88 protein-coding genes, 1 tRNA gene, 1 rRNA gene and 2 pseudogenes are annotated in these 96,697 nt (G+C 67.3%); 30 read left to right on the top strand and 62 right to left on the bottom strand.

The annotated features are described in order from the left end of the window. Together ACJH6J_RS17585 and murA are read right to left on the bottom strand one after the other, a co-directional pair. Positions 1-525: ribosomal RNA gene (locus ACJH6J_RS17585) — 16S ribosomal RNA — on the bottom strand; the annotation flags it as partial. 386 nt (positions 526-911) lie between these two features. Then, entirely contained in the window at positions 912-2,165 is a 1,254-nt protein-coding gene (gene murA / locus ACJH6J_RS17590) for a UDP-N-acetylglucosamine 1-carboxyvinyltransferase (protein WP_060998843.1), read from the bottom strand. 72 nt (positions 2,166-2,237) lie between these two features. Here murA and ACJH6J_RS17595 point away from each other — a divergent pair, with 72 nt between their 5' ends. Continuing rightward, positions 2,238-2,837, top strand: coding sequence for a cob(I)yrinic acid a,c-diamide adenosyltransferase (locus tag ACJH6J_RS17595; protein WP_406804288.1), 600 nt, complete (start codon positions 2,238-2,240; stop codon positions 2,835-2,837). 6 nt (positions 2,838-2,843) lie between these two features. Here the strand turns inward: ACJH6J_RS17595 and ACJH6J_RS17600 are convergent, their stop codons facing one another. The 18 genes from ACJH6J_RS17600 to fadD1 form a co-directional block, all read right to left on the bottom strand. Continuing rightward, positions 2,844-3,290, bottom strand: a complete 447-nt coding sequence (locus tag ACJH6J_RS17600) for a DUF2550 domain-containing protein (RefSeq protein ID WP_212812495.1) — start codon at positions 3,288-3,290, stop codon at positions 2,844-2,846. Positions 3,291-3,297: 7 nt separating this feature from the next. Further along, positions 3,298-3,663: a F0F1 ATP synthase subunit epsilon gene (locus ACJH6J_RS17605; protein WP_020104136.1), complete on the bottom strand. Its 366-nt coding sequence runs from the start codon at positions 3,661-3,663 to the stop codon at positions 3,298-3,300. Between the two features lie 36 nt (positions 3,664-3,699). After that, positions 3,700-5,130: a F0F1 ATP synthase subunit beta gene (gene atpD, locus ACJH6J_RS17610; protein ID WP_029105840.1), complete on the bottom strand. Its 1,431-nt coding sequence runs from the start codon at positions 5,128-5,130 to the stop codon at positions 3,700-3,702. Between the two features lie 24 nt (positions 5,131-5,154). After that, complete coding sequence (locus ACJH6J_RS17615) at positions 5,155-6,075, bottom strand: F0F1 ATP synthase subunit gamma (RefSeq protein ID WP_318986524.1); 921 nt, start codon at positions 6,073-6,075, stop codon at positions 5,155-5,157. 7 nt (positions 6,076-6,082) lie between these two features. Beyond that, positions 6,083-7,732, bottom strand: a complete 1,650-nt coding sequence (gene atpA, locus ACJH6J_RS17620; RefSeq protein WP_212812497.1) for a F0F1 ATP synthase subunit alpha — start codon at positions 7,730-7,732, stop codon at positions 6,083-6,085. A 35-nt stretch (positions 7,733-7,767) separates the two neighbouring features. Then, positions 7,768-9,108: a F0F1 ATP synthase subunit B/delta gene (locus tag ACJH6J_RS17625; RefSeq protein WP_212812498.1), complete on the bottom strand. Its 1,341-nt coding sequence runs from the start codon at positions 9,106-9,108 to the stop codon at positions 7,768-7,770. Next, entirely contained in the window at positions 9,109-9,633 is a 525-nt protein-coding gene (locus ACJH6J_RS17630; protein ID WP_212812499.1) for a F0F1 ATP synthase subunit B, read from the bottom strand. It abuts the gene before it with no gap. Between the two features lie 9 nt (positions 9,634-9,642). Continuing rightward, complete coding sequence (locus tag ACJH6J_RS17635; protein ID WP_020104130.1) at positions 9,643-9,906, bottom strand: F0F1 ATP synthase subunit C; 264 nt, start codon at positions 9,904-9,906, stop codon at positions 9,643-9,645. Positions 9,907-9,982: 76 nt separating this feature from the next. Continuing rightward, positions 9,983-10,735 carry a F0F1 ATP synthase subunit A gene (atpB, locus tag ACJH6J_RS17640; RefSeq protein ID WP_174814043.1) on the bottom strand — a complete coding sequence of 251 codons (753 nt, stop codon included), beginning with the start codon at positions 10,733-10,735 and terminating at the stop codon, positions 9,983-9,985. An 8-nt stretch (positions 10,736-10,743) separates the two neighbouring features. Beyond that, the gene (locus tag ACJH6J_RS17645) at positions 10,744-11,217 is read right to left on the bottom strand and encodes a hypothetical protein (protein ID WP_029105839.1); all 474 of its coding nucleotides are present in this window, start codon (positions 11,215-11,217) and stop codon (positions 10,744-10,746) included. Positions 11,218-11,476: 259 nt separating this feature from the next. Beyond that, positions 11,477-12,673 carry a glycosyltransferase family 4 protein gene (locus tag ACJH6J_RS17650; protein WP_043397025.1) on the bottom strand — a complete coding sequence of 399 codons (1,197 nt, stop codon included), beginning with the start codon at positions 12,671-12,673 and terminating at the stop codon, positions 11,477-11,479. Further along, the gene (locus ACJH6J_RS17655; protein ID WP_406804289.1) at positions 12,670-13,329 is read right to left on the bottom strand and encodes an L-threonylcarbamoyladenylate synthase; all 660 of its coding nucleotides are present in this window, start codon (positions 13,327-13,329) and stop codon (positions 12,670-12,672) included. Before ACJH6J_RS17655 ends, ACJH6J_RS17650 begins: the two co-directional genes overlap by 4 nt. A 45-nt stretch (positions 13,330-13,374) precedes the next feature. After that, complete coding sequence (gene prmC, locus ACJH6J_RS17660) at positions 13,375-14,208, bottom strand: peptide chain release factor N(5)-glutamine methyltransferase (RefSeq protein WP_406804290.1); 834 nt, start codon at positions 14,206-14,208, stop codon at positions 13,375-13,377. After that, entirely contained in the window at positions 14,201-15,283 is a 1,083-nt protein-coding gene (prfA, locus tag ACJH6J_RS17665) for a peptide chain release factor 1 (RefSeq protein ID WP_346416889.1), read from the bottom strand. The genes prmC and prfA overlap by 8 nt, the downstream gene beginning before the upstream one ends. A gap of 99 nt (positions 15,284-15,382) precedes the next feature. Then, on the bottom strand, positions 15,383-15,619 hold the full coding sequence (gene rpmE, locus ACJH6J_RS17670) for a 50S ribosomal protein L31 (RefSeq protein WP_212812502.1): 237 nt from the start codon (positions 15,617-15,619) through the stop codon (positions 15,383-15,385). Positions 15,620-15,747: 128 nt separating this feature from the next. Continuing rightward, positions 15,748-16,941 carry an RNA polymerase sigma factor gene (locus ACJH6J_RS17675; protein ID WP_406804309.1) on the bottom strand — a complete coding sequence of 398 codons (1,194 nt, stop codon included), beginning with the start codon at positions 16,939-16,941 and terminating at the stop codon, positions 15,748-15,750. After that, complete coding sequence (locus tag ACJH6J_RS17680) at positions 16,938-17,285, bottom strand: YciI family protein (protein ID WP_346416890.1); 348 nt, start codon at positions 17,283-17,285, stop codon at positions 16,938-16,940. Before ACJH6J_RS17680 ends, ACJH6J_RS17675 begins: the two co-directional genes overlap by 4 nt. A gap of 77 nt (positions 17,286-17,362) precedes the next feature. Beyond that, on the bottom strand, positions 17,363-18,925 hold the full coding sequence (gene fadD1, locus ACJH6J_RS17685) for a fatty-acid--CoA ligase FadD1 (protein WP_212812504.1): 1,563 nt from the start codon (positions 18,923-18,925) through the stop codon (positions 17,363-17,365). Between the two features lie 147 nt (positions 18,926-19,072). Between fadD1 and ACJH6J_RS17690 the strand changes: the two genes are divergently transcribed. Further along, on the top strand, positions 19,073-19,672 hold the full coding sequence (locus ACJH6J_RS17690; RefSeq protein WP_212812505.1) for a TetR/AcrR family transcriptional regulator: 600 nt from the start codon (positions 19,073-19,075) through the stop codon (positions 19,670-19,672). A gap of 169 nt (positions 19,673-19,841) precedes the next feature. Here ACJH6J_RS17690 and rho read toward each other — a convergent pair whose 3' ends face one another. The 6 genes from rho to argS all read right to left on the bottom strand — a co-directional run bounded on the left by rho (position 19,842) and on the right by argS (position 28,494). Continuing rightward, positions 19,842-21,839, bottom strand: a complete 1,998-nt coding sequence (gene rho / locus ACJH6J_RS17695; RefSeq protein ID WP_212812506.1) for a transcription termination factor Rho — start codon at positions 21,837-21,839, stop codon at positions 19,842-19,844. Positions 21,840-22,130: 291 nt separating this feature from the next. Beyond that, on the bottom strand, positions 22,131-23,060 hold the full coding sequence (gene thrB, locus ACJH6J_RS17700; protein WP_212812507.1) for a homoserine kinase: 930 nt from the start codon (positions 23,058-23,060) through the stop codon (positions 22,131-22,133). A gap of 4 nt (positions 23,061-23,064) precedes the next feature. Further along, positions 23,065-24,132 (bottom strand): threonine synthase, encoded by a 1,068-nt coding sequence (gene thrC / locus ACJH6J_RS17705; protein ID WP_212812508.1) that lies wholly within the window; start codon positions 24,130-24,132, stop codon positions 23,065-23,067. After that, a complete protein-coding gene (locus ACJH6J_RS17710) occupies positions 24,132-25,451 on the bottom strand; it encodes a homoserine dehydrogenase (RefSeq protein WP_212812509.1) in 1,320 nt (439 codons plus the stop codon). The genes thrC and ACJH6J_RS17710 overlap by 1 nt, the downstream gene beginning before the upstream one ends. Further along, the gene (gene lysA, locus ACJH6J_RS17715) at positions 25,448-26,818 is read right to left on the bottom strand and encodes a diaminopimelate decarboxylase (protein WP_406804310.1); all 1,371 of its coding nucleotides are present in this window, start codon (positions 26,816-26,818) and stop codon (positions 25,448-25,450) included. The genes ACJH6J_RS17710 and lysA overlap by 4 nt, the downstream gene beginning before the upstream one ends. Positions 26,819-26,841: 23 nt before the next feature. Beyond that, positions 26,842-28,494, bottom strand: a complete 1,653-nt coding sequence (gene argS, locus ACJH6J_RS17720; RefSeq protein ID WP_212812511.1) for an arginine--tRNA ligase — start codon at positions 28,492-28,494, stop codon at positions 26,842-26,844. A gap of 146 nt (positions 28,495-28,640) precedes the next feature. Between argS and ACJH6J_RS17725 the strand changes: the two genes are divergently transcribed. Then, positions 28,641-28,713: transfer RNA gene (locus ACJH6J_RS17725), tRNA-Arg, on the top strand. 71 nt (positions 28,714-28,784) lie between these two features. Here ACJH6J_RS17725 and ACJH6J_RS17730 read toward each other — a convergent pair. Continuing rightward, positions 28,785-29,426 carry a DUF1942 domain-containing protein gene (locus tag ACJH6J_RS17730; RefSeq protein ID WP_346416894.1) on the bottom strand — a complete coding sequence of 214 codons (642 nt, stop codon included), beginning with the start codon at positions 29,424-29,426 and terminating at the stop codon, positions 28,785-28,787. Between the two features lie 180 nt (positions 29,427-29,606). Here ACJH6J_RS17730 and ACJH6J_RS17735 point away from each other — a divergent pair, with 180 nt between their 5' ends. After that, positions 29,607-30,098, top strand: coding sequence for a hypothetical protein (locus ACJH6J_RS17735; protein ID WP_346416895.1), 492 nt, complete (start codon positions 29,607-29,609; stop codon positions 30,096-30,098). Here ACJH6J_RS17735 and ACJH6J_RS17740 read toward each other — a convergent pair. Then, positions 30,038-31,285 (bottom strand): amidohydrolase, encoded by a 1,248-nt coding sequence (locus tag ACJH6J_RS17740; protein ID WP_406804291.1) that lies wholly within the window; start codon positions 31,283-31,285, stop codon positions 30,038-30,040. The genes ACJH6J_RS17735 and ACJH6J_RS17740 overlap by 61 nt on opposite strands. Further along, complete coding sequence (locus ACJH6J_RS17745) at positions 31,282-32,178, bottom strand: LLM class flavin-dependent oxidoreductase (protein WP_212812532.1); 897 nt, start codon at positions 32,176-32,178, stop codon at positions 31,282-31,284. The genes ACJH6J_RS17740 and ACJH6J_RS17745 overlap by 4 nt, the downstream gene beginning before the upstream one ends. Before the next feature lie 185 nt (positions 32,179-32,363). Between ACJH6J_RS17745 and ACJH6J_RS17750 the strand changes: the two genes are divergently transcribed. The 3 genes from ACJH6J_RS17750 to ACJH6J_RS17760 are packed head-to-tail and all read left to right on the top strand — an operon-like array spanning position 32,364 to position 35,211. Beyond that, positions 32,364-33,677, top strand: a complete 1,314-nt coding sequence (locus ACJH6J_RS17750; RefSeq protein WP_406804292.1) for a sensor histidine kinase — start codon at positions 32,364-32,366, stop codon at positions 33,675-33,677. Beyond that, positions 33,665-34,309, top strand: a complete 645-nt coding sequence (locus ACJH6J_RS17755; RefSeq protein ID WP_212812534.1) for a response regulator transcription factor — start codon at positions 33,665-33,667, stop codon at positions 34,307-34,309. Before ACJH6J_RS17750 ends, ACJH6J_RS17755 begins: the two co-directional genes overlap by 13 nt. A 20-nt stretch (positions 34,310-34,329) precedes the next feature. Continuing rightward, a complete protein-coding gene (locus ACJH6J_RS17760; protein ID WP_346416897.1) occupies positions 34,330-35,211 on the top strand; it encodes a DUF4097 family beta strand repeat-containing protein in 882 nt (293 codons plus the stop codon). Here ACJH6J_RS17760 and ACJH6J_RS17765 read toward each other — a convergent pair. Further along, positions 35,198-35,695, bottom strand: a complete 498-nt coding sequence (locus tag ACJH6J_RS17765; protein WP_212812536.1) for a DUF4232 domain-containing protein — start codon at positions 35,693-35,695, stop codon at positions 35,198-35,200. The genes ACJH6J_RS17760 and ACJH6J_RS17765 overlap by 14 nt on opposite strands. Positions 35,696-35,715: 20 nt before the next feature. Then, positions 35,716-36,729, bottom strand: coding sequence for a nitronate monooxygenase (locus ACJH6J_RS17770; RefSeq protein WP_346416898.1), 1,014 nt, complete (start codon positions 36,727-36,729; stop codon positions 35,716-35,718). A gap of 75 nt (positions 36,730-36,804) precedes the next feature. Here ACJH6J_RS17770 and ACJH6J_RS17775 point away from each other — a divergent pair, with 75 nt between their 5' ends. Beyond that, positions 36,805-37,194, top strand: a complete 390-nt coding sequence (locus ACJH6J_RS17775; RefSeq protein WP_318986544.1) for a VOC family protein — start codon at positions 36,805-36,807, stop codon at positions 37,192-37,194. Here ACJH6J_RS17775 and ACJH6J_RS17780 read toward each other — a convergent pair. Beyond that, positions 37,166-37,822 (bottom strand): maleylpyruvate isomerase family mycothiol-dependent enzyme, encoded by a 657-nt coding sequence (locus ACJH6J_RS17780; protein ID WP_406801819.1) that lies wholly within the window; start codon positions 37,820-37,822, stop codon positions 37,166-37,168. The genes ACJH6J_RS17775 and ACJH6J_RS17780 overlap by 29 nt on opposite strands. Further along, positions 37,822-38,712: an alpha/beta fold hydrolase gene (locus ACJH6J_RS17785; protein ID WP_346416901.1), complete on the bottom strand. Its 891-nt coding sequence runs from the start codon at positions 38,710-38,712 to the stop codon at positions 37,822-37,824. The genes ACJH6J_RS17780 and ACJH6J_RS17785 overlap by 1 nt, the downstream gene beginning before the upstream one ends. Before the next feature lie 77 nt (positions 38,713-38,789). Here ACJH6J_RS17785 and ACJH6J_RS17790 point away from each other — a divergent pair, with 77 nt between their 5' ends. Beyond that, positions 38,790-39,410 carry a TetR/AcrR family transcriptional regulator gene (locus ACJH6J_RS17790; RefSeq protein ID WP_406775630.1) on the top strand — a complete coding sequence of 207 codons (621 nt, stop codon included), beginning with the start codon at positions 38,790-38,792 and terminating at the stop codon, positions 39,408-39,410. 127 nt (positions 39,411-39,537) lie between these two features. Here the strand turns inward: ACJH6J_RS17790 and ACJH6J_RS17795 are convergent, their stop codons facing one another. Together ACJH6J_RS17795 and ACJH6J_RS17800 are read right to left on the bottom strand one after the other, a co-directional pair. Continuing rightward, positions 39,538-40,008 carry an RrF2 family transcriptional regulator gene (locus tag ACJH6J_RS17795; protein ID WP_212812542.1) on the bottom strand — a complete coding sequence of 157 codons (471 nt, stop codon included), beginning with the start codon at positions 40,006-40,008 and terminating at the stop codon, positions 39,538-39,540. 27 nt (positions 40,009-40,035) lie between these two features. After that, on the bottom strand, positions 40,036-40,632 hold the full coding sequence (locus ACJH6J_RS17800; RefSeq protein ID WP_406775631.1) for a cysteine hydrolase family protein: 597 nt from the start codon (positions 40,630-40,632) through the stop codon (positions 40,036-40,038). Positions 40,633-40,674: 42 nt separating this feature from the next. Here ACJH6J_RS17800 and ACJH6J_RS17805 point away from each other — a divergent pair, with 42 nt between their 5' ends. Beyond that, on the top strand, positions 40,675-41,175 hold the full coding sequence (locus tag ACJH6J_RS17805; protein WP_346416904.1) for a hypothetical protein: 501 nt from the start codon (positions 40,675-40,677) through the stop codon (positions 41,173-41,175). 38 nt (positions 41,176-41,213) lie between these two features. Here the strand turns inward: ACJH6J_RS17805 and ACJH6J_RS17810 are convergent, their stop codons facing one another. After that, complete coding sequence (locus ACJH6J_RS17810) at positions 41,214-41,492, bottom strand: hypothetical protein (RefSeq protein WP_212812546.1); 279 nt, start codon at positions 41,490-41,492, stop codon at positions 41,214-41,216. 45 nt (positions 41,493-41,537) lie between these two features. Beyond that, positions 41,538-42,152: a TetR/AcrR family transcriptional regulator gene (locus tag ACJH6J_RS17815; RefSeq protein ID WP_318986551.1), complete on the bottom strand. Its 615-nt coding sequence runs from the start codon at positions 42,150-42,152 to the stop codon at positions 41,538-41,540. A 109-nt stretch (positions 42,153-42,261) separates the two neighbouring features. Between ACJH6J_RS17815 and ACJH6J_RS17820 the strand changes: the two genes are divergently transcribed. Both ACJH6J_RS17820 and ACJH6J_RS17825 read left to right on the top strand, forming a co-directional pair. Continuing rightward, positions 42,262-43,188: a metal-dependent hydrolase gene (locus ACJH6J_RS17820; RefSeq protein ID WP_212812548.1), complete on the top strand. Its 927-nt coding sequence runs from the start codon at positions 42,262-42,264 to the stop codon at positions 43,186-43,188. Then, positions 43,181-44,335 carry a hypothetical protein gene (locus ACJH6J_RS17825; RefSeq protein WP_346416908.1) on the top strand — a complete coding sequence of 385 codons (1,155 nt, stop codon included), beginning with the start codon at positions 43,181-43,183 and terminating at the stop codon, positions 44,333-44,335. Before ACJH6J_RS17820 ends, ACJH6J_RS17825 begins: the two co-directional genes overlap by 8 nt. A 251-nt stretch (positions 44,336-44,586) precedes the next feature. Here the strand turns inward: ACJH6J_RS17825 and ACJH6J_RS17830 are convergent, their stop codons facing one another. The 4 genes from ACJH6J_RS17830 to ACJH6J_RS17845 all read right to left on the bottom strand — a co-directional run bounded on the left by ACJH6J_RS17830 (position 44,587) and on the right by ACJH6J_RS17845 (position 49,669). Then, a complete protein-coding gene (locus ACJH6J_RS17830) occupies positions 44,587-45,333 on the bottom strand; it encodes a 3'(2'),5'-bisphosphate nucleotidase CysQ (protein ID WP_346416909.1) in 747 nt (248 codons plus the stop codon). Beyond that, positions 45,330-47,177 (bottom strand): sulfate adenylyltransferase subunit CysN, encoded by a 1,848-nt coding sequence (gene cysN / locus ACJH6J_RS17835; protein ID WP_346416910.1) that lies wholly within the window; start codon positions 47,175-47,177, stop codon positions 45,330-45,332. Before cysN ends, ACJH6J_RS17830 begins: the two co-directional genes overlap by 4 nt. 1 nt (position 47,178) lies before the next feature. Next, entirely contained in the window at positions 47,179-48,129 is a 951-nt protein-coding gene (gene cysD, locus ACJH6J_RS17840) for a sulfate adenylyltransferase subunit CysD (protein WP_212812552.1), read from the bottom strand. Positions 48,130-48,412: 283 nt separating this feature from the next. Next, positions 48,413-49,669, bottom strand: coding sequence for a cytochrome P450 (locus ACJH6J_RS17845; RefSeq protein WP_073696185.1), 1,257 nt, complete (start codon positions 49,667-49,669; stop codon positions 48,413-48,415). A 162-nt stretch (positions 49,670-49,831) separates the two neighbouring features. On the opposite strand from ACJH6J_RS17845, the gene ACJH6J_RS17850 reads away from it, so the two are divergent. After that, positions 49,832-53,113: a LuxR C-terminal-related transcriptional regulator gene (locus ACJH6J_RS17850; protein ID WP_406804311.1), complete on the top strand. Its 3,282-nt coding sequence runs from the start codon at positions 49,832-49,834 to the stop codon at positions 53,111-53,113. Between the two features lie 88 nt (positions 53,114-53,201). Next, a complete protein-coding gene (locus ACJH6J_RS17855; RefSeq protein WP_406804293.1) occupies positions 53,202-53,615 on the top strand; it encodes a PaaI family thioesterase in 414 nt (137 codons plus the stop codon). A gap of 91 nt (positions 53,616-53,706) precedes the next feature. Here ACJH6J_RS17855 and ACJH6J_RS17860 read toward each other — a convergent pair whose 3' ends face one another. The 7 genes from ACJH6J_RS17860 to ACJH6J_RS17890 all read right to left on the bottom strand — a co-directional run bounded on the left by ACJH6J_RS17860 (position 53,707) and on the right by ACJH6J_RS17890 (position 62,206). Further along, positions 53,707-55,620, bottom strand: a complete 1,914-nt coding sequence (locus tag ACJH6J_RS17860) for an ArnT family glycosyltransferase (RefSeq protein ID WP_406804294.1) — start codon at positions 55,618-55,620, stop codon at positions 53,707-53,709. Between the two features lie 34 nt (positions 55,621-55,654). After that, positions 55,655-56,911: a glycosyltransferase gene (locus ACJH6J_RS17865; RefSeq protein WP_406804295.1), complete on the bottom strand. Its 1,257-nt coding sequence runs from the start codon at positions 56,909-56,911 to the stop codon at positions 55,655-55,657. A gap of 131 nt (positions 56,912-57,042) precedes the next feature. Then, entirely contained in the window at positions 57,043-58,941 is a 1,899-nt protein-coding gene (locus ACJH6J_RS17870) for an ArnT family glycosyltransferase (RefSeq protein ID WP_406804312.1), read from the bottom strand. Positions 58,942-58,955: 14 nt separating this feature from the next. Beyond that, a complete protein-coding gene (locus tag ACJH6J_RS17875; RefSeq protein ID WP_406804296.1) occupies positions 58,956-60,560 on the bottom strand; it encodes a sensor histidine kinase in 1,605 nt (534 codons plus the stop codon). After that, positions 60,538-61,242, bottom strand: a complete 705-nt coding sequence (locus ACJH6J_RS17880; RefSeq protein ID WP_073696180.1) for a response regulator transcription factor — start codon at positions 61,240-61,242, stop codon at positions 60,538-60,540. Before ACJH6J_RS17880 ends, ACJH6J_RS17875 begins: the two co-directional genes overlap by 23 nt. Before the next feature lie 121 nt (positions 61,243-61,363). Further along, the gene (locus tag ACJH6J_RS17885; protein ID WP_073696179.1) at positions 61,364-61,609 is read right to left on the bottom strand and encodes a hypothetical protein; all 246 of its coding nucleotides are present in this window, start codon (positions 61,607-61,609) and stop codon (positions 61,364-61,366) included. A 351-nt stretch (positions 61,610-61,960) separates the two neighbouring features. Further along, entirely contained in the window at positions 61,961-62,206 is a 246-nt protein-coding gene (locus ACJH6J_RS17890) for a hypothetical protein (RefSeq protein WP_406804297.1), read from the bottom strand. Positions 62,207-62,432: 226 nt separating this feature from the next. On the opposite strand from ACJH6J_RS17890, the gene ACJH6J_RS17895 reads away from it, so the two are divergent. The 4 genes from ACJH6J_RS17895 to ACJH6J_RS17910 are packed head-to-tail and all read left to right on the top strand — an operon-like array spanning position 62,433 to position 67,835. Then, the gene (locus ACJH6J_RS17895) at positions 62,433-63,407 is read left to right on the top strand and encodes an ABC transporter permease (RefSeq protein WP_073696177.1); all 975 of its coding nucleotides are present in this window, start codon (positions 62,433-62,435) and stop codon (positions 63,405-63,407) included. Next, positions 63,404-64,309 (top strand): ABC transporter permease, encoded by a 906-nt coding sequence (locus tag ACJH6J_RS17900; protein ID WP_406804298.1) that lies wholly within the window; start codon positions 63,404-63,406, stop codon positions 64,307-64,309. Before ACJH6J_RS17895 ends, ACJH6J_RS17900 begins: the two co-directional genes overlap by 4 nt. Further along, positions 64,306-66,141 (top strand): dipeptide ABC transporter ATP-binding protein, encoded by a 1,836-nt coding sequence (locus ACJH6J_RS17905; RefSeq protein WP_406804299.1) that lies wholly within the window; start codon positions 64,306-64,308, stop codon positions 66,139-66,141. Before ACJH6J_RS17900 ends, ACJH6J_RS17905 begins: the two co-directional genes overlap by 4 nt. Continuing rightward, on the top strand, positions 66,138-67,835 hold the full coding sequence (locus ACJH6J_RS17910; RefSeq protein WP_406804300.1) for an ABC transporter family substrate-binding protein: 1,698 nt from the start codon (positions 66,138-66,140) through the stop codon (positions 67,833-67,835). The genes ACJH6J_RS17905 and ACJH6J_RS17910 overlap by 4 nt, the downstream gene beginning before the upstream one ends. Here ACJH6J_RS17910 and ACJH6J_RS17915 read toward each other — a convergent pair. After that, a complete protein-coding gene (locus ACJH6J_RS17915) occupies positions 67,822-69,078 on the bottom strand; it encodes an alpha/beta fold hydrolase (protein WP_073696173.1) in 1,257 nt (418 codons plus the stop codon). The genes ACJH6J_RS17910 and ACJH6J_RS17915 overlap by 14 nt on opposite strands. 78 nt (positions 69,079-69,156) lie before the next feature. On the opposite strand from ACJH6J_RS17915, the gene ACJH6J_RS17920 reads away from it, so the two are divergent. Further along, on the top strand, positions 69,157-70,359 hold the full coding sequence (locus ACJH6J_RS17920; protein ID WP_073696172.1) for an acyl-CoA dehydrogenase family protein: 1,203 nt from the start codon (positions 69,157-69,159) through the stop codon (positions 70,357-70,359). Here the strand turns inward: ACJH6J_RS17920 and ACJH6J_RS17925 are convergent. Genes ACJH6J_RS17925 through ACJH6J_RS17935 form a run of 3 tightly spaced genes read right to left on the bottom strand, consistent with a single transcriptional unit; the run spans position 70,350 to position 75,688 of the window. Further along, positions 70,350-71,867, bottom strand: a complete 1,518-nt coding sequence (locus ACJH6J_RS17925) for a GMC family oxidoreductase (protein WP_073696171.1) — start codon at positions 71,865-71,867, stop codon at positions 70,350-70,352. The two genes, ACJH6J_RS17920 and ACJH6J_RS17925, sit on opposite strands and share 10 nt — an antisense overlap. 60 nt (positions 71,868-71,927) lie before the next feature. After that, entirely contained in the window at positions 71,928-74,552 is a 2,625-nt protein-coding gene (locus ACJH6J_RS17930; RefSeq protein WP_073696170.1) for an AAA family ATPase, read from the bottom strand. Beyond that, complete coding sequence (locus tag ACJH6J_RS17935; RefSeq protein ID WP_406804313.1) at positions 74,549-75,688, bottom strand: exonuclease SbcCD subunit D; 1,140 nt, start codon at positions 75,686-75,688, stop codon at positions 74,549-74,551. Before ACJH6J_RS17935 ends, ACJH6J_RS17930 begins: the two co-directional genes overlap by 4 nt. A gap of 89 nt (positions 75,689-75,777) precedes the next feature. Here ACJH6J_RS17935 and ACJH6J_RS17940 point away from each other — a divergent pair, with 89 nt between their 5' ends. Further along, the gene (locus ACJH6J_RS17940; RefSeq protein WP_406804301.1) at positions 75,778-76,278 is read left to right on the top strand and encodes a SixA phosphatase family protein; all 501 of its coding nucleotides are present in this window, start codon (positions 75,778-75,780) and stop codon (positions 76,276-76,278) included. Here ACJH6J_RS17940 and ACJH6J_RS17945 read toward each other — a convergent pair. Then, positions 76,275-76,814: a DUF3558 domain-containing protein gene (locus ACJH6J_RS17945; RefSeq protein ID WP_073696167.1), complete on the bottom strand. Its 540-nt coding sequence runs from the start codon at positions 76,812-76,814 to the stop codon at positions 76,275-76,277. The genes ACJH6J_RS17940 and ACJH6J_RS17945 overlap by 4 nt on opposite strands. Next, entirely contained in the window at positions 76,811-77,323 is a 513-nt protein-coding gene (locus tag ACJH6J_RS17950) for a DUF3558 domain-containing protein (RefSeq protein ID WP_073696211.1), read from the bottom strand. The genes ACJH6J_RS17945 and ACJH6J_RS17950 overlap by 4 nt, the downstream gene beginning before the upstream one ends. A gap of 147 nt (positions 77,324-77,470) precedes the next feature. Between ACJH6J_RS17950 and ACJH6J_RS17955 the strand changes: the two genes are divergently transcribed. The 3 genes from ACJH6J_RS17955 to ACJH6J_RS17965 all read left to right on the top strand — a co-directional run bounded on the left by ACJH6J_RS17955 (position 77,471) and on the right by ACJH6J_RS17965 (position 83,046). Then, complete coding sequence (locus ACJH6J_RS17955; protein ID WP_406804302.1) at positions 77,471-79,204, top strand: ABC transporter ATP-binding protein; 1,734 nt, start codon at positions 77,471-77,473, stop codon at positions 79,202-79,204. Continuing rightward, complete coding sequence (locus ACJH6J_RS17960; protein WP_406804303.1) at positions 79,201-81,096, top strand: ABC transporter ATP-binding protein; 1,896 nt, start codon at positions 79,201-79,203, stop codon at positions 81,094-81,096. Before ACJH6J_RS17955 ends, ACJH6J_RS17960 begins: the two co-directional genes overlap by 4 nt. A gap of 96 nt (positions 81,097-81,192) precedes the next feature. Further along, positions 81,193-83,046 carry a putative bifunctional diguanylate cyclase/phosphodiesterase gene (locus tag ACJH6J_RS17965; RefSeq protein ID WP_406804304.1) on the top strand — a complete coding sequence of 618 codons (1,854 nt, stop codon included), beginning with the start codon at positions 81,193-81,195 and terminating at the stop codon, positions 83,044-83,046. 26 nt (positions 83,047-83,072) lie between these two features. Here ACJH6J_RS17965 and ACJH6J_RS17970 read toward each other — a convergent pair whose 3' ends face one another. Beyond that, positions 83,073-85,196 (bottom strand): Rv1355c family protein, encoded by a 2,124-nt coding sequence (locus ACJH6J_RS17970; RefSeq protein WP_406804305.1) that lies wholly within the window; start codon positions 85,194-85,196, stop codon positions 83,073-83,075. Positions 85,197-85,427: 231 nt separating this feature from the next. Here ACJH6J_RS17970 and ACJH6J_RS17975 point away from each other — a divergent pair, with 231 nt between their 5' ends. Further along, entirely contained in the window at positions 85,428-86,795 is a 1,368-nt protein-coding gene (locus ACJH6J_RS17975) for a cytochrome P450 (protein ID WP_406804306.1), read from the top strand. Positions 86,796-87,326: 531 nt separating this feature from the next. Next, positions 87,327-87,998 carry a class I SAM-dependent methyltransferase gene (locus ACJH6J_RS17980; protein WP_073696164.1) on the top strand — a complete coding sequence of 224 codons (672 nt, stop codon included), beginning with the start codon at positions 87,327-87,329 and terminating at the stop codon, positions 87,996-87,998. 63 nt (positions 87,999-88,061) lie between these two features. On the opposite strand, the gene ACJH6J_RS17985 is transcribed toward ACJH6J_RS17980, so the two are convergent. Further along, positions 88,062-88,724: a TetR/AcrR family transcriptional regulator gene (locus tag ACJH6J_RS17985; RefSeq protein WP_142239613.1), complete on the bottom strand. Its 663-nt coding sequence runs from the start codon at positions 88,722-88,724 to the stop codon at positions 88,062-88,064. A 173-nt stretch (positions 88,725-88,897) separates the two neighbouring features. On the opposite strand from ACJH6J_RS17985, the gene ACJH6J_RS17990 reads away from it, so the two are divergent. The 3 genes from ACJH6J_RS17990 (at position 88,898) to ACJH6J_RS18000 (ending at position 91,510) form a co-directional block, all read left to right on the top strand. Next, positions 88,898-89,605 carry a dienelactone hydrolase family protein gene (locus tag ACJH6J_RS17990; RefSeq protein ID WP_073696162.1) on the top strand — a complete coding sequence of 236 codons (708 nt, stop codon included), beginning with the start codon at positions 88,898-88,900 and terminating at the stop codon, positions 89,603-89,605. A gap of 33 nt (positions 89,606-89,638) precedes the next feature. After that, the gene (locus ACJH6J_RS17995) at positions 89,639-91,012 is read left to right on the top strand and encodes a cytochrome P450 (RefSeq protein WP_073696161.1); all 1,374 of its coding nucleotides are present in this window, start codon (positions 89,639-89,641) and stop codon (positions 91,010-91,012) included. Between the two features lie 204 nt (positions 91,013-91,216). Further along, positions 91,217-91,510: a WhiB family transcriptional regulator gene (locus ACJH6J_RS18000; protein WP_406804307.1), complete on the top strand. Its 294-nt coding sequence runs from the start codon at positions 91,217-91,219 to the stop codon at positions 91,508-91,510. 42 nt (positions 91,511-91,552) lie between these two features. Here ACJH6J_RS18000 and ACJH6J_RS18005 read toward each other — a convergent pair whose 3' ends face one another. The 3 genes from ACJH6J_RS18005 to ACJH6J_RS18015 form a co-directional block, all read right to left on the bottom strand. Continuing rightward, entirely contained in the window at positions 91,553-92,026 is a 474-nt protein-coding gene (locus ACJH6J_RS18005) for a hypothetical protein (RefSeq protein ID WP_073696159.1), read from the bottom strand. Between the two features lie 65 nt (positions 92,027-92,091). After that, positions 92,092-92,643 (bottom strand): hypothetical protein, encoded by a 552-nt coding sequence (locus ACJH6J_RS18010; protein ID WP_073696158.1) that lies wholly within the window; start codon positions 92,641-92,643, stop codon positions 92,092-92,094. 79 nt (positions 92,644-92,722) lie between these two features. Continuing rightward, positions 92,723-92,935: a hypothetical protein gene (locus tag ACJH6J_RS18015; protein ID WP_073696157.1), complete on the bottom strand. Its 213-nt coding sequence runs from the start codon at positions 92,933-92,935 to the stop codon at positions 92,723-92,725. Between the two features lie 97 nt (positions 92,936-93,032). On the opposite strand from ACJH6J_RS18015, the gene ACJH6J_RS18020 reads away from it, so the two are divergent. Then, on the top strand, positions 93,033-93,236 hold the full coding sequence (locus tag ACJH6J_RS18020) for a cation transporter (RefSeq protein WP_061002753.1): 204 nt from the start codon (positions 93,033-93,035) through the stop codon (positions 93,234-93,236). After that, a complete protein-coding gene (locus tag ACJH6J_RS18025) occupies positions 93,233-95,344 on the top strand; it encodes a heavy metal translocating P-type ATPase (RefSeq protein WP_406804308.1) in 2,112 nt (703 codons plus the stop codon). The genes ACJH6J_RS18020 and ACJH6J_RS18025 overlap by 4 nt, the downstream gene beginning before the upstream one ends. Here the strand turns inward: ACJH6J_RS18025 and ACJH6J_RS18030 are convergent, their stop codons facing one another. The 3 genes and pseudogenes from ACJH6J_RS18030 to ACJH6J_RS18040 all read right to left on the bottom strand — a co-directional run. Next, positions 95,345-96,145, bottom strand: coding sequence for a family 16 glycosylhydrolase (locus ACJH6J_RS18030; RefSeq protein ID WP_212812578.1), 801 nt, complete (start codon positions 96,143-96,145; stop codon positions 95,345-95,347). It abuts the gene before it with no gap. A gap of 67 nt (positions 96,146-96,212) precedes the next feature. Further along, a pseudogene (locus tag ACJH6J_RS18035) lies at positions 96,213-96,590 on the bottom strand (adenylate/guanylate cyclase domain-containing protein); the annotation flags it as partial. Further along, positions 96,587-96,697, bottom strand: a pseudogene (locus ACJH6J_RS18040) (IS481 family transposase); the annotation flags it as partial. The pseudogenes ACJH6J_RS18035 and ACJH6J_RS18040, both read right to left, overlap by 4 nt.

Below are 96,697 nucleotides of genomic sequence, written 5' to 3' on the forward strand. Positions count from 1 at the left end.
CAACGCTCGCACCCTACGTATTACCGCGGCTGCTGGCACGTAGTTGGCCGGTGCTTCTTCTCCAGGTACCGTCACTTACGCTTCGTCCCTGGTGAAAGAGGTTTACAACCCGAAGGCCGTCATCCCTCACGCGGCGTCGCTGCATCAGGCTTGCGCCCATTGTGCAATATTCCCCACTGCTGCCTCCCGTAGGAGTCTGGGCCGTATCTCAGTCCCAGTGTGGCCGGTCACCCTCTCAGGCCGGCTACCCGTCGTCGCCTTGGTAGGCCATTACCCCACCAACAAGCTGATAGGCCGCGGGCCCATCCCACACCGCAAAAGCTTTCCACCACACACCATGAAGCGCGTGGTCCTATTCGGTATTAGACCCAGTTTCCCAGGCTTATCCCAAAGTGCAGGGCAGATCACCCACGTGTTACTCACCCGTTCGCCACTCGAGTACCCCGAAGGGCCTTTCCGTTCGACTTGCATGTGTTAAGCACGCCGCCAGCGTTCGTCCTGAGCCAGGATCAAACTCTCCAAACAAAAACCCCTCGCAAAACGAGGCAGAATCCAGTTCAGAACAATCTGACCTAAACAAAAGACACCAAAAACTGGCATCAAAAAAACAACCACACCCCACAAACGGGAAAACACGAGGTGCAGTCAAAAAACAACAAACAAAAACCACCAAACACACTATTGAGTTCTCAAACAACACGCCTTTTTCGGGCAACCCCACCAACCTACTATCTCTTGGTCGGGCTGTCAAGCTCTTGCTCTGGGCTTTTTCGGCCCCGCTCGTTCTTGACGTTGAATAGATTAGCGGGCCGATCTTGATTTTACAAAACGCCTGCATATGGCCGGTTTTTGGGCGAAAACGCGTCGCACAGGGGTCCGTCGGAACCGTCAGCGCGACACGCCAATCCCCGTCAACTGACCCGTTCGACCTCCGCGCCCAGACTCACGAGGTTCTCCACGAACAACGGGTACCCGCGATCGATGTGGAAAACGTCGTGAACCTCGGTGTCGCCATCGGCGACCAATCCCGCCAACACCAAGCCGGCGCCGGCGCGAATATCCGATGCCCACACCGGGGCACTCGACAACTGCGGAATTCCGCGGACCACCGCGTGATGTCCGTCGGTCCGGGCGTCGGCGCCCAGGCGGATCATCTCCTCGACGAAGCGGAACCGTGCTTCGAACACGTTCTCGGTGATCATCGAGGTGCCCTCGGCGATGCATGCCAGGCCGATGGCCATCGGTTGCAGGTCGGTCGGGAATCCCGGATACGGCAGCGTCGCGACGTTGACGGCCTTCGGCCGTTCGTACTGCACGACGCGGAAACCGTTGTCGTGCTGGGTGACGGTCGCGCCGGCATCGTGAAGTTTGTGCAGCACCAGCTGCAGGTGTTGCGGGTCCACCCCGGTGACGGCGACATCACCGCGCGTCATCGCCGCGGCAATTCCCCAGGTCGCGGCCACAATCCGGTCACCGATCACCCGGTGCTCGGTCGGATGCAGCTTGTCCACGCCGGTGATGGTCAGCGTCGAGGTCCCGCCCCCACTGACCTTGGCACCCATCTGGTTCAACATGTCGCAGATATCGACGATGTCCGGTTCCCGCGCGGCGTTGTGGATGACCGTCACACCCTCGGCGAGCACGGCCGCCATCAGGATGTTCTCGGTCGCACCCACCGACGGGAACTCGAGCTGGATCTCCGCACCACGCAGGTGGTCTGCCTCGGCGACCACACAGCCGTGCTCGATGTTGCATCGCGCGCCGAGCTGTCGCAGACCGGATTGGTGCATGTCCAGGGGCCGCGAACCGATCGCGTCACCGCCGGGCAGCGCGACCTTCGCCTTCTTGCAGCGCCCCACCAATGGGCCGAGCACACACACCGACGCGCGGAACTGCCGGACCGCGGCGAAGTCCGCGTCGTACTTCGGCTCGTCGGGCGACGTGATTCGGGCAACATCGCCTTCGAGCTCGACGGTCGCCCCGAGACCGCGGAGCACCTCCGCCATCAATGGCACATCCAGGATGTCCGGACAGTTGGTGATCGTGGTCGTGCCCTCGGCCAACAACGCCGCGGCCATCAGCTTGAGCACGCTGTTCTTCGCGCCCCCCACGGCAACTTCGCCGGACAACCGGCTACCCCCGGTCACCACGAAACGCTCGCTCACGCGGCTAAGTGTAAACAGCGGCGAGGGCCGGTGTCAGACAACGAACAGGTCACCGCGGGTACGGTTTCACCCATGGCCGTGCACCTGACCCGCATCTATACCCGGACCGGTGACGATGGGTCGACCGGGCTCAGCGATTTCAGCCGGGTGTCGAAGAATGACGCGCGCCTGGCCGCGTACGCGGACTGTGACGAAGCCAACGCCGCGATCGGGGTCGCGGTCGCCGCGGGCGCCCCGGACGAACGAATCCGCTTGGTACTCCTGCAGATTCAGAACGATCTGTTCGACGCCGGCGCAGATCTGTCGACCCCGGTGGTCGAGAATCCCGAATACCCGCCGCTGCGGATCACCCAGCCGTACATCGACCGGTTGGAAGCCTGGTGTGACGAATTCAACGAGCCGCTGTCGAAGCTCACATCGTTCATCCTGCCCGGTGGCACTCCCCTGTCGGCCTACCTGCACGTGGCCCGAACCGTGGTCCGGCGCGCGGAGCGGGCCGCCTGGCAGGCGATCGAGGAACACGGTGATTCGGTCAGCGTCCTGCCGGCGAAATATCTGAATCGGCTCTCGGATCTGCTGTTCATCCTGTCGCGGGTCGCGAACCCGGATGGCGATGTGCTGTGGCAGCCCGGCGGTGGGACGCCGCAATCCGACAACACCGCAACTCAGTAGGGGAATTCAGACCGCGCGGCGGCGGGACCGCGGCGACGGCCGGGCCTCCAGCCACGACGTGAAAGCCGTCAAAGCCCCACGGTCCAAAGCGATTTCGTAACCGTTGCGCCGTTCGGGACTGTTATCGCGCAGCTCGAGAATGACCGTTTCGATGGTCATGATGTCGAATTCGTCGCCCCGTGGGGCGCGGCGCCCAACAACTTCCAGGCCACGACGGGACAGCGTCCGGTCGGGCCACCAGCGCAGGCTCGACAAACGATAAAAGCCGGCCTCACCACCGCGGTAGCGCATGACTCCATGCCGCCACCCGTGGCCGCCGGCAGCTGGGTAGTCGCGCAGGATGGCGGCAGTACCGCCAACCTGACGCAACTTCCACAGCCGATAACTCAGTGCGGCAACAGCCAGCACCAACACGCCGACGAGCGCGACCATCATCAACATGGACGCGCTCATCGGAGTATCAGTCGAGCTGGCCTACGGCGCGCAGACGCGCCCGGCCCCACGCAGCGGTCGCCTCGTCGTCGGACGCGGCATCGGCCTTGGCCGCATGCGCATCGATCTCCGACTCCAGCGCCGCATCTTCAACCAGAATCCGCACGGTGTCCTCGGTTACCGAGAGGAACCCACCGGACACGGCGATCCGCAGATCATCCTCGCCCTCGCGCTCGACCCGGACCATCGCATCCTCGACCAGCTGGCCGACCAACGGGATGTGCCGGGGCAGGATGCCGATCTCGCCGGCGGTGGTGCGAGTGAAGACGAATGTGGCCTTGCCTGTCCACAGCGCGCGCTCGACGGCGACGATCTCGACGTCCATTTCGGCCATGTCACACCACCTTTCGTGCTCGGGTAACTACGGAGATCACAGCTTGGCGCCGAGGCTTTCGGCCTTCTTCGCCAGGTCGTCGAGACCACCGATGAGGAAGAACGCCTGCTCGGGCAGGTGGTCGAAGTCGCCCTTGGCGAGACGGTCGAACGCCTCGATGGTCTCCTTCAGCGGCACCGTCGAACCCGGCTGGCCGGTGAACTGCTCGGCGGCCATCATGTTCTGGCTCAGGAAGCGCTCGATCTTACGGGCGCGGTACACCAGCACCTTGTCCTCTTCCGACAGTTCGTCGATACCGAGGATGGCGATGATGTCCTGAAGGTCCTTGTAACGCTGCAGGATTCGGATGACTTCCTGAGCAACCCGGTAGTGCTCGTCGCCGACGATGCTGGGGTGCAGGATCGTCGAGGACGACGCCAGCGGGTCCACGGCCGGGAAGATGCCCTTGGAGAACACCGCACGAGAAAGCTCGGTGGTGGCATCCAGGTGGGCGAACGTGGTGGCCGGGGCCGGGTCGGTGTAGTCGTCGGCGGGCACGTACACGGCCTGCATCGAGGTGATCGAACGACCACGGGTCGAGGTGATGCGCTCCTGGAGCTCACCCATCTCGTCGGCCAGCGTCGGCTGGTAACCCACGGCCGAAGGCATACGACCCAGCAGGGTCGAGACCTCGGAACCGGCCTGGGTGAACCGGAAGATGTTGTCGATGAAGAGCAGCACGTCCTGGTTCTGCTCGTCGCGGAAGTACTCGGCCATGGTCAGGGCCGACAGGGCGACGCGCATACGGGTGCCTGGCGGCTCGTCCATCTGGCCGAACACCAGCGCGGTGTCCTTGAGCACGTTGGCGTCCGCGAGCTCGACCCACAGGTCGTTGCCCTCACGGGTGCGCTCACCGACACCGGCGAACACCGAGGTACCACCGAAGTTGCGGGCAATACGGTTGATCATCTCCTGGATCAGAACCGTCTTACCGACACCGGCACCACCGAACAGGGCGATCTTGCCACCGCGCACGTACGGGGTCAGGAGGTCGACGACCTTCAGACCGGTCTCCAGCATCTCGGTGCGGGGCTCCAGGTCGGCGAAGGCCGGCGGCTTGCGGTGGATGGACCAGTGCTCGAACTCCTTGCCGTAACCCGGCTCGTCGAGGCAGTCACCCAGGGCGTTGAACACGTGGCCCTTGACGCCGTCGCCGACGGGCACCGAGATGGAGGCGCCGGTGTCGCGGACGTCGGTGCCACGCACCAGGCCGTCGGTCGGCTGCATCGAGATGCAGCGCACCAGGTTGTCACCGAGGTGCTGGGCGACCTCGAGGGTCAGGGTCTTGGCCAGCGCACCGAAGGTGATGTCGGCGTGCAGAGCGTTGAACAGCTCGGGCACAGAGCCACGCGGGAATTCGATGTCCACCACCGGGCCGGTGATGCGAACCACGCGACCAGTGGTCTTGGTCTCTACGGCAGAAGTCATATCTCTCTTCGCTTCCTACGGGGCCTATTTCGCGTCGGCCAGCGCGTTGGCGCCACCGACGATTTCGCTGATTTCCTGGGTGATCTGGGCCTGGCGCTCGCGGTTCGCGGCGAGGGTCAGGGCCTTGATCAGGTCGTCGGCGTTGTCCGTTGCCGACTTCATGGCGCGTCGACGCGAAGCCGACTCCGAGGCCGCGGCCTCAAGCAGTGCCGCGTAGACACGGGTCGCGATGTAGCGCGGGAGCAACGCGTCGAACAGCACGTCCGCACTCGGCTCGAACGAGTACAGGGTGTGGACCTCGGTCGGCTCTCCCGTGTACTCGACGGCCAGCGGGGCGATCCGCACGGCCTCGGCCGTCTGCGACAGCATCGACCTGAACTCGGTCGACACGATGTGCAGTTCGTCGACGCCCAGGACGCCGTCGGCACCCGGTTCGTCACCCTCGTCGTCCGCACCCGCCATGAACGCCGTCACCAGGGTGTCGGCGATCTCCTTGGCATTGGCGTACTCCGGACGCTCCGAGAAGCCGGTCCAGGACTCGGCGACGGCGCGCTGACGGAAGCTGTAGTACCCCAAGGCCTTTCGGCCGACGACGTACAGCACCGGCTCCTTGCCCTCGTTGCGCAGCAACGTGAACAGTTCCTCGGCCCGACGCAGCACGTTGGCGTTGTAACCGCCGCACAGGCCGCGGTCGGACGACACCACCAGAACCCCGGCACGCCGCGGGTTCTCCCGCTCCACGAGCAGCGGGTGGTCCAGCGCGCTGGCCCCCGCAAGCTCGGTGAGCATGTTGGTGATCTCGGTGGCGTAGGGCCGGGCTGCATCAACCCGGGCCTGCGCCTTGGCGATCCGCGACGTGGCGATCAGCTCCTGCGCCTTCGTGATCTTCTTGATCGACGAGGCGGATTTGATACGTCCGCGTAGCTCGCGCAGTGTGGCTGCCATTGGTTACCTAGGCCTTCTTCGGTGCCGGCTTGTTGACCTTGACCGACTCCTGGCCGAGCTCAGCAGGATCCAGGGCCTCGGCCTCGGCTTCCTTGACAACGACCGAGCTGCCGTCGGAGGCGGCGAAGCCCTTCTTGAACTCGTTGATGACCGAGACCAGCTTCTCCTCGTTCTCCTCGGAGAGCTTCTTGGTCTCCTTGATCCCGGTGAGGATGTCGGCGTGGCTGGCCTTCACGTGCTCCAGCAGTTCGGACGAGAAGCGCGAAACGTCTTCGGCCGGAACCGAATCCAGGTGGCCCTGGGTACCGAGGAAGATCTCGATGACCTGGTCTTCGACGGCCAGCGGGCTGTACTGCGGCTGCTTCAGCAGCTCGACCAGGCGCACACCGCGGTCCAGCTGAGCCTTCGAAGCGGCGTCCAGGTCCGAGGCGAAGGCCGCGAAGGCCTCCAGCTCGCGGTACTGCGACAGGTCCAGACGCAGCGAACCCGCAACTTCCTTCATCGCCTTGATCTGGGCGGCACCACCGACGCGGGACACCGACACACCCACGTTCACGGCCGGGCGGACACCCTGGTTGAACAGGTCGGACTCCAGGAAGCACTGACCGTCGGTGATCGAGATGACGTTGGTCGGGATGAACGCCGAGATGTCGTTGGCCTTGGTCTCGATGACCGGCAGACCCGTCATCGAACCGCCACCGAGCTCGTCGGACAGCTTCGCGCAACGCTCCAGCAGACGCGAGTGCAGGTAGAAGACGTCACCCGGGAACGCCTCGCGGCCCGGCGGGCGACGCAGCAGCAGCGAGATGGCGCGGTAGGCGTCGGCCTGCTTGGACAGGTCGTCGAACACGATCAGGACGTGCTTGCCGTTGTACATCCAGTGCTGACCGATGGCCGAGCCGGTGTACGGGGCCAGCCATTTGAAGCCGGCGGGGTCAGAGGCGGGAGCCGCGACGATGGTCGTGTACTCCATGGCGCCACCCTCTTCCAGCGCGCGCTTCACGCTGGCGATGGTGGTGCCCTTCTGGCCGATCGCGACGTAGACGCAGCGAACCTGCTGCTTCGGGTCGCCGGTCTCCCAGGCCTCGCGCTGGTTCAGGATGGTGTCGACGCAGACGGCGGTCTTGCCGGTCTTGCGGTCACCGATGATCAGCTGACGCTGGCCGCGGCCGATCGGGGTCATGGCGTCGATGGCCTTGATACCGGTCTGCAGCGGCTCGCTGACGCTCTGGCGCTGAACGACGGTCGGGGCCTGCAGCTCGAGGGCACGACGGGTCTCGGCCTTGATCTCGCCCTGGCCGTCGATCGGCTCACCCAGCGGGTTGATGACGCGGCCCAGGAACTCGTCGCCGACCGGCACCGAGAGCACCTCGCCGGTGCGCTTGACCTGCTGGCCCTCTTCGATCTTCTCGAACTCACCCAAGATGACCGCACCGACGCTGTGCTCGTCGAGGTTCAGGGCCACGCCCAGAACACCGCCGGGGAACTCGAGGAGCTCCTGGGTCATGACCGAGGGCAGACCCTCGACGTGTGCGATGCCGTCACCGGCGTCGACGACAGTGCCGATCTCTTCACGATCGGTCGAGGCCGAGAACGTCGTTACGTAGTTCTCGATGGCACCTTCGATATCAGCAGCCGAGATTGTCAACTCTGCCATGGTTTTTGGTCTTCCTAGTCTTGGGTGTTTCGGAGTTAGTCGGGCAGCCGGTTGGAGGCGGCGGCCAGTCGTGACGAGATGGAGCCGTCGATCACCTCGTCGCCGACGGTGATGGTCAGACCACCGAGGAGGCTCGGGTCGACATGCAGCTGGACGGACACCGGGTGACCGTAGATGCGGGTCAGGACCGACGTCAGTCGGGTGCGCTGGGCATCCGACAGGGCCGCGGCCGCTTCGACGTGGGCAACCACCTCGCCGCGGCGGGCGACTGCCAGCTCGGCCAGATCAAGGACGGCCTGGTCGGCACGCTCACCGCGCAGCAGGCTCACGGTCTGCGTCAGCAGCGCCTTGACGGTGCTGTTGACCGAGCCGTTGGCACCGGTGAGGACCTTGTCCAGCAAGGCAACTCGGCCGTCGACCGGGGTGCCGTAGTCACCGAGCAGCGTCGAGAGGCGCGGCTGCGCGTCCAGCACACGGCTGAACCGGAACAGCTGATCCTCGACCTCGGCGACGTCACCGCTGACCTCGGCCCGCTTGATCAGTGCCAGGCGAGCGACGTGCTCGACGGCGTCGACCAGGTCGGACTGCTCCGACCACCGCGAAGACACCGCGGAACGCAGCAGCTCCAGTGCGTTGGCGCCGATCTTGCCGGACAGCACCGCGTCCAGCAGAGCGACCTTGGGGGCCGGGTTGTCGGCGGGCTCGGCCAGGTGCCGGCCGAGGTTGACCTCGGTCAGCAGCAGGCGGGCGACGGCGGCCAGATCATCGGCGAGCGCGGTCAGCGCGGCCGCATCCAGGCCGTTGGCGGTCGCGTCGAACTTCTCGACCAGCGCGGTCAGTGATTCCCGGCTCGCGGCCCGCAGCTTCACCTCGGCGTGGGTACCGACCTCGGCCGAGGACGGGGCCATCTGCTCGAGATCGTCGAGGAAGCGGTCGACGGTGCCGGCCTGCGCGCCGGGCTCGGCGACGTAGCGCCGCACCAGCTCGTCGGCCTTGGCGACGGATTCCGCGCCCAGCTCCTGACGGAGCTCGCGGATGACGCCCTGGCGCATCAGCTCGACGTGCTGGCCGCCCTGCGCCTTGATCCGCTCGGCGTCGATGGCGGCCTGCTCGGTGAGCTGCTCCACGATGCGCTGCGAATCGTGCCGGGCCTCGTCGGTCACCTTGGCCGACTCGGCCTTCGCGTCGGCAAGAGCCTTGGCGTGCATCTTGTCGGCGTCGGCGAGTTTCTGTGCGGCTTCGGCACTTTCGGCCAGCGCGACGCGAACGGCCTCCTGCTGCTTGGCCATCATGCCCTTCACCGGAGGTACCACGTACTTCCAGATGATGGCCACGATGACGGCAAAGCCGATCAGCTGCCCGATGAAGATTTCCATCTACTGGCTCCCGCCTGATTTCACGTCAGCCGCCAACTCGACGCCGAGAATGCGGCTCGCCAGCGTCTGGGACAGGTTGTCGACCGACGACTGCAGTTCGGTCTGTGTGGACTGCCGCTGTGCGGACAGTGCCTGGTCGGCACCCTTGAGGGTTTCGGCCACCTCACCACTCGCCGCTGCACGCGCCTGGTCGACGACCTTGCGGCCCTCGTTGCGGGCCTCGTCACGGATGGCCGAAGCCTCCGTGCGAGCGCTCGCCATCGCCGCGTTGTAGTCCGCCTCTGCGGCGGCCACCTGCTCAGCCGACTTCCGGTTGTCAGCAGCGGTCTTGGCCAGCATTTCCTCGCGTTCGACCAAGACCTTGCTGATCGGTGGCACAACCCACTTGCCGATCACGCCGAGCACGATCAGGAAGATGATCAGCACGACGAAGAAGGTCGCGTTGGGGATCAGGAAGTTCTGACCCCCGCCGCCTTCCGCTGCTGCCTGGCCCGAGGCCAGGATGGTTGCGCTCAATTCACCCATGTCGACGGATTACGACAGGCCCGGGGTGGCGAACACGAAGAGCGCCATGAAGGCCAGGTTGATGAAGTACGCGGCTTCCACCAGACCGACGGTGATGAAGAACGGGGTGAACAGGCGGCCCTGGGCCTCCGGCTGACGGGCGATGCCCGAGATCAGCGCGTTACCGGCGATACCGTCACCGATACCGGCACCGATGGCGCCACCGGCCATGATCAAGCCACCGCCGATGAGGGCGCCCTGGATGATAGTGGCGTTCGTTGCTGCGTCGGCCATTCTCTTTTTCCTCCTTGGTAACTGGTAGCTGCGCTACCAGGGTCTTATTTGTGGTTCCTACAGGTCTTGCGGGTACTCAGTGGTGCTCGTCGAGTTCCATCGACTGGCTGAAGTACAGGATCGTCAGCAGCGCGAAGATGAACGCCTGGATGAGGCCGACGAACAGGTCGAAGGTCTTCCAGATGGCGTTCGGCGCCCACTGCACGTACCACGGGAACATCGCGATCAGCGCGACCAGGATGCCGCCGGCGAACATGTTGCCGAAGAGTCGGAGAGACAGCGAGACCGGCTTGGCGATCTCCTCGACGATGTTGATCGGCGCCAGGACCGCGACGTGGCCCTTCAGCAGCTTCTTGAAGTGGCCGAAGACGCCCCGGCGCCAGATGCCCGCAGCGTGGTAGCAGAGGAACACGAACAGCGCGAGCGCCAACACGTAGTTGATGTCCGAGGCCGGCGGGGCCAGCAGTTCCTTCGCGCCACCGTCTTCCCCACCGAACTGCACCGGCAGGACCGACAGCCAGTTGGAGATCAGGATGAAGGTGAAGATCGTGACGGCCAGCGGGAGCACGAACGGCGCGATCTTCATGCCGATCGCGGTCTCGATCTGCTGGCGCATCTGGATGGTGATGGCCTCGAAGAACAGCTGCACACCGCCCGGCACACCGGTGGAGGTCACCTTGGCCTTCACGAAGAACGCCAGCGCGATGACGATGACCGCGGCCACGCTGGTGGCGATGATCGTGTCGACGTTGAAGGTGTAGCCCCACAGCTCGTGCTGCTCGTGGTGGCCGACCTCGATGGCGGCCTCGGCGGTGAATTGTTGAATCACTTGGGTCGTCAGTCCTTTGCTTCTGATCCGTCGTGTGCTTCTGGTTGGTCGCCGCCGCCACCGTTACGTTGGCCGGCGCGGACCTTCTTCATCACCGGCAATGCGGTGCTCATGACAAGAATCGCCTGGAACAAAGCCACCCCGAACAGCACGCCGATACCGGTTGGCTTGAAGAACCACGTGATCAGCAGGGCGATCACCGAGATGGCGACCAACCGCATGGCGGAGTTGGCGGCCATCTGCATCTTCAGGGGGTGGTCCTTGGCGGTGACCTTGGCAACCGCGCGACGGACCATCATGGCGTTGGCCAGACCGAGCGCCATCCCCAGACCGAAGAAGGCGCCGAACTTCAGATTGCCGCTCACTGCGTAGCCGCCACCGAGTGCGATGGCTGTCACGAGGAGCGAGATAGCAAACAAGCGCACGGGCTGAAAAGCCACTGCCGGCAACACCAAAGGCGCGTCCTGCGCTGGTGTCGTCATGGTGTTCACCTCAATCCCGCGGTCACGAGTGCCGTCCCCATATACCTGGCAATCCTGTGTGCGTGCCCACAGAGCGTATCGAAGGTCACATCGAGCGCGTCGGGCACACTGGAATCACCCAAGGGGAAGCTCCCTTTGTCGGTCGTCATTCGGCGCCGATCGGCTTGTGTGAACCGATGGGCCGGGCCGGCAACCCGCGAGGTTTTTCGGGTTCTGCCAGAACCGTACCACATGGTGAGCACCCGAAAACGGGCACCTACTACTTTTTGTCGTACTCGCCTTCTGGCAGGTCATCGCGCCGCCGCAGGAGCGGAATCAGGGTGAAGATGGCGGCCAGCAGGATGGCCCCGAGCATCACCGCACCGGTGTACCGGGGGTCGAAGAAAATGGTGCTGGCCGCCCCCAGCGCCACGATGCCCACCCATAGGTAGATCAACAACACGACGCGTCGGTGCGAGTGACCGATCTGCAGCAGCCGGTGGTGCAGATGCATCTTGTCGGGACTGAACGGGCTGAGTCCGGCACGGGTGCGGCGCACGATGGCCAGCAGCATGTCGAGGGCCGGTACGAACATCACCGCAACGACCAACAGGAATGGCGACAGCAAAGCAAAAACGTCGCGCGCGCCGTAGGCGTTCTGGGAGATCGGGCCCGCCGCGGTGGTCGACGCCGCCGCCAGCATGAGGCCGATGAGCATGGACCCGGAGTCCCCCATGAAGATGCGGGCCGGGTGGAAGTTGTGTGGCAGGAAGCCCAGGCACGCGCCGGCGAGCACCACGGAGATGACGGCGGGCGGGTAGAACAGCACGTCACCGCCGTGGTCGCGCAGCAGCCCGACCGAGAAGATGCAGATGGCCGACGCGGTGATGAGCCCCAGCCCGGCGGCCAGACCGTCGAGGCCGTCGACGAAGTTCATCGCGTTGACGATCGACACCGTCAGCGCCAGGGTCAGCAGGATCGACGACGCCTGGTCCAGCACGATGGTGCCGACACCGCCGATCGGGATGTACAGCACACTCCACGCGACGCCCATGGTGACCAGGACGCTGGCCGCGGTGATCTGGCCGGCGAACTTCGTCAGGGCGTCCAGGCCCCAGCGATCGTCGATCAGGCCGATCAGCATGATCAGGCCGCCCGCCACCACCACCGCGGGCATACCGGACGAATAGACGAAACCTCGGGTCAGTGCGGGCAATTGGGACGCCAGCAGGACGGCGGCCGCCACCCCGATGTACATGGCCAGCCCGCCCATCCGCGGGACCGGCTGGACGTGGACGTCGCGTTCGCGCGGGTAGGCCACGGCGCCGAACCGGAACGCCAGCGCCCGCACCCAGCCCGTGGCGAAGTAGGTGATGATCGCCGCGGTCAGACCGACCAGCACGAGCTCCCGGAGGGGAACCCCGGTGCCCCGGTCGATCTGCGCGAGCAGCCGGCCTGCGTCGGCAACTACGGTCACGACACCTCGCCGGTCAGGGACTCCGCTTCGACTCCGAGCACTTCGGCGATCTGTGCGAGCGAGATCGGCCCTTCGCGCAGCACCCGCGGCGTCGCGCCGGTCAGGTCGACGATCGTGGACGCGGCCTGCTTGGTCGCCGGTCCCGCGTCCAGGTACACCTCGACCTTGTCGCCCAGCTGTGCCCGCGCCTCGTCGGCGTTGACCGCGGGCGGTTGGCCCGAGATGTTGGCGCTGGACACCGCCATCGGGCCGACCTCACGCAGCAGCTCGATCGCCACCGGGTGCAAGGGCATGCGCAGCATCACGCTGCCGTTGGTGTCACCGAGATCCCACGACAGCGACGGGGCCTGCCGCACGACCAGGCTCAACGCGCCGGGCCAGAACGCCTCGATCAGGTCCCGGGCAGCCGGGGGCACGGCGTAGACGAGCCCGTCGATGGTGCGCCAGGAACCGACGAGCACCGGGACCGGCATGTTGCGGCCCCTCCCCTTCGCGGCCAGCAGCGCCGCGACGGCCTCGCTGTTGAAGGCGTCGGCACCCAGGCCGTAGACGGTGTCGGTGGGCAGCACGACCAGGCGGCCGCCCTTGAGCGCACTGATAGCCGAGGCGATCCCGGTGGCGCGCTTGCCCGCATCACCGCAGTCGAACGTCTCCATCCATCACTCCTCACGCAAGCGTTTCGTCGGTTGCCATGACCCGTTTTACCGTCGGGTCGCGGTGACGAACCGGGGCCGCCCGGTCAGGTCGCGCCGCGCGGTGATGTCACCGAACGTACCGTCGCGGTCCAAGGCGGCCACCACCTGATCGGCTGTGGTGTCGTCGTGTTCGATGCCCAACTTGCCGCCGGGACGCAGCAACCGGGCCGCCAGCGCGATGATCGGCACGATGACGGACATGCCGTCGGGCCCGCCGAACAAGGCGCCGGCCGGGTCGTGGTCGATGACCTCGGGGTCGAGGTCGGCGCCGTCCGGGATGTACGGCGGGTTGGACACCAGCAGGTCCACTGTGCCGGTCCTGTCTGACAGCAGGCTGGGAACGGTGACGTCGGCTTCCAGCACCTCGACGGCGCTGCCGGCGCAGTTGCGCCGGGCATAGACCAACGCCTCCGGTGACTTCTCGACGGCCACGACCTGCGCCTGCGGCCAGGTGTGCGCCAGCGCCAGGGCCAGCGCTCCCGAGCCCGTGCACAGGTCCACGATCACCGGGCTCGGCGGCAACGGCTGGTTCATGGCCCACTCCAGCAGGGCCTCGGTCTCCGGCCGGGGAATGAACACGCCCGGACCGACGTGCACTTCCACCGGACCGAATGCCGCGGTTCCGATCAAGTGCTGCAAGGGAATTCGTTGTGCGCGACGCGCGATGAGGTCGCCATAGCCGGCGAAGAACGTCGGGTCCGGCTCGACGAACAGCAGCCGGGCCCGATCGACTCCGGCGATGTGCGCCGCCAGGGACTCGGCGTCGACGCGGGCGGAATCGATGCCCGCCGCAGCCAACGTCGCGGTGGCCTCGTCGAGCGCCTGCCGGATGCTATTCACCCTCGGCGAGCCGGGCCTGCTTGTCGGCGGCCGCGAGGGCGTCGAGCAGCGCGTCCATGTCGCCGTCGAGCACCTGGTCGAGGTTGTGGGCCTTGAAGTTGATGCGGTGGTCGGCGATCCGGTTCTCCGGGAAGTTGTAGGTCCGGATGCGCTCGCTGCGGTCGACGGTGCGGATCTGGCTGGCGCGGTCCGCGGAGGCGTCGGACGCGGCCTGCTCTTCGGCCAGCGCCTGCAGACGCGCGGCGAGCACCACCATGGCGCGGGCCTTGTTCTGCAGCTGCGAGCGTTCGTTCTGGCAGGTGACGACGATGCCGGTGGGCAGGTGCGTGATGCGCACCGCCGAGTCGGTGGTGTTGACGCCCTGACCGCCCTTGCCGGACGAACGGTAGACATCGATCCGCAGGTCCGATTCGTCGATCTGCACCTGCTCGACGTCTTCGGGCTCTGGGTAGACGAGGACGCCGGCGGCCGAGGTGTGCACGCGGCCCTGCGATTCGGTGACGGGCACGCGCTGCACGCGGTGCACGCCGCCCTCGAACTTCATGCGCGACCACACGCCGTCGGCCGAATCGCCCTTGCTGGCGATGGTGATGGTGGCGTCCTTGTAGCCGCCGAGGTCCGACCAGGTCTCGTCGAGCACGGTGACGGTCCAACCGTGGCGCTCGGCGTACCGGATGTACATGCGCGCGAGGTCGGCGGCGAACAGCGCCGATTCCTCGCCGCCTTCCCCGGACTTCACCTCGAGGACGACGTCGTCGGCGTCGTGCGGGTCGCGCGGGGCCAGCAGGTCGGTCAGCTTGGCGTCGAGCTCGGCGACGCGGGCCTCCAACTCGGGAACCTCCGCGGCGAACGCGGCATCCTCGGCGGCCAGCTCGCGGGCCGCCTCGAGGTCACCCCGGGCGGCCTCGAGCTTGCGGTAGGTGACGACGATCGGCGACACCTGCGCGAACCGGCGACCGACCTTGCGGGCGGCGCCGGCGTCGGCGTGCAGGTTCGGGTCCCCCAGCTGCCGCTCGAGATCGGCGTGCTCGGCCAGCAGTGCCTCGATGCGGGGCGCGGTATCGGTCTGTGCCACTTTCGGACTCCTGCGGTTGTTCTGGGGTGCCGGATGCTGGATACGAAAACGGCGCCCGGACCTGACGCGAATGCGACAGATCGGGCGCCGTTGACGAAGCTAGCTCTCGGACGCGGCCTTCGAGCCGGCGTTGCGCTTGCCGTACCGCTTCTCGAAGCGAGCCACGCGGCCGCCGGTGTCGAGAAGCTTCTGCTTGCCCGTGTAGAACGGGTGGCACTGCGAGCACACCTCGACCACGATGTGGCCGCTTTCCTTGGTGCTACGAGTCTGGAAGCTGTTGCCGCAACCGCAGACCACGGTGGTCTCGACGTATGCGGGGTGAATACCCGATTTCATTTCATGGTCCTCTGTGATCGATGGCGCCGGGTCGCCCGAGAATTCGGACGTGAACCGGAGCCGAGGGGGTTCGGCGGTCGATTATGCCAGGTCAGCCGCCAAGGTCCTAAACGCGTTCGGGCCGGCGACTATTCCGCGGCACCGCACTGCCCCAGCTCGGCGAGGCGACGCTCCAGAAATCGTCGCTCCGGTTCGGTCGTCGCCAATGCCAGCGCGCGCTCGAAGGCGGTCCGCGCCTCTCCGGTGCGGCCCAAGCGACGCAGCAATTCCGCCCGGGTTGACGGCAGATAGCGATAATCGCCCAGGTCAAGGGCATCGATGAGCTCCAGCGCCCGGGCGGGATCGCCGGCCTCGGCGACAGCCACCGCCTGATTGAGCGCCACCACCGGCGATCCGGTGAGCGCTTCGAGCCGCTCGTACAGGACCACGACCTCGGGCCAGTCGATCTCCTCGTCGGCCTGCAGCGAGGCGATGGCGGCCTGCAGGACGTACGGCCCGGCGGCCAGCCGCAGGGCCAGTGCGCGGTCCAGCGCGGCCCGCCCGGCGTCAACCTTGGCCTGGTCGTAGCGCGTGCGGTCCTGCTCGGCGAGCGGCACCACCCGGCCGTCGACCACGCGGGCCGCGCGGCGCGAATCGTGCAGCAGCATCAAGGCCAGCAACCCGTAGGCCTCGGGCTCGTCGGCCAAGAGGTCGGCGAGGAGACGGCCGAGGCGGATCGCTTCGGCGGCGAGATCATCGCGCTCGGTGAAGCCCTGGTTGAAGATCAGGTAGATCACCGCCAGCACCGTCGCCACGCGGTCGGGCAGCAACCGGTCGGCCGGCAGGGCAAACGGGATGTTCGTCGCCTTGATCTTGGCCTTGGCGCGGGACAGGCGACGCTTCATGGTGTCCTCGGAGACCAGGAAAGCCCGCCCGATCTCGGCAGTGGTCAGCCCGCCGAGGGCCCGCAGCGTCAGCGCCACCTGGGCGTCGCGCGCCAGGGCCGGATGGCAGCACATGAAGATCAGCTGCAGTCGGTCGTCGCCGATGGTGCTGTCATCGAGGTCGAAGTCGTCCATGGTGATTGCCTGTTGATCGGCGTGGAGCAGCCGGGTTTTGGCGCGCAGCGTCTGCTCGCGGCGCAACCGGTCGATCGCCACGTTGCGGCCGGTCCGCACCAGCCAGGCCACCGGCGCATCGGACACACCGTCGCGGGCCCACCGCTCGGCAGCGCGGACGAATGCCTCCTGCGCGGCATCCTCGGCGAGTTCGAAATCGCCGAGGATGCCGATGAGCGCGGCCAGGACCCGGCCCCACTCCCGCTGGAAGATCGCCTCGATCAGTGGGCACCCTCAAATGGGGTCTCGAAGAGCGGCCGCACCTCGACGCCGCCACCGAGTCGCACGGCCGGGATCCGCTGGGCGAATTTGATGGCCTCGTCGAGATTCTCGGCGTCGATGACGAAATAGCCGGCGAACACCTCTTTGGTGTCGGCGAAGGGACCGTCGGTGATCAGGTCGGCCCGAACCGATGTCGCGGTTTCGACGGGCTGCAGGTGGCCGCCACCGACGCACTGCGGGTCCTGACGAAGCGCCGCGTACTCGGCCGTCAGGGCCGCGTGCTCTTCCTCGGTGATGTCGGTGTCGTGGCTGCCCGGCTTGATGTAGATCAGCGTTGCGTATTTCATCGGTGTCTCCTTTTGGGTTGATCGTCCAACAGCAGTGAGACGAACGGGGACCCAATGTGGGGACACGATCGCCGAAATCAGTTTTCGGCGAGTGGCGCGTACTCCGTGCCGTCGCGTTTCCACAGCACCCGGCAGGCCGGATCGGTGCCCAACGCAACCAGTTCCCGCTTGAGAATCTTGTTGGTCGCGGTGCTGGGCAGGTCGTCGGCGATCCAGACGTACCGCGGCCAGGACTTCGGGGACAGGTCCGGCTGCGCGGCCAGGAATTCCGCGAACGCCGTCGGGTCGAGGGCCTGGCCGTCGCGCAGCACCATGGCGGCCATCACCTGGTCGCCGACGAACTCGTCGGGCACCGGGTAGACCGCGACGCGGCTGATCACCGGGTGCCGCAACAGGATTCGTTCGATGGGCGCCGCCGTGATGTTCTCTCCGTCCACGCGCATCCAGTCGGCGGTGCGGCCCGCGAGGTAGATCCAGCCGTCGGCGTCGCGGTAGGCCAGGTCCCCCGACCAGTACATGCCGTGCCGCAGCCGTTCGTCCGTCGCACCCTGGTCGTTGTGGTAGCCGCGGAACATGCCGCTGCCGTTGGTGTTCACCAGCTCGCCGGTGGCCGCCTCGGCATTGATCAGCGCGCCGGTCTCGTCGAAGCGGGCCACCTCGCACTCCTGGACGGTCTCCGGGTCGTAGACGGCGACGCCCGGGAAACCCTTGCCGACGCTGCCGGCCGGGGTCCCCTCGGAACGGGTGATGATGATCGCGAGCTCGGTCGAACCGAAGCCGTCCCACACGCTGCAGCCGAAGCGGCGGCTGAACTCGTCGATGTCGCGGTCGGCGGCCTCGTTGCCGAACGCCACCCGCAGCGGGTTGTCGCGGTCGTCGGGCTGCTCGGCGGTGGCCAGGATGTAGGCCAGCGGCTTACCGACGTAGTTCATGTAGGTCGCGCCGTAGCGGCGGATATCCGGGAGGAAACCCGACGCGGAGAACTGCGCGGGCGCCATCGCCGCGCCGGCACCGAGCGCGACGCCCCAGCCGGCGTAGACGCCGTTGGAGTGGAACAGCGGCATCGCCAGATAACAGGTGTCCTTCTCGGTCAGCTCGTAGCGCTGCACGAGTGCCGCCGCGGAGAACAGCACGATGGAGTGCGCCACCTCGACGGCCTTGGGCTCACCGCTGGTGCCGGAGGTGAAGATCATCATGAAGGTGTCGTCGGGCCCGACTTCACGATGCGGGGTCAGATCCTGCTGCGGCCACTCGGTCGCGGTGACGTCGACGATGGTGACGCCGGGCAGGCTGAGGCCGTCGAGCAGGTCGCGGTGCTGGGCGTCGACGAGCACGATCTGGCATTCGACGCGGGCGATGTCGCGGGCGAGCGCCGCACCGCGACGGGTGTTGTTGATGCCGCACAGCACGTAGCCGCCCAGGGCCGCGGCAGCCAGCGCCGTGAGCATGTCCGGGGTGTTGCCCAGCAGCGTGCCCACGTGCAGCGGCCGCATCGGGTCGGCCTGGCCGATCAGGGCGGCGGCCTGCGCCCGGGCTCCGGCGACGTACTCTCGCCAGGTCAAGGTCGCCTCGCCGTACTTGACGGCGACGGTGTCCTGGTCGGCGCGTTCGCGAAGCAACTGCTGAAGGGTGTCCGCCATGTGGGCTCCCGGGGCATGGGCGATCACGAGAACCACCCGAGTGAACAGATTCCTGGAAGTGTCTACCATGCTTGACGGGTAGCGCACTAGCGTCAGCGCCCTGGCAGAATCGTCGTTCGCCCGGTTGACATGTGAGGAGACATCCCGGTGGCAAGCCCAGAATCCCCGAAGAGCGTGCGTGATCGACTGATCGACGCCGCCGAAGAGTGCATGCGCGCCAAGGGAATTCGCGCCACGACGGTATCCGAGGTCGCCGAGGCCGCCGGCGTCTCCCGCGGCTGGCTGTACCGGCACTTCCCGGACAAGGTGACGCTGCTGGGCGCCGCGATCGTCCGGCTCAACAACGCCTACTGGAGCGACGCGCACGCCATGCTGGCGTCGATCGAAGGCCTGGACAACCAGATCGTCACCGGAATCCAGCACGGCCGCACCGCCTATGACGATCCCGGGGCCCTGCTGATGAAGCTGCGCGTCGAGGAGCCCGACGAGTTCGCCGCCTGCGCCGGCGCCGGCGTGCAGGGCCTGGTGCCCGACCTCGCCGATTTCTGGTCGCGCTACCTCGTCGCCGCCCGCGACAACGGCGAGATCCACCCCGACACCGACATCGACGATGCCGCCGAGTGGATCGCCCGCGTCATCCTGTCGCTGGCCACGATGCCCGGGCAGCGGCTGGACGCCAACAACGCCGACGAACTGCTCGCGCACGTGCGCCGCTACGTGATGCCGGGACTGAAGGCCCAGCCGTAAACCAGCCGGCGAACTGGTTGTCGGCGCGGACTTCGGCTTTCCCAAGCGCGAAACCAACCGCATGGCGGCTTTCGGCCAAGTTTCCCGCCACCCGGTTGGTTTCGTGTTCCACTCAAAATGTCGAAGCCCCCAAATCGGCTGATTTGGGGGCTTCGGCGCGGGCTGAGGCCTAGTCGGCGTCCATGTTGCCCGGGGCCGTCTTCGAGACCTGAACCAGGAACTCGTAGTTGGTCTTGGTCTTGCGCAGCTGGCTCATCAGCAGGTCGATGGCCTGGTGCGGGTCCAGACCCGACAGCACCCGACGCAGCTTGTGCACGATCGCGAACTCGTCCGGGCCGAGCAGCAGCTCGTCCTTGCGGGTACCGGACGGGTTGACGTCGACGGCCGGGAACACGCGGCGCTCGGCGATCTTGCGGTCCAGCTTGAGCTCGGCGTTACCCGTGCCCTTGAACTCCTCGAAGATGACGGTGTCACCGGTGGAGCCGGTCTCGACCATCGCGGTCGCGATGATGGTCAGCGAGCCGCCGTTCTCGATGTTGCGCGCAGCACCGAGGAAGCGCTTCGGCGGGTACAGCGCGGTGGAGTCGACACCACCGGACAGGATGCGGCCCGACGCCGGCGACGCGTTGTTGTACGCGCGGCCCAGGCGGGTGATCGAGTCCAGCAGCACGACGACGTCCTTGCCCTGCTCGACCAGGCGCTTGGCCCGCTCGATGGCCAGCTCGGCGGCCTGGGTGTGGTCTGACGGCGGCCGGTCGAAGGTCGAGGCGATGACCTCACCCTTCACCGAGCGCTGCATGTCGGTGACCTCTTCCGGACGCTCGTCGACGAGCACCACCATGAGGTGGCATTCCGGGTTGTTCTTGGTGATCGCGTTGGCGATGTCCTGCATGATCGTCGTCTTACCGGCCTTGGGCGGGGACACGATCAGCGCACGCTGGCCCTTACCGATCGGCATGATCAGGTCGATCACACGCGTGGTCAGTCGCTCCGGAGTGGTCTCCAGGCGCAGTCGCTGGTTCGGGTACAGCGGGGTCAGCTTGGTGAAGTCGGGCCGGTTGCGCGCGGCTTCGACCGGACCACCGTTGACGCTGTCCAGACGCACCAGCGGGTTGAACTTCTGGCGCGGGTTGTTGCCGCCACCGGTGTTCTCGCCCTCGCGCGGGACCCGCACGGCACCGGTCACCGCGTCGCCGCGGCGCAGTCCGTTCTTGCGGACCATGTTCATCGAGACGTAGACGTCGTTCGGTCCGGCCAGGTAGCCCGAGGTGCGGACGAACGCGTAGTTGTCCAGCACGTCGAGGATGCCGGCGACCGGCTGCAGGACGTCGTCCTCGCGCAGTTCGGTCTCGGCGTTGCCGCCCTGGTTGTCGCCGCGCTCGCCACGCCGGCGACGGTCGCGGTCCCGGAACCGACGGCCACGACGGCCCTGGCGGCTGTCGTCGTCGTCATTGTTGTTGGCGTTGTCACCCTGGTCGCGGTTACCGCCCTGATCGCGGTTGCCGCCCTGGTCGCGGTTGCCACCCTGGTTGCGGTTGCCGCCGCCCTGGTTGTCGCCACCGCGGTCGCGGTTGCCACCCTGGTCGCGGTTGCCGCCCTGGTTACCTTCGGCCTTGTTGCCGCCCTGGTTGCTGTTGTCGGCGTTCCGCTCGCGGTTGCGCTCCTCGCGCGGGGCCTCGGCGTTGTCCGTGCTCTCGCCCTTGTCGGCCTTTTCGGCGGGCTTGTCACCGGCGTCGGCGGCGTCACCGTCGGCGGGCGCACCGGCCCGGCGTGACGCGCCGCGGCGCTCGCGGCGCGGGGCCTGCTCGGCGGCGGGGGCGGCAGCGTCGCTGTCGGTGTTCGCGGCCGGGGCCTGGGCTTCCTTGGCCTCGGTAGGGGCGTCGGTGCCGTTCACGGCCTCGGCGGCCTTGGTCTCGTTCTTGGCTTCGGCCTTGGCGGCCTTGGCTTCGCTCTTGGCGCCGTTGGCCTCGCCACGGTGTTCCCGGATGGCGGCGATCAGTTCGCTCTTGCGCATGCCGGAGGTGCCCTTGACGCCGGCCTCGGCGGCGAGCGCGCGCAGGTCGGGGAGCAGAAGACTGGTCAGCGATCCGGAGCGTCCGGCCGCCGGCGCTTCAGTTGCCGGGGCATCAGTGTTGCCGTCGGCGGTGAAGAGGTCCGTATCAGTCACGGATTTCCTTTCTGTGCCCTCGCGCAGCTGATCAGGCGAGGGTTTGGTTCGCAGTCGGACGGCTTCCCCGAACCGCATTCGTCAAATGCCGGGTCGGCTGAGGCACTGCAACAGCCAGGCACCAGGATTTGTCGCCGTGCGGCGAACCATCAGTCCACGAGTTGAACATCAAAGAGAAGAGTGGTCGTCCTACCGTAGGCGCAGGTACTAGAGCCTGCGATTGCTGGACGCTGCGAGAATATCGCTCATCCGACAATGAAGCAAGAATTGCCACTCGGCGTGTGCTCTCCGCTAAACGCCGGCACCGACGGTCCAGCGAACCCCTTGGCCCACCGCCATCTTCTCGACGGCGAAACCGTTGGCCGCACCGAATTCGAGGACTTCGGCCGGTAGTTCGGGCTCGGTACTGAATGCGATAACCGCAGGTCCAGCACCAGAAAGCACTGCTGCCACCCCAGAACGCCGGAGCATCGCCAGATATTCCGCCGAGGCCGGCATCGCCGCCGCGCGCTGCGGCTGGTGCATCACGTCTTCGGTGGCCGCCATCAGCAAATCCGGACGCTGCGTGAGCGCCACCACCAGGAGCGCGGCCCGGCTGACGTTGAACGTGGCGTCCTTGTGCGCGATCTGCTCGGGAAGCACCGCCCGGGTCTCGGCGGTCGACGACCGCACCTGCGGAATCGCCGGGAACAGGTGGATGTCGGGATGCAGCGTCAGCGGCGCGGCCGCGTACACCGGGCCGGGCTCGGTCCAGGACACCACCGCACCGCCCAGCACGGCGGCCGAAGCGTTGTCCGGATGCCCCTCGAACTCCGACGACAGCTGGACCAGCTGATCGAGCGTCAGCGGCTGCGAACCAGATTGGGCGATAAGGCCATTGGCCACCGCCAAACCGCCCACCACTGCGGCGGCCGATGAGCCGAGGCCGCGCGAATGTGGAATGACGTTGCGGCACTTGATGTTCAGCCCGGAAGCCGAAACGCCGCCGGCCTCGAGGCCACGCCGGATCGCCCGCACCACCAGATGGGACTCGTCTTCCGGAACCTGCCCGGCCCCCTCCCCCGTCACCTCGATGACGAGGCCGGATTCGGTTGTCTCAGCCTGAATTTCGTCGTACAGGCTCAACGCCAGGCCCAGGCTGTCGAAGCCGGGGCCGAGATTGGCGCTCGAGGCGGGGACGACGGCGGTGGCGAGCAGGCCGGCGGGCAGGTTTTCGGTCACTGCGTCAGACCAGTCCGAGCTGTTCGACCACGGCGGTCGGGTCGACCGGGATGGCCCTGACCTCGGGCATGCCCTTGAGGGCGTTGTCGGGATCCTTGAGGCCGTTGCCGGTGACGGTGCAGACCACGGTCGAGCCGGGCTTGACCCAGCCGTCCTCGATGGACTTGAGCAGACCGGCGATGCTGGCGGCCGAGGCCGGCTCGACGAACACGCCTTCGGCCTTGGCGACCAGGTGGTACGCGGCCAGGATCTCCTCGTCGGTGGCAGCCAGGAAGCGACCGTCCGACTGCTCCCGTGCCGCCACGGCGCCGTCCCACGAAGCCGGCGAACCGATTCGGATCGCGGTGGCGATGGTCTCGGGGTTCTTGACGGGCTCGCCGAGCACCAGCGGCGCCGCACCGGCTGCCTGCGTGCCGAGCATGCGGGGCAGCCGGTCGGACACGCCGTCGCGGTGGTACTCGCTGTAGCCGCGCCAGTAGGCGGTGATGTTGCCGGCGTTGCCGACGGGCAGCGAGTGCACATCAGGGGCGGTGCCGAGGGCGTCGACGATCTCGAACGCGGCGGTCTTCTGACCCTCGATGCGGACCGGGTTGACGGAGTTGACCAGGGCGATGGTCGGGTAGTCGGCGGTCAGCTTGCGGGCCAGCTCCAGACAGTCGTCGAAGTTGCCGTCCACCTGAATGATCTTGGCGCCGTGCATGACTGCCTGCGCCAGCTTGCCCATCGCGATCTTGCCCTGCGGGATCAGCACCGCGCAGGTGATACCGGCACGCGCCGCGTAGGCGGCCGCCGACGCCGAGGTGTTACCGGTGGACGCGCACAGCACGGCCTTCTGGCCGCGGGCGACGGCGTCACTCACGGCCATGGTCATGCCACGGTCCTTGAACGAACCGGTCGGGTTGAGCCCCTCGACCTTCAAATGCACTGTGCAGCCGGTCTGTTCACTGAGCCGCTTGGCGTGGATGAGCGGGGTGCCACCCTCGAGCAGGGTGACCGGCGTCCAGTTCTCGGTGCCGGGCAGACGATCCCGGTAGGCCTCGATCAGGCCGGGCCACGGCTTGTGCACGCTCATTACTTACTGGTTCCTTCCATGCGCAGCACACTGTTGATGCTCTGCACTGCTTCGTGATCGGCAAGGGCCGCAACGGTTTCCGAAAGCGCTTCATCGGTGGCCCGGTGGGTGACGACGACGATGCGGGCGCCGCTGCGCTGGCCCGACTCGTCCTCCATGCCCTCCTGGCGAACCTCGGCGATGCTGACCTCGCGCTTGCCGAACTCGGCTGCGACAGAAGACAACACACCGGGCTTGTCTGCCACGTTCATGCTGACGTAGTAGCGGGTCTCGATGGCGCCGATCGAGGCGATCGGCAGCTTGGCGTACTTCGACTCCCGCGGGCCACGGCCACCCTGCACGCGGTTGCGCGCGGCCATGACGACGTCACCCATGACGGCGGACGCGGTCGGCGCCCCACCGGCGCCGCGGCCGTAGAACATCAGCTCGCCGGCAGCCTCGGCCTCCACGAAGACCGCGTTGAATGCGCCGTTGACGGAGGCCAGGGGGTGGTCCAGCGGCACCAGCGCCGGGTAGACGCGGGCCGAAACCCGTTGCTTGCCTTTACCGGTGGTCAGCCGCTCGCAGATGGCGAGCAACTTGATGGTGCAGCCCAGCGCCTTGGCGGACTCGAAGTCGGCGGCACTGACCTTCGTCATGCCCTCGCGGTAGACGTCGTCGGCGGTGACCCGGGTGTGGAACGCGATGGACGCCAGGATGGCGGCCTTGGCAGCGGCGTCGTAGCCCTCGACGTCGGCGGTGGGGTCGGCCTCGGCGTAGCCCAGCACGCCGGCTTCGGCGAGTGCGTCGGCGTAGTCGGCGCCGGTCTCGCTCATCGCCGACAGGATGTAGTTGGTGGTGCCGTTGACGATGCCCGCGACCCGCAGCACGACGTCACCCGCCAGTGACTGCGTCAGCGGACGGATCACCGGGATCGCACCGGCCACGGCAGCCTCGAAATACAGGTCTACACGCGCCTTTTCGGCGGCCTGGGCGAGTTCGCCGGTGGACTGCGCCATCAGCGCCTTGTTGGCGGTGACCACGGACTTGCCCTGCTCAAGCGCGGCCATGATGGCCTTGCGGGCCGGCTCGACGGGGCCCATGAGCTCGATGACGATGTCGACGTCGTCGCGCGAGACCAGGGCCTCGATGTCGTCGGTGAGCATGTCGACAGGCACGCCGCGGCCCTTGGCGACCTTGCGGACACCGACACCGCGCAGCTCCAGGGGCGCACCGATGCGAGCGGCCAAGTCGTCAGCGCTGTTCTCGATGATCCGGACCACCTCGGTCCCGACGTTCCCGAGTCCGAGAACTGCTACGCCGATTGGCTTTTCACTCATTGACCACTCACCTCCAGGCTCAACAGGTCTTCGACGGTCTCCCGACGCAAGATCAGGCGCGCGTTGCCGTCCTTCACCGCGACGACGGCGGGACGGGTCAGCAGGTTGTACCGGCTGGACATCGAATAGCAGTAGGCGCCGGTGGCGGCGACCGCGATCAGGTCGCCAGGACCCACGTCACTGGCCACCCAGGTGTCCCGGACGATGATGTCGCCGGTCTCGCAGTGCTTTCCGACGATCCGGGCCAGCGTCGCGGGGGCGTCGCTGGCGCGCGACACCAGCCGGGCGTCGTACTGGGCGTCGTACAGCGACGGCCGGATGTTGTCGCTCATGCCGCCGTCGACGCTGACGTAGCGCCGGTACTTGTCGGCCGAAACGGCAACGTCTTTCACGGTGCCGACCTCGTACAGCGTGATGGTGCCAGGGCCCGCGATCGCGCGGCCGGGTTCCACGACGAGCTTGGGCGTGGGCAGGCCGACGGCCTCGGACTCAGCCTTGACGATGGCCTTGAGCTTGTCGGCCAGTTCCTTCATCGGCGGCGGGTCGTCGCTGGGCAGGTACGAGATGCCCAGTCCCCCACCGAGATCCATGACAGACATCTGCGCCGTCTTCTCGACACCGAATTCGGCGACGACGTCGCGCAGCAGGCCGATGACGCGGTGGGCGGCGATCTCGAACCCGGCGACATCGAAGATCTGCGAGCCGACGTGGCAGTGCAGGCCGACAAGCCGCAGGTTGTCGGTGGCGAAGACCTTGCGCACCGCGTCCATCGCCGCGCCGCTGGCCAGCGAGAGACCGAACTTCTGGTCCTCGTGGGCGGTGGAGATGAACTCGTGGGTGTGCGCCTCGACGCCCGGGGTCACACGGACCAGGACGTCCTGCACCACACCGGCCGCGCCGGCGATGGCCTCCAGGCGTTCGATCTCGATCTCGGAGTCCAGCACGATGTGCCCGACGCCGGCCGCGACCGCGGCCTTCAGCTCAGAGACCGATTTGTTGTTGCCGTGCACCGTGATTCGCTCGGCCGGGAAGTCGGCGTGCAGGGCCACGGCCAGTTCGCCGCCGGTGGCGACGTCGAGGCACAGGCCCTCCTGCGCGACCCAGCGCGCGATCTCGGCACACAGGAAGGCTTTTCCGGCGTAGTGCACGTGCTCGCCGCCACCGAAGGCGTCGGCGATCTCGCGGCACCGCGAGCGGAAGTCGTCCTCGTCGATGACGAACAGCGGCGTGCCGAACTGCTCGGCCAGTGCACTGACCGTCACACCGGCGATGCTGACCTGACCGTCGGTACCCCGAACCAGGTTGCGCGGCCAGACATTCGGCGCCAGCAGGTTGACCTCGTCGGGGGTCTGCGGCTTCTCCGGCACCACGTTGCCGGTCGGTTGCCCGCTCACATCCGCTCCGGAGCGCTCACGCCGAGGATCTGCAGACCGTTGGCGATGACCTGGCGGGTGGCCGCGCACAGCGCCAGGCGCGCCCGGTGCAGGTCGCTGTGCTCTTCGTCGCCCATCGGGAGCACGCGGCAGGAGTCGTAGAACCGGTGGTAGTCACCGGCCAGGTCTTCCAGGTAGCGGCACACACGGTGCGGTTCCCGGAGGGCCGCAGCGGTTTTGAGGACCCGCGGGAACTCGCCGATGGTGCGCATCAGCGTGGCTTCGCGATCGTGGCTGAGCAGGTCGAGGTGACCGAGGTCGGACTGCAGGCCGAGGTCGGCCGCGTTGCGCGCCAGGGCCGACAGCCGCGCGTGCGCGTATTGCACGTAGTAGACCGGGTTTTCGTTGGACGCGCTGGCCCACAACCCCAGGTCGATGTCGATGGGGCTGTTCACCGACGACCGGATCAGTACGTAGCGCGCCGCGTCCACGCCGATGGCGTCGACCAGGTCCTCGAGGGTGATCACGGTGCCGGCGCGCTTGCTCATGCGCATCGGCTGGCCGTCCTTGAGCAGGTTGACCATCTGGCCGATCAGCACCTCGACGGTGGCCGGGTCCTCGCCGAGCGCGGCGGCGACGGCCTTGAGACGGCCGATGTAGCCGTGGTGGTCGGCGCCGAGCATGTAGATGCACAGGTCGAAACCGCGCTGGCGCTTGTCCAGGTAGTACGCGATGTCACCGGCGACGTATGCCGGGTTGCCGTCGCTCTTGATGACGACGCGGTCCTTGTCGTCACCGAAGTCGGTGGTGCGCAACCAGATTGCGCCGTCCTGCTCGTAGATCGAGCCGTTGTCACGCAGCTTGTCGATGGCCTGTTGCACCCGGCCCGAGGTGTGCATCGAGTCTTCGTGGGTGTAGACGTCGAAGTCGGTGCCGAAGTCGTGCAGCGACTGCTTGATCTGGCCGAACATCAGGTCCACGCCGAGCTCGCGGAAGACTTCCTGACACTCGTCGGCGGGCAGGCTCAGCGCGTCGGGCCGCTTGGCCACGACGTCGGCGGCGATGTCCTTGATGTAGTCGCCGCCGTAGCCGTCCTCCGGGGCCGGCTCGCCCTTGGCCGCCGCGACCAGCGAGCGGGCGAAGCGGTCGATCTGCCCGCCGTGGTCGTTGAAGTAGTACTCGCGGACGACGGTGGCGTCCTGCGTGGCCAGCAGGCGGCCCAACGCGTCACCGACGGCGGCCCAGCGGGTGCCGCCGATGTGGATGGGTCCGGTCGGGTTCGCCGAGACGAACTCCAGGTTGATGTGGCGGCCCTTGAGCTCCTCGGAGGTGCCGTAGCGGTCGCCGGCGCCCAACACGTTGAGAATGACGACACTCTGCGCGGACGCCTCGATGCGCAGGTTCACGAAGCCGGGACCGGCAACGGTGGCGTCGGCGATACCGTCGGCGTCGTTCAGCCGCTCTGCGAGCCATTCGGCCAGGTCACGTGGGTTGACGCCGACCTTCTTGCCCAGCTGCAGCGCCAGGTTGGTCGCGTAATCACCGTGCTCGGGGTTGCGCGGACGCTCGATGGCCACTGTTTCGGGCAGCGCGGCGATGTCCAGGTCGTGTTCGACCAGGACCACGGCGGCGGTGTTCTTGAGCAGTTCAGCCAGATCGGCGGGGGTCACGGGGGTCCATCCTATGGGCTGAGCTGCTCAGGCTTGTCATCGGTCACCTGCTGGTCGGTAGGCAGTCCGCACCGATTCGGGAGGCGGGCCACCGATGCGCTAGTCTGTGATCGCCCAACGGCGCCGCTGGCTCGCCAGCATCAAGCGCCCCCGTAGCTCAGGGGATAGAGCGTCTGCCTCCGGAGCAGAAGGCCGCAGGTTCGAATCCTGCCGGGGGCACCCAATCAAACATTTACGTGCGGTTCCGCACGTCTTGCCGGCCCAAGCACCCCCGACCGCAATCAGAGTGCTCAGCGACGGCCGCTACCCGAGTTGTACCCCGGAGACGCCACGTCCGACTCGGAGAGCTCGAACGGCGGCGGCGCCATGACTTCAGGCGTGAACAGGTTGCCCCCGGTCGGCGTCCCCTCCGCAGGCGGTGCACTCTCCGCGGGTGGGGTACTGATGATCTCGCTGGTGCCGACGGGGGTGTCGGAAACATCCTCAGATGCATCGCCCGCGGGACCGCGCGGCACCCAGACCAACAGGTCCTGCATACCGTCGTTGTAGACGACGCTGTTGGGCACGTCGCCGACGACGTCGAAGTAGAGCTTGCCGGTCGACGTCCCGCCGGGCGGTGCCGACGGCAGACCGCCACCGATCACGCGGTAGTTCGCCCCGCTCTCGGCCCGGGCGTTGAAGAACGCGGTGATCGGGTTGGCCCAGCCGCCCACCCCTTCGACGGTCACGGTCGCCGAGTAGAGCTGGCCGTTGTGCGGCACGGGGTCCGAACTCGGCTTCAGGCCCTTGACCGTGTAGCCGATCTCGTTCAGCGTCTCCTGCTGTCCGAACGGCTTGATGTTGTTGGCCGCCGAAGCAGAGCCTGCCGTCATGCCGGCCATACCGAACACGATCGCGGCGATCCCCACGGGCGCCACAAGTTTGATCTTCACCGTTACTCCCGTCCCACACCGAGGCAGTGTCCAACGCGGAGGTTACCCGCCGAACCGCTGGTCAAACGCAACTTCGCGCAGATCATTCGGACGTTCAGTGCCCGGCTGCCGGGACACCGGCATCCGCTGTGTGCCCGAGCGGGATAGGAACAAGCCGAATCTCGAGATCGGAAGGATGTCATGGGCAAGCAATTCGGGTGGGGACGCTTCTTGGCGGTGGCGCTACCGGTATCGATTCTGACGTTCATCCTCGACGTCGTCTTCCACAAGACCGCAGGACCGGCACTCTTCGGCAACAGCTACCCGGCGGCCGACTACCCGCAGCGCCCGCTCGCCGAAATCATGGACCTGTTCCCGTTTCTCGGGTTCACGTACGTCCTGCAGCTGACGATGCTGTGCTTCCTGTTCCTGCGGCTGTACCCGGGCCGTGGGCTGGGCAAGGCCGCCTGGTGGGGCATCTGGGGCGGCCTGTTCGTCGTCATCCCCAACATGCAGTTCTTCGTCGCCGTCGCCCACACCACGTGGACGATGCTCATCATCCAGATGATCGAAGCCATCGCACTGTGTGTCCTGGCGGCGTGCCTCTTCGAAATCGCCTACCGCCCAAAGGGCTACAGCCAGGATAACGCGGCGACCACGAGCGCCTCGGTGCCGGTGTCGAGCGTCGGCTGAATCACCGGGCCGAACGTCGGCGAGTGGTTCACCGGGATGTCCTGACTGATCCGGCCGGCTTCGGCAGCACGGCTGAATTCGGCGGCATCGATGCCGCCGAACATCCAATAGGTGTACGGCACGCCGAGCGCGCGCGGGATGTCGCTGAAATCCTCACTCGCGGAGGCCTGCGGGATGGCCAGCACGCGGTCGCCGAACTGTTCGACGAACGCGTCGTGCACCCGGGCGGTGGCGGCTTCGTCGTTGTCGGTGACCGGAAACTGGTCGTAGAACTCGAATTCCGGCTCCTTCGGTGAATCCGACGCCTGGCACTCGGCGATGACGATGCGCTTGATGGCCGCGATGACGGCGGTGCGCACCGCCTCGTCGTAGGTGCGCAGATTCAGTTCCAGCACGGCGTGGTCACCGATGATGTTGCTCTTGGTGCCCGAATTGATGCTGCCGACGGTGAGTACGACGGTCTCGGTCGGCGCGACCTCGCGCGACACGATGGTCTGGAGCCGGATCACGATCATCGCGGCCAGCACAACGGGATCGATGGTGGCGTTGGGCATGGACCCGTGGCCGCCGCGGCCGTAGACCGTCACGCGGATGCTGTCGGCCGCGGCCATCACCGGCCCGCTGCGGGTGCCGACGTATCCGGCCGGAGCCGGAGCGACGTGCTGACCCAGCGCCACATCGACATTGCCGACGACGTCCGCCAGCCCGTCGGCGACCATGCCGGCGGCACCGCCGCCGACCTCTTCGGCCGGCTGGAACAACGCAATCGCGGTGCCCTGCCAGTGATCTCGCCCGTCGGCCAGCAGCGCGGCCGCACCGAGCAGGCAGGTGACGTGGGTGTCGTGGCCGCACGCGTGCATGACGGGCACGTCCTTGCCGGCGGCGTCGGCGCCGCGCACCGTGCTGGCGTAGGGCAGCCCGGTGGCCTCGGCGACGGGGAGCGCGTCCATGTCGGCGCGCATGAGGACAGACGCACCGTCACCGTTGCGCAGAATGCCCACCACGCCGGTGCCGCCGATTCCGTCTGTCACTTCATAGCCGAGCTCGTTCAGCTTGTCCGACACCAGCTTTGCGGTGCGATGTTCCTGATGTGACAGTTCCGGGTGCTCGTGCAGGTCCCGGTACAGGTTTTCCTGCCACACCCGCACCTCGGGCAAGCCGGCCAGCACGTCCGTCGCACGACTCATAGCGCTGCCTCTCCGGTGAAGTCCTTGACCACGTCGGCCACCCGGCGCAGCTGGTCGATGTCCGAACTGGTGGGGATTAGATGCACCTCGTCGGTGCCGATGTCATCGAATTTCTGCAGCACGTCGAGCAATTCGTCCTCCGTGCCGGCCCAGCCCGTGGTGGGCGCCATCGCGTCGACGTACTCCTCGGGAATCCAGTTCATGTACCGGCGCAGGTGCCGGTGCACCTGGTTGCGCGCTTCGTCCTTCTCCCCGAGGGCGAACCAGAACGACGTGGCCAAGTGCGGCTTGGGTTTTCCCGCCTCGGCCCACGCCTCCCGGGCGACGTCGAACAGTTCGCTCTCACGCTCCACGTTGAGGTCCAGCGTGGTACCGGCCACGCCGTCCGCCCAATTGGCCGCGCTGCGTATGGTTTTCGGACCGATGGTGCCGACCAGCAATCGGGGGCCACCCGGTTGGACGGCCTCGGGGCCGACGGGCAGCACGGATTCGGTGAGCTTCTCCCCCGCCCAGACGCGCTTCATCAGCGCGACCCGCTCGGCCATGCCGCGCATGGTCTGGGTCTTCGGGTCGGCACCGACGGCGTTGTAGTCCTCGTGCCGTCCCCCGACGCCGAGGCCGACCGTCAGCCGTCCACCGCTGAGCATGTCGCCCGTGGCAAGCGCTTTCGCCAGCATCACCGGATCATGCAGTTGCGGGACGATCACCGTGGTGACGAGCCGCACGCGGTCGGTCCAGGCCGCCAGGGCGCCGAGCAGTGTCAGGGAATCGGGATTGTCGAACGCGATGCGCTCACCCCAGCACAGGGACGAGAAGGGCCCGCCGTCGATCACTCTTGCCCACGCCGTCAGCGTTGCCGCATCGAGGTTGGGCTCCATCACTGGCATCGTCATCCCGATCTGCACACAGCCGATTCTGGCATGCGCGTCCAGCGCGAGGGTTCGGGTCGGCCGGCCGGACTCCGGCCATGAGCGGGCCGGCAAGGCCCGGTACAGGGCGAACCAGTGGGGGTTTACCCCCAGAGATGTCGCGGGAAAACGCCGTGTCCTCGGGCTCCGCCGCTGCCTAAGTTGGAGGCATGGTCGCAACAGCTACAGACCCCGCGTCGGCCGAGCCGACACATCCGACGACGACGCCGCCAGTGCCGCGCGCATCAGACCTCGGTGTCGTCCCGACGTCGTCGATGATCGTCGGCGCGTTCGCCGGCATGATCTGGTTCTGGATACCGCTGTCCCTGCTCATCCTCGCCGTCACCTCGATCCCCTCGGTGATCGGGACGGTGTTCGGCGGGGTGGTGTTCGTCTACGCCGTCCGCGCCACCGACCGGGTCGAGCGGCTGCGCAGCGAGGCGGTGTTCGGCTTCGGCATCGCCGTCCCCTACCGAAAGCTGACGCCCTACAGCGGCTTTCAAGGTTGGGCCCACCAACTGTGGCTGGACGTGAGCAGCGGCCGGTTCTGGAAGGTGTTGGCGCACAGCTACCTGCGCATGGTCTTCGACATCTTCGCGGTCGGGCTGGCCTTCTCCCTGCTGGCTTTCGCGCTGCTCGGTCCTGCCGCGGCGACCGCGATCCACAACAGCGATCCCACTGCCGGACTGAGCTTCATCTCCCCGCCGCTGTCCTGGCTGCTGGCCATCATCGCGCTGGCCGCCGCCGCAGGCATCCTGGTGTTCGGTCCCCGGGTGGACGCCGCCGTCGACCGGTGGCTACTGCCGGCATCGCCCACGGCGGCGCTGCAGCATGAGGTCAGTGCCCTGCACCAGGCCCGTCGCGGCGCCGTGTCGTCGGCGTCCACCGAACGGCACCGCATCGAACGCGACCTGCACGACAGTGTGCAGCCCCGGCTGGTGTCGTTGGCCATGACGATCGGGCTCGCCCAGACCAAGCTCGACTCGGATCTGCCCGAGGCCCGCAAGCTGATCGCCGAGGCACACGACGACGCCAAGGCCGCGCTCCTCGAACTGCGAAATGTGGTGCGCGGCATCGCGCCGACGATCCTGGCCGACCGCGGCCTGGACGCCGCACTGTCGGCGGTGGTGCAGCGCACCGAAACCGCCGGCGTGCCGGTGACGCTGGAACTGCAACTGCCGAAACGTTTTTCCGACGAGGTGGAGTCGTGCGCGTACTTCGTCGTCGCCGAGTCGTTGACCAACATCGCCAAGCACGCCCAGGCCACCCACGCCGTGGTCACGGTGCGCTACCACGAGCCCACCGACCAGCTCCACATCTCGGTGTTCGACGACGGTATCGGCGGGGCCCAGACGACCGGCGACGACACGACGGGCCTGCGCGGACTCGGTGAGCGGGTGCGCGCGGCGCGGGGCACCTTCGCCGTCTCGAGCCCCGAAACCGGAACGACGACCGTGACGGCGGTACTGCCATGCGCATTGTGATCGCCGAGGATTCGGCCCTGCTGCGCGCGGGTATCGAGCGCATCCTGATCGACGCCGGCCACGACGTGCTCGCTGGGGTGCCCGATGCCACCGAGCTGCTGCGGGCCGTCAACGAGCACAACCCCGACCTCGTCATCGTCGATGTCCGGATGCCGCCGACCTTCACCGACGAAGGCATCCGCGCCGCCGCGCTGCTGCGCAGCCAGAATCCCGAGTCACCGGTGCTGGTGCTGTCGCACTATGTCGAGGAACGGTACGCGGCTGACCTGATCGCCTCGGATACCAGGGGTTTCGGCTACCTGCTCAAGGACCGCGTCGCCGACGTCCCGGCATTCCTGGACGCCGTCACCACGGTGGGGACGGGTGGCACCGTCCTGGACCCGGAGGTGGTGTCCCAAATCCTGGTGCGCACCCACCGCCGCTCCACCCTGGCCGTGCTCACCCCGCGCGAGCAGGAAGTCATGCAGCTGATGGCAGAAGGCAAGACCAACTCGGCCATCGCAGGGCTGCTGCACATCTCGATCGGCTCCGCCGAGAAACACATCGCATCGATCTTCACCAAGCTGGACCTGACGCCCGACGACAGCGAGAACCGGCGGGTCCTCGCCGTCTTGCGCTATCTCGAATCCTGAAGAGAGAAAAGGACTTTCCCATGACTTCGAATCTGGATACCGCACCGCCGGCCGACACCGCCACGCCGCCCGCGCTGACCCCGGGCGGCCGGTCGGCGATGCGCTCGCTGCTGGTGGTGACCGCCCTCGTCGTGACGCTGTCGGCGGCCGCCGGGATCGGCGGATTGGCCTGGGGCATCAGCTCGGTGCGCGTCGCGGCCGAAACCGAGACCCTGCCGGCCGATTTCAGCTCCCTGACGATCGACACCGGCGATCTGCCGACTGCCATCAGGATCGCCAGCGACCGCAATGCCCATGAGCCACGGGTCCGGATGCGGCTGCTCAATACCGCAAAAGACGATCACCAGGCCCTGAAGGTCACCCGCAACGGTGGCGCTGTGAGCCTCACGGTGACCGGCACACCGTCGCCGCTGTTCGACTTCGGGCCGCCCGGGGAGATCATGGTGACGCTGCCTCCCGATGTCGCACACCGGCTTTCGGTCACCACCAAGCAGCAGGTCGGCGTGATGCTGAGTCTGACCGATCTGGATCAGCTGACCGTCCACAACACCGACGGCGCGGTGATCCTCGGTGGCAACGCCCGCCGGATCGAGATCCACACCCAGAGCGGCGATGTGCAGACGCGTGAGCCGATCGTCGTCACCGACGCGTTCATCGCCGACTCGACCGATGGCCACATCGCGGTGGACTTCAAAGAGGTCGCTCCGCGCACCGTGGAGGTCACCAACCGGGACTCCGACATCGACATCACCGTGCCGACCGGTGGGCCGTACCTGGTGCGGGCACAGGCGGGCGACCACGCGCAGGTGCGCGTGCCGCAGACCGAGGATCCGGCCCGCGCCGTCGCTCAGATCACCGCACGGACCGATGATGGCAGCATCACCGTCACTACGCGCCGGTGAACGGCCCCACCCGCAAGGTCGGGTAAGCCGTACTGGCGCAAGCGGTATCAGCATGGCCGATGATGATGGGCTCGGTGTCACCCGGCAGGTTGACCTGCAATCCGCTGACCGGCACGGCATTACAGTCGGCCGGGAAGTTGCCCGCGTTGACGATGCCGAGGTTCGCCGCGGTGGACTGGCCGGGTTCGATCACCACGACACCGATGACGGTCTCCGCATCCTGACTGGCGGCCACGCCGACCACATGGTTGTCGGAGCCGGCAATGAACGACACCGCCGGATAACCCGACATGCTGCACGGGGCGTCCCCGGAGTTCTTCAGGATCACCGGATAGAACGTCGTCCCGGCGGCACCGTCGGGCGGGCCGAGGCTCGGTGTCAGTTGCGCAGTGGCACAGCGCGGTACCTGGACGGGGTCGGCATGAGCGACCGTGATCGGCCAGGCGCAGGCCACCGCCAACGGGATCGCGACAACGGTTCGCATGCCTGCTCCTTTCCCGATGCTCACGCGAGCCCGGCCATGATGTCGGCGACCGAACCCGACCGGATTTTCCGGAATCCGGTGCCCGCCCAGACGTTTGTCCCGTCCGGGTCGCCGGCTGCCACCGCCGCCTTGCGCAGCGGGCTGGTGAGGTAATGCACCTCGGGATAGCCCAGCGGCGCCTGCTCGTCGTGTTCGTCGATGAACCGGTTGCGCAGCCCGCGGGCGTACCGTCCCGAGAAGGCTTTGGTGACAACGGTTTCGGTGAACCGTGGATCGACGAGTGCGGCGCGGTGCACCGGGCTGGAGCCAGACTCCTCGGCGAGCAGAAATGCCGTGCCGAGTTGTGCGGCCACGGCACCGGCGGCGATCACGGCGGCGACGTCGTCGCCGGTCATCAGGCCGCCCGCGGCGACGACGGGCAGTTCGGTGGTGGCGAGTACGTCGGCCAGCAGTTCGGTGAGTGGCTGCGTGGCGGGCGCGGCCAGCGGATCGTAGGTGCCGCGGTGGCCGCCGGCGCCGGGGCCCTGCACGGCGAGGGCGTCCACCCCAGTGGTTGCGGCCTGCGCGGCTTCGTCCGCGGTGGTGACCGTTGCGACGGTGGTGATACCGGCCTGCCGCAACCGCGCGCACTCGTCGGCGGTGGGCCCGCCGAAGGTGAAGGACACGACGTCGGGCCGCAGGTCGGCGACGACGTCGAGCTTGGCCGCCCAGTCGTCATCGTTGAATGTCGCATCGCCGAGCGCCGCCCCGTAGCGGGTGGCTTCGGCAGCGAGTTCGGTCGCGTACCGCTCGATCTCGCGGGGCTGTGCGGTACTGGGCTGCGAGGCAAAGAGATTCACGCCCAGCGGGCCGGTGGTCAGCGCGCGTGCGGCGGTGATGCGGTCGGCCAGCGTCTGCGCCGTCAGGTAGCCGGCTGCCACGAATCCCAGGCCACCGGCCGCCGACCCCGCAGCGGCCAGCTCGGGCGTCGATGGCCCACCGGCCATCGGCGCGACAATCACCGGAACTGCCAGCTCACGCAGGTCGAACGCCATACTTAGATCATGACAGGCAGGGGCCGCACACCGCGGCAGTGACGCGACGCTCGTGAACGGGTAGAACGGAGGAATATGGCCATCACCTTCAACCACACCATCGTCCACTCGACCGACCGCTCGGCCGCGGCCACCTTCTTCACCGAGCTCTTCGGTTTGCCTCCCGCCCAAGAAGGCGGGCCATTCCTCGCCGTCGAACTGAACCACGGCGTCAGCTTGGATTTCGCCCAGGTCCCAGAGGGGACAAACGTCGTCCCGCAGCATTACGCGTTCCTGGTGTCCGAGGATGAGTTCACCGCGATCTACGGCCGGATTCGCGAACGCGGACTGCAACATTGGGCCGATCCGCGCGGCCAGCATCCCGGCGAGATCAATCGCAACGACGGTGGCCGGGGCGTCTACTTCCAGGATCCCAGCGGGCATTACCTGGAGATCATCACCCGGCCGTACGGCTCAGGCGGCTGAGCACCCGGTCCGCCAGTGTCACGGCGCCCGGGCCACGCAACCGGGGCAACACCTTCGGCCGGTTGCCGAGCACCGAGATCAGCTCGGCGGCCGTGCCCTCCACCGCCGGCCCGGTCGTGCCGTGACGCCAGCCGGTGTCGACGGCGCTGAGCTGAAGACCCCGGCTGTTGCGGTATGCGGGGACGAACGGGTTGGGGAAGGCGACTTGGGTGTCCAGGACCGCGTTGAGCAGGTGGGCCGGGATGTCCGGTTCCCGGCCGACGGCGAACAGGATGTCCAGCTCGTGGGTGATGTGGTCGCCCAGCAGTAGCCGGGCCGGAAAGTATCGGCCGACGCCGGCGGGACGGGCGCTGACGGCTCGGAAATCGTCCAGCAGGCGTTCGGCGCTGCGGCCCCGTGCGCGTTCGGTGGCAGTGGCGGTGTTGGCGCGGTCGAAGTCGCGGTGCCGGATCATCTCCCCCACGAACGCGCCGACGGGATGACTGCATCCGACCACCAGATGTCCCAGCACGTCGCGGTTGCTCCACTCCACACACAGGCTCGGTGCGGCCCATTCTTGCGGCGTCAGGCCGGCAACGACGTCGGCGAATCGTTCGTCGTTGGCGCGCAACGCATCACGCGCGGACATCAGAGGTGCTCCGTCAGGAAGGCGAGCTGATCGTCGAGTACTCGCCGCACCAGCGGCGGGTGGTAGATCGCGAAATGGTCGGATGCGTAGTGCCGCGCGATCCCGCGCGGCGCTCGCTCGGCCACCGCTTGGGCGTACCGCGGATCCATCAGCGTCTCGTCATCGCAGACGCACACCAGGAGGGGCGCCTGGACCGTCGCGGCATGGCGCAGCGCCGATCTCGTGATCAGCAGCGCGGCGTCGACCGCGGTGATCCGATTGTCGAACGCGGTGCCGGCCGGCACCGTCGACCGCCACCCGTTCTCGGCTCCGGGCACCGTCACGAGCGCGTCGGTCCCGGGCTGTCCCACGATGGGCACGTAGCGACGTCCGCGCCGGAGAAGCGCACGCACCGCGTCGTGGACGATCGCCGGTGTCAGCCGCAGCGCACCCCGGATGCCGACGCTGCGGGCCGATGCCGGCCCGTGAGTGATGGGACATTGCACCACCGCGGCGGCGATGTCGGTGCGGCTGCCGGCCACCCGCACCACGTTCATGCCGCCGAGGCTCGTGCCCCACAAGCCGATGCGGTCGGCGTCGACTTGCGGGTGCCGCTGTAGGTAATCGATTGCGGCGTCGACGTCCCGGCATTGTTCAGGAATCGAAATATGTTGCCGCGGTTCGCCTTCGGAGGCCCCGTTGAACCGGTAGTCGAAGGACAAGGTGGCAATGCCCGCGGCGGCGAAATGCTGTTCGTACTGCGACAGCATCATGTCGCGGGTGGCGCCGAGACCGTGCACCAGGACGACGGCGGGATGCGGACCAGGGGTCGACGGCAACGTGAGCCACGCGGCGCAACGGTCTCCACCGCTGACGAAGTGCAACTGCTCGACCGGGATCGCTGATGTCATCTGAACTCCTCACATAAGTACGCTGTACGTATCGTCTACACTTCAACACGTACGACGTACTCGTCAAGGGGGTGCTCATGCGCGCACGGTTCACCACGGACGAAATCGCTTCCGCTGCACTGCGAATCGTCGACGAATCCGGTTTGGCGGCGCTCAGCATGCGGTCCCTGGCCGCGGCACTCGGCACGGGGCCGATGACGATGTACAACTACGTCGCCGACAAAGAGGGCCTGGAAGAACTCGTCGTCGCCGCGGTGTCCGCCGGGATCGAGGTGCCCGAACCCACCGACGACTGGGCCGCTGATGTCCATGCAACGGCGTCCGCGGTGTGGCGCGGCGTGCGGGCCCACCCGGCCGCCATCCCCCTCGTCCTGACCCGGCGAATGGCGTCGGCCACGGGGTTCGCTGCCGCCGACGCGCTCGTCGGCGCGCTCGAGCGGGCCGGCCTGTCCGACGCTGCCAGGCTGTCCGCGTTTCACGCGGTGCTGGGATTGGTGACCGGCTCGGCTCAGGCCCAGCTGGCCGGGCCGTTCTCGGGCGACGCCGCCGAGACTGCGGCCCGGATCGGGTCGGCAGCCGGAGTCCGGTACCCGCACATCGCCGCACTGTCCGAGGTGGCCGCGACCGTGTCGGTCGAGGACGACTTCGACGGCGGGCTGCGGATGCTGATCGCGGGCATCGCGGCGGCGGGCAGGTAGCGGCCGCTCATCCGCCGCGAGCGCGACGTAACTGCACGCGAATCACGGTGTGTCGGCGTACAAACACGGCCGCTCGCGGCAATGAGGACTAGCTGTAGCGGCAATGAGGGCTAGTTGTAAATGGGGGCTAGCTGTGGCCGCGGCGGGCTTCCTGGGTGCGGTAGTCACCTGCCAGCGTGCTGACGTGGTCTGGAAGCTTGCCCGTGGCCACGTCGGCGAGGCTGGTCTGTTCCAGCACCGAGCGCATGCTGGCGCGCAGGGCGCGCCACACATCGGTGAGGGCGGCCGTCGGCCCGGAGTACGGCAGATCGCCGAGTCCGATGTCGCGGACGCTCGCCAGCGGGCCGTCGATGCAACGCAGGACGTCGGCGATGCTGATGTCCGCGGCCGGCCGGGCCAGCTCGTAGCCGCCGTCGCGGCCGCGGTGGCTGCGCACCAGACGGTCGGTGCGCAGGTTGGTCAGGATGTCGACCAGGAACTGCGCGGGGATGCCCTGCGCCTTGGCCAGGTCCTCGGTCTTGACCAGCGCACCGGCGTCGGCGGCGGCCAGTTCGACCATGGCGCGGACGGCGTACTCCGCCTTGGCTGACATCCGCATCAGCCAATCATGCCATTCCGGGCCGGATTAGTCCGGAATAGCTGCGACGTTGGGCGCGACCACCGCCACCAGATCGGCCAGGCCGGCGAGGCTCGCCGCCTGCAGCGCCGCGGCCGGCACCGCCTGACCGTCGGGCCCGGCCAGGGTGCGCGTCGCCGTCGCGGCGGCCACGACCGTCGGCGCGTACCCGAGGCTGAACGCGCCACGGGCGGTGGAATTCACGCACATGTGCGTCATGAAGCCGGCGAGCACCAGGTTCGACGCGCCCAACGCCTTGAGCCGCTCATCGAGATCGGTCTGCACGAACGAGTTCGGGAACTGCTTGACGATCACCGGCTCGTCGCCGCGCGGCGCCACCCGGTCGACGATCGCACCGGACTCGCCCCCGATGTCGTACAGCGAGCCCGGCCCATCGTCGTGCTGGATGTGGATGACGGGGATGCCGGCCGTGCGGGCACGGTCGAGCAGTGCGGCAGTCTCATCGAGAGCGTCCTGCACACCCTCGAGCTCCATCACCCCTTGCGTGTAGGTGTTCTGGCAGTCGATCAGAACCAGGGTCGAGTCCGCGAGGCCGACCGGTTCGACAGGCAGGCTGGACAATTCACGCAGGGTGGGGCGAGTCATGTTGTGAGCCTAGTGGCGTGCGGTGGCAGTTAGGCTGAATTGGTGGGGCTACCGGACTGGTCGAGGCCGAAGATCCTGCTGGCGCTGCTGGCTGTCACCGTGCCGATCTTGGTTCTCATCGCCATCAACAAAGCGGACAGTTCGAGTGCACCGCCGCAGCAAGAGGCCAGCGCCGACTGCCGGCAGGTCGACCAAGCAGTGCGGCATTGGTCAGAGGCTTTGCCCGCCATTCAGTTCGGACTGACCCGCTCCGCCGATGCCGCCGCCATTGCCCGTGACTCTGCCACCGCGGCGGCCGCAGTGCGCAGTGACGCGGCCTCGATCACCGATATGACCTTGCGTGACAAGGTAACCGCACTGGCAGACAAACTCGACATGGTCAGTCGGGGCAGGCCGAGTGCCCCACCGGACTGGCGTCCCGACCAGACCTTCATGGATGGATACCACCCGATGACGACGCTCGTGCACCAGCTCAAAGTCGCGTGCCCGAACGTCGGCAACGATCCGGCGCCGGCCGGGCCGCCCACCCTGCCGACGAATTAGCTTCGGCGGGAATCGCTTTCGACGTCCCCCGCCCGAGGCTAGTTGTTGCCGTTGAGACCCGGATGCAGACCGGGTGCGACGCTCGGTGCGCCCGGCGCGGTGACAGCCGGACTGAACAGGTTGCCTCCGGTGGGGCTGATGCTCTTCTCCGTCGGCGTCGCCGATGGAGACGGCGACGAGGTCGTCGTCGTTGTGGTGGTGGTCGACGGCGACTGCCCGCCGTTGTTGCTACAGCCCGCGGTGAGCACGCCCATGGCAAGGAGGGCGGCGCCGCCGGCCGCGGCCATCAGACGACGAGTGGACAGATGAGTACGCATACGAACACAAACTAGCCCTGACCGGCTGTTATCGCCACCGATCGATCAGCGGGCCGATTCCTGCCCCAGGATCGCCGCGCCCAGCCACCGCCGGATGAACGCCCGCAACTCGTCGGGAGTGCGCCCGTCCCCTGCCGGCGCGAGGAAGTAGGACAGCATGATGCGCAGCGTGAATTCGACCAGCTCGCGCAGCGCCGCGTCGTCGTATCCGTAGCTCGCCCAGTCGACGTCGAACCGGGTGATCATCTGCATGCCGAAGTCCTGCGCCTCGGCAGACGCCATGTCACTGCTGTGCGCGCTGACGTACGGCGCCGACATCAGGATGCCGAGGTGCGGTGTCCGGGCCACGGCGTCGAGTGTGTAGAGCACGCCTTCGGTCATCGCGTCGGCGGGATCGTGAATCCCCCGCACGTGCTCGCTGAGCTGATCCAAAAAGCCTGCGACCGAGGCGATGGCGGCGGCGCGCATCAACTCGTCGGCCGTCGGGAAGTACCGGTACACCGTCTGGCGGATGACGCCGAGCGATTCGGCGACGTCGGCGATCGTGATCGCGGTGCCCGTGGTCGCGAGCAGCTCGACTGCCGCGGCGACGATGCGGCGGGTCGCCTCGTCGTCATCGGCGGGCGGCTCCCCTCCCCAACCGCGACGTTTGCGTGCCATCCGCCGGACGGTACACGGCCGGCACCGCGCCGGGCATTGACGGATGTTCGCCAACACTGTAACCATACACAGGCGACATAGTTTGTATGATTACTGATCGAGGTGCCCAGTGACCGATCTCCAGGTCCGCAAGATGCGGTTCGCTTTCGCGGACCACCCCGTGCCCTTCCTCTGGAACGAGACCAACCCCGCGTTCTCCGCAATGGCAAATGCCGTGTCCTTCTTGGCGATTGCGTTCGAGAAGATGATCGTCAGCACCATGGCCGAGGCCAAGCCACTGCTGACCGACCCGGTGATCGCCGAAGAGGCCGACGCCTTCGTCCGCCAGGAGGGGCAGCATTCGATGGCCCACCGGGCCCATGCGCGCGGCCTCATCAAGGCCCACCCGGAGCTCAAGGAGACCCTCGACGAGGTGATCGCCGCGTTCGACGACCTCGTCGCCAACAAGCCCCTCAAATATCGGCTGGCCTACACCGCCGACCTGGAGGCGACGTTCACGCCGGTCTTCAAATTGATGCTCGACCACGACGACACGTTGTTCGCGCCAGGCGACGACCGCGTCGCGTCACTGTTCTTGTGGCACTTCGTCGAAGAGGTCGAGCACCGGAGCTCGGCGCTCATCATCTACAACGGCCTGGTCGACGATCCGTGGTACCGCATGCGGGTGGCGCCGTCGATCTTCAAGCACGTGATGGATTGCGTGCGGATGGCGTGCAACGGGTTCAACAAGCATCTGCCGCTGGAAGTCCGCAAGGTCGACGCGCTGTCGGCGTTCGCGCTCGAGCGCCGCAAGAACACGATCCTGAAGAAGCTGGGCCGCATCCCGGACTTCGGGCCGTTCACGAGCGCGTTCCACGACCTGCCGGTCCGCGAGCAATTGGTGGCGCTGTCAGGCATCGTCCGCAGCCAGATTCCGGGCCACAACCCGGAGCACGAGAAGCTGCCCGCACTCGCGGCCGAATGGTTCGATCGCTACGACGCCGGCTACGACGTCACCCACTGGTACACCGCCGGAAAGCAGAGCGCCCATGTCTGACCTGTGTTCCCCGACGTTCGCCGATCTCGCCGGGCGCCTTGGCTTTTCCTGCGACACGGCCGGCGGCCTGCTCGAGGTCCGCAATCCCCTGCAGCTGGAGAACTGGACCCTGCCGGTCCTGGAGTTGACGGTGATCACCGGCGCGGTGCTGACCCTGGTCTACGCGATCATCCGGCTGCGCCGCCACGGTGACGCCACCAACATCGCCCTGTGGTTCGGCGCCGTCGCCTACCTGCTGATCATCGAGCCGCCGCTGTACTTCCCCGCAGCCTTCGGCATCGCCGACCGCGTCGACACCATGTTCGCGCACAACGTGTTCACGTTGGACTTCCTGTGGGGCCGGCTGCCGCTGTACATCGTCGCGATCTACCCGATGATGGCGACCGTCGCCTTCGAAATCGTGCGCAGCCTAGGGGTTTTCCGGCGGTACGGCACCCTGGTCGGCGCCGTCTGCGTCGGGTTCGTCCACCACGCGTTCTACGAGATCTTCGACCATCTGGGCCCGCAGCTGCGGTGGTGGGAATGGTCGGTGCACAACCCGATGAACCAGCCGATGTTCGACTCCGTACCGCTGCCCAGCGTCGTCGTCTTCGCCGCGCTGTGGCCGATGTCGCTGGCGCTCTGTGTGCAGTTCTTCGTGGGCCGGCACGCTGATCGGGGCCGCCGCTTCACCGGTTTCGAAATCGTCTGGCGCACTGTGGTTGCCGGGGTGTTGGCTTCACTGGGTACCGCGATCCTGCCGCTGCCCGCGACCGTGATCGGCGGCGTCACCGGCAGCAGCACCGCGGGCGGTATTGCCTACGCGGCGGAACTCGTGGCGGTGTGCGCCGTGGCGGTCTGGGCGCTGGTGACGCAATGGCGCCGGCTGCGCGGCACCGTCGCCAGCCCGACCGAACCGCGCTACGTGAGCCCGCCATGGCTGATCGGCTACGCCGTCGCCTACCTGGTCGTCATGGCGGCGCTCTGGCTCAGTGCCCTGCCCGCCTACTTCGGCGCGGTCAACGGCGTTACCGCGCACGGGGATCCGATCGGCAGCCTGTGGTACACGGCGGCGTGCTTTGCGATCGCGATCGCCTGCCTCGTCGCGGTTCGCACCGTTGCACCAGCGAAAGCCAATGCGCCGCTGCCGGTTACCGCGTCGGCGTAGCTCGATAGGCCCCAAGAGAAATCCGTAGCTTCAATCACGAGGCACTCTCGACTGTCATTGTTGAAGCCAGGGACGTTTTCGGGCCGTCAACAGTCCCTGGCTTCAATAACCATCGGCACATCACCACTTCGGCTGCACTGAGGGATTTTTCCCGCTACGGAGTCTGCATGGCTGGACGCAGTCGTCCGAGATGCGCGAAATGGCTGTGGGAACATGCGTCCCCACAGCCATTTTCGTCGATGTCGCGAGAGCTACTGCGTCGCGGTGATCGCCAGCACCCGCTCGGCCAGTTCCGGCCGGCACACCACCAGGTCGGGCAGCTTCGGGTCCTCGCGGTTGTAGACCAGCGGCGAACCGTCGATCCGCGAGGTGTGCAGGCCGGCAGCGCGGGCCACCGCGACCGGCGCGGCGGAGTCCCACTCGAACTGACCACCGGCGTGGACGTAGACGTCGGCCCGGCCCTGGATCACGGCCGCGACTTTGGCTCCGGCCGAGCCCATTTCGACCAGGACTCCGTCAAGGGCGTCACGCACCGCGAGCGCGATGGCCGGCGGGCGGGTGCGGGACACCACGATGCGCGGCGGACCGTCGACCGCGAAGGGCGCGGCCACCTCGGGCGTGTGCAGCGTGGTGTTCTGCGCGGGCAGCGCCACGGCGCCGGCGACCAGCTCGCCGGATTCCCACAGCGCCACGTGCACGGCCCAGTCGTCACGGTCCAGCTCGGAGAACTCGCGGGTGCCATCGAGCGGGTCGATGATCCACACCCGGTCGGAGGTCAGGCGGGCGCTGTTGGCCCGTTCCTCCTCCGTCGCCTCCTCCGAGAGCACCGCGTCATTGGGACGCAAGCGTGCGAGCTCCGTCATCAGGAACTCGTGAGAGCGCTTGTCCCCCGCCGCTTTCCGCTCGGAAGCGTCGGCCGTGGCGAACTCGGCCCGCACGTCCAGCAGCAGGTCACCCGCGCGGGTGGCCAGCCGCTCGGCAACCTCGTGATCGGTCATCGCGGCGCCACCAGCATGTCGACGACGCGCTGCGCCTGAGCATCCAGATCACCCGGCACCAGCGCCAGGTCCGGGTTCTTCGGCCGCTGGTACGGGCTGTCGATACCGGTGAAGTGCGTGATCTCACCGGCACGCGCCTTGGCGTAGAGCCCCTTGGGATCGCGGGCCTCGCAGTCGGCCAGCGGGGTGTCCATGAACACCTCGAAGAACTCGAATCCCTGGTCCGTGTGGACCTTTCGCGCCAACTCACGGTGCTCTTCCAGCGGGCTGATCGCCGGCACCAGCACGATCTGGCCGGAGTCGGCCAGCAGCGTGGCGATGTGGGCCAGGCGGCGCAGGTTCTCCGAGCGGTCGGCCATGGAGAAGCCCAGGTCCGAGTTCAGCCCGTGGCGCAGGTTGTCGCCGTCGAGAACGTATGCGGGACGTCCCAATTCGAGCAGCTTGCGCTCCACCAGCATGGCGACCGACGACTTACCCGAGCCGGACAAGCCGGTGAACCACACCGTGCTGCCCTTCGACAACCGGTCCTCGGCCGTGACGAGGTTGGCGTGCCGCACCGCGTTCGGGCTGGCCGACCGGTTGGCCGCCGGCGTGGTGTCACGCACCATGCCCGCGGCGACGGTGCCGTTGGTGTCCGGGTCGATCAGGATGAACGAGCCCGTCACGGCGTTGCGCGAGTACTCGTCGAGCAGCAGCGGCTGCTGCGTGCGCAGCGTGACGCGGCCGAGTTCGTTGAGCTTCAACGCCGTTGCGCTCTTGTCGCGGTGCAGGGTGTTGACGTCCAGCCGGTAGTCCAGGTCCGAAACCCGGGCCCGCGTGGTGCGGGTGGTGTGCTTGATGATGTAGTCCCGGCCCGGCTCGAGGCTCGCGTCGTCGGACATCCAGCACACGGTGGCGTCGAATTCCTGCGTGGTGTGCGGCTGGTTGTGCACACGAGCGATCATGTCGCCGCGCGAGATGTCGATGTCGTCGGCCAGACTCACCGATACCGCCATGGGCGCGAAGGCCTCCTCGAGCGGCCCGGTGGGGCCGTCGATCGCGGTGATGGTGCTGGTCTTTCCCGTTGGGAGAACGACGATCTCGTCGCCGGGGCGCATGACGCCACTGGCGATGGTGCCCGCGTAGCTGCGGTGGTCGGCGTGCTCGTGGGTCTGCGGGCGGATGACGTACTGCACCGGGAAGCGGACGTCCATGAGGTTGCGGTCACCGGCGATGTACACCTCTTCGAGGTGGCTCAGCAGCGACGGACCCTCGTACCACGGCGTCTTGTCCGACTTGGTCACCACGTTGTCGCCGGCCAGCGCCGACAGCGGGATGGTGGTGACGTCCTGGATGTCCAGGCGGGCCACGAACTCGTGGAAGTCGTCGCGGATCTTCTCGAAACGCTCACGGTCCCAATCGATCAGGTCCATCTTGTTGACCGCCAGCACGATGTGCTGGATGCCGAGCAGCGAGGCCAGGAAGGCGTGCCGGCGCGACTGCTCCAGCAGCCCGTGGCGGGCGTCGACCAGCACGATGGCCAGCTGCGCCGTCGAGGTGCCGGTGACCATGTTGCGGGTGTACTGGATGTGACCCGGGGTGTCGGCGATGATGAATTTCCGCTTGGCCGTGGCGAAGTAGCGGTAGGCGACATCGATGGTGATGCCCTGTTCCCGCTCGGCGCGCAGGCCGTCGGTGACCAGTGCGAGGTCGGTGTAGCCGTGGCCGCGTTCCTTGGAGGTGCGCTCGACGGCGGCCAGCTGGTCCTCCATGACGGCCTTACTGTCATAGAGCAGCCGGCCGATCAGCGTGGACTTGCCGTCATCGACGGAGCCAGCAGTGGCGATACGAAGCAACGTTGCCATATCAGAAGTAGCCTTCCCGCTTACGGTCTTCCATGCCGGCCTCAGAAATCCGGTCGTCTGCGCGGGTCGCGCCGCGCTCGGTCAGTCGGGACACCGCGGTCTCGGCGATGACTTCCTCGACGGTCGAAGCCTCCGACTCGACGCAACCGGTGCAGGTGACGTCACCGACGGTGCGGAACCGGACGGTCTTGGTGATGACCGGCTCGTCGTCGTTCGGCTTCAGGTATTCGTGCACGGCCAGCAGCATGCCGTCGCGCTCGAAGACCTGGCGCTCGTGCGCGTAGTAGATGCTCGGCAGCGCGATCTCCTCGGCGCCGATGTAGGCCCAGATGTCGTACTCGGTCCAGTTCGACAGCGGGAAGACGCGGATGTGCTCGCCCTTGCGGTGCCGGCCGTTGTACAGGTTCCACAGCTCGGGGCGCTGGTTCTTGGGGTCCCACTGGCCGAACTCGTCGCGGAAGCTGAAGACACGCTCCTTGGCGCGGGCCTTCTCCTCGTCGCGCCGGGCGCCACCGAAGGCGGCGTCGAACTTGTTCTCGCGGATGCCGCGCAGCAGCGACACAGTCTGCAGCGGGTTACGCGAGGGACCGTTGTCGACGACGCGTCCGGCGTCGATGTCGTCCTGCACGCTGGCCACGACCAGGCGCAGGTTGTACTTCTCGACCAGGGCGTCGCGGGTGGCGATGACCTCTTCGAAGTTGTGGCCCGTGTCGACGTGCATGACGGGGAACGGCAGGCGGCCCGGCGCGAACGCCTTGATGGCCAGGTGCAGCATCACGATCGAGTCCTTGCCACCGGAGAACAGCAGCACCGGCCGCTCGAACTCCGCGGCGACCTCGCGGATGATGTGGATGGCCTCGGCCTCCAGCGATCGCAGATGGCTCAATTCGTATTTGGCGGCCCGCTGGTCCACCTTGGACGCCTCGGCGGCGTCGGGAGTGACGGTCATCATTTCCCCGTAAAGTTGGTAGAACTGGTCAAGTTAAGAACCATAATCGGAATTTACGGTGGTCGGCCGGCACTGTCAATGGTTTCGCGCAGGACGTCCGACTCACCGGGACGCCGGCGGCAGTCACAGGAACCACATGAGCACCAGTCGGTGTCTCTGCACACTTCGGGAACGCGATATCGCCGGTGATACCGCGTTCCGGAAGCGTGTTGGGTCAGAGGCCAGGGTGGCTTGTCACACGGCGAGCTTCACCCGGTAGCCCTGAACCATCACCATCTGAAACGGGTCACTCGGCATGACCCACCCCCGACTCCGGTCCGAACTCGATCGGCAGCGTCGTCGGCCCGCCCAGTTCATTCACCGGATTCCACGGAGCAGGACCAGTGCGGCGGGCATGTGGCCACCGCTGTGTCATGACTCTCAGCGCCTCGGTCAATTCCAGTCGCGCCAGATGCGCACCCAGGCAGTAGTGCACCCCTCCCCCGAACGTCTGAATCGGTGGCGCGCCCTGCCGGCGGATATCGAGACGGTCCGGATCGTCGAATACGGCGGGATCGCGATTGGCCGCGCCGGTGTTGATCACGATCAATGTGCCGGCCGGGATTTCCACGCCCGCGAGTACGACGTCCTCGACCGCGGCGCGCAAGGTCACGAACGTCATCGGTGAGTGCCGGATGAGTTCCTCAACCGCGCCGTCGGCCAACTCCGGATGGCTGCCGAGCAACGTCCACTGGTCCGGGTGATCGCACAGCGTGTGGACCGATGCGCTCAGTTGATGACGCGTCGTATCGGTACCGCCGGTGAGCATCGCAGCGACGAGCATTCGCAGCTCGCCGGCGTTCAGGCGGTCTCCGTCGTCCTCGGCGCGGATAAGTTCGGAGATGAGGTCGTCGGTCAGACACCGCCGGCGCTGGGCCACCATGTCGTCGATGTAGGCATCCATCGCCTCCCAGGCACGCTGGATCACCGGAAGATTGTCAGCGGCACCCCAGCTGTAGGCCTTCAGGATGTCGTCGGTCCAGTCCGAGAACAACTCCCAGTCCTCCGGTGGTGCACCGAGCATCGCGCAGATCACCGGGATCGGGTATTGCCGTGCGATGTCGGTGACGACATCGCAGTGCCCGCGGGTCAGCTGGCGCTCGACCAACCCGGTGATGATGTCGGTGATGGTGGCGTGCATACGCGCCGTCGCTCGTGGCGTGAATGCCTTACATACCAAGCGACGCAGCCGCAGATGCGGCTCGCCGTCGAGGCTGATGATGTTGGAGACCACGTGATCCCATACCGGACCCGACGTGATGCCTTGTGCCACAAGGAACATTCCCGGCGGCATTACGAAGCGTGCATCGCGCAGCACCGCATGCACGAGGTCGTAGGTCAGCAGTTCCGGCCCGTAGGGCCCGATCGCGATCGGAGCCTGCTCGCGAGCCGCGCGCAGAATGGCGTGCACATCGTCGGGATGGTGAGCCTGCCCGTAGTCGATGGTCGGCAAGCCGGCCTCGAAGACATTGGGGCAGCTGCTTCGTTCGGCAACAGCGGTCATGGCGGCGCTCCCGGGTCGGTGTTCTATCTCCTCGACTATGTGGTTTGAGCACGTCAGTGAACATCAGGGGATCCACGTATCTGCTACGTGCTTTCCCTGATGTTTCCCGTTTCCGGGACCCGGATGCTGGCTAGCATGACCGAATCGGATCTACGCGCGGGCATGCCGCCGGTCAGCGGGAGCGAGTTGGGCGTGAGCGATCTACCAACCGGCACGGTCACGCTGCTCCTCGCCGATGTCGAGGACTCGACCCGGTTGTGGGAGGCCCAGCCGGAACAGATGACCGCAGCGGTTCAGCTCCTCGACCACACGCTTGCCGAACTGCTTGCCGCTCACGGCGGGGTACGACCTGTCGAGCAGGGTGAAGGCGACAGCTTCGTGGTCGCGTTCGCCCGCGCGACCGAAGCAGTGGCGTGCGCTCTCGCCCTCCAGAAGACGGCGCTTGCCCCGATCCGCTTGCGCATCGGGCTACACGCCGGGGAAGTGCAGCTGCGCGACGCCGCCAACTACATCGGACCGGCGATCAACCGGGCCGCGCGAATCCGCGATCTCGCCCACGGCGGCCAGACCGTGCTCTCCGGCACCACCGAGGACCTGGTGGCCGAAGCACTCCCCGACGGTGCCTGGCTGGCCGATCTCGGTAAGTACGAACTGCGCGGGGTGACGCGTCCCGAACGGGTGGCACAACTGTGTCACCCGGAGATCCGCAATGAATTTCCACCGTTGCGCACCGGGAATCCCCCTGCGGCCGAACGACTCCCGGTACAACTGACCAGTTTCATCGGGCGTGGCGCCGAGATCGAGGACGTACGGATCAATGTCGTCGGCAACCGGTTGGTCACGCTGACCGCTACCGGCGGCGCTGGTAAGACCCGACTAGCCATTCAAGTCGCGGGCCAACTGGCGGCCGATTTCGCCGACGGAGTCTGGTACGTCGATCTGGCGTCGATCGCCGACGGCGATCTGGTGCCGGGCGCCGTGGCGACGGCGCTGGCACTGGTGGACCAGCCCGGCCGCTCCACCGTCGACACGCTCGTCCGATCGATCGGGCATCGCCACATGTTGGTGCTGCTGGACAACTGTGAGCACCTTGTGGATTCCACTGCCGCGCTGATCACCACGCTGCTGAGCAACTGCCCCGGTCTGACGCTCTTGGCAACCAGCCGCGAGCCGATCGGTGTCGCGGGTGAAGTCACCTGGCGAGTGCCGTCGATGTCGCTGGACGACGACGCCATCGCGTTGTTCATTGACCGCGCCCACCGCGCACGTGCCGATTTCACCTTGAACGACAACGGTATTCACACCGTCAGCGAAATCTGCGCTCGGCTCGACGGCATGCCGCTGGCCATCGAATTGGCCGCGGCCCGGGTGCGGGCATTGTCCCTCGACGAGATCGTGAGCAGCCTGCACGACCGTTTCCGCCTGTTGACGGGTGGACGCCGCACCGCGGTCCGGCGCCAGCAGACCCTGCGCGCATCGGTGGACTGGTCGCATGCACTGCTGACCGAGTCCGAGCGAATCCTGTTCCGCCGGCTCGCCCCTTTCCTCGGCGGCTTCGACCTCGCGGCCGCGCGTGCCGTCGCCGCCGTCACCGAGGCCGAGCGCTACCAGGTCTTCGATCAGCTCGCGCTGTTGGTGGACAAGTCACTGGTGGTGGCCGACGGTGGCGGCGGCCGCACGCGGTACCGACTGCTGGAAACGGTGCGCCAGTACGCCCTGGAGAAACTGGGCGAGTCGGGTGAAGCCGACGACGTCCGGGTCCGCCACTGCGATTACTACACCGGACTGGCGGCCCGGCTCGACGCCCCGGCCGCCACCGGGCACCAACAGCTGGTCGACGAAGCCGAAGCCGAAATCGACAACCTCCGTGCGGCGTTCGCCTGGAGTCGTGAAAGCGGTGACATCGCGAGAGCCCTGCAGATCGCGTCGACGCTGCAGCCGCTCTGGCTCACCCGCGGCCGACTGCGCGAAGGGCTGGGTTGGATCGACGATGCGCTGACCGAACTGAAATCGAGCGGCGGCGACGTCGGGCCCGCGGTGCTGGCGCGGGCGCTCGCCGACGGTGCGCTGTTCGACGGCTGGTTGGGCGTGCCGGAGCGGCGCGAGCAAGCTGCCGAGGCGCTGGCGATCGCGCGCAGGGTCGACGACCCGGCGCTGTTGGTCCGCACCCTGACAGCGTGCTTCGCCACCGCGGCCCTCGACGCCGAACAGGTCGCGACGTTCTTCACCGAGGCCATCGAGCTGGCCAGACAGCTGGGAGACAAATGGCGACTGAGCCAGCTCTTGGGCTTTCAGGCATATGGGGCCGCGATGACGGGCGACGCCGTCGGCGCACGTACGGCAGCCACCGAGGGCCGCATCCTGGCCGACGCGATCGGCGACCGCTTTGCCTCTGGCATGTGTCGGGCCTGGGGACTGGGCGGGTCGACAGCCATGCTGGGCGACCTGCGCGCAGCAGAAGTCACGTTGCGAGAATTCATCGCTGACGCCGATACGACTGGCGACCCGCTGTCCAAGTTCAACGGCCTCCTCGTCCTGAGCCCCGTCCTGGGCTGGTTGGGCAGGTGGGCCGAGTCGCTGACGGTCTCGGAAGCGGTTGCGGAATCCGGCGCTGAACTCGGGCCCATTATCGATGGCCTGGGCGACCTGTCCTTGGGAGTGGCACACCTTGCTGCCGGTGACATCGCATCTGCGGAGCATTCGTTCGAGAGGGGCTACAGCCGGATCCCGGACGTTTCATTCACCCGGGCCAACATGAGTTTTCGGGCCGAGGCCGCGCTTGCCGCAGGTGACATCGCCAAAGCGACCTATTTTGCCGACGAAGGCGTAGCCGCCATGACCGGATACTTCGGCATGTGGGCGGTCACCGCACGCGCCCGCGTCGCGCTCGCTCAAGGCGACCGGGAAGCGGCCGAACGCAACGCGCACGAAGCCCTCGTCCGTGCGACGGAGACGCGGGTGCAGATCGGCTTGCCGGCCGTTCTGGAGTTCCTGGCTCAGATGGCGTCGACAGACCAGAGTTACGCCGAAGCAGCCCGCCTCCTCGGAGCAGCACAGGGCATCCGGCAGCGCACGGGCGAGGTGCGGTATGAAATCTACCGCGCGGACCACGAAACGCTCCTGAATACCGTCCGAGATGCCATGGGACAGCACGACTTCGACGCGGCGTGGGACGAGGGGACGGCACTGACGACCGAAGAGGCCATCAGCTACGCACGCCGTGGGCGCGGCGAACGCAAACGACCACCCACTGGCTGGGCCGCTCTCACCCCGACCGAACTCGACGTCGCACGGCTGGTCAGCGAGGGCTTGGGCAACAAGGACATCGGCGTCAGGCTGTTCGTGTCACCGCGCACCGTCGAAACACATCTCAGCCATATCTACGCCAAACTCGGGTACTCGTCGCGTGTCCAGCTTGCGCAAGAAGCGGCCCGCCGCAATTAGCGGCGTCGGCCCTCATTTCATGCCAAGCAGCCATCACTACCTGCCAGGTAATTGAACCGACTACCCGCGCGGCGCAGACTTCGATGTCATGAGCCCCCACACCGGCGCCGAGGTCATGGCGCAGTTCATCCCTCAGTCCCCACTTGTCGCCAAGCTGGGCATCGTCGCCGAAGGTCTCGACGCCCCCGAGGTCCGGTTGCGGATGCCGTGGGACCCGTCCAACACCACACTCGCCGACATGGTGCACGGCGGCGCGATCGCGACGCTGGCCGACGTCACCGTCATGGCCGCGGCGTGGTCAACGGAACAGGCGCCGGAATCGCTTCGCGGCGTGACGATCTCGATGTCGGTCCAATACCTGGCGCCGGCCCGCTCAACCGACCTGATCGCCGTCGGCCGCGTGCTGCACCGCGGAAAGTCCTTGGTGCACTGCGAAGTCGAGATCGGAACCCCGGGCGGCGACTCGGTGGCCAAGGCCGTGGGTACCTACAAGATCGGCTGATCGCGGACACGGCATCGAGGCCAATGAGAGGTTATGCCTCGGATTGCAGTCACCATGTGACTGCAATCCGAGGCATAGACGCGTGCTCCGATCAGTGGGGCGCCTCGAGGTCATAGACAGTCGTGCCACCGACGTCGAGCTTGGCGAAATGCTCCGTCACCCACGCGGTGATCTCCGCGGCGCTCCCCCGCTCGTGCCGGGGACCGCCGGGTCCCGGACCGCGCTTGTGATCGTCGGCGATGAAGTAGTGGATCTGGCCGTCCTCGACATACTGGCGGAACTGCGCCAGGGTCGGCGCGTTGTCGCCGCCGGTGAATCCACCGATCGCCATCAGCGACTTACCGGTGCTCAGCTCCAGATCGCCGGCCTGGAACGACCCCACAGTCGCTGCGGCCCAACGGTTGTCGGCACTGCGGATCAGGTTCTCGAGTTCGGCATTGGGCCCTTCGCGCCCGGGACCACCTGGCCCGCCTGGTCCGCCACCCGGCCAGGAGTCGCCGCCGGGCCGCGGCGGACCCGACATCGAGCCGGGGCCACTGCTGTGGGCCGCCGCCACGTTGTAGAGCGTGAACGACGCCGACCCGGCCAGGGCCGCGGCGATCGCGATACCGGCGACGACGGCCGTGAACCGTCCCGAAAGCTGCTTGGCCACCATGATGGCCACTGCCGCCAGGACCGCCACCACCGCGATGACCCAGCGCAGGGCGGGCATCCAGTCCGGGGTGCGGGACATCAGTGCGAACGCCCAGCCGGCCGTGACGACGAGGAGCAGCGCGAGGGTCAGGCGCGCCGAGAGCTTGTCCCGACGTTGCCACAGATGGGCGACCGTCATGCCGGCCAACGCGGCGACCGCCGGCGCCAGCGCGACGTTGTAGTACGGGTGCACCGTGCCGTCCATGAAGCTGAACACCGCGCCGGTCACCAAAAGCCAACCACCCCAGAGCAATACCCCGGCGCGAACCAGGTCGGTACGGGGCGCGCGGCGAGTGGCCCACAACAGCAGCACCAGCCCGATCAACGCCACCGGCAACAGCCACGACACCTCGACACCCATCGACGGGCCGAACAGCCGGGTGATGCCGGCGTGGCCGCCGAAGAACAGGTTGTCGCGCATGCCGCCGCCGGGTCCGGGACCACCGGCGGGACGGTCACCGCCCGTGATGCGCTCGATACCGTTGTAGCCCAACGCCAGTTGCAGCAGGCTGTTGTCGGTGGACCCGGCGATGTACGGGCGGGCGTCGGCGGGCCACAAGCTGACCAGCGCGATGTACCACCCCGCCGAAATCACCAGGGCCACAGCGGACATCAGCAGCGCACTGATGCGGCGCCCCAGTCCGAACGGTGCGGCTACCAGGAATGCCAGCGCCAGTCCCGGCACCGGCAGGAAGGCCTGCAGCATCTTGGTCAGGAAGGCGAAGCCGACGATGGCGCCGGTCAGCGTCATCCATCGGGCGGACACAGAGAAGTCGGTGGACTGGATGGCCCGTACCGTGCAGTAGGCCGCACTGATCAGCAGCAGCACAAGCAGCGCGTCGGGGTTGTTGAACCGGAACATCAGGGCCGCAACGGGAGTCACTGCCAGCACCAGGCCGGCCAGTAGTCCGGCGGCTGCGCCGCTGGTGCGGCGGACCGTCGCGTACAGCATCCCGACCGACGCCACACCCATGAGGGCCTGCGGCAGCAGCATGCTGAACGCGCTGAATCCGAAGAGTCGGCCCGACAGACCCATCAGCCACAGGGCGGCCGGCGGCTTGTCGACCGTGATCGCGTTGCCGGCGTCGAATGAGCCGAACAGCAACGCTTCCCAGTTCTGGGTGCCGGCCTGGGCCGCGGCAGCGTAATAGGAATTGGCCCAGCCCGACGAGCCGAGTGCCCATAGGTACAGCACCGCGGTTCCGGCCAGGAGGGCCAGCAGCGCGGACCGTTCCCGAACCGGGCGAGCCCAGAATGCCGGGCGTCGACGGGGTTTGGGCAGATGAGCGACGGTGGGAGCAGTGGCGATCACGGGTGGGTCTCCTCTGAAGCGGTTGGTAGGCAGGTCAATTCGTGCGCTTGGGATGGAACACCCATCCGCGCAGCAGCACGAACCGCACCGCGGTTGCGACCAGGTTGGCGGCCACCAGCACGCTCAGCTCGACGAGGTGGTGGGCCCGCGGGACGAACACGTGCAGCCCCGCCAGGGCGCCGCTGGTGATCGCGAGGGCAATACCGAAGACGATCAGCCCCTCGAATTGGTGTCGCGTCGCACTGGCAGCACCACCGCCTCTGACGCCAAAGGTGAAGCGCCGGTTGGCCGCAGTGTTGACGACGGCGGTGAGCAGCAGTGCGACGAGGTTGGCCGTCTGTGCGCCGAGCGCCGCGTGCATCATCATGAACAGCAACAGGTAGGCCAGGGTCGACGCGACGCCGATGGTGCCGAACCGGACGACCTGCCGCAGCAGTGACCCGGGCGCCGCAGACTTGGTCGACGAACCCAATTGGGCGGCAATGGTGTTCACTGGAATGGAGCCGTTGGCGAAGCCGCGCAGCAGCCGGCCCACACCCTTGAGGTCGGCGGTGGCGGTCGCGATGATGTCGACCCGGCTGTCGGGGTCGTCGACCCAGTCCACCGGCACCTCGTGGATGCGCAGCCCGGTGCGCTCGGCCAGCACCAGCAGTTCGGTGTCGAAGAACCAGCCGGTGTCTTCGACGAGCGGCAGCAGCGCCTGGGCCACGTCGGCCCGGATGGCCTTGAAACCGCACTGGGCGTCGGAGAACTTGGCCGCGAGCGCGCCGCGCAGGATCAGGTTGTAGCAGCGGGAGATGAACTCGCGCTTCGGTCCCCGCACCACGCGGGAGGCGCGGGCCAGCCGGGTGCCGATCGCCAGATCGGAGTGGCCGGAGATCAGCGGCGCCACCAGCGGGCCGAGAGCGGCCAGGTCGGTGGACAGGTCGACGTCCATGTAGACCAGCACCGGCGACGGGGAGGTCGACCACGCCGCGTGCAGCGCGCGGCCCCGGCCCTTCAGGTCGAGGTGCAGGACGCGGACGTTGGCCAGCTCGGCAGCCAGTTCGGCGGCGACGCGCGGGGTGTCGTCGACACTGGCGTTGTCGGCGATAGTGATCTGCACCGGGTACGGGAAGTGCTCCTCGAGGTGCCGATGCAGGCGGCGGATCGAGCCGGGCAGGGCGACCTGCTCGTTGTAGACCGGGACCACGACATCCAGCACCGGTACGCCGGCTGCGCGCGCGGCGAGGGCAGCGTTGGGGCGGGTGCTGAAGCGTTGCTCGGCGTCACGCTCGACCAGGTTTGTCATGACACCGATTTTTGGTTGGTTCCTTTAGCCGGCCATGGGCTGAAGCTATGGGCAAGCTATGTGTTTGGCGCTGCCGTTGACTCCGCAGCCCGGGCGTAGAAGTGCGAGAACGGAGCACCCGCACCGCGGGATCAACGAGGCTGGGTCAGGTCGTAGACGACGGTGTTGTCGACGGTGGTGGCGGTGAAGTGCTCGCGGACCCATCCGGCGATCTGGCGCGATTCCTGCTTGGAACCGTCCTGACCGTGGCGTCCCCAGCCCATGTTGACGTCGCCTTCGATGAAGTAGTGGATCTGGCCCGCGGCGACGTACTGCTGGAACTGCGCCAACGTGGGCGCGGGATCGGTGCCGTTGAAGCCGCCGACGGCCATCACCGGGACGCGGGCCGCCAGCTGGTAGCCGGCGGCGTTGTTGGAGCCGACGACGGCGGCCGTCCAGCGGTAGTGCGCGGCATCGGTGCCGAGCAGTGTCGTCAGGGCAGCGCCCGGCACCGGCGAATCGAGCAGCCCGCCGCCGGGCCGGAAACCTTGCGGCGGTGCGCCCATCGCACCGCCCGGTCCACCGGCGGGGCCTCGGGCCTTGATGTGCCCGGGAGGCTGCGGACCCCAGCCGGAACTGCGTCCACCGGGCCCGCTCACCGACGGCATGGCCCCGGTATGCGAAACACCCGCGGTGGCAATCGAATACGCCGCGGGAGCGGCCAGGCACACCAGGACCGCCGTGGCCACCGCCAGGCGTGCGGGGCTGAATCGAGGCGGCGCCAGCAGCAGCAGAACCGCGACGGCGCCGACAATCAGCACCGAGGTCCGTAACCAGGTCACGTCAGCGCGGCCCAGCAGTATCGCAGCCGTGGTCGCCGTCGCCACCACGGCGCCTGCCATGGTCAGCCGGGCCTGCCACGCAGTGCGGTTGCGCCACAACAGAACCGAACCGATACCCACGCACGCCCCGATGGCCGGTGTCAGCGCGACCGTGTAGTACTGATGCACGATGCCGTTCGCGAAGCTGAACACGGAACCGGTGAACACGAGCCACCCACCCCAGATGATCAGGGCCGCCCGGGTCGCATCCGTGCGCGGGGCGCGCCGGGTGAGCACCAGTCCCGCGACCAGACAGATCAGCGCGGCCGGCAGCAGCCAGCCGGCGTAACTGCCCATGCTCGCGCCGATCAGTCGATCCCAGCCGACGTCGAAATTCGGGTTGCCCAGACCACCGGGTTCGTTCCCGTTCAGCCTGCCCACGCCGTTGTAGCCCAGCGCCAGTTCGACGATCGAATCATGTTGCGACCCGCCGACATACGGGCGCGACTCGGCCGGCCACAGTTCGACCAGCGCCAGGTACCAGCCGCCCGCGACGACCATCGCCACGGTGCCGCCGAGCAGGCGCCACAGTCGTTTGCGCCGAGATCCCGGCCCCGCCACCAGGTATGCGACCGCGAAGGCCGGCAGTACCAGGAACGCCTGCAGCATCTTGGCCAGGAACGCGAACCCGGCGGCCACCCCCGCGGCGACCAACCACCAACGGCCCGTGTCCTTTTCGCAGGCGCGTTGCACGCAGTAGGCACTCACCACCAACAGCAGAACCAGCAGCGCATCGGGGTTGTTGAAGCGGAACATCAACGTGGCCACCGGCGTCAACGCGAACAGCGTCCCGGCCAACAGGGCGGCGGCAGGTCCGGTCGCGCGGCGCACTGCGGCATAGAGCACCGCCACCGCGGCCACTCCCATCAGTGCCTGCGGGACCAGGATGCTCCAGGAGCTCAGCCCGAAAAGCCGTACCGAGAGATCCATCACCCACAGCGCACCGGGGGTCTTGTCGACGGTGATGGCGTTGCCGGAGTCGCTGGCGCCGAACAACATTGCGGTCCAGTCGCTGGCCCCGGCCTGTGCCGCCGCTGAATAGAAGCTGTTGGCCCAACCATTGACCGACAGGTTCCACAGATACAGCACAGCGGTCCCCGCCAGCAGGAAACCGAGCCGGAGTTGCTCGCCGATCGGACGGCGGCACAGTACGCGAATCACCGGTCTGATTGTGGGCAGGCAGGTTAGGCGGACGTCGAGGCGACACTGTGCGGTGGCTGTGAGGCCGGAGCCGCCGGTCCCGCGGGCAGGCGCACCGTGAAGACCGTCGCGCCGGGCCGACTGTCGACACTGATGGTGCCGCCGTGCGCCTTCACCACAGCGGCGACGATGGCCAGCCCCAATCCGGTGCTGCCGGCCTGCCGGGACCGCGACGAGTCACCACGGGCGAACCGCTCGAACACCTCGGGCTGCAACGTCTTTGGAATGCCCGGGCCGTCGTCGGCGACGCTGATCACCGTGGCGTCCGGATCCGACGACAGCGCGATGGTCACCGCCGTGCCGGCCGGCGTGTGCGTCCGCGCGTTCGCCAACAGGTTCACCAGCACCTGGTGCAGCCGCGCCGGGTCACCCTCGACGGTGACCGGTTCGTCGGGCAAGTCCAGTGACCAGTCGTGATCCGGCCCGGCGACGTGGGCGTCGCTGACGGCATCGACGACCAGTTGCGACAGGTCGACGGCCTCCATCTCCAGCGGCCGACCGGCATCGAGCCGGGCCAGCAGCAGCATGTCCTCGACGAGGCGGGTCATTCGTGCGGTCTCGGATTCGACGCGGTTCATGGCGTGCGCGACATCGGCGGGCAGCTCGTCGCTCTTGCGTTGTGCCAGTTCGGTATAGCCCCGGATCGCCGCGAGCGGCGTCCGCAGTTCGTGACTGGCGTCGGCCACGAATTGGCGCACCCGCGTCTCACTGGCATGACGGGCCGCGAGCGCGCCGGCGATGCGGTCCAGCATGCGGTTCAGCGCCGTACCCAACTGGCCCACCTCGGTGTGCGCGGCGTCGGGGTCGACGTGCACGATCTCGGTCGGCAGCTGCACCTCGCCGCGGTCCAGTTCGCGGTCGGCGACGTCGCGCGCCGCGGCGGAAACCCTTGACAGCGGGGCGAGTTGGCGCCGGATGATCCACACCCCCACCACCGTCGCCCCGATCAGGGCCATGGCCCCCACCGCGCAGAACATGCCGAGCACCCACAACAGGGTGTTGTCGACATGTCTGGTGGGCAGGCCGGTGACGATGGTCTGTGGTCCGCCGTGGCGGGGATGCAGGCCGATGACGCGGTAGGTGCCCAGCCCGTCGATGTCCATGGTGCGAATCTTGCGATCCGGCGGCACCTGCGCCAATTGCGCTGTGGCGGCGGTGCTCACCGAATCGCGACTGCCCTCCGAGGTGATGACACCGGCGTCGACCTGCCCCCGGAACACCACCGCTCCGATGGTGCCGACGGCTTGTCCGGGCGCGTTGAGGAAGCCGGGACCGGGACCGGCTTCGGGGTCGAAGCGCATGCGGAAGTGCGGATCCATGGCCGGCCGGGGTACCCCCCCGGTCAGTGGCGGGGCCATGGGCGGTGGCGGCAGTTCGAAGATGGCGGCCGAGCGCCGACCCGCCTCCAGCACCTGGTCGTCCAGTTGGTGCAGCAGAAAGCGTTGCAGCGCAAACTCAGTCGCGGCGCCGACACCGATGATGACCAATGCCAACAGCAGCACCTGGGTGACGAGCAGCCGGACCCGCAGCGACCAGGTCCGCGGCAGAGGGATCCGGGTGCGGGCGTCAGCGGGCAGGTCTGAGGACATATCCGGCGCCGCGCAGGGTGTGGATCATGGGCTCGCGTCCGCTGTCGATCTTCTTGCGCAGGTAGGACACGTACAGCTCGACGATGTTGGAGCGGCCACCGAAGTCGTAGCTCCACACCCGGTCGAGAATCTGCGCCTTGCTCAGCACCCGCTTGGAGTTGCGCATCATGTACCGCAGCAGTTCGAATTCGGTGGCGGTCAGCGTGATCTGTTCGCCGGCCCGCGTCACCTCGTGACTGTCCTCGTCGAGCACCAGATCACCGACGACGATCTGCGCCCCACCGACTTCGTTGGCGACGCCCGTACGCCGCAGCAGCGCCCGCAGCCGCAGCACCACTTCCTCGATGCTGAACGGCTTGGTGACGTAGTCGTCGCCGCCCGCGGTCAGTCCGGCGATACGGTCTTCGACCGAATCTTTGGCAGTCAGCAGTAGCAGCGGCAGCCCGGGAATCTGTTCGCGCAACTTGCGCAGCACGTCGAGGCCGCTCATGTCAGGCAGCATCACATCCAGCACGACCACATCGGGCGGGTTGTCCTTGGCCAGCGCGATCGCGGAGGCGCCGTCTCCGGCGGTGGCGATGTCCCAGCCCTCATAGCGCAGGGCCATGGAGACGAGCTCGGCCAGAACCGGCTCGTCGTCGACCACCAGGACATTGATGGGCTTGCCATCGGCCCGGTGCATGACGACTCGCTGGGACTCACTGTCACGGGCGGTACTGCTGGGACCTGTCACAGCTCCATTATTCGCACCGGTGTGGGCCGCGACTGTGACGAATCTATGCGCCGGCTGTGAAACGCAGCCCTCAACCCTGCGGGTTGGAGTCAGGGGCCTCCCCCGCGTACAACGGCGCCTTGCCGGTGATCGACGGTGCCGCGAAGGTGACGGGCGCGGTCGTGCTCGTCGTGATCAGCGTGCTGCCGGCGCTCGTCGTCTCGGCCGGGCCGGCCAACACGCCTGCGCAGACAGCTGCCGCACCCATTGCGGCACTGCCACCGATGATGCCGATCGCCCATTTCCTGGTGATGCCGGATGTCTCAGGTCGACTCATGGCTTGCCTCCCGTGTACGTGGGACCACTTCGCTACCCCGCGCACTTGTTCGCGCGGCTGGTCATACACTTCGAGTCAACCGCGCCACTCTGACAGTGCGCTGGACTGGCTCTGCCAGTTCACCAACGCCCTCTCGCCCATCTGAGAGGCCGCTGGACTGGTTCTGGCAGTTCGCCAACACCGCTCAAGCTGGTCATCGACGCCAAAGCACCCGATTCAGGCCTCGACACCCCCTGCCGCGCCACGGCAACTCGGCGTCCGTGCAGCAGGACTTCGGAAAACCATGACCAGGCAACGGGTTTCAGGAGAGTTGGGCCGCCGGGGTGATGAACGCCCCCGCCGCGAAACTCATCAGCCCGGGTCCTGCCCCGGGTACAGCGGAGCGGGCCCGGTGATCGAGGGCGCGGCGCTGATGATCGGCCCGCGGCCGGCGCTGCTGACAACTGAACTGACCGAGGTTCCGTTGGCCGATGTCGATTGCACAGAGTGCGCCTGCGCTCCGCCGAGCGCCACGGTCGTGACACCGACAGCCATGCTTCCGGCGATAACGCCGACGGCCCACTTCTTGTTGATTTCAGACTTCTTGGAATGACTCATCGCGGATCTCCCCTGTAGACGCGAATCTGCCACGCTTCGCCACACCGTTGGGGCGCGCGGCCTGCTCATATGTTCCAAGTCGCCCCCGCTGTCAGGTATTCCACCGAACCAGAACTGCCAGGTCACCGGCTCGGGCACAAGGCGGCCGCGGCCATCGGGCGCCAATCCCGCACGAGTGCGCCGGGATCTCTTAACCTGTGCGCATGCGGATTCCAGCGAGCGGCCCATGACGCGGTTCCTGCTCCGCCGACTGCTCAACTACGTGATCCTGTTGACGCTGGCGACGTTCCTGACCTTCGCACTGACGTCGGTGACCTTTCACCCGCTGGACAGCCTGTTGCAGCGCAACCCCCGGCCACCGCAATCGGTCATCGACGCCAAAGCACACGACCTGGGCCTCGACAAGACCCTCCTGCCGCGCTACGGCAACTGGGTGTCCGGCGCAGTGCGCGGGGACTTCGGAAAAACCGTTACCGGACAACCCGTTTCAGAAGAGTTGGGACGACGGGTGTGGACCAGCCTGCGACTGGTGGCCATCGGATCGATCCTGGGCAGCATCATCGGCGTGATCGTCGGGGCGTGGGGCGCCGTCCGGCAATACCGGCTCTCCGACCGGACCATCACCGTGCTGGCCCTGCTGATCCTCAGCGCCCCGACGTTCGTCATCGCCAACCTCCTGATTCTCGGCGCGCTCGGGGTCAACGAGGTGCTGGGCTTCCAGCTGTTCCAGTACACGGGCGAGACGTCGCCGTTCGCCGAGGGCGGCTGGCACGGATTCGTCGACCGACTGCAACACCTGGTGCTGCCCACGACGACGTTGGCGCTGGGCGCCATCGCCGGCTACAGCCGCTACCAGCGCAACGCGATGCTCGACGTGCTCGGCCAGGACTTCATCCGCACCGCCCGCGCCAAGGGCCTGACCCGGCGCCAGGCGTTGTTCAAACACGGCCTGCGGACCGCACTGATCCCGATGGCCACACTGTTCGCCTACGGGGTCGCCGGCCTGGTGACCGGCGCGGTGTTCGTCGAGAAGATCTTCGGTTGGCACGGCATGGGTGAATGGCTGGTGCAGGGCATCAACAGCCAGGACGCCAACATCGTCGCTGCCTTCACGTTGTTCTCCGGAACCACGATCCTGCTCGGCGGCCTGTTGTCCGACGTCATCTACGCCGCGCTCGACCCGCGGGTGCGGGTCTCATGAGCATCCAGTTCGGGTTGCCCCGCGCCCGATTCGCCTCGCGCCGCACGCTGGTGGCGCGGCGGTTCGTGCGGAATCGCCCTGCGGTGGTAGCGCTATGTGCGTTGTGCCTACTCTTCCTGGGCTGCTACGCGCTGCCGCCGCTGCTCCCGTACACCTACACAGACATGGACTTCAACGCCCTGCTGCAGCCACCGGACGGCCGACACCTGTTCGGCACCAATGCCCTTGGGCAGGATGTGCTCGCACAGACGCTGCGCGGTATGCAGAAGTCGATGCTGATCGGGGTCTGCGTGGCCGTGATCGCCACGGTCATCGCCGCCACGGTCGGTTCGATCGCCGGCTACTTCGGCGGCTGGCGGGACCGGGTGCTGATGTGGATCGTGGACCTGCTGTTGGTGATCCCGGGCTTCATCCTGATCGCGATCGTGACGCCCCGCATCAAGCATCAGAGCACGGTGCTGTGGCTCGTAGTGCTCCTGGCGCTGTTCTCCTGGATGGTCAGCTCACGCATGGTGCGCGGCCTGACCATGAGCCTGCGCGAACGCGAGTTCGTCACGGCGGCAAGGTATATGGGGGTCAGCGATGCCCGGATCATCGCGCGGCACATCGTGCCGAACGTGGCGTCGATCCTGATCATCGATACCACGCTCAACGTCGGCATCGCCATCCTGGCCGAGACCGGTTTGAGTTACCTGGGTTTCGGCATCCAGCCGCCCGACGTGTCCCTGGGCACGCTGATCGCCGACGGCACCCCGTCGGTCACCACGTTCCCCTGGGTGTTCCTGTTCCCGGCCGGCGTGCTGGTGCTGATCGTGCTGTGCGCCAACTTGATCGGTGACGGGCTGCGCGACGCGCTCGACCCCTCGTCACGACCGCGTCGCCGTCAGGCGGTGAAGCGATGAGTACCCCGCTGCTCGAGGTCCGTGACCTCACCGTGAGTTTCCAGGCCGGCGAGGAAAATGTCTCGGCAGTGCGGGGCATGAACTTTCACATCGCCCCCGGTGAGGTGCTGGCGCTGGTCGGCGAATCCGGTGCCGGTAAATCGGCCACGGCCATGGCGGTCGTGGGTCTGTTGCCCGAACACGCCGAGGTGACGGGCTCGGTGAAACTTCAGGGCAAGCAGCTGATCGGGCTCGACGACGCCGCGATGTCACAGGTGCGCGGCCGCGTGATCGGCACGGTGTTCCAGGACCCGATGTCGGCCCTCACCCCGGTGTACACCGTCGGGGACCAGATCGCCGAAGCGCTTCGCGTGCACAACCGTTCGGTCGACCGGCGCGCCGCCCGGGCCCGGGCGGTCGAGCTTCTGGAGCTGGTCGGCATCAAGCAGCCCGCGGCCCGCGCGAAGGCGTTTCCGCACGAGCTGTCCGGTGGGGAGCGGCAACGCGTCGTCATCGCCACGGCCATCGCCAACGACCCCGACCTCATCATCTGCGACGAACCCACCACGGCACTCGACGTCACCGTGCAGGCGCAGATCCTCGACGTGCTGCGCACCGCCCGCGACGTCACCGGCGCCGGGGTGCTGATGATCACGCACGACCTCGGCGTCGTCGCCGAATTCGCCGACCGCGCAATGGTGATGTACGCCGGCCGCACCGTGGAGACCGCGCCGGTGCCGAACCTGTACCGCGACCGGGTGATGCCCTACACCGTCGGCCTGCTCGGGTCGGTGCCGCGGCTCGACGCGCCGCAGGGGTCGCGGCTGGTGCCGATCCCCGGCTCACCACCCTCGATGGTCAACCTCGCGCCCGGCTGCCCGTTCGCGCCGCGCTGCCCGCTGGCCGACGACGACTGCCGGGCGGCCGAACCGGCACTGCTGGAGGTCGGGCCGGACCACGCCGTCGCGTGCATCCACACCGACCAGGTCACGGGCCGCAGTGCCGCCGAAATCTACGGAGTGGCAACGGAGCCCGAATCGGCACCGGCAGACGCCCCGGACGCCCCCGTCGTGCTGACGGTGACCGACCTGGTGAAGACCTACAAGCTCACCGGCGGCATGCTCCGGCGCCGGGTCGGCGAGCTGCGTGCCGTCGACCGCGTCAGTCTTCAGCTGCAGCAGGGCCGCACCCTCGGCATCGTCGGCGAATCCGGTTCCGGCAAGACCACCACGCTGCATCAGATACTGAATCTGACCGCGCCGCAATCGGGTTCGATCACCGTCCTCGGACATGACGTGGCCGGCCTGAACCGCGAAACCCGGCGCGAACTCCGCGGCGAACTCCAGGTGGTGTTCCAGGACCCGGTAGCAGCACTCGACCCGCGGCTGCCGGTGTTCGACGTCCTGTCCGAACCGCTGCGGGCCGGCGGCTTCGACAAAAACCGCATCGACGATCGTGTCGCCGAGCTGCTCGGCATCGTGGGCCTCCGGCACGAGGACGCCGCCCGCTACCCCGCCGAGTTCTCCGGCGGCCAGAAGCAGCGCATCGGCATCGCCCGCGCGCTGGCGCGGCAACCCAGGATTCTGGCACTCGACGAACCGGTGTCGGCGCTGGACGTCTCGATCCAGGCCGGCATCATCAACCTGCTGCTGGACCTGCAGCAGCGTTTCGATCTGTCGTATCTGTTTGTCTCGCACGATCTTTCGGTGGTCCGCCATCTGGCCCATACGGTGGCCGTGATGTACAAGGGCGCCGTCGTCGAACAGGGCGATGCCGCACAGGTTTTCGGCGACCCACAGGATCCCTACACCCAGCGGTTGCTCAATGCCGTGCCGCAGCCGGGAGGTGAATGATGGATACGCGTCGGGGTCGGCTGCTCGTGGTGCTGGTGGCCGCGATGGCCAGTCTCGCGCTGGTCGTCACCATCAGCGGCTGCTCGAGCGAGTACCGCGGATCCAGTGCCGGTGCGCCGAAAGTCGGTGCGGCGAACGACCTCAACCCGCGAGACCCGGCCACCCTGAAGGACGGTGGCAATCTGCGTCTGGCGCTCACCGCGTTCCCGGACAACTTCAACCCCCTGAACATCGACGGCAACACCGTCGACACTGCCTCGGTGCTGCGCCCCACCCTGCCGCGGGCCTTCATCGTCGGCCCCGACGGTTCCACGACCGTCAACCACGACTACTTCACCGACATCCAGCTGACCGGCGCCAACCCTCAGGTGGTCACCTACACCATCAACCCCAAGGCGGTGTGGAGCGACGGCTCCCCCATCACCTGGCAGGACATTGCCTCACAGGTCACCGCCACGACCGGCAAGGATCCCCGGTTCCAGATCGCCAGCCCCAACGGCAGCGAGCGGGTGGCCTCGGTGACCCGCGGTGTCGACGACCGCCAGGCCGTCATGACGTTCGCGCGCCCGTACGCCGACTGGCGCGGCATGTTCGCGGGCAACGGCATGCTGCTGCCCAAGGTCTCGACGACCGACCCGGAAATGTTCAACAAGGGGCAGCTGGCTGCGCCCGGGCCGTCGGCCGGCCCGTTCGTCATCTCGAACGTCGACCGCGGCGCGCAGCGAATCACCTTGACCCGCAACCCGAAATGGTGGGGCGCCCGGCCGCTGCTGGACAGCATCACCTACCTGGTGCTCGACGATGCGGCCCGTATCCCGGCGTTGCAGAACAACGCCATCGACGCCACCGGGCTCGGCTCGCTCGATGACATGGTGCTGGCCCGCCGCGCCAAGGGCGTCGACATCCGCACCGCACCCGGGCCCACGTGGTCGCACCTGACCTTCAACGGCGCGCCCGGATCGATCCTCGCCGACCCGGCACTGCGCCACGCGATCGCCATGGGTATCGACCGGCAGACCATCGTGACCGTGCTGCAGCATGGCCTGGTGGACCACCCGGTGCCGTTGAGCAACCACATCTATGTCGCCGGGCAGGAGGGCTACCAGGACAACAGCGGCGGAACACCTTTCGACCCTGCGGCAGCCCGCCGGGAACTCGATGGCCTGGGGTGGAAACTGCCTGCCGGCCGCTCGGTGCGGGAGCGGGACGGTCGGCCACTGAGTGTCCGGATCGTCTTCTATGACGCGCCCGGCAGCCGGCAGATCGGTCAGATCGCCCAGAAGACCCTCGCCGACATCGGTGTCCGGCTCGATCTGGTGGTGTCCTCAGGTGCAGATCTGTTCAGCCGGTACATCATTCCCGGCAACTTCGACATCGCTGCCTTCGCCTGGCAGGGTGACGCCTTCCCGCTCGGCAGCCTCACCCAGATCTATGCCTCCGACGGGGAGAGCAACTTCGGCAAGATCGGTACGCCCGAGATCGACGCCAAGATCGAGCAGACCCTCGACGAACTCGATCCCGCCAAGGCGCAGGCACTCGCCAACCAGCTGGACCGCCTGCTCTGGGCCGAGACGTTCAATCTCCCTCTTGCCCAGTCAGCCGGAAACGTCGCGGTCCGAAGCACTTTGGCGAACTTCGGAGCTGCGGGTCTGGGCGACCTGAACTACATGACGATCGGGTTCACCAAGTCCTGAGCTGCCGGATGGCCCGCGGCAGCGCGGCGGGAACCAACGACTCCGCGGCCGCGGCCGTCGTGATACCCCGAACCATCAGGCGCACCGTGAAATCCAGCGGTGCGTTGTCCAATTCTGTTGCCCGGTCCGGCAATCCGGCGTAGTCGCCGGCACACACCGCGGCCGCGATGGTCAGGGCCGAGCCCTCGCGCATGTCGAGCACGCTGTGGCCCGCGCTGGGTAGTTCCACCAGTGCGGCACCGGGAATCAACTCAGCCACCCGCTGTGCAATGGCCGGTGGGGTGATCAGGTCCCGGCCACCGGAGATCACGACAGTGGGCCAGTCGAATCCCGGCATCGCGGCCACCAGGTCGAAGGGCTCCGCGACGAAATCCGGGTCACCGGTGGCAGATTCGCGGTACGCCAGCGCCGGGTCGATCGGCAGGCCGTCGGGCTCGGGGGCATAGTTGAGCTCCTGATAGCCGATGTGCTCGACCAGATCCGGTTCGTGCCGGTACGGCGTCTTGCTCTCGAAGAGCAACTTGGTGCTGTGTCCGATGGCGTGCCACAGCAGGCCCCGCCCGGTCAGCAGCAGTTCGAGCTGCTGCTCCAGCACCTCGGGGCCGACCAGACCGTACAACCCGGCCGCCAGTTGCACCACCCACGGCGTCAACTTGCCGTCCTCGGCCAAACCACGCATGCGGCTGGCGAGGCCCTCGGTCGACGGTGCCGTGCCGTCCCAGAACGCCGCCCGGGTGGCGTCGCGCACCGCGTCGATGTCGTCGGCACACAGCAGCGGCGAGTCGAGCACCATGGCATGCACTCGATCGGGATGGCGCACCCCGACACCCGCGGCCAGGTAGCTGCCGTAGGACGTGCCATAGACAACCGCGGATTGCACCCCGGCGTCGTCCAGCACCGCCGCGATGTCGTCGACCGCGGCCTCGATGGTCAGCGCCTCAGCGGGTAGATCGGCGCCGGCGTCGTCGTGTCGCGACATGCCCACGCCGCGGTGCTCGACCATGATGACGTCCAGACCGGCGGCCGTCGCCCGGCGGCGCAAATTGCGGTAGTGCCCGATGGACGCCGCACCCGGCCCGCCGGGAATGATCACCAGCGGATGCTCGCTCAGCGGTCCGGTCCGCACGTAGTACAGATCGAATTCCTCTGCGCCACTTGATCGGACCGGTCGCCGTACCGACCGGACCCCCGGCAGCGCCGCGAGCTTGTCGTGCGCCTTGCGGCGTTTGGCGTTCATGGTCATCGACACTCATTCTGCCGCGTTCGGTTCGGCGCGAGCGTAAGCAGTGCCTGTGACGGTGCTGGTCCGTAGAACTGGGACATGACCATCCTCGACCTCCCCGACACGACAACGTGGACCGACCTGCTGGCCGACATCGCAGCGGGCGCCAAAGACCGCGATCTGGACGACGTGAATCCCTTCGACCAGGTGGCCGCACTCAAGCGCGCCGGATTCGGCACCCTGCGCCTGCCTCCAGAACTGGGCGGAGCCGGGCTCACAGTGCCGCAACTGTTTTCCGCCGTGATCGACGTCGCCCGCGCCGATCCGGTGGTGGCACACATCTTCCGCACACATTTCTGGTTCGTCGAGGAGCGGCTGCGCACCCTGGACCAGCCCGGGTCCCGGGCCTGGCTGGAAAAGGTCGCCGCCGGCAAGGTGTTCGGCAACGCGTTCAGTGAGAAGGGCTCCCACGCGGTGGGCAGCCTCGTGTTCAACACCCGCTTGACGCCGGGCCACGACGGCGGTTTCACCTTGACCGGCGAGAAGTTCTACAGCACCGGAACCTTGTTCTCGGACTACCTGACCGTGACAGCGACCACCGATCATGATTCGGTGGCGATCGTCATCGTGCCGGCCGAGCGAGCGGGCGTGGAGATCATCGACGACTGGGACGGTTTCGGCCAGCGCCGGACCGGCACCGGCACCACCCGTTTCCGGGACGTGACGGTGCTGCCCGACGAGGTGCTCTCGGACACGCGGTATGACGCCGAGCCCGTGCCCTCGGTGCAGTACACCCTGTTGCAGCTGTACATCCACGCCGTGGTCGCCGGAATTCTCGAGAACATCGTCGACGACGGTATTGCGCTCCTGCGGTCCCGCGAGCGCAGCTTCAGCCATGCCTCCGCGGCCTCACCGACCGACGACCCCTTGCTGCAGCGCCAGCTCGGCGAACTGGCCAGCTCCGCCTACATCGCCCGGGCCGCGGTGCTGGATGCGGCGGCGGCGATCGGGGCCGCCATCGATTCGACCGGTCCGGACGGTGTGCCCGACGCCGAACTGACCGCCGAGGCCCAGCTGCAGGCAGCCAAGGTGAAGGTGCACCTGGACGACATCGCGCCGCGCGCCGCCACCAAGCTCCTGGAGCTCGGAGGCGCCAGCGCGGCCAGCCGGCAGCGCAACCTCGACCGGCACTGGCGCAATATCCGCACCATCACGCTGCACAATCCGGTCGGCTACAAGGCCCGGGTGGTCGGGCAGAACCTGCTGCACGGCACCGCAATTCCTGCCAACGCCTATTTCTGACCTCCGGCGGTGATGAGGTCAGCGGCCTTCTCACCGATCAGCACGCTCGGGGCGTGGGTATGGCCCCGGACGATGGTCGGCATCACCGACGCGTCGGCGACCCGCAGTCCCGCGACACCACGTACGCGGAGCTGCGGGTCGACCACGCTGGCCTCGTCAGTGCCCATCCGGCACGTGGTGGTCGGGTGATACAGCGTGTGTGAGGTGGTGGCCAGGGCCAGCTCCAAGGTTCGGTCGTCGAGATCGTGCGCGCCGACCGGGCGGGCGATGTCCCCGAGCAGACCTTTGAGCGCCGGCGCCTGACAGATGTCGGCCATCATCCGCAGGCCCGCGAGCAGTGCTTTGCGGTCGGCGCCCTCCGGGTCGGACAGGTAGCGCGGATCGATGATCGGCTTGGCCAGCGGATCGGCCGAGGCCAGCCGGATGGTGCCGGTGCTCTTGGGCTTCACCAGGATCGGCCCCATCGCCACCGCTTCGCGCGGATACGGCTCGCCGATGCCTTCGTCGTAGAACGGCGCGGGCGCGAAGATCAGCTCGACGTCGGGCTGCTCGAGCTCCGGGTTGCTGCGCACGAAGCCGTATGCCTCCCCGACATTCGACGTCAGCATGCCGCGGCGGCGGGTCAGGTAGTTGAGCAGTTGCAGCGGCTTTTCGGCACCGATCAGCGTCTCGCAGTTGGCGTCGAACCCGAGCAGCACCACCAGGTGGTCCAACAGGTTCTGCCCTACCCCAGGGGAGTCATAGACGACGTCGATGCCGTGCTCGGCCAGGTGTTCGCGCGGACCGATGCCGGACAGCATCAGCAGCTGCGGGCTGTTGATCGCGCCGCCGCTGAGGATCACCTCGCGGCGCGCGTGGATGATCTGACGACGGCCGTCCGCCTCGTACTCGACGCCGACGGCCCGGCCGTCCTCGATCAGGACACGGGTTGCGGTGGCACCGGTACGCAGATGCAGGTTGGAACGCTTCAGCGCCGGCCGCAGATAGGCGTCCGCGGTGCTCCAGCGCGCGCCGCGGCGCTGACAGACCGTGGTCTCGACGAATCCCTCGTGGCCGCACTGCCGGGCCGCCTCGAGCCACGCCGCCGTGATGCTGCGCGGGCTGCGCTGCGGGCTGAGCACCAGCGGCCCCGCCTCGATGCGGTCGAAGTACTTCTCGACCGCCGCGTACGACCACTCTTCCCCGGCGAGCTCACCCCACTCGTCGTAGTCGGCGGCCATGCCGCGCACCCACATCATGGCGTTCATCGACGACGAGCCGCCCAGGGTCTTGCCGCGCGGCCAGTAGATTTCGCGGTCGGCGAGCTCGGGCTGCGGCTCGGTCGAGTAGTTCCAGTCGAATTCGCCGCGGAACAGCTTCGAGAAGGCCGCCGGGATGTGGATGAACTGGTTCTTGTCGGCGCCTCCGGCCTCCAGTACCACCACCTGCGAGGCGCCGTCGGCGCTCAGTCGATCAGCCAGCACCGCACCGGCCGAGCCGGTCCCTACGACGATGAAATCAGCGATCACCGCCGCAGTCTGTCACGCGCCGGTGTGACCTTTCCAGCGATTCATCAGTCACAGCAACCGTCAGGCGGTGAGCTCGATTCGGGTTGCGTCACCGACGCCGGCGTAACGCTCGGGGCTGCAGGTCAATACGATCACCTGACCGTCGCCGCCGACGGCGTCGAACACTTCACCCATCCGGGCCAGCCGGCCGGCATCGGTGAAACCCAGTGCGTCGTCGATGATCACCGGGACGCTGTCCTCCTTGGCCACCAGCGCCGCACCGGCGAGCCGGGCCACGATGCCCAGCTGTTCCTTGGCCCCACCGGACAGGGACTCGTACGGCACGGTGGTCCCCGCGACGGTGCGGCTGCAGATCCGCAGGTCGCTGTCGACCTCGACGGCGAAACTGTCGCCGAACACGATGCGCCCCAGGCGTTCCACTTCAGTCCGGAACGGCTCGACATACCGTTGGCGAGCCTGGTCGCGATGCCGGCCCATCACCGAGCGCAGCAGCTCAGCGGCCCGGGCCCGACGGCCCACCGCGGCGTGCTCGGACTCCGCGTGCCGCAACGCGACCTCGGCGGCATCCAACTGGCTCTGCCGACCCTGCGTCCCGTACACCTTCAATTGCGCTGCCACGTCCCGCAATTGGTCGTCGAGTTCGCGGCGGCGGGTGGCGATCCGGGTCGAATCCGCGGTGGCCGCAGCCAGTTCCGCGTCGACGACGTCGGGAGTGGTGGCCGCCAGCGCGGCCGCGAGTTCCTGTTCGCGGGCGGTGGCGGCGGCAGCCTGCTCCGCCAAGGTCGCGACGCGCTGTGTCAGGGCCGCGTCGTCTTCGAATTCACGCTGCCGGGCCAGCCGCTCGGTGGTCTCGGCGAGCGCGGCCGTCGCCGCGGTGACCTTCTCGCGGGCAACCGTCGCCGCGGTCAGCGCGGACGCCGCCGCACCGGCCGCCGCGGTGGCGGCGTCGCGGCACTGCTCGTAATCGGCTGCGGCACGGCGCTGTTCGGCATCGGCAGCCTCCAATTCCGCCCGAGCCGCGCCCACATCGATGGGACCGGTGTCGCCGACCTGTTCCCGCAGCCCCGCGAGCCGCGTCGTCAAGACCTCGACAGTGTCGGAGCCCAGCAGGGTCTGCAGGGTGACGTTCAGCCGGTCCCGCTCCGCCTCGAGTTCGCGCCGCCGGGCATCCAGTGCCCGCGCCGCCTCCACGTCGGCCACCCCGTGCGGCTGCAGTGCCGCCGCCAGCGCGCTGCGCGCGGCGTCGAGAACCGCGCTGGTGTCCGCCGCCGGCGTGCCGGGCAGCACCCGTACGGTCAGCAGGCCGGGAAGCTCGATATCGGTCCGGCCACCCACGCTGGACGCCCACTCCGCTCCGGCCGACAACGTCACCTCCTCGTCGCCGACCCGCAGCTGCATGTTGCTCTGCGCAACCAATTCGATTCGGGCCGAGGCGAGTTCAGCTGCCGCGGCCGCACGGTCGACAGCTGCCGCAGCCGTTTCGATGGCACGCATGCCGGCATGGGTGAGGGTGACCTTGGCCAGCTGCTCGACGACGCCGGCCAGTTCGCGGGAGGCAGCCTGCACCCGGTCCAGTTGCCCGGCCAGTCGATCAGCCTCGGCACGCTGCGACAGTTGGTCCACCACCCGCCGGGCCGCATCGAGGCGTGCGCGGCCGGCGTCGACCACGGACCGCGCGACCGCCACAGCGGTATCGGCGGTCTTCTGGAACTCGACCGCGACCAGCTGCTGCTGTCCGGCCTGCTCGGCGGCGGCAGTCAGTGCGCCGATACTGCCGGTCCGCTGCTCGACATCGGCCTGCAGCCGCTGCCGCTCGTCCAGCGCGCTTCGTCCGGCCGTCGCCGTCGCCACCGCGGCCTGGGCCTGCACACGCGCCTGTCCCAGCTCGTCACGGATTCGGGCCACGGCACCGGCTGCCTCACGGGCCGCGACCAGCCGGACCTCCGCGGCATCCAATTGCTCAGTGGCCGTGGCCAATTCCGTGGTCAGCTCACCGTGCCGGCGGACCGCCTCGTCGACCTCCGCCACCGCTGCGATACGCGTCGCGACCTCGGCCTGCGCGGCCTTCAGGCCTTTGATGGCCTCGGCCCACACACCGGTGGGGCGGCCGGTCTGGGTGAAGTACTTCAGATACTCGCCGTCGATCCGATCGACCAGCAACGGCTCGTTCCCCGACAGCGCGCCCTCCAGCGCGCCGGCCTGCCCGGCCGCGACATCGAGGGCCCGGGCCAGGGCATCGCACCCCGCCAAATCGACCGGGACCGTGGCCGCCGACTGCAGGACGCGCTGGGCCCGCCACAATTCAGTGTCGACGGTTTCGTCGAGCATGGCCCGCACCCGGTTGTGCGCCTCCTCGCCGGTGAGCTGCTCGCGCCGCGGCGCGAGGATGGTCAGCCGGGTCTCGGCCTTCTTGTGGAAGCGCTTGTAATACTCGAACCGGTAAGGGCCGGTGGAGATTTCGGCGGTCACCTCGGCTCCGACATCAGCGTGAGTCGGCTTGACCTGCTTGACCTCTTTCTTGGTCGAGCGGTCCTTGGACTCCAACAGCAGATCGAGCGCCTCGATCATGGAGGACTTGCCGATCTCGTTGGCGCCGGCAACCACCACCACGCCGCGATCGGGAAAGTCGATCTCCCGGTGCGTGATTCCGCGGTAGTTGGTCAGGACCATGCGGTGCAGTTTCATGCCGCGGTCCCCCGATCGACCAGACGCAGCAGCAGCGCGAGGGCCGCCTGCGCGTCGTCGGCGCCGTCCCCCGCAGAGCGCGCGGTGCCGACCAGTTCGTCGACCGCCGCCGCGGCGAAGCCGCCGATACCCAGGTCGTCGAATTCGCCGTCGGCCGGGACCACGACAAGATCGGTGTGCCGTTCCCAGGTGGTCAGTGCGGCGAACAGCCGCGCGTAGCGATCGAGGCGGACGTCGAGATCGGCTTTGTCGGAGATGGTCAGCGACCCGGTCAGCGCGAGCCGGACGACGGTGCGCTCCTTGTCCGGCAGACCGTCGAGATTCAGGTCCAGATCGGCGATGTCACGGTTGGTGTCCACGATCCGGCGCAGGGTGACGAACCGCCACCGGCCCACGTGACGGGCCTGGACCGTCACGGTCTGATCCTCGTCGTCGAGGTCCACCACCAGCACGTGACCCGAATCCGCTTCGATGTCATCGTAATTGGTGACTTCCGGCGCACCCGAGTACCAGACCCGGCCGGTGCTGCCCACCTCGGTGCGAGAGTGCTTGTCCCCCAACGCCACGTAGTGGACCGCGCCGCGGCGCACCGCGGCCTCCACGGTGTCGAGCCGGATCAGCGACGGCTTGGTCGGGTCGGGGTCCAGGACGTCAATCCCACCGTGGCCCACCACAATTCGGGTGACGCCATCGGCGGGCAGGCCGCCGACCACGTCGCCCGTCAGGTCCGTGGTGGGCGCCTTCGAGCGCCATGGGGCGCCGATGATCTGCACGCCCGGGCGCAGCTCGTGCACACCGTCGAGCACCGTGACGTTGGACGGGCATTCGGCCAGGAACAGCGCGCTGGTGTACACCGACGACGGATCCAGCGGATCGTGATTACCGGGCAACAGGAACACCGGAACCTTGATGGCGCGCATGGCTTCCAGCGACAGGCTGACCTCACGCGGGTCCAGCTGGTTGTGCTCGAAGACATCCCCCGCCACGACGACGAACTCCGCACCGACCTCGGCGCACAGCGCACCGAGGCGCGCCACCGCATCGCGGCGGGCAGCCGAATAGCGCGGCTGCGCCTCGCCGTTCAGGAAATGCCGGGTCATGCCGAGCTGCCAGTCGGCGGTGTGCACGAAACGCATCTCGGCGTCCCCTTTCTTCTGCTGTTCGAAATGTCCTGCGGCGAGTGTAAAACCGGACACCGACAACTCCGGGGAACTACGGTGGGCGGGTGGGAACCCGAACGCTGATCCTGCTGCGGCACGCCAAGTCCGACTACCCCGACGGGGTCGCCGACCATGAGCGGCCGCTGGCCCAACGTGGCATCCGCGAAGCCGCGCTCGCCGGGGACTGGATCCGGGAACACCTGCCGGCCGTCGACGCCGTGTTGTGCTCGACCGCGACCCGAACCCGGCAGACGCTCGCCCGCACCGGGATCACCGCACCCGTGACGTACGTCGACCGCCTCTACGACGCGACGGCGGGCATCGCCATCGACGTCATCAACGGCGCGCCGGAGGCGGCGAACACGCTGCTGGTGATCGGGCACGAACCGGTCATGTCATCGCTCGCGCTGAGTCTGGCGTCGCTCGACACCAGCGACCCCGACGCCGCCGGCCAGATCGCGATGAAATATCCGACGTCCGCGATCGCGGTTCTGCACACCGACCGGCACTGGTCGCAGCTGGAACTGCGCAGCGCCACGTTGGATCAGTTTCACATCCCCCGTTAGGAGTTGGTCGCGAGCGTCAGCTCCATCAGCTTGGTGGCCATGCCGCAGGCGTCCGCGCCCGGGCCCTGCGGGTTGACCCACCAGCCGACGACACCGGCCGCGTCGCTCGCCACACCGCACGAACCGTTGGGGTCGTTCGGGTGCATGATGATCGACTTCACACCGGCGATCGCCTTGTTCTCGTACTTGTAGTTGAGGTGCTTGGCGACCTTGGTCTCCTCGTCGAGGCTGCCCTGCTCGTACCAGAACCGGGTGATGTCGATGAGGCCGGCCGTCTGGTTCAGTGCCTGCCACCGGCACACCGCACCGACGAAGGTGCTCTGGATGTCCAGCGGGTCCGCGCCGACCGTCTTGGCCAGCACGTCGTTGGTCAGCACGTCGCACTCTTTGAGCAGGTTCGGGTACGACTCCGCCGAGTGCTCACTGCCGCCGCCGGCGCCTTCCTTCATGGCGGTGCCCTCGACCGACCGCGCGCAGCCCACGAGCGCCAATGCCGACATCACCACGACTGCTCCAGCCAGTTTTCGCTGTGTCATTTCGCGTTCGCAATCGATTGCCGGGCCAGTTCCTTCGCGATGTCGCACGGATCGGGGAACGGCTTCTGGGAGAAGCTGATGGACCATTCGATGAAGTCGTCGTCGAACTGGATGCCGACCTCACACAGGCTCTTGCCGATCATCGGGTCCTCGCCGAGGGCCACGAAACCGGGATGGCCATTGATGTTGATGTCGTTGACGTCGGCTCGCGTCCGTTCCTCGGTCTTGCGCTCACGGCCGATCGGGCTGCCCCGGTACCAGGTGAACGAGAAGTGCGGACCGAGGATGCCGCCATTGACCAGCCACTGGCAGCCGACGGAGTTCTTCGCGGTGTTGACCAGGCCGGGGACCTGCGTCAGCTGCGCCACGGTCTGGTCGCTGACGCCGCCACACACGGGGAACATCGGGCCGTGCTTGGCCGGCCCCGCCGCCGACGGGCCCGACGGACCACCGGCCGGTGCCCCGCTGGCGTTGCCGTCGTCCGAGCAGGCGGACATCGCCGGAATCATGGCCGCGGCAAGCACGGTCGCGGCGGCGGTCTTCACCTGTCTGCGGGTCACGCCATGCACTGTAGCGGCAGGTTCCGAGGTCAACCACCGACAGGCCGACTGACCTGGTCTTTCTACAAGCTTTCTCGGGTGTGCCACAGTAACCGCATGCTCTGGGCACTGCTGCGGCAGTACACGAGGCCGTATCGGCGGCAGCTGACGGTGGTGGCGACGCTGCAACTGATCAGCACGCTGGCCTCGCTGTACCTGCCGACGCTCAACGCCCGCATCATCGACCACGGCGTCGCCCGCGGTGACACCGCCGTCATCGGGCGACTCGGCGGCGTCATGCTCGGTGTCAGTGCGGTGCAGGTGCTGTGCGCGATCGGCGCGGTCTATTTCGGTTCGCGCGCCGGCATGGGTTTCGGCCGGGACCTGCGGTGGGCGGTGTTCCGGCAGGTGCTCGGCTGGTCCAACGCCGAAGCCGCGCGGTTCGAGGCGCCGACGCTGATGACCCGCACCACCAACGATGTTCAGCAGATTCAGGTGCTGGTGCAGATGACCTGCACCATGTTGATCACCGCACCGATCATGAGCATCGGCGGCATCGCCATGGCCGTGCACCAGAACGCCGGCCTGTCCTGGCTGCTGCTGGTCAGTGTGCCGGTGATGGCGATCTGCAACTACCTGATCATCTCGCGGCTGCTGCCGCTGTTCCGCCGCATGCAGCGGTTGATCGACAACTTGGGCCGGGTGCTGCGCGAACAGCTCACCGGTATCCGCGTGGTCCGGGCCTTCTCCCGGGAGGACGCCGAACGCGACCGGTTCTCCGCCGCCAACCACGCCCTGACCGACACCACCATGACGGTCGGCCGCTGGCAGGCGCTGATGCTGCCCGCGACGACGCTCGTGGTGAACCTGTCCAGCGTCGCGGTGATCTGGTTCGGCGGCATCCGCATCGACCACGGCCAGATGGAAGTCGGCTCGCTGATCGCTTTCCTGTCGTACTTCATGCAGATCCTGATGGCTGTGCTGATGGTGACGATCGTGCTGGTGATCCTGCCGCGGGCATCGGTGTGCGCCGAGCGGATCGCCGCTGTGCTCGCCACCGAGCCAACCATCGTGGCGCCCGATTCTCCCGTGACGCCGGAGGTGCGGCGCGGGGAAATCCAGGTGACGGCAGCCACATTCGGCTACCCCGGCGCCGACGATCCAGTGCTGCACGGCGTTTCGCTGACCGCCCGTCCGGGCACGGTGACAGCCATCGTGGGGTCGACGGGTTCCGGCAAGTCGACGCTGATGGCATTGCTGTGCCGGATGTACGACGTCACCTCCGGCTCCGTGTCGGTCGACGGCGTCGACGTACGGGATTACGACCCCGAGCAGTTGTGGTCGACGATCGGAGTCGTGCCGCAGCGCGGGCACATGTTCTCCGGCACGGTCGCCGACAACCTGCGGTTCGGGAAAGCCGATGCGACAGAAGACGAGATGTGGGCGGCGCTGGGTGTGGCGTCGGCCGATTTCGTGGCGGACCACCCCGAGGGCCTCGCCATGCCTGTCGCCCAGGGCGGCATGAACTTCTCCGGCGGACAGCGGCAGCGCCTGGCCATCGCCCGTGCCGTGGTCCGGCGGCCGGCGGTGTATCTGTTCGACGACGCCTTCTCGGCCCTGGATGTCCACACCGACGCCCGGGTGCGGGCGGCGTTGTCGGCGGCGGCCGCCGATGCCACGGTGGTCATTGTCGCCCAGCGTCTTTCGACGGTCGTCAGCGCCGATCAGATCGTCGTTCTGGACAACGGCCACGTGGTCGGCACCGGCAGCCACGACGAACTGCTGCAGTCGTGCCCGGTGTACCGCGAATTCGCGGATTCGCAGGCCGTGGCGGCCGGAGACGTGGCGTGACCCGGCCGCCGTCAGCCGCGATGCTGGCGTCCGGTTCACGGTCCGAGAACTTCCGCGGCACGGCACTGCGGTTGGTGAAACAGCTGGCGCCGCAACGCGCCAGGGTTGCCGTGGTGATGCTGTTGGGGATCGCCGGGATCGCCGTCGGCGTGATCGGACCACGCATCCTGGGCCATGCCACCGACCTCTTGTTCAACGGTGTGCTGGGGCGCGGCCTGCCGGCGGGCATGAGCCGCGAGCAGGCGGTGGCGGCGGCCCGGGCCCGCGGCGACAACACTTTTGCCGATCTGCTCGCCGGGTCCGGCGTGGTTCCGGGACAGGGCGTCGACTTCACCGCGATCGGTCATGTACTGACGTACGCGCTGCTGCTGTATCTCGGTTCGGCGCTGATGGTGTGGGCCGAAGCGCGACTGCTCAACACGATCGTGCAGCGCACCATGTTCACACTGCGCGCCCACGTCGAGGACAAGGTTCACCGACTGCCGTTGTCCTACTTCGACTCCCGGCCCCGCGGGGAGATTCTCAGCCGCGTCACCAACGACATCGACAACGTCCAGACGTCTCTGACCATCACCGTCAGTCAACTGCTGACCTCGGCGCTGACGGTGGTGACGGTGCTGGCGGCGATGATCTGGATTTCGCCGCTGCTGGCGTTGATCACCGTGCTCACAGTGCCTTTCACCCTGCTCGCGACGCGACTCATCACCAAGCGGTCGCGGCAACAGTTCATGGCGCAGTGGCAGGGCACCGGCCGCCTCAACGCCCACATCGAAGAGACCTACAGCGGCTTCACCGTGGTCAAGACGTTCGGGCACCGGGCACTGGCCGAGGAGAAGTTCCGCGCGCTGAATGACGAGCTGTACCAGGCGAGTTTCGGTGCGCAGTCGCTGTCCGGACTGGTCTCGCCCATCACGACGTTCATCGGCAACATCAGCTATGTCGGGGTCGCCGTTGTCGGTGGCATCCAGGTGGCGACCGGGCAGATCAGCCTCGGCAGCATTCAGGCGTTCATCCAGTACGTGCGGCAGTTCAATCAGCCACTGACCCAGATCGCGTCGATGTACAACACCATGCAGTCCGGGATGGCCAGCGCCGAGCGGGTTTTCGAATTCCTGGACGCCGACGAAGAGCCCGCGGGGATGGCCGGGGCGGCTCCGGCGCGGGTGTCGCACGCACCGGACCGGGTGGAGTTCGAGCGGGTCAACTTCTCCTACACCGCCGGAACTCCCGTCATCGAGGAGCTGTCGCTCGTCGCCGAACCGGGCACCACCGTCGCGATCGTCGGGCCGACCGGCGCCGGCAAGACCACACTGGTGAACCTGCTGATGCGGTTCTACGAGCCCGATTCCGGCCGAATCCTGCTGGGCGGTCACGACATCGCGACGATGAGCCGCGCCGAGCTGCGGTCACGCATCGGCATGGTGTTGCAGGACACCTGGCTGATCGGCGGCACCATCTACGACAACATCGCCTACGGCCGCCCGGACGCCACCGAGGCCGAGGTGATCGCGGCTGCCCGCACCGCGCGCGTCGACCATTTCGTGCACACACTGCCGAACGGGTACCAGACCCGGCTGGGCGAGAACGGCGTGAACATCAGCGCCGGAGAGAAGCAGCTGATCACCATCGCCCGGGCGCTGCTGCGGCAACCACTGCTGCTGATCCTCGACGAGGCCACCAGTTCCGTCGACAGCCGCACCGAGCTGCTCATCGCCCAAGCCACCGCCGAACTGCGCCGCAACCGGACGAGTTTCATTATCGCGCACCGGCTTTCCACCATCCGCGACGCGGACCTGATCCTGGTGGTCCAGGCCGGACGGATCGTCGAGCGCGGGTCCCATGACGAGCTGATCGAGCGCCGCGGGGCGTACTGGGAGATGTTGCAGGCCTGAACCAGCGCCGTCGCCCTACCGGTTGCGGGCACGCGGTTTGAGACCTAACCGGCGACAAGCTCACCACCTGCCCGATTTGTTGGCTACCGTAATGAAGTGCTGAGTGCCCTCAACGAGCTTGTCGAGGGGGTCGCCCATACCCTGATGGCGGCCGACGCGGGCAACTACGTCGCAGCCAGCGAGCAGGCGTTGACCGACGTGGCGGCCCATTTCGGGCTGGACGTGGCGTTTCTGCGGCACAACGATCACACCATCGGCGCGACGATCCTGATCGCGCAATGGCCGATCCGCACCTACATCCCGGACCCCGACCCGCTCGGAATCGTCTACTTCAAGGACGCCGACCCGGTCTTCGCGATGGCCGAGCACATCGCAGAACCCGTCATCCTGCGACCCGGGGCCGAGCCCGACGAATACCAGCAGCGCATCGAAGAAGGCACCACCGTGCCCGTTGTCTCGATCGCCGCAGTGCCGATGAACGTCACCGACAAGACGGCACCGGCAGGGTTCGTCACAACGGGCTCACTGGGTTTCATCAAGTACGGCGACCGGCAATGGTCGGACGAGGAGATCACGGCGCTGAAAGTCATCGCCACCATGTTCGCCCACGTCAAAGTCCGGGTTGAGACGCTCGCATCGGTCCAGCACCTTGCCGAGCATGATGACCTGACGAGCCTGCGCAACCGCCGAAGTCTGCTCGAGCATCTCGAACACCGGCTTGCGGCAGGTCAGCCGGGACCGGTTGCGGCGCTCTACATCGATCCCGATCACCTCAAAGCGGTCAACGACCTGCTCGGTCACGAGACCGGGGACCGGGTTCTCGTCGAACTCACGCAACGGTTACGCGAACACGCGGCAGACACGGCCTTTCTCGCCCGTCTCGGCGGGGACGAGATCATCGCGGTGCTCAACGCGCCCACCTCACTCGCAGATGCGTACGCATACGCCAAACAGCTACGCGAGACGTTGGCAGCTCGACTGATGCTCGGCTCGTCCTACATCAGGCACCGAGTGAGTATCGGCGTCGCCGTGGGGATTCCAGGAACCGACTCCGTATCCGACCTGCTCAGATTTGCCGAACACGCGCTGACCGCCGCGAAGGCCGCCGGCGGCAACACGGTGATCGCGTTCAGCGACGAACTGGCGGCGCAGCATTCGCTCCAGACCGACATCGAAGTGCACCTGCAGGACTGCGTCGACAACGGCGCACTGTTTCTCCATTACCAGCCCGAGGTTGATCTCCGTACCGGACGACTCGTGGCGATGGAGGCGGTGGTCCGGTGGAACCACCCCACCCGCGGGCTGTTGATCCGCGAGGAGTTCATGCCGACCGCCGAAGCCACCAATTTCGGCGGCGCCGTAGGGCGCGAGGTCCTGCGACTGGCCTGCGAGCAATTCCAGCGTTGGCGAATCAAGGGGTTGGCACAGAACGTCATGCTCCGGGTGAAGCTGTCCCCCGCCCAAGTGGTGACCGACGGGTTCACCGAACATCTCGCCGCGACGCTGGCCAAGTTCGACATTCCGGCGGCTTCGCTGTGCCTGGAACTACCGGAAGACCTGCTTGTCACCGAGGCCCAACGCTGTGGCCAGATTCTGCAGGCGCTCAAGGACATCGGAGTGCACCTCGCGTTGGACAACTTCGGCACCGGGTACAGCTTCCTGCCCAGTTTGAAAGAGCTGCCCATCGATTCGTTGAAAGTCGGCCGCGCGTTTGTCCAGACGCTCGATCACGACGGCGAGAACGCGCTGTTCGTCCAGTCGATCGCCGTCCTGGCCGACGCATTCGGCCTTGAATTGACCGCCGACGGGCTGGAGACCGAGTCCGCCGCAGAACGACTCATCGCCATGGGTTACCGCCGCGCACAAGGGCTTCTGGTGTCAGGTCCGGTTGACGCGAACGGCATGGAGGAGCTCTTGAAAGCGCCGACGCTGCGCACCCCCGCCGCATGAAAAGTCTGCGCTGGAGAACTCGAAGGCTACTGGGGTAGCCGAATCCGGTCGGCGCTGCGCCGGCTGGTCACCGCAGACGGAGCGGCGGTGGTGAGTCGCAGGATCAGCGCGATCCTTTCGTCCGCGCCGGCGCCCGCCAGGTCGATGAATTCGCGTTGCAGTCTGCCGAGTTCGTCTGCGAAGCGCGCCGAGAGCTTGGTGAGGTCGGTGGTGTCCTGCGCAAACAGCCACACCGGAGAAACCGGTTGCACGGCCAGGCCGTGCTGTTGTGCATGTACCCAAACAGCTTCCACGGCTGAGCCACCGGCTGCGTAGTCGCGCAGGGTGCCGCCGGTGACAGTGATGACGGCCAGCGCCGAACTTGCGCGCACCCGGTCACGCATGTCGTCACCCAGCGCATCGCCGGCGTTCCAGTCGGCCAGTTGGGCCATGACCTCGGGCCGGCGCAGCAGCTCGAGCAGGATCAGACCACCATCGTCCAAACCGAGGCTGTGCACGTCGATCCCGGCGTCCGGGTCGGGATCGCCGGGCCAGCGCAGCTCCGCGATCATCTCCTGGTGCAGGTGCGGGGTGAGGAACCTGATCCGGTCGGAAGTACCCAAAATCTTTGCAGCGGAATCGATCTCATCGGGTGCGGCGATGAGTCGCAGGTGGCCGCCTTCACGTTCGGCGACCGCGGTCAACGCGCCGGCGACGGCGTCGGAGAGGGGCGCGGCGGTGCCTTTGCCCCGGTTGGTCTCGCGCGCGAGCACCGGGCCATACAGGTTCGCAAGGTCCTGGGAGCGCTCCGCGCCGAACCGGAGCGTCGCCTGCAGCGGCGACCCGCCCGGGTGCTCGTCGAAGGTGACCGGCCCGAGGACGCCATGGTGGGCGGCGGCCACCCGGGCATTGAACACCGCTGCGCCGATCGCAACGGCACCGCCCCGGAACCCGACGTCGATGGTCGGACTGTATTGCGGGGCAAGGCTGATGGCGATCTCATCTTCGCCGGCTTCGATCGACCACGGCTGAATGTTGCCGCCCGAGGGGGCGCGCATCGCGGCGATCGCGATCAGCCCGGTGACGCCGGCGGGGGTCAATGGCTGCTGCGGCGGTGTGGTGGGTCGCGGCGCGGCCATCGCCGGTTCGGCGAGCTGGTCGAGGGACGAGCCGACGTCGATGCGGGTCCGGCCCGAGCGCAGTTCCTCGCCGAGCCCGATGCGCCGCACGGCTTCGGCGACCGCTGACGCACCGATGATGACCTCGGACGCCACCTGCGGCCAGGTGGCCAGCGTGCGGTCCAGCTCGATCAGCGACGCCGCGGTGCGCGGTGAGAGCTTCTCGGCTTCCAGGTGGCGCAGGATGTGCGGAATCTTCTCCTTGCTGCTCATGCCGGGCAGCAAGCCGATGTCGAGCGGGCCCAGGAGTCCGTGCAGGATCGGCCGGCCTGGCTCGTCGTCGAAGCGTTCGACGTCGACGATGCCGCGGTCACTGGTGGCCATGAGCACCGGGATGCGCCGGTGCCCGGCGGCAACGCGCACGACAGCCTTGATGTCGAGCGAATCACATTCTTCGACAAGGACATTGAGGCCGTCGAGGAAGTCGTCGACGGTGTCGGTGGTCAGGCCTTGATGGAAGACCTCGACGGGCAGGTAGGGGTCGAGTTCGGCGATCCGGCGTGCCGTCGCGACCGCCTTGTTGATCCCGAGATCGAACACGGTGGCCGGTATCCGGTTGAGATTGGACAGCTCGACGCGGTCGAAATCGGCCAGCCGCAGGCGCCCGCACAGGCCTTGGAGCGCCAGCGTGTGGGCAATGACATGACCGACGCTCAGGCCGGCGACACCGACGGTGAGTTCGGCCAGGCGACTCTGTTCTTCGACGGTGACGGCGTTGCGATTGCGGTCCAGGCGCAGTGCCTTGAAACCCCGCGGGCCGGGTATCGAGACCAGGGTGCGCCGCCACGGGTACCAGACCCACCGGCCCGGTTCGTCCAACAGCGCCGCGGCGGGTTCGGGGCGCAGCCTGCGCAGGTTGTCCAGCTCGGTGCCGTGGTGATCGAGGGTCTGGACATGGGGTTCGGATCGAAGCCGATCGAGAACGGTCGCGTCAGCCGAATCCCTGGGGTCCAGAATTTGCGGACGATATTCATCCGGATCAGTTTGATGCATTATCGGCTCCCAATTCTGGGAATCGTGCTGTGCCGGCGGGCGCCACGCTTGGAGTCACCCTTTTTCGGCACTTTCACCATCGGCTAATCTTGGAGCGTAAACCGCGCATTAGCAAGACGATTCGTCAAACCAGGATCGACCACGCAATTGGTCATTACCGTTTGCAACGGTGCTATGGTGGCGAATTCGCCAGTTGCGTAGACGCGCATTGTATTCCGGGGAGGGATCGTCATGGCGGTGTCGTCGGACATGCGAGATGTCGCATCGTTGCCGCTACCGCCGCTGAACCCACTGCCATACAAAGAGCGCCTGGCGGCGTGCCGCAGTTTTCACACCGGTACGGATATCTTGCGCGATGCGGGCGGTCCCGTGACGCGCTTCAGGTTGGCGCCCCGGTGGCTGATGCCACCTCTGGTGGTCGTCACCTCCCCACAGGGCATCCGCGACGTCGTTTCCTGCCGTGACAGTTCGATCGACAAAACCGCCGGCGTGACCGTGGAGATGCAGCGTCTCCTCGGCCCCAACCTGTTCGTCACGCCGTTCGAGCAGTGGAAGCCGCGTCGCCGCACGCTGCAACCGGTGTTCACCAAACAGTCGGTCAACACGTTCGGCGGCCACATGTCGAAGGCAACCGAATCGGTCTGTGACGCTTGGCAGGACGGTAGCGAGATCGACCTGGACGTCGAGGCGCGCAAGCTGACCATGCGCGCATTGGGGCACTCGGTGCTGGGCCTTGACGTCACCAGCAACAACGATTCGTTGTCCGCACCCATGCGGGAGGCGGTCAGTTATGCCGTCTCGCGCGCCATCAGCCCGGTGCGGGCGCCCCATTGGCTCCCGACGCCCGCACGTCGGCGGGCACGCAGAGCGGCAGCCACGTTGCGCACGGCGGCCCTCGACATCGTCCGAGCGTGCAAGGCCGATCCGGCCCGAAGCGCACCGCTGGTGCAGCAGCTCATCGCGGCCAGGGATCCGGATACCGGAAAGCCTCTGACGGACAACGAGATTGCTGATGAGTTGATCATCTTCATCTTCGCCGGACATGACACGACGGCGACGTCGATCTCGTATGCCCTGTGGCAGCTGGGGCGTAACCCTGATATTCAGGACCGCGTCGCCGCCGAGGTCGCCGCACTCGGTGCCGGTCGGCTCACCCCCGACGACGTTCCTCGGCTCGGATACACCGTTCAGGTGCTCAAAGAGGCGATGCGGTTGTGCCCGCCGGGTGCGACCGGATCGCGTATGACGATGCGGGACGTCCAGGTGGCCGGCTATCGGATTCCAGCCGGGACGATGCTGGTTGTCGGCCGGATGTCTGTTCAACGGGACCCGACGTTGTGGGCAGACCCGTTGCGGTTCGACCCCGACCGGTTCACCGAGGAAGCCTCGAAGAGTCGTGACCGCTGGCAGTATGTCCCGTTCGGCGGTGGGCCTCGAGGATGCATCGGGGATCATTTCGCGATGCTGGAGGCCACACTCGCGTTGGCCACCATCGAGCGTCGTGCTGAAATCACTTCTCTCGAAGACGAATTCCCCACGGCCGCACCGTTCACCGTTGTTGCCGGCGGCCCGATTCCCGCCAGGATCAAGCTCCGCTGAACCGCCCAGGCCTGCTGATCGAGAGGCCCGTCAGACAGCAGTGCCGGTCGATGACCCCTCGACATCGACCAGCACTGCCGCTTTTGTCACTGAGCGCCGGCCTCAAGCGCAGTCGTACTCATTCCGCGCCTGGTCATGGCCGCGCCACCGAGGTGATGTCGGCCGCCCCTCGGACGTCGCGAATCACCCTCCACACGTCGACGACAATACATACTGCACGTACAGCGATACAACAGTAACCATCGACAATATGCAGCAATTGACGCTCCAAATCGATGTACCGAGACGGTCTGCTGCAGCGGGACAAGGTGCACGGGCACGGTTACGCGAAGCCGGTTCCCACGGTGTCCGCAGACCGTCTCACCTGATGCAGGCGCGCCCGAATTCAGTTGTCGACCAACCGAACCCGCAATCAGCCTGGGCCTGATCACGACGCGAGGTCGACGAATCCCGGCAGCCATGGCCACACCAGGGCCAATGCGGAAAGGTTTGCACTGCCGGCGCCCAGCGGCATGGCGCTACGCTCTGGCCATGGGCGAAGTGATGGACTGGGACAAGGCATACCAGGGCGAACTGTTCATGGGGCCACCGCCGTGGAACATCGGGGCGCCACAACCAGAGATCCTGACCTTGATTGACCAGGGAAAAATGCACGGCCCCGTCCTGGACGCCGGTTGCGGCGTCGGCGACACCGCGCTGGAACTCGCCGCACGCGGCTACGACGTCACCGGCGTCGACATCTCCGCCGTTGCCATCGCAGCCGCCGAAGACGCCGCAGCGCAGCACGGACTGTCGAACGTTCGCTTCCTGCAAGGCGATCTGCGACACCTCGACGCTGTCGGCTTGACGCAACGGTTCAGCACGGTGCTCGACTGCACGCTGTTCCACTCCTTGCCCGTCGATGGGCGCGACGACTACATGCGCGGGATCTACGACGCCGCCGACAGCGGCGCTGCGCTGTACCTGTTGGTCTTCACCACCGAAGCGATCCCGCCCGACTCCCCATTCCCGATCCCCAACTTGGTGACCGAAGCCGAAGTCACCGCGGCGGTGGGCAAATACTGGTCCGACATCACGTTGCACCCGGCGCTCGTCGCGGTGAAACCACCGGAATTTCCGGGACATCCGGAACGCAACTTCCCCACCGATGAGAACGGAGTTGCCCAGCTTCCGGCGCTGCTGCTCGCGGCGCGCAAGCCGTAGGCGAATCGGAACTCACTGCTGCGCTGGATTATTCAGCGCAGCGGTCGAGTCATGGAGCGCGGTTCAGCCAGGGGTCTCGGTCGGGTTCTGGGCCTTCGACCGGAAGGCGCCGTGACGCAACAGACCGGTGACGGTGCTATCCCAGCGTTCCAATTGCTCGCCGGTGTAGAACGGCTCGCCCAGATACCGCTCGATATGGCGGCGCAGGATCATGGGGCCGACGCGCAAGATCAGCGGAATGAGAATCAGCCATTTGTAGTCCAGGTCGCCCAGGACTTCACCGCGCTCGACGAACTGCCTGCCCTGCGCCTCGCTGATTCCGGTCAACCCATCGAAGATCACTTCACCGATCGTTGAATCCGAATCGATCTCAACGAGTGCGCGCCCGACATAGTCCATGACACGCGGATGAGTCTCGATCAGGCGCGTCATGCGCCGGCCGGCCTCCTCGAGGGCGTCCTCTTTCGGCATCATCTCCGGCTCCAGGCCTTCGCCGAGAACCTGCAAGACGTAGTTGTCCACTTTTGCGGTCAAATCCGCTTTGGTGTGGAAGTGGTGCTGCACGGCACCTACCGAAACCCCTGCTTGTTCGGCGATCATCTTGAACGTCGTCGCGGTGATGCCATGAAGCGCGAACACCGTCAATGCGGCGTCGAGAATCCTGTCCTCAGTGGACGGCTCTGGCGGAGCCGGCGGCTTGAACGGAAATAAGCGGGTCTCTGCCACACATCGACCATACAGCCATCTCATGGGAGAATACAGGCATACCGGCAAACAATATAAAACTATCGTACTAGCCAAAACAAGTATATCAAGAGGCGAAGGAGCTGCGAGAAATGGCGGCACAGCAAACACCCCATCCCCCAGCTTCCGCCGCCGCCCGGACTCGATAGCGACCCATGCCCGACATCAGCTACCTCGATCACACCGGCGACCCCGTACCCGCGTACCTGGCAGTGCCGGCCGGCACTGGTCCGTGGCCGGCAGTGGTGGTCGTCCAGGACGTCCTCGGAATGACCGCTGACCTGCGTCGAACCGCAGAACGACTCGCGGACAACGGCTATCTCACTCTGGTCCCCGGCCTCTACGGCCGCGGACCAAAGATCAAGTGCATGCTCAGCACCATGTACGCAGCCGTCGTCGGTCGGGGCAGCGCCCAGCAAGCAATCATCGCCGCCCGCGACCACCTCCTCGCCGACGCACGCTGCACCGGGAAGGTCGGACTGGTGGGCTTCTGCATGGGCGCACAATTCGTCGTTCAACTGTCCCCGGGGGGACTGTTCGATGCCAGTGCACCGAACTACGGTGTGCTACCACGTGATCTCGAACCGCTGAAAGAATCGTGTCCCGTCGTCGCCAGTTTCGGCGCCAAAGACCGCATCGTGCCCCGCGGTAGCGCCGCCAGACTTGAATCCGCACTCGCCGAGGGCAATGTGCCACGAGACATCAAGGAATATCCGAACGTCGGCCACAGCTTCATGAACGACTGGCGGCTCCCACCGGCGATGCGCAAGATCGAAAGCGCGGTCGGGCTGTCCTACTTCGCCGACGAAGCCGAAGACGCCTGGAAACGCATGACAGACTTTCTCGAAAAGCATCTGGCATAACCTCGCACCCGGCAGAAGGGCACGTTCACCAGGATGGCCGACCACAACGACGCCCTGCCGGACCCTGACCAGCTGCCCCTGGTCCCCATGAACCCGCTGCCGGTCGGCGAACGGATGAAATGGGCCCGGCAGAACCACTACGGACAGGTGGCACTGCGCGAGGCCGCAGGCGCCAGCATCACCCGAGTGGGACTCGGGCCGCGCTGGCTGGGGCCCAGCATCGTGTTCGTGATGTCACCCGAAGGTGCCCGAGATGTACTGGCGCGCAACAACGATGCCTGCGATCGCACACTGGTGCATCACGAAATGCGGCGGCTTCTCGGGGACAATCTCGCAGACCTGCCCAACCTGCCCTGGCGGGCACGCAAGAGGACTCTGCAGCCGGTCTTCACGCGGCACCGGGTCGCCGCATTCGGCACCCACATGTCCGACGCGGCAGCCGCCATCAGCAACAGTTGGCCAGACGGTGCCCAACTCGATCTCGACGCCGAAGCGCGCCGACTGACCATGCGCGTCCTGGGACGCTCGGTGCTCGGAATCGATCTGGACGATCGCGCCGAAGCTCTGGCCGACCCCCTCAACATCGCGCTGGCCTACGTGGCCGATCGCGGCATGCGGCCCGTGCGCGCCCCGTGGTGGCTGCCCACCCCGGCACGGCGCCGCGCCCGGGCCGCCACCGCGACGCTGCGGCGGCTCGCCGGAGAGGTCCTCCAATCCTGCCGCGCCGACCCGACCCGCGACGCTCCCCTGGTTCACGCCCTGATCGCCGCGACCGACCCCGAGACCGGCCACGCGCTCTCGGACCTGGACATCTGCAACGACCTCATTGCATTCATGGTCGCCGGCCACGACACCACAGCGACCACCATCGCGTACGCCTTGTGGGCGCTGGGACGCCACCCCGAGATCCAGAGCAGGGTTGCCGAAGAGGTCGCGGCCATCGGCGATCATGACCTCACCCACGAGGACGTCCCCCGGCTCGAATACACCACCCAGGTCCTGCGCGAAGCGCTGCGCCTGTGCCCACCGGTGGTGGTCGCCGGCCGTACTGCCTTGCGGGACATCGCCGTTGACGGCTACAAGATCGAATCCGGCAACATGGTTCTGGTGGGCATCTTCGGCATGCACCGCGACCCGAAGCTGTGGCCGGACCCGCTGACATTCGACCCCGACCGGTTCGGCCCCGAGAACGTCAGCGCCCGCGACCGGTGGCATTACATTCCGTTCGGCGCCGGCGCGCGGACGTGCATCGGAGATCATTTCGCCGTTCTGGAAGCCACTCTCGCCTTGGCCACGATCGTGCGCGCCGTTGAAATCGAGTCCCTGACAGAGGATTTCCCGCTTGCGGTGCCGTTCACGATGGTCGCGGGCGCCCCGATCCCGGCGGTGGCGCACCGTCGGTCATGAGCCTGGCCGGCATGGTCGACGGCTGGCACCGCCCGCGCGGTCACCGCGCACGGTTCACCCATATCGCTGGACAATATTAGACACCTTGTCTGCAATATGACTATATTTGCACGTGGAACCGCGAAGAACGCCGCGCTGCTCAGGTTTGGGGGAACCACACGAGTCCAGGGCGGTCTCGCGTCGTCACTGTCGGGGAGGGAGAAATTGGCTGCGCCACTGCAGACACCAGCTGTTCCGCTGCAGCTGCCGCCGTGCATGTCCGACCCGGACCGGTGGGTCAGCCCCGGCGATGACGCCGAAGTCAAGGCGTTGTGCCGCGGGTGCCCGCGCCGCCGGCGCTGCGCCGGCGAAGCCATCAGCACCCCGGGCATCTCGGGCGTGGTCGCCGGCGTGAATGTGCCCGAGGGCGGTCGCGCCCGCACGTTCGCCCTGCGGCAGCTGCGGGCCGTGGCCGCGCTCGCCGGCCCGCCCGGCAGGCCCATGGCCGATACGGCGTGACAGGCATTGACGTTGCGGGGACGCCGGGAAGCCCGCGATGCCTCAGGCCGCGAACGCAGCCGTCAGCTGGACCCGGATGACCGGATCGGACTCAAGGCGGTGCCGGAGCGCGCTCTCGAATTGCCAGATGGACGCGAGGTCGTGGTCCAGCCGGCAGTCCACGGCTGCGGCCGTGCCCGACGGCGGTGGGCTGTCGGCGATGTGGTCGGCGACGGGTTCCAGCAAGGTCCGCGGCGCCGCCAGGTAGTAACCGGGATTCGGACCGCCGACCTCGGCCGCGTACAGCAGCCCATGCTCGGTGATGATGACGTGCGTGGCCAGGACCCGCACCGGCCCGTGCCGCTCGGCGGTGCCCCACTCCTCGGCCGCCAACCGTCCCTGGATGACGTGCAGCCGCACGTCATCCGTGAGGAATTTCGTGAAGTCACCCGGCGCCAGCACACGGGCCGACGCGAGGTCGGCATTCAGGCTGCCGCACAGCATCTCGCCGATGTAATTGAACAACCGATCGCTCATGACGCGCTCCCATCGGGCCGGTACCTTGAGCCTGCACCCGAGCGGCGGCGAACGTCAATGGTTGATCAGAGTTGCGGGCCCTCCGCGCGAAGATCGTCGACCGCCGTCATGGCGTCACGCAGTTTGGCGAGCCACTCTTCGGCATGCTCACCGACCAGCCGGACCGACCAGGCCAGCGCATCGGACCGTGAGCGCGCCACGCCGGCGTCGACCAGGGTGTCGAGCACCTGCCGCTCCGGCTGCTTGAGCCGCGTCATCACCGGAACGGCCAAGTGGGTGAACAGGATTCGCTCCGACTCCCCGACCGATACACCCCAGGCCACCTTGCGCCCGTAGCGAGCTTCGGCCTCGTCGGCGATCCGCATGCGCTCGGACCGGGTCTCCTCCCGGAAGCGCGCCACCCGCCCGGAGGCCCGGGCGGCCGTTTCGGGATTCTCCGGGTCGGGCAGTCGCCCGATGACGATGATCTCCTCGCGGTCCACCGTGACGTCCGGGTCGCCGGCGAACCACTCTTCCGGGAGCCGACCGGCGAACCAGTCGGCGGCGTCGCCCGCGTCGGGCTGCTGCGCTTGTTGCCAGCCGCCGCGGCGGTCCTGGCCAGAATGACGTTGCCTCATGCTTACATGATTACACCGTTACATCTGTAATGAAACAGCGTTTCACCCGGGGCGAACGTGTGCGGGAAGAGTGGGTCTGTCAGCGCTTACGCAACAGCGCGGAACCGCCGAAGACGGCCAGCCCGAGCGCCACCAAGGCCAGGAACACCGCCCAGCCCGGGCTCACGAAGACACCGACCAGCACGATGGCGGCGATCACCGGCGACGCCACGAACAGCAGCATGCCCGGGTGTTCCTTCGCTACCGCGAGGGCACTCTTCGCCCGGATCGGGTCAATTTCTTTGCGCGCCATGGAACCAGGATGCCACCCTGCACGACCAAATGACGAGGCAACACCGAGACCCACATCACACACCTACCTATACCCCCTATGGGTATATACTTCAGGCATGAGTCAGGTACTTGAAGTTCAGGGAATGTCGTGCGGACACTGCGTCGCGTCCATCACCTCAGCTGTCGAGCCGCTGCCCGGCGTGACGGGCGTCGAGGTGGACCTGAAGGCCGGCACCGTACGAGTGGACGGCGAGCCTGACCGGGCCGCCGTCGCCGCCGCGATCGAAGACGCCGGATACGACGTCGTCCAACCGGCATGACCACGTCGGTCACGCTGTCCGTGGGCGGCATGACGTGTTCGTCATGCGCGGCCCGGATCGAGAAGCGGCTCAACCGGATTGACGGAGTTCACGCCAGCGTGAACTTCGCGACCGAACAGGCGGCCATCACCTACCCGGACGGCGTGACCACCGACGAGCTGGTCGCGGCCGTCGAGGCCACCGGCTACACCGCGAGCGTCGACAAGACCGACACCCCCACCGAAACGGCCTACCTGCCGCGGCTGTTGGTGTCACTGGCTCTGACCATCCCCGTACTGGCGCTGTCGATGATTCCGGCGCTGCAGTTCCCGCACTGGCCGCTGTGGGCGCTGGCGCTCACCACCCCGGTGGTCTTCTGGGGCGCCTGGCCGCTGCACCACGCCGCGTGGACCAACCTGCGACATGGCGCGGCGACCATGGACACCCTGGTATCGCTCGGTGTGCTCACGTCGTACCTGTGGTCGGCTTGGATGCTGGCGATGGGCAGCGACCACCTCTACCTCGAGGTCGCCGCCACCGTCACGACGCTGATCCTCGCCGGTAAGTTCTTCGAGACCCGCGCCAAGCGGCAATCGGGCGCCGCGCTGCGCGCACTGCTGGACCTCGGGGCCAAGGATGTGGCGGTACTGCGCGACGGTCACGAAATCCGGGTTCCCATCGAACAATTGACAGTCGGCGACACCTTCGTCGTCCGTCCCGGCGAGAAGATCGCTACCGACGGCGTGGTGATCAGCGGGACGTCCGCAGTCGACGCCTCGATGCTGACGGGCGAGTCGGTACCGGTCGAGGTCGGTCCCGGTGACCAACTCGCCGGCGCCACGGTGAATGCCGGTGGTCGGCTCGAGGTCCGGGCCACCCGCGTCGGCGCGGACACCCAACTGGCCCAGATGGCGCGCCTGGTGGCCGACGCCCAGAGCGGCAAGGCCGAAGTGCAGCGTCTGGCCGACCGGGTGTCGGCGGTCTTCGTCCCCGTGGTGATCGGTCTGGCGCTGGTGACGCTGATCGGCTGGCTGGTCGCCGGCGGCACGGTGAGTGCCGCACTGACCGCGGCCGTTTCGGTGCTGATCATCGCGTGCCCCTGCGCCCTGGGCCTGGCCACACCGACGGCCCTGCTGGTCGGCACCGGCCGCGGCGCGCAGCTGGGCATCCTGATCAAGGGCCCGCAAGTACTCGAATCGACCCGCAAGGTCGACACCGTCGTGCTGGACAAGACCGGAACGGTGACGACCGGGAAGATGACGGTGGCGGCAGTACATGCCCAGTCCGACAACGTGTTACGGCTCGCCGGAGCCTTGGAGCACGCATCCGAACACCCCATCGCCCAGGCCATCGCGACCCGGGCCGCCGCCGACGGGCCGCTGCCGGCGGTCACCGACTTCGTCAACCACGACGGCCGCGGCGTCACTGGCGTAGTCGACGGTCACGAGGTCGCCGTCGGGCGGTACAGCTGGCTGGCCACGGCGGCCACCCCGGAGTTGGAGAACGTTGCGCACACGGCTGAGGCGGAAGGCCGTACCCCGGTGTGGGTCGCGATCGACGGCGCCACAGCCGGTGTCATCGTGGTGTCCGACAAGGTGAAAGACACTGCTGCCGAAGCAATTGCCGACCTCGAGAAGCTGGGACTGACCGCGGTCCTGCTGTCCGGGGACAACGCCCGCGCGGCCGGCGCGGTGGCCGCCGAAGTCGGCATCGCGACGGTGATCGCCGAGGTGCTGCCCGCGGACAAGGTCGACGAGATCAAGCGCCTGCAGGATCAGGGCCGGGTCGTGGCGATGGTCGGCGACGGCGTGAATGATGCTGCCGCCCTTGCCCAGGCCGACCTGGGACTGGCCATGGGCACGGGCACCGATGTGGCGATCGAGGCCTCGGACCTGACCCTGGTCAGTGGCGACCTGCGGGCGGCGGGCGACGCGATCCGGCTGTCCCGCGCCACCCTCAAGACCATCAAGGGCAACCTGTTCTGGGCGTTCGCCTACAACGTCGCGGCGATTCCGCTGGCGGCCGCGGGCATGCTGAACCCGATGATCGCCAGTGCGGCAATGGCTTTCAGCTCACTGTTCGTCGTGAGCAACAGCCTGCGGCTCCGCAGTTTCAAACCGAACAGGTAACTACCAGATCTTCACCCAGTCGACCAGCATCTCGGCCGGGTACGTTCCCCCTGACGGGTCGCCGCCACCGGACCCGGCGACGGCGAGGCCCAGGATCGGGAACAGCGTGTAGCCAGGATCGTTGAAGTGCCAGTTGGGCAACGACTTTGCCGGGACATTGAAGTACGGTTGCGCGCCGTCGGTGTAGTCCAGCCAGAACCGCAGCCCGGCGTCGTCCCACTGGCACCGCCAGTTGTGCCAGGCACTGTCCGGCGTGATGTTGTGCGAAACATGTTCGCCGCCATTGAGGTTGACGTGCACGGTCGTACCGTGGGCCCAGCTCCCGTTGCCGTACCACTCCATGATGTCGACCTCGCCGCCGATTCCGGGCGAGTTGTTGGCCAGATACCAGGCTGGCCAGCAGCCCGGCGTCAGGCAGTTGAGCTTGATCCGGGCCTCGAAGGTATGGCCGATGCCGGCCTTGAAGGTGCCGAAAATCTTGCCGCTGTAGTACGTGTTCCCGTCCTTGGCCGCCCGGATCACCAGGTTGGACTTGCCGTCCAGGAAAAGGTTCTTGCGGTCATTCCGGTACTGGCCGACGCGTTCGGGCATCTCCCAATACGTCGGGTTCTCCATCGACTCACGGGCCGTCGCGATCTCCCATTTCGAGGTGTCGGGCGACGATCCGGCAGGGCCGTCGAAGTTGTCCTCGAAGATGAGTTTTCCGGGCGTATCAGCGTGGGCCTCGGCCCTGGGAAGCGTGGCGGCCAGCAGGCCCAGCCCCGCCATCGACAGCATGCTGCGACGATCAATGTCTGGCATGCCTACCCATGTAAGCCGCGTCTCGGCCTTCGTGCAAGCCGGTATACGAGGGGCATCGGTGCCGCGGCTACTCCCCGCCGCGGCGGGCGCGGAACAGTTTCACCTCGTCACGGATGCCTTTGAGCCGTCGTGCCCCGGCGAAAGACCACTCGAAATCAGGCGCGTCGCCGACTGCCTCACGTGCGGATTCAGCCAGCAGAACCGACCCGGGCCGGGCCACTCCGGTGACCCGGCTGGCCTGGTTGACCGGCCGGCCGAACCAGTCACCGGCCCGGCTCACCGCCGGACCCGTCGCCATGCCCGCCTTGAGGCGCGGCAGGAATTCGTCTTTCTCGGCCGCGTCGACGAGCTGCAGCACCATGTTCAGCAGCGGGACCGGCTCAGCGCTGACCAGCATGACCTCGTCCCCGATGGTCTTGACGAACCGCACCGGCGGCTCGGCTAGATGTACTGACCTGAGAGGTTAGGCACGCGGCTGGCGGGTGGGTGGCCTCCGAGTGCGGTGTGGCCGCGGTGGTGATTGTAGGTGTGGAGCCAGCGTGGGTATTCGGC

This window comes from Mycobacterium sp. SMC-18, assembly GCF_045310895.1.
Taxonomy (GTDB): domain Bacteria; phylum Actinomycetota; class Actinomycetes; order Mycobacteriales; family Mycobacteriaceae; genus Mycobacterium.

Coding starts and splice junctions, on each gene's coding strand:
- ACJH6J_RS17595 (WP_406804288.1), top strand. CDS start 2,238: ATGGCCGTGCACCTGACCCGCATCTATACCCGGACCGGTGACGATGGG.
- ACJH6J_RS17600 (WP_212812495.1), bottom strand. CDS start 3,290: ATGAGCGCGTCCATGTTGATGATGGTCGCGCTCGTCGGCGTGTTGGTG.
- ACJH6J_RS17605 (WP_020104136.1), bottom strand. CDS start 3,663: ATGGCCGAAATGGACGTCGAGATCGTCGCCGTCGAGCGCGCGCTGTGG.
- atpD (WP_029105840.1), bottom strand. CDS start 5,130: ATGACTTCTGCCGTAGAGACCAAGACCACTGGTCGCGTGGTTCGCATC.
- ACJH6J_RS17615 (WP_318986524.1), bottom strand. CDS start 6,075: ATGGCAGCCACACTGCGCGAGCTACGCGGACGTATCAAATCCGCCTCG.
- atpA (WP_212812497.1), bottom strand. CDS start 7,732: ATGGCAGAGTTGACAATCTCGGCTGCTGATATCGAAGGTGCCATCGAG.
- ACJH6J_RS17625 (WP_212812498.1), bottom strand. CDS start 9,108: ATGGAAATCTTCATCGGGCAGCTGATCGGCTTTGCCGTCATCGTGGCC.
- ACJH6J_RS17630 (WP_212812499.1), bottom strand. CDS start 9,633: ATGGGTGAATTGAGCGCAACCATCCTGGCCTCGGGCCAGGCAGCAGCG.
- ACJH6J_RS17635 (WP_020104130.1), bottom strand. CDS start 9,906: ATGGCCGACGCAGCAACGAACGCCACTATCATCCAGGGCGCCCTCATC.
- ACJH6J_RS17645 (WP_029105839.1), bottom strand. CDS start 11,217: ATGACGACACCAGCGCAGGACGCGCCTTTGGTGTTGCCGGCAGTGGCT.
- ACJH6J_RS17655 (WP_406804289.1), bottom strand. CDS start 13,329: ATGGAGACGTTCGACTGCGGTGATGCGGGCAAGCGCGCCACCGGGATC.
- rpmE (WP_212812502.1), bottom strand. CDS start 15,619: ATGAAATCGGGTATTCACCCCGCATACGTCGAGACCACCGTGGTCTGC.
- ACJH6J_RS17680 (WP_346416890.1), bottom strand. CDS start 17,285: ATGAAATACGCAACGCTGATCTACATCAAGCCGGGCAGCCACGACACC.
- fadD1 (WP_212812504.1), bottom strand. CDS start 18,925: ATGGCGGACACCCTTCAGCAGTTGCTTCGCGAACGCGCCGACCAGGAC.
- thrC (WP_212812508.1), bottom strand. CDS start 24,132: ATGAGCGTGCACAAGCCGTGGCCCGGCCTGATCGAGGCCTACCGGGAT.
- ACJH6J_RS17710 (WP_212812509.1), bottom strand. CDS start 25,451: ATGAGTGAAAAGCCAATCGGCGTAGCAGTTCTCGGACTCGGGAACGTC.
- ACJH6J_RS17735 (WP_346416895.1), top strand. CDS start 29,607: ATGGGCAAGCAATTCGGGTGGGGACGCTTCTTGGCGGTGGCGCTACCG.
- ACJH6J_RS17740 (WP_406804291.1), bottom strand. CDS start 31,285: ATGAGTCGTGCGACGGACGTGCTGGCCGGCTTGCCCGAGGTGCGGGTG.
- ACJH6J_RS17745 (WP_212812532.1), bottom strand. CDS start 32,178: ATGACGATGCCAGTGATGGAGCCCAACCTCGATGCGGCAACGCTGACG.
- ACJH6J_RS17750 (WP_406804292.1), top strand. CDS start 32,364: ATGGTCGCAACAGCTACAGACCCCGCGTCGGCCGAGCCGACACATCCG.
- ACJH6J_RS17755 (WP_212812534.1), top strand. CDS start 33,665: ATGCGCATTGTGATCGCCGAGGATTCGGCCCTGCTGCGCGCGGGTATC.
- ACJH6J_RS17760 (WP_346416897.1), top strand. CDS start 34,330: ATGACTTCGAATCTGGATACCGCACCGCCGGCCGACACCGCCACGCCG.
- ACJH6J_RS17765 (WP_212812536.1), bottom strand. CDS start 35,695: ATGCGAACCGTTGTCGCGATCCCGTTGGCGGTGGCCTGCGCCTGGCCG.
- ACJH6J_RS17770 (WP_346416898.1), bottom strand. CDS start 36,729: ATGGCGTTCGACCTGCGTGAGCTGGCAGTTCCGGTGATTGTCGCGCCG.
- ACJH6J_RS17775 (WP_318986544.1), top strand. CDS start 36,805: ATGGCCATCACCTTCAACCACACCATCGTCCACTCGACCGACCGCTCG.
- ACJH6J_RS17780 (WP_406801819.1), bottom strand. CDS start 37,822: ATGTCCGCGCGTGATGCGTTGCGCGCCAACGACGAACGATTCGCCGAC.
- ACJH6J_RS17785 (WP_346416901.1), bottom strand. CDS start 38,712: ATGACATCAGCGATCCCGGTCGAGCAGTTGCACTTCGTCAGCGGTGGA.
- ACJH6J_RS17790 (WP_406775630.1), top strand. CDS start 38,790: ATGCGCGCACGGTTCACCACGGACGAAATCGCTTCCGCTGCACTGCGA.
- ACJH6J_RS17795 (WP_212812542.1), bottom strand. CDS start 40,008: ATGCGGATGTCAGCCAAGGCGGAGTACGCCGTCCGCGCCATGGTCGAA.
- ACJH6J_RS17800 (WP_406775631.1), bottom strand. CDS start 40,632: ATGACTCGCCCCACCCTGCGTGAATTGTCCAGCCTGCCTGTCGAACCG.
- ACJH6J_RS17810 (WP_212812546.1), bottom strand. CDS start 41,492: ATGCGTACTCATCTGTCCACTCGTCGTCTGATGGCCGCGGCCGGCGGC.
- ACJH6J_RS17815 (WP_318986551.1), bottom strand. CDS start 42,152: ATGGCACGCAAACGTCGCGGTTGGGGAGGGGAGCCGCCCGCCGATGAC.
- ACJH6J_RS17825 (WP_346416908.1), top strand. CDS start 43,181: ATGTCTGACCTGTGTTCCCCGACGTTCGCCGATCTCGCCGGGCGCCTT.
- ACJH6J_RS17830 (WP_346416909.1), bottom strand. CDS start 45,333: ATGACCGATCACGAGGTTGCCGAGCGGCTGGCCACCCGCGCGGGTGAC.
- cysN (WP_346416910.1), bottom strand. CDS start 47,177: ATGGCAACGTTGCTTCGTATCGCCACTGCTGGCTCCGTCGATGACGGC.
- cysD (WP_212812552.1), bottom strand. CDS start 48,129: ATGATGACCGTCACTCCCGACGCCGCCGAGGCGTCCAAGGTGGACCAG.
- ACJH6J_RS17845 (WP_073696185.1), bottom strand. CDS start 49,669: ATGACCGCTGTTGCCGAACGAAGCAGCTGCCCCAATGTCTTCGAGGCC.
- ACJH6J_RS17850 (WP_406804311.1), top strand. CDS start 49,832: ATGCCGCCGGTCAGCGGGAGCGAGTTGGGCGTGAGCGATCTACCAACC.
- ACJH6J_RS17855 (WP_406804293.1), top strand. CDS start 53,202: ATGAGCCCCCACACCGGCGCCGAGGTCATGGCGCAGTTCATCCCTCAG.
- ACJH6J_RS17865 (WP_406804295.1), bottom strand. CDS start 56,911: ATGACAAACCTGGTCGAGCGTGACGCCGAGCAACGCTTCAGCACCCGC.
- ACJH6J_RS17875 (WP_406804296.1), bottom strand. CDS start 60,560: ATGTCCTCAGACCTGCCCGCTGACGCCCGCACCCGGATCCCTCTGCCG.
- ACJH6J_RS17880 (WP_073696180.1), bottom strand. CDS start 61,242: ATGCACCGGGCCGATGGCAAGCCCATCAATGTCCTGGTGGTCGACGAC.
- ACJH6J_RS17885 (WP_073696179.1), bottom strand. CDS start 61,609: ATGAGTCGACCTGAGACATCCGGCATCACCAGGAAATGGGCGATCGGC.
- ACJH6J_RS17890 (WP_406804297.1), bottom strand. CDS start 62,206: ATGAGTCATTCCAAGAAGTCTGAAATCAACAAGAAGTGGGCCGTCGGC.
- ACJH6J_RS17895 (WP_073696177.1), top strand. CDS start 62,433: ATGACGCGGTTCCTGCTCCGCCGACTGCTCAACTACGTGATCCTGTTG.
- ACJH6J_RS17900 (WP_406804298.1), top strand. CDS start 63,404: ATGAGCATCCAGTTCGGGTTGCCCCGCGCCCGATTCGCCTCGCGCCGC.
- ACJH6J_RS17905 (WP_406804299.1), top strand. CDS start 64,306: ATGAGTACCCCGCTGCTCGAGGTCCGTGACCTCACCGTGAGTTTCCAG.
- ACJH6J_RS17910 (WP_406804300.1), top strand. CDS start 66,138: ATGATGGATACGCGTCGGGGTCGGCTGCTCGTGGTGCTGGTGGCCGCG.
- ACJH6J_RS17915 (WP_073696173.1), bottom strand. CDS start 69,078: ATGACCATGAACGCCAAACGCCGCAAGGCGCACGACAAGCTCGCGGCG.
- ACJH6J_RS17920 (WP_073696172.1), top strand. CDS start 69,157: ATGACCATCCTCGACCTCCCCGACACGACAACGTGGACCGACCTGCTG.
- ACJH6J_RS17930 (WP_073696170.1), bottom strand. CDS start 74,552: ATGAAACTGCACCGCATGGTCCTGACCAACTACCGCGGAATCACGCAC.
- ACJH6J_RS17935 (WP_406804313.1), bottom strand. CDS start 75,688: ATGCGTTTCGTGCACACCGCCGACTGGCAGCTCGGCATGACCCGGCAT.
- ACJH6J_RS17945 (WP_073696167.1), bottom strand. CDS start 76,814: ATGACACAGCGAAAACTGGCTGGAGCAGTCGTGGTGATGTCGGCATTG.
- ACJH6J_RS17950 (WP_073696211.1), bottom strand. CDS start 77,323: ATGATTCCGGCGATGTCCGCCTGCTCGGACGACGGCAACGCCAGCGGG.
- ACJH6J_RS17955 (WP_406804302.1), top strand. CDS start 77,471: ATGCTCTGGGCACTGCTGCGGCAGTACACGAGGCCGTATCGGCGGCAG.
- ACJH6J_RS17970 (WP_406804305.1), bottom strand. CDS start 85,196: ATGCATCAAACTGATCCGGATGAATATCGTCCGCAAATTCTGGACCCC.
- ACJH6J_RS17975 (WP_406804306.1), top strand. CDS start 85,428: ATGGCGGTGTCGTCGGACATGCGAGATGTCGCATCGTTGCCGCTACCG.
- ACJH6J_RS17980 (WP_073696164.1), top strand. CDS start 87,327: ATGGGCGAAGTGATGGACTGGGACAAGGCATACCAGGGCGAACTGTTC.
- ACJH6J_RS17990 (WP_073696162.1), top strand. CDS start 88,898: ATGCCCGACATCAGCTACCTCGATCACACCGGCGACCCCGTACCCGCG.
- ACJH6J_RS17995 (WP_073696161.1), top strand. CDS start 89,639: ATGGCCGACCACAACGACGCCCTGCCGGACCCTGACCAGCTGCCCCTG.
- ACJH6J_RS18005 (WP_073696159.1), bottom strand. CDS start 92,026: ATGAGCGATCGGTTGTTCAATTACATCGGCGAGATGCTGTGCGGCAGC.
- ACJH6J_RS18010 (WP_073696158.1), bottom strand. CDS start 92,643: ATGAGGCAACGTCATTCTGGCCAGGACCGCCGCGGCGGCTGGCAACAA.
- ACJH6J_RS18015 (WP_073696157.1), bottom strand. CDS start 92,935: ATGGCGCGCAAAGAAATTGACCCGATCCGGGCGAAGAGTGCCCTCGCG.
- ACJH6J_RS18020 (WP_061002753.1), top strand. CDS start 93,033: ATGAGTCAGGTACTTGAAGTTCAGGGAATGTCGTGCGGACACTGCGTC.
- ACJH6J_RS18025 (WP_406804308.1), top strand. CDS start 93,233: ATGACCACGTCGGTCACGCTGTCCGTGGGCGGCATGACGTGTTCGTCA.
- ACJH6J_RS18030 (WP_212812578.1), bottom strand. CDS start 96,145: ATGCCAGACATTGATCGTCGCAGCATGCTGTCGATGGCGGGGCTGGGC.